Genomic DNA, 99,974 nt, shown 5'->3' with positions numbered 1-99,974 from the left:
CGTGCCGGACGTCTTAAGAACTCAACTCATCGCGCAAAGCAACAAGAGCTAGATCAAGCCAAATCCCGCAGCAGCAATTCCCAAAACTTCAACCGCTGCTCCAACGTAGACACCAGCACATACTCATTCAACGTATGCGCGCCATCCCCATCCGCTCCCAACCCATCCAGCGTCGGAATACCCATTGCCGACGTGAAATTGGCATCGCTGCCGCCACCCGTCATCGGCGCATCTTCAAGCAAGAAGCCCGCGCGATCCGCAAACCCCTGCACCAAGGCCAGCAACGCAGCCGCCGCCTCCGTCTTCACCATCGGCGGACGGTTCAGTTCCACGTCGATATCCAGTTCAACGTCCGGACCCACTGCGCACAGTTCACGCATCCGGCGCAGCACGTCTTCCGCGGCGCCCATGTCAGGCACCCGGAAATCCACCACGCAGCGGCACAGCGCCGGAACCGTGTTCGTGACCGTACCGCCCGCGATGGTCCCCACGCTCACCGTGATGCCACGGTCGTAGTCCGTCATCGCTTCCAGCGCCAGCACCTGATGCGCCATTTCGCGGATCGCGCTGCGGCCCTTCTCGTGTTGCATGCCTGCGTGGGCCGGGCGGCCCTTCACGTTCAGATTCAGCATGCCCGTCCCCTTGCGTGCCGTCACGCACTTGCCGCCGTTGGGGCGGGCCGGTTCGCACACCAGCGCGTATTTGGCATTGGCGGCGAAGCGTTCGATATGCGCGCGCGAGGCGTGGCTGCCCGTTTCTTCGTCCGGCACCACCAGGAAATCCACCGGCAGTTGCGTCGCACCCGGACGCGCCACGCCGGCCAGCGCCGTCAGCGCCAGATAGATGCCCGCCTTCATGTCATAGCTGCCCGGGCCGTAGAGACGGTCGCCGTCGATGCGCACCGGGTTTTCCAGCAGCGTGCCCACCGGATGCACCGTATCCATGTGCGCCAGGATCAGGATGCCCGGACGCGTATCGCCCGGCGCGCGGTTGGTCGCGTACAGCAGCGGGCCCGTCGTGGGCCCCAGCGACGACAGCTCCACCGTCAGGCCGGCCGCAGCCGCGTAGTCGGCGATGATGCGCGCCATCGCGGCGATGCCTTCCGGGAAGTTCGACGGCGACTCGCATTGCAGCCAGCTTTGAATGCCGGCGACGATCTGTTCAGTGCTCTGGGTGTTGGACATGGCGGTATCGGATTTCAGCAATGGATAAGGGATTCAGGCGACCTGCTGGCCGGCCAGGCGGGCGAGCTCGGCATCGTCGGGCATCTTGCCATCGAACCACAGGCTCGCGCACACGGCAGACATCGCGCGGCCGTCGTGGCCGATGCCCGGCACCACCTGCAGCTTCCAGCCAAACGGCACGCCGCGGCGCTCGGCCTCTTTGCGGCCGAATTCGAAGTAGTTTTGCGCACGGGCAAAGCGGTGCGGGCCCTGGCGCATTGCCGCGGGCTCGGACGGCAGGTTGGGATCGTTGGTCTCGATGTCCTTGTCGCCCGCCAGGATCGTCATCGGGTAGGCCAGCAGCTTCACCAGATGGTCCTCGGTCAGCCCCACGCCGTCCATGCCCTCGGGATAGGGATAGTCAAACGTCGGCAGCGTGTACCAGCCCGGATTGCCCGCCGTCACCGCCTTGAACGGCGCGTGCGGTTGGCTGCTCATCAGGCGGTGGACAAACTGGCCGCCCGCGCTGTGGCCGAACAGGTAAACGTTCTGCCCGTCGGTGATCTCGCCGGCGATCATGTCCTTGATGACGTTGCCCACCAGCGCATACGTCCAGCCATCGATGTGGCGCGGATTGCCGCCGGCCGAAAACACCCGGCCGTTGTTATAGCTTTCAACGCCCGGCCAGATCTCGTTCGAGAACGTCAGCGCCACGATCAGCAGCTTGTGCTTGTCGGCGGCTTCGACCCAGAAATCGCGGTATTCGTCGCCGTTGCGCAGCACGCCGTGCTGCACGATCACCACCGGGCGGTCCGGCGTGTAGCCGTAGGGGCGATAGGTCTGCAGCTTGAACGGACGGTCGTAGTTGCGGTCCTCGTCCACGTACAGGATCGCGTTGCGGCCCGCATGGCCCATTTCGATGGCGATGCGGTCCACGTTGGACATATCGGAAGGTTTCATCAGGCGCTCGCTTCGTTCAGGTGGCAGGCCGACCAGTGGCCCGCCGAGATTTCTTTCAGGGCCGGCGCCACTTCACGGCAGCGCGGCATCGCGTGGGGACAGCGGGGGTTGAACGTGCAGCCGGACGGCGGATTCAGCGGCGACGGAATCTCGCCCTTGATCGGCGTGAATTTGCGGCCGCGGCGCGCCACGTCCGGCACTTCGGCCATCAGCGCCTGCGTGTACGGATGATTGGCGCGGGCAAAGATTTCGGCCGACGTCGAGATCTCCACGATCTTACCCAGATACATGATCGCGACGCGGTCCGAGATGTGCTTGACCACGCCCAGGTCATGGCTGATGAACAGGTACGTGAAACCGTGCTGTTCGCGCAGGTCCATGAACAGGTTGATCACCTGCGCCTGGATCGACACGTCCAGCGCCGCCACCGGTTCATCACAGACCAGGAACTTGGGCGCCACCATCAGCGCGCGGGCGATGCCGATGCGCTGGCGTTGACCGCCCGAGATCTGGTGCGGGAAGCGGTCGCGGTATTCGGTGGCCAGACCCACTTCCGTGAGCGCCTGGTCGACGCGGGCGGGGATCTCCGCCGGGGGCGCCAGCTTGTGCACCTTCAGCGATTCGCCCAGGATCTGCCGCAGCCGCTGGCGCGGGTTCAGCGAGGCCTGCGGATCCTGGAAGATCATCTGCACGCCCAGCGTGTACGCCAGCTTGTCGGCGCCGCGCAGGCGGTTGGCGTCCAGGCCCTGGTACAGCAGCTCGCCTTCGGTCTGGCGATGCAGGCCGGCCACGACGCGTCCCAGCGTGGACTTGCCGCAACCGGACTCGCCCACAAGGCCCACGACTTCGCCGCGCTTGATGGACAGGTCCACGCCGTTCACCGCGTACACGGTGCGGCGGTCGATGGGGCGGCCGGTCAGGGAGAGAATGCGTTGGGCCAGGTCAGGCCGCTGCTCGAAGCGCTTGTGGACGTTCTTGAGCTCGATGACGGGGGTATCGGCTTGGCTCATTGCTTACTGTGCCTCGCGGGCAATCGGCACGTAACAGCGATAGCTGCGCGAACCTTCGGTGGTGACGGAGGGGGCCTGCTCGGTGCAGCGCGTGACCGCGTTGACGCAGCGCGGCCGGAACGCACAGCCCGACGGACGGCCCGCCAGGCTGGGCGCCATGCCGTTGATCTGGTGCAGGCGCGCGCCCGGCTGCGTGGCGCCGGGCATCGAGTCCAGAAGGCCCTTGGTATAGGGGTGGCGCGGCGCATCCAGCACCTGTTCGACCGGACCGCTTTCCACGATACGGCCGGCATACATCACGGCCACGCGGTCCGCCAGCTCGGCCACCACGCCCAGGTCGTGGGTAATCCAGATCAGCGCGGTGTTGTGCTCGCGGCAGATCTGCTGCATGCGGTACAGGATCTGGCCCTGGATGGTGACGTCCAGCGCGGTCGTGGGCTCGTCGCAGATGATCAGGTCGGGTTTGTTCAGCATCGCAATCGCGATTGCCACGCGCTGACGCATGCCGCCCGAGAATTCGTGCGGATAGCTCTTCAGCCGCTTTTCCGGCGACGGGATGCCGACCATGGCCAGCGCCTCGCGGCAGCGTTCCTCGGCCTGGGCGCGCGGCACGTCCTCGTGCGTCAGGATGGCTTCCATCATCTGCTCGCCGATGCGCAGCACCGGGTTCAGCGTCATCAGCGGGTCCTGGAAGATCATGGCGATGCGGTTGCCGCGCAACTGGCGCATCTGCTCTTCAGACAGCTTGCGCAGGTCCGTGCCCTTGAACTTCACTTCGCCGTCGACGACTTCGCCCGGCGGGTCGATGAGGCCCAGCAGCGAAAAGCCCGTGACCGACTTGCCCGAACCGGACTCGCCCACCAGGCCTACGATTTCGCCACGGCGCACGGTCAGGTCGACACCGTCGACCGCCAGCCACGCGCCGGCCTCGGTATGGAATGCAGTGCGCAGGCCGCGCACATCAAGAAGAATGTCGCTCATGCTCGACGAGGATCCAGGCTTTCGCGCAGGCGGTCACCCACGATGTTGATGGAGAGGATGAGAACCAGCAGCGCAATGCCCGGGAACAGGCTGATCCAGTAGTCGCCCGACAGCAGGTATTGGAAGCCGTTGGAGATCAAGAGGCCCAGCGACGGTTCGGTGATCGGCACGCCCACGCCCAGGAACGACAGCGTCGCTTCCAGCGCGATCGCGGTCGCGATCTGGATGGTGGCGAACACCATCACCGGACCCAGGCAGTTGGGCAACAGGTGAAAGAGCATGATGCGCCACGCCGGAAAGCCCAGGTTGGCCGCGGCCTCGACGTATTCCTTGCGGCGTTCCTGCAGGGCGCGGCTGCGCATGATCCGAGCGTAGTGGCCCCATTGCACCAGGACAAGCGCCAGGATCACCTTGTCGACCCCCCGGCCCAGCACCACCAGCAGCACCAGCGCCACCAGAATGGTTGGAAAGCCCAGGATGAAGTCGACGATGCGCATCAGCACGGTGTCGACCCAGCCGCCGATGTAGGCGGCCACCAGGCCGATCGCGCCGCCGATGGCGGTTGCCAGCACGACGGCGGACAGGCCCACCATCAGGCTGATGCGCAGGCCATACAGGATGGCGCTGAGCATGTCGCGGCCCTGGTCGTCGGTGCCCAGCCAGGCGATGCTGCCGTCCATCAGCGCCTGGCGCGGGGCCAGGCGCCCGTCCATGAGCGACAGGTTGGCCAGGTCGTACGGATTCTGCGGCGCGAAGAATGGCGCGAAGACCACCAGGATGATCAGGACGGCCAGCGCGATGACCGAGCCGCGCACCGTGGGGCGCGCATGCAGTTTTTTCAGAATGGCGGCGCGCCGGGGCGTCTCGGCCAGAGGCTGGACGGTGCGGGTGCGGCCGGGATTGGGAGAGTTAGCCATGGCGGTTCAATGAGCGGGGGCCACGAGCTGCACGCGCGGGTCGAGCGCGGCGTACAGGATGTCCACAACCAGGTTGATGATGACGAAGATCAGCGTGACCAGCATCACGTAGGCGACGACGACGGGGCGGTCGAGCTGGTACACGCTGTCGATCAGCAGCTTGCCCATGCCGGGCCACGCGAACACGGTCTCGGTGATGGTCGAGTAGGCGATCAGCGTGCCGAACTCCATGCCGATCACCGTGACCACCGGGATCAGGATGTTGCGCAGGATGTGGCGGCGCACGATGCGGCCGGGTTTGACGCCCTTGGCGCGCGCGAACTTCACGTAGTCCTGGCTGCGGGCTTCCACCACGCCGGAGGCCGTCAGGCGCAGCACCAGGGCGATGTTGGCCAGCGCCAGGTTGATGGCGGGCATGATCAGGTGCGACCAGCCGTCGGCGGTCAGGATGGACAGGCGCACGCCCAGCACGGTCACCGTGTCGCCGCGGCCGGTGGCCGGCAGCCAGCCCAGCCAGACGGCGAACAGCAGGATCAGCATCATGCCCTGCCAGAAGTTCGGCAGCGAAAAACCCAGCACGGACGAGGCCATGATGCCGCGGCCCACGTACTCATCGCGGTACAGGCCCGCGATCAGGCCCAGCGGAATGCCGATCACACAGGTCAGCATGATCGCGACGATCACGAGCTCGAACGTGGCCGGAATGCGCTGCACGATCAGTTCGATCGCCGGGATGCCGTGCACGAAGGACGTGCCCAGGTCGCCGTGCAGCGCGCGCCACAGGAAGCCTGTGTACTGCTGCCACACGGGCAGGTCCAGGCCCAGGCGGGCGATCATCGCCTCGCGCGCGGCCTGGCTGGCTTCGGGGCTGACCAGCAGCTCGATCGGGTCGCCCACGGCATACACCGCGAAGAAGACCACGACCGAAACGGCCAGCAGCACGAACAGACTCTGTATCAGTCTGCGTAGGATGAACAAGGCCACGAGATGATTTCCTTGGTGGGCTCAGGGGTTGGGGAAAAGCCGGGGGGGTTGGCAGGCCGTACGCTACGCAATCGGCTGCGCCAGGCGCACGACGGTGACGCCGGGCCGCAGGTTGGCGGTGGAGGGCATGATGAGCACGCAGTTGTCGTACGGGGTGGTGACGGGCTCGCCTTCCGACCAGCCGATGACGGTGCCCGCCTTGGGCAGCATCTCCAGGCCCTTCCAGGCCTCGGCGAAACGGAAGTCGGCGCTCTTGGCGGCGACAGCGTGCGTGACGCGCAGCGCGCGCTGCAGCGGCGCGCCGGGCGCGAACCAGGCGGCGGGGATGTCGCTGCGGTCCACCGTGCCGGCCTGCACCAGAAAGCGCGCCATCTGGTCGGCGGCCACGCCGCGCGCCTCGGGGGCGCCATGGAAACCGCATTCAATCAGCAGGGACCGCGTGCCGTTGTCGCCGGCTTCGCCGAAACGGCCGAAATCGCGCATGCGCACACCGGCGGCGTGGCCCGCGTCGGCAATGATTGTGGCGGGATTGCCCAATGCCAGCGCCAGATCGATGTTGCGCTGTTCCAGGCCGGTCAGCTGCAGCGGCACGTCGGAATTGCTCATCGAATGGAAGTCGAGCAGCCAGTCCGCCTGCTCCACCCACGGACGGAGCTCGGCGGCGCGGCGGCGCTCTTGGGAGATCGGCGCGGACAGCTTGTCCTCGCTCCAGACGCGGTTCATGTCTTCGTCCACGAAGCGCGCGGGGGCGTAATTGCGGGCGTCGAAGCGGTCGAACGCCGCCAGGTTACAGAACGCCAGCGTCAGCGTGCCGCGGCGCGGGCGCAGGCCGGCGGCAAGCAGGTCCTTCAGCGCCCAGGCGCCGCACAGTTCGTTGCCGTGGATCAGCGCGCTCAGCATCACCCGCTTGCCGGGCGCGCCGGAATCGAAATGCCAGACGCCGGGCGTATCGGTGTTGCCCACGCGCTCGGCCGACAGGTCCGGACAGGCCAACAGGAAAGGACGGGGGGCAGGGGCGGACGAAGACGGGGGCAAAGACGTGGGCATGGCGGTTCCGATGAAGCGAGACGATTGTAGGGGATGGGGCGGGGGACTCGGGCAAAGCGGGGCGCATTTGCGCCGCCACAAGGCAAAACGGCTGCACGAGGCAGCCGTTTCTTCTTTACTCAGCCCTGCCGGCTCACTTGGCGTCGGGCTTGACCGAGGTGGCCAGGGTGTACTGGTCGCGGCGGCCTTCGTACGAGATGCCCTTGCGGTATGCCCAGATGCTGCTTTCGAAGTGCAGCGGGATCAGCGGCACGTTGTCCAGGGCGATCTGGGTGGATTCCTGCAGCAGCTTTTCGCGCTTGGCGGGGTCGACCGTCACGATGGCCTGCTTGTAGACCTTGTCGAAGTCGGCGTTCGAGAAGCCGCCGTAGTTGCTGGTGCCCAGGCTGACGGGCGAATCCAGCGTGGCGACCCACAACTGGAACAGCGCCGAGGCTTCACCGGTTTCCGCCGGCCAGCCGCCCATCGAGAAGCTGAACTCGCGCTTGGCGCGCTTGGGGAAGTAGATGGAGGCGGTCATCGCGTCCACGTTGGTCTTGATGCCGACGCGCGACAGGTACTGGGCGACTGCCTGGGCGACCTGGCCGTCGTTGACGTAACGGTCGTTGGTGGACGACAGCGTCAGTTCAAAGCCGTTCGGGTAGCCGGCTTCGGCCAGCAGCTTCTTGGCGCCTTCCGGGTCGTACTTGATTTCCGGGGCCTTGGGCAGGGCGCCGAACATGCCGTCGGGCATGAACTGGAAGGCCGGGGTGGCCATGCCGTCCATGATGCGGGCGGTGATCGTCTTGCGGTCGATGGCCATGTTGATGGCTTTCCGGACGCGCAGGTCCTGCAGCGGGTTCTTGCCGTCGGCGCTCTTGACGAACGGGCTGGGGTTGCGGCCCACGTCCGGCTGGAAGAACACCAGTCGGGTGGACGGCGTGGCCACAAAGGCGAACTTCGGGTTGTCCTTCAGGCGCGGCAGGTCACGCGCGGCGGGGTTTTCGATCATGTCGAAGTCGCCGGAGAGCAGGCCGGTCAGGCGCGGGCCGGCGGACGGCACCGGCACGAACTTCACTTCCTTCCAGTGCGGCTTTTCGCCCCAGTAGTTCTCGTTGCGGACCAGCTCGATGCCGGTGCCCTTGACGTAGGACTTCAGCATGTAGGGGCCGGTGCCGATGGCGTCCTTGCCGTTGTTGAAATCGACGACCGTGGGCCAGGCGCCCGTCACGCCGCAACCCTTCTTGGGGTCGTACGTGAGCTTGCCGTGCTCGACGATGCCGTTCCAGATGATCGGCAGCGAGCGGGCCAGTTCGGCCGGCATCAGGGGGAAGGGTTCGCCCGTCTTGATGATGACGGTGTGCGCGTCCGGCGTCTGGACGTCGGTGATGCGCTTGGTCATGTCCATGTAGGACTGCGACACGTTGGTTTCGTTGTTCAGCGTCCGGCAGATCGTGAACAGCACGTCTTCGGACGTGAACGGCTTGCCGTTCGAGAACTTGACGTCGTCGCGCAGCTTGAATTCCCAGGTCAGGTCGTCCAGGTTCTTCCAGGAAGTCGCAAGCTGGGGAACCAGCTTCATGTCGGCGCTGCGGCCCACCAGCGAGTTGTAGACGTGCGCGGAGAACGCGTCGTTCTGCGTCATCTTGTGATAGTGGGGGTCCGCCGAGGTCGGTTCGGCCGACAGGCCGATCTTCAGCGTCTGGGCTTGGGCGGCTGCCAGGGGAATGGCGGCGGCCACAAGGGCCAGGGTGGTGCGCAACTTCATGGTGACAACTCCGGATGGGGAACGAACCGGATCGTGCAGGCGGCCACGCGCGCCAGGGGACGACTGCGTCGGCCCAGGGGGCTTGCGGGGAAATGTCGCCAGGGCACGACGGCAAGGGGCCGATTATCGGTAGGGGGTTCGCGCGCTGTCAATGCGCAGCGGCAATCGGGGCGCTAGGGAAAACGCCGAGAAGAGAAGGGAGAGAGGGCGTCGCGCGGTCCCTCTTGGGACCTCTCGCGACGCGATGGCGCCGGTGAGGGGACGGGCGCCGAAACGTTGCGGCGGGAGCCTGGGGAGGGCCAGGCGGGCGCCGCAACGGCAGCGCGCCAGGCTGAGTCGCGGGAGATTGGTCGCGATTCAGCCTGGCGCGGCTGTTATTACCACTGCGATCCGGAGAAGCGCGAGCTGGCGGCGCGAGCCTTGTTCATCGATTCGTTCACTTCGTCGATGAAGGCAAAGACGGCGGCAACAGCGGCTGCTAAGGATTGGCCAGCCTTCTTCAGGCTGGTCAGCGGGTGAGAATTCGGTTGGTTTTCGAGAGCGCCGCGGAGCAGGTCACGCTCCAGCGCGTCGGTCAGGCGGGCAGTGTTGTTCAGGGTCAGTTCGCTCATGGTTTGGCTCCAGTCCGTTTCGTCATGGGGTAAACCATTATAGGGATAACCCTAGGCCAATAGCAATCTCATTTTAGGGGAAAACCCTAGTATGTTGTAAAAATGTTTTGTCGGGCTTGGACTTAGCGCGCGTTTCGCAGGGCTCGGGCGGCGTCGGCCAGCTCGCCGGCCGTCAGGCCGATGGGGCCGACACCCTGGGCGACGAGTGCATCAGCGGCGGCGCCATGCAGCCAGACGGCGCCGAGCACGGCCTGGTCCAGGGGCAGCTTCTGGGCGATCACCGCGCCCAGCATGCCGGCCAATACGTCCCCGGTTCCGGCGGTGGCGAGGCCCGGGTTGCCAGTGGTGTTGACGTGCAGGCCGCCGTCCGGGGCGCACACCACGGTCCCGGCGCCCTTGAGCACCACCCACGCCTGAAAGCGCTGCGCCAGTTGCCGGGCGGCGGCGGGGCGGTCGCGCTGGATGGTGTCGGTGCCGACGCCCAGCAAACGGGCGGCTTCCGCCGGGTGCGGGGTCAGCACGACGGGCCCCGCGCCCCAGGTCGGCCGGATTTCGCCGCGGGCGAGCAGATTCAGGCCGTCGGCGTCCAGGACCAGCGGCGCGTGCCGCCGCAGGACGAACAGTTCGGACAGGGCGTTGGCGGCCAGCGCGCCCGTGCCGATCCCGCAGCCGGCGACCCAGGCGGTCACGCCCCAGTCTTCTTCCAGCAGCGAACGGAAGTCGCGGAGCATCAGTTCGGGTTGAAGCGGGTCGCAGGGCAGCGGCAGCGTTTCCTGCACGAAACCCACCAGCACCTTGCCGGCCCCGGTCTTCAGGGCAGCGCGGGCGGCGAGCAGGGCCGCGCCGGTCATGCCGGGACCGCCGCCCACCACGCCCACGGTGCCGAAGCTGCCTTTGTGCGAGTCGTCCGCGCGGGGCGCGAACAGGGCGGGCAGCGCGGCGCGGTCAATGGGGACGGCGGGGGTGTTCATGGGGTGAGGCTCCGGAAGGAAATCGTCTTGGCGGGTCGGCCGTATCCACTATAGTGCGCAAAAACGCGGCCGCCTTGGGGCGGGGTGCGAACAACCAAAGACCAGACCCGGAGCAGACAATGACCGACATCACGCTGGAACACTATTCGGCCTACGAATCCCTGAAGCTGCGCCGCCATCCTGGCGGCGTGCTGGAACTGATCATGGGCGCCAAGGGCGGCGTGCCGGGCAAGCTGTCCACGGCCGACGACCGGATGCACCGGGAACTGGCCGATATCTGGCGCGACATCGACACCGATCCGGACACGCGGGTCGTGGTGATCCGCGGCGAGGGCAAGGGCTTCTCGGGGGGCGGCGACCTGGATCTGGTGCAGCAGATGGCGGACGACTTCGACGTGCGCACCCGCGTCTGGCGCGAGGCGCGCGACCTGGTCTACAACATCATCAATTGCAGCAAGCCCATCGTGTCGGCCATGCACGGCGCGGCGGTGGGGGCGGGGCTGGTGGCCGGCCTCCTGGCAGACATCTCGATCGCGGCGCGCGATGCCCGCATCATCGACGGGCACACCCGGCTTGGCGTCACGGCGGGCGACCACGCCGCCATCGTCTGGCCGCTGCTGTGCGGCATGGCCAAGGCCAAGTACTACCTCATGCTGTGCGAGACGGTGTCTGGCGAGGAAGCCGAACGCATCGGCCTCGTGTCGCTCTGCGTGGACGAGGCCGAGCTGATCGGCAAGGCGTTCGAAGTGGCCAACAAGCTGGCGGCCGGGTCGCAGACGGCGATCCGCTGGACCAAATATTCGCTGAACAACTGGCTGCGCATGGCCGGACCGACCTTCGACACGTCGCTGGCGCTGGAATTCATGGGTTTTGGCGGCCCGGACGTGCGCGAGGGCATCAATTCCCTGCGTGAACGCCGGGCGCCGAACTTCCGGCCCGATTCGCCCTTCTGACGCGCTATTTCTTGAAGAACTTCGCGAACGCCGCCTGCGCCTCTTCGGTCTGCAGGCGGGCGCGGAACTGCTGGGCTTCGTAGTCCAGCGTCTCCTGGATGGCCTGGCGGTCCGCCCGCTTCATCATGGCCTTGGTCAGGCGCAGGGCGGCCGGCGGCTGGCGCGCCAGGTCGGCGGCGGTGGCCTGTGCTGCGGCGATCGCCTGCCCCTTGGGCGTGACCGACGTAGCCAGGCCGGCGTCCTCCGCCTCCTGGGCGGAAAACGCCTTGCCCTGCATCAGCCATTGCGCTGCCCGCCGTCCCACCAGGCGCGGCATCAGCAGGCTGGACGCGCCTTCCGGACACAGCCCCAGGGCGACGAACGGCATGCGCAAGGTCGCGCCTTCCCCGATGTGGACAAAATCGCAATGCTGCAGCAGCGTCACGCCGATGCCGATGGCGTAGCCCTCGACCGCGGCGATGACCGGCACGTCGGCCGTGGTCAGCGCGCGCAGGAACGTCAGCCCGGCGCTGTCGCCCGCTCCGCGTTCGGCCTGAAAGTCGCGCAGGTCGTTGCCCGCCGTGAAGTGTTCGCCCGCGCCCGTCAGGATGACGGCCGACACCGCCACGTCCGCGCTGGCCAGGGAAATCTGCTCGGTCAGCGCGGCATAGGTGGCGGTGTCGAGCGCATTGCGGCGATCCTGGCGGTCGATCGTCAGCGTGAGGACGGCGCCATCCCGCGCCACCTTCAGGCCGGCGCTCATGCGTGCGGTCCCGCGGCCAGGCGGGCCTTTGCCTCGGCGTATTCATGCCGCAGCGTGTCGACGATCTTGCGGGTGGGTTCGACGCTAGCGATGCCGCCCACGCCCTGGCCGGCGCCCCAGATGTCCTTCCAGGGCTTGACTCGGGTGGTCCCGAAATTGGACGCGCCGGTGTCCGGTGCGGGCAGGTTGGCCGGATCCAGGCCCGCGGCGGCGATGCTGGCTTTCAGATAGTTGCCCGGAATGCCGGTGAAGAAGGGCGTGTACAGGATGTCCGACGCGCTGGCCTCGACGATCGCGGACTTGTAGCCGTCGCTGGCGTTGGCTTCCTCGCTGGCGATGAAGCGCGTGCCCATGTAGGCGAAGTCCGCGCCCATGGCTTGCGCGGCCAGGATGTGCGCGCCCGAGGTGATGGCGCCCGACAGGATCAGGGGGCCCTCGTAGAAACGGCGCACCTCGGAAATCAGCGCGAAGGGGCTGAGCGTGCCGGCATGGCCGCCCGCGCCCGCGCACACCAGGATCAGGCCATCGACGCCGGCTTCCAGCGCCTTTTCGGCGTGGCGGATCGTGGTGACGTCATGGAAGACCTTGCCGCCCCAGTCGTGCACGCCCTTCACCAGGTCGCCGGGGGCGCGCAGGCTGGTGATGATGAGCGGCACCCGGTGGCTGGCGCACACGGCCAGGTCCTGCTCCAGGCGGTCGTTGGACTGGTGGATGATCTGGTTGACGGCGAACGGCGCGACGCGGGCGCCGGGATTGGCCTCGCGGTATGACGCCAGGCCGGCCTGCACTTCGTCGAGCCAGTCGGTCAGGAGCGTCTGCGGGCGCGCATTCAGCGCGGGAAATGACCCCACGATGCCGCTCGTGCACTGGGCGATGACCAGCTTGGGATTGGAGACGATGAACATCGGGGCGCTGATGACCGGCAGGGACATCTGGCCATACAAATCAGTCACGAGGGGATGGGGCATGGGGCGTCGTCTCGTCCTAGGTTTTTGGAGTATATTAATTACCTACCGACCGTCCGGTAATTAATTAATCTTTATTTAACGGCATGCGCGGAAGGGCTGTCAATTGCGGTTCGCCAGAACCCGTCGGCCCCCGCGCGGCCTCTGCCAAAGGCGTCCATGGGCATCACCCCCCAACCCGTTCAGAAACGTGCCCGCGCGGGCCGGCCGCCCACTCTGGCCGCCCCGCGCGAACGCATTCTGGAAGAAGCCGCCAAGCTGTTCGCGCGCAGCGGTTACGACGGCAGCTCGATTTCCGACCTGGCCGGCGCCATCGGTGTGTCCAAGGCGGCCATCTATCACTATTACCCCACCAAGCAGGACATCTACGACGCCATCATCCTCGAGGTGCTGGAGGGCCTGACGCACACCGTCGGCCGCGATGTGGCCGGCGCCGAGGGCGGGGCGGCCCGCCTGCGCGCCTTCATGGTGGGGCATGCCCGGTATTTCGAGCAGCACCACGCCCAGTTCGTGACGATGCTGATCGGCTATTCCGGCATGGCGCTTTCCGAGCGCGACGATGCCGCCCGCCTGCGCGACAACTACGAAAAGCAGTTGCGCGAGGTCATCGCGCAGGGCGTTGCCGACGGTGCGTTCCGTCCGCTGGATGTGGCCGCCACCGGCCGCGCCGTGCTGTCGATGCTGAACTGGATGGTGCGCTGGTACAAGCCCGGCCAGGGCGACAGCGCCGAGTCCATCGCCGACGGCTATTTCGATCTGCTGGTGGGCGGCATGCGCGCCTGAGCCCGCCGCCACACCCATTCCCCGACCTGTATCCGCTCAAAGAGACTTCCATCATGGCCCTCGACACCGAAACCCTGAACCTCCTGATCGACGCCGTCCGCCGCTTCGTCCACGAACGCCTGATTCCCGCCGAGGACGAACTGGCCGCCAGCGGCGAAGTGCCGCCGGACATCGTCAACGAAATGCGTGACCTGGGCCTGTTCGGCCTGTCCATCTCGCCGGACTTCGGCGGCTTGGGCCTGACGATGGAAGAAGAGGTCCGCGTGGTTTTTGAACTGGGCCAGACCTCGCCCGCCTTCCGCTCGCTGGCCGGCACCAATATCGGCATCGGCTCACAGGCCATCGTCCTGGCCGGCACCGACGAACAGCGCGCCAACTACCTGCCCAGGCTGGCCAGCGGCGAGCTCATCGGGTCCTTCGCGCTGACCGAGCCCGATGCCGGTTCCGACGCCATGTCGCTGCGCCTGTCCGCCGAGCGTGATGGCGACTTCTATGTGCTGAACGGCACCAAGCGCTACATCACCAACGCGCCCATCGCCGGCCTGTTCTCCGTGATGGCGCGCACCGCGCCTGAGCGCCGCGCCAATTCGATCTCGTGCTTCCTGGTCGAAGCGGGCACGCCGGGCCTCATCATCGGCAAGCCGGACAAGAAGATGGGCCAGGCCGGCGCGCTGACCAGCGACGTCGTGTTCGACAACTGCCGCGTGCCGGCCAGCGCGCTGCTGGGCGGCGAAGAAGGCAACGGCTTCCGGACCTCCATGCGCGTGCTGGACAAGGGACGCCTGCACATTTCCGCGCTGTGCGTGGGCATTGCCGACCGCCTGTTGCGCGACGCCGTGCAGTACGCCACCGAGCGCAAGCAGTTCGGCCAGCCCATCGCCGAGTTCCAGCTCATCCAGGCGATGATCGCCGACAGCCAGGCCGAACTGTATGCGGCCCGCTGCATGGTGCTGGACGCCGCCCGCATGCGCGACCGCGGCGAGAACACGACGATGCAGGCCGCCTGCTGCAAGCTCTTTTCCACGGAAATGGTGGGCCGCGTCGCCGACCGCGCGGTGCAGATCCACGGCGGCGCGGGCTACATGTCCGAGTACGCGGTGGAACGCTTCTACCGCGACGTGCGCCTGTTCCGCATCTTTGAAGGCACCTCGCAGATCCAGCAGCTGGTGATCGCGCGCGAGACCATCAAGGCGCATTCCTGATCTTTCCGTCGCCAGACGTCCGGCCAACGCGTTCCAGAGGCTAATATCCAGTCTGACGAATGTTGATCGGAAGGCGGCCCCCGCGGGCCGCCTTCTGGCATGACGGAATCCCAGTCCGCCCGGCGCTTCTCCGCGGGGCCGGAAGTTCTCATTTCCCTTCTAGCGAAAAGATTACCGATGTCGCAACGTCCCGCTCCCCTCACCGGCATACGCGTGCTGGATCTGACCCGTGTGCTGGCGGGTCCCTGGTGCACCCAGAACCTGGCCGACCTCGGCGCCGAGGTGATCAAGATCGAACGGCCCGGCTCGGGCGACGATACGCGCGCCTGGGGCCCCCCGTACCTGAAGGACGAAGCGGGCCACGACACCACCGAGGCCGCGTACTACCTGTCGGCCAACCGCAACAAGATGTCGGTGGCGCTGGACATCGCGTCACCGCGCGGCGCGGAGCTGGTGCGCGAGCTGGCGCTGCAAAGCGACATCCTGGTTGAAAACTTCAAGGTCGGCGGGCTTTCCAAGTACGGCCTGGACTACGAGAGCCTGAAGGAACTGAACCCGCGCCTGATCTATTGCTCGATCACGGGCTTCGGCCAGACCGGCCCGTACGCCAGCCGTCCCGGCTATGACTTCATGATCCAGGGCATGGGCGGCCTGATGAGCATCACGGGCGAGCGCGACGACCTGCCCGGCGGCGGTCCGCAGAAGGCCGGCGTGGCCGTGGCCGACCTGATGACGGGCATGTATTCCACCGTGGGCATCCTGGCCGCGCTGCACGAGCGCGCCCGCAGCGGCCTGGGCCAGCACATCGACATGGCCCTGCTGGACTGCCAGGTCGCCATGATGGCCAATCAGAACCTGAACTTCATGACCTCCGGCGTTGCCCCGCGCCGCGCGGGCAACGCGCACCAGAACCTGGTTCCCTACCAGGTGTTCGCGGCCAGCGATGGTCACCTCATCGTGGCCGTGGGCAACGACAGCCAGTTCCGCAACTACTGCGGCGCGATCGGCCTGCCCGAGCTGTCGGCCGACCCGCGTTTCGCCACCAACCCGCAACGCGTGAAGAACCGCGAGGAACTCGTGCCCCTCTTGGCCGAGCGCATGGCCACCGGCGAGCGCGACCACTGGCTCGCGGCGCTGGAAGGCGTGGGCGTGCCGGCCGGGCCCATCAACACGCTGGACCAGGTCTACGAAGACCCGCACGTCCTGGCCCGCAACATGAAGCGCGAGCTGCCGCATCCGGCCGCCGGCACCGTGCCCGTGGCCGCCAGCCCGCTGAAGTTTTCCGGCAGCCCGGTCGAGTACCGCCGCGCGCCGCCCATGCTGGGCGAGCACACCGAGCAGGTCCTGTCCGAGAAGCTGGGACTGTCGGCCGAAGAAATCCAGGCGCTGGCGCAGAGCCGGGCCTGATGCGCGCGCGAAGGCGGCCAGTCCGCCTGTCGCGCACGCCGCGCCGCGCCGGGCGCACGATCCATTCCAATACAGGCAGGAGAGAGTTGATGACGGAGATTCAAACCATCGGCGTCGTGGGCGCCGGGGCCATGGGGCGCGGCATCGCGCAGATCGCGGCGCAGGCCGGCCTGCGCGTGCGTCTGTACGACACCAGTTTGGAGGCCATTGCGGCCGCGCGCGAATCCTTGCGCCAGACCTGGGAGAAGCTGGCCCAGAAGGGCAAGCTGACCGCCGCCGACGCACAAGCCGCGCTCGAGCGCGTCGAATCGGCCACCGCGCTGACCGACATGTCGAACTGCCAGCTCGTGGTCGAGGCCATCGTCGAGCGGCTGGACGTCAAGCGTGATCTTTTCGCCGCGCTGGAAGGCGTGGTGTCCGACGACTGCATTCTGGCGTCCAACACCTCGTCGCTTTCCATCACCGCCATCGCGGCCGCCTGCAAGCGTCCGCAACGCGTGGTCGGCTATCACTTCTTCAATCCCGTTGCGCTGATGAAGGTGGTCGAGGTCATCGACGGCCTGCGCAGTGCGCCGGAGGTGGGCGACGCCCTGGCCGAGCTGGCCCGCCGCATGGGGCACACGCCCGTGCGCGCCAAGGACATGCCCGGTTTTATCGTCAACCACGCCGGCCGCGGCATGAACACCGAAGGCCTGCGCGTCGCGCAGGAGGCTGTGGCCACCTTCGCCCAGGTCGACGCCGTGATGCGCGAGCAGGCGGGCTTTCGCATGGGACCGTTCGAACTGCTGGACCTGACCGCGCTCGACGTCTCGCATCCGGTGATGGAATCCATCTACCGCCAGTTCTTCGACGAGCCGCGCTTTCGCCCGTCGCCGATCACGACCGTGCGTCTGGCGGGCGGGCTGATCGGCCGCAAGGCGGGGGAGGGCTTCTACGTCTACGCCGACGGCCAGAAGCAGGTGCCGGCCGAAGCGGCGGCGCCCGCGCTGCCCGAGGGCCTGAAGGTCTGGGTCAGCCCCAAGCACGGCGAAGGCTACGCCCGCGCTTCCGCGCTGGTTGAAAAGCTGGGCGGCACGCTGGTCACGGGATCGACGCCGGATGCCGATGCGCTGATTATCGTCACGCCGTTCGGTGAAGACGTGTCCACCAGCGTCTCCGCGCAAGGCCTGAACGCGGGCCGCACGGTTGGCCTGGACACGCTGTATGCGTTCGATAACGCGAAGCGCCGCACGATCATGGTCTCGCCCGCGACCGAGGACAAGTGGCGCGACGCGGCCCATGCACTGCTGGCCGCCGACGGCGTGCCCGTTACGGTGATCGAGGATTCGCCGGGCTTCATCGCGCAACGTATCGTGGCGCACATCGTGAACATCGCCTGCGATATCGCGCAGCAGAAGATCGCCACGCCCGAGGACATCGATCTGGCCGTGACGCTGGGGCTGGGTTACCCGGTAGGCCCGCTGGCTTTGGGCGACAAGCTGGGCGCCGATCGCATTCTGGAAATCCTGAAGAGCATGCAGCGTGTGACGGGCGACACCCGTTACCGTCCCAGCCTGTGGCTGCAGCGCCGCGTGCAGTTGGGCATGTCGCTGGTGAAGACGTCGGCGGCGGACTGATCGCTGGGTGGCGAGGTGTCTGACACCTTTGCCACGCGAAGCCGGGTCACCGGATAAAAAAAGCCCCTTGAAGATTCAAGGGGCTTTTTATCGCCTGCGATGCGGGCGGGTATTACTTGGCGGCGTTCACCATGAACTCCACGGCGGCGCGGATGTCGTCTTCCGAGGCGTTGGCTGCGCCGCCCTTGGGAGGCATTGCACCCTTGCCCGTCATGGCGACCTTGACCATCGCGTCCATGCCGGTCTTGATGTAGGGCTCCCAGGCGGCCTTGTCGCCGAACTTGGGCGCGTTGGCCACGCCCGTGGCGTGGCACGCGAAACAGGCCGTCTTGTAGAGCTGTTCGCCCGCCGGGTTGACGGCGGCGGCCTTTTGTTCGGGGGCGGGAGCGGCGGCAGCAGGAGCGGCGGCAGCCGGTGCGGCGGCGGCAGGAGCAGCGGCAGCAGGAGCGGCGGCAGCCGGTGCGGCGGCGGCAGGAGCAGCGGCGGCGGGCGCGGCAGCAGCGGGAGCCGCCGGCGCCGGTGCAGCGGCTTGCGCGGCCGGTGCGGCTTCGCCTTCCTTCTTGGCGCCGTCTTCAGCGGGGGCTGCCGGTTCCGGCAGCGAGGCGCCGGACTTATTGGCCATGTAGACCACGGCGCGCGCGACTTCGTAGTCGGACAGGGCCGGGTTGCCGCCCTTGGCGGGCATGCCGCCCTTGCCGTGCAGCGCGACCTTCATCATCTCGTCGTAGCCAGCCTTGATGAAAGGCGCCCACGCGGCGTTGTCGCCCAGCTTGGGTGCGCCAGCCACGCCAGCGGTGTGACAGGCCGTACAGACGGTGGCGAAGACCTGTTCGCCGGTCTTGAAGACCTTGGGCGCGTTGGCGTCAACGAGTTCGAATCCCGCAACGGGCGCGATCCGCCGTGCGACGGCCTCGCCGGACAAAGCGTCCGAGCCGGCGCCGGTCTTGGTGCCGGTGACCACCATGTTCACCAGAAGGATGATGATGGCGATGGGAACCACGAAAGCCAGGACGATCGTGACGATCAGTTGCTTCGGGGTCTTGATGGGGGAGGAGTGCTCTTCTATGTGTTCCTGCTCGTTGCTCATGACCTAATCCTGCTAACGGGTACCGGGGGCGCCTGGCGGCGGCAACAGAAAATCAGAACTGCACAAGTCGGCGGCAACTCATGCCCGCCTGCAAGCAAACGCTGGATTATATAACGGTGTCATGGACGATCGTCCAATGAGAAAGGACGGGTTTTCGATGAGTTTGCCGGAGGATTTGATCCAGTTCATGCAGAACGCGTAAAACTGGGTACAATACCGCCTCCTTGCGCTGCGCCCGTAGTTCAATGGATAGAATGAGAGTTTCCGAAGCTCTTGATACAGGTTCGATTCCTGTCGGGCGCGCCAACTGATTAAAGCAGTGCGTTGTTCCGGGCCCTTCATGGGCCCTTTTTTGTTTTCGCCGATACTGCGGGCGAAAGCCCGTGGACAAAATCGCGCGGGCACAATCGCGAGGGCAAATCGCGAGGGCAGGATCACCGACGATTCCTAATAATCCGCCGCGAAAGAGCATCCGCCAATCATCGTGCCGTCCAAAACCCGCAAAAACTCAGACGCACTCCGATCGCCCTTCCATGGGACAGCGCGACGCGGCGCAACAGTTGTCATGGGATGACCTGCGCATCATCAAGACACTGAGCGACTGCGGCAATCGGTCGATCGCTGCCGAAAAGCTCGGCATCAATGCCTCCACCGTCTCGCGCCGCGTGGCGCACGCCGAAGCCGCGTTGGGCGTCGCGTTGTTCGACCGGCGGCACGCGGGCTACAAGCTGACGCCTGAGGGCACGGAGCTGCGCGCACTGAGCGAGCGCGTCGAACTCGATGTCGTCAGCGTGGCCCGACGCATTTCCGGTGCCGCGCACGATCCGCAGGGCACGCTGCGCGTGGCCACCAGCGATTCGCTCCTGCTGTATTTCCTGACGCCCATCATTGCTGAATTCAGAGCGGCGCATCCCTCATTGACCGTCGAGGTGCTGGTTGGCAACGGCACACTGGATCTAGCGCGGGACGAATCCGACGTCGCGCTCAGGGCGACGCGGCGCCCGCCCGAGAGCTGGGTGGGACGCAGACTGGCAGGCATCGCGTGGGCGCCTTACGGGGCTGCGCAGCAATTTGGCCGCAAGACACCCGCCGCCGAACGCCTTTACGAGCTGGATTGGGTGTCGTACGCGGGCGGGCTGTCCGGGCTCAAGGCCGCGCACTACCTTGAAAGCCGTGTGGCGCCATCCCGCATTGCCTACCGGTCGGACTCGGTTGCGGCAGTAAGCGCGGGTATCTCGGCCGGCCTGGGCATGGGCTACCTGCCCTGCATGCTGGGCGACACGATGGCCGATGTGGTGCGCGTCGGTCCCGTCGTGCCCGAGCTTCAGGATGAGCTTTGGCTGCTCACCCATCCTGACATCCGCGGATCCCGGCGCGTCCAGGCTTTCATGCGCTTTTGCGCCGCGGCCGTGGCCAAGCAGAAGGCGTTGATCGAGGGCCGCTAGGCCCTTTTCCCGCCAAGCAGCAGTGCCCGGTCAGCCGGCAGCCTTGGGACGCAGGATGGCCTTGCAAGCGATCTCGATCAACTGCGCAGGCATCGCCAGACGCGACACGCCGATCAGGTTGCTGGCCACTTGCGGACGGTCGGTGCCGTACGCGGCCTTGCGCACCTTGCCCGCCGCTGCAAAGGCGGCATCCACATCCAGCACATACAACGTTTCTTCGACGACGTTATCCAGCGTGGCGCCGAATTTGCCCAGCAACACCGCCAGGTTCTCGTAGGTGGCGCGCATCTGCGCTTCCATCGTGGAGAAGTCGCGCGGCTTGCCTTGGTCGTCCAGTTCGGCCGGCGCGATCAGGTTGCCGTCCTGGTCGTGGTTGAGCTGGCCCGACACATAGATTTCGTTGCCCACCTGCACCGCCTGCGCATACCCATAGGCGTCTTCCCACGGCACGCCCCAGTAGGCGGTTTTCTTGTCGAGCGGGTTCGCTTGCGTTGTCATGGTTTTCTCCTCGGGGATATGGGAAAGAAGGTGGGTGATCAGAAGGCTCCAGCGTAACCGTGGCACGAAGTTCCGGGAGCGCATTACTGCGCTTTCAAGATGCAAATTTGCACTTTGATTGCCGCCGGCATGAATACACCCTTGCCGCCGCAAACGTTCCGGTGGGCTGGCACGTTATCGAATTCAGAGCAACCGAGACTCGTCGGATTCCCAAGCGGACGTTGATCCTGATAAGCGGGTCGCGCCATCGGAGTAAACGTACTCTGGGTGAGGCCGGGGCGCTTGAACACAATCGATCACACCGACGCGATGCGCTTTGACGATCAGCCGAGCTGAACGAACAGAAGCCGCGCGTCTATCCCACACCCAGGATGATCGATTGATGCTCGTGGATTCCCGCGCGGCGCTGCGCCGCGCAGATTCAATGCTGTTTCCCAATGCCAGAACAACCGCGATCAAGCTCTGCCTTGGTCTGTTGCTGCTGTCCGTGAACATGTCACACCAACCCGATGCCTGGGGCGCGATCGTGGGTGTTTCGGGGGCCGGCGGCCTCGGCGGCGCACCCAATGGAGGCCGCGGCGGCGACGGTGGCAACGGAGATGCCGCCCTGGACCTGACGACGTCATACACCATGGTCGGCGACGTCGAGGGCGGGGCCGGCGGCGGCGGCGGGGGAGGCGGGGGCGGCGGGCATGGTCACTCCATGGGGGGAGCGGGTGGCGACGGCGGCAACGGCGGAGTCGGCGTCGTCATCTCGGGCGACGCGGTGGTATTGCACAACGATGGCTGGTCGATCCGCGGCGGCAAGGGCGGCGGTGGCGGAGGGGGAGGCGGCTCCACCTTCCACCCCTCCGTAGAGCCGGACGGCGGTCGCGGTGGCGACGGCTCGATGGGCGTTGACGGCGCTGCCGGCGGGGGCGGCGGAGGGGGCGCACACGTGCGGGCGGCCTTCGGCGGAGACGGCGGCAACGGGGGAGAAAATGGCCTGACTGCCGGCGGGGGCCCTCCAGGCATCTCCTGGGCTGGCGGCGGGGGCGGGGGCGGAGGTGCTTCCGTCAACGGGGGGGCGCCGGGCGCAGACGTGTGGCCGATCCTGATCGAGGGAATTGGGGGGGCGGGCGGCATTGCCGGCGGGGCATCCGGCGTCAACGGAGGCGATGCCAAACCGTATGAAGGTTTCGCCGCAGGCGGTGGCGGCGGCGGCGCGCCAGGCGGCGATGGCGGTAACGGCGGACAGTACTCGCGTTTCGATACGAACGGGGGCGGCGCAGCCGGCAGCAGCAATCACGGCGTCTATGTCACGGGGGCCGGCTCAGTCATCATCAACGCGGGCTCCATTATGGCGGGGCCGGTCAACCAGGACACCGCCATCCAGTACGCGGCGACCGCCAGCAATTCGACCTTGATGCTCCGCGAAGGCAGCCTGATTCAGGGGCTCGTCGATGCCACCGAATCCAGCGGCACAAACACGCTGGTCCTGGATGGCGGCGCTGCGCAGGCGTTTGACGTGGGCAAGATCGGCCCCGGCGCGCAGGGTCAGTATCTGGGCTTCAACGCATTCGAGAAAGCGTCTCACGGCACGTGGGCGCTCACGGGTTCGCCCGCGCTGGCGCTTACGCCTTGGACGCTTTCCGGGGGATGGCTTGCGATCACGGAGGACGCGACGCTGGGAGACACGGCGGGCGGCCTCATCTTCGAGGGCGGCGGATTGCAGCTGAACGCCAGCAGCACCTCGCAGCGCGATTTTCAGCTGCGCGGTGATGGCGCGGTCCACACTGCCGACGGCACCGTGTCCGTGATGCACGGAACGATCAGCGGCGCCGGCAACCTCACCAAGACCGGGGCCGGAACATGGATCATCGAACGCAACGATATCGGATCGGGCATTACCACGCCGGCGGCGCAGCTCACGTATGCAGGCGCCACGCGAGTTGATGAGGGCATGCTGGTCATTCAAGGCACGAGCCTGGGGCGGGCCGATCATGCGGCCAGTGTTGCTGGCGCCAGCAACGCGGCCTTGTACCTTGCCAACGGTGCCGTGCTCGACGGCCAGATGGACGGACCGAATCTCGTCATCGATGCGACGAGCCGATGGAACGTCCTGTCCGATACCCCTCATGCCTCGGCGGGAAACAATCTCAGCACCGTCAATGCGCTTCAGCTTGCCGGCAGCATTGCCTTCGCACCGCCCGACGGGTCCAACAACGAGGTCGGCCGAACGCTTACCGCCAACAACCTGGTGGGCGCGGGCGGGCAAGTCCAGTTGCACGTCAGTCCGGCCGGCGCTGCGGATCATCTGACGCTGACCCAGGGCGCCACGGGGTTGACCTACCTGAAGATCATCACGCCCGGCGGCTTCGGAGATCCCATGGCCGGCGACGGGCTGTTGGTGGTCAAGGCCGGCGCCAGCACCGACCATGCGTTTCGCCAATCCCCAGGACAACCCACGCTGGCCGGCGCGTTCAACTACGGGCTGGTGCACGGCGCGCGAAACGGCGCAGCCGATCTGGCCAACAACTGGTATCTGTTCAGCGATGTCCGCCCCGAGGTGTCCATCTACTCGCAGTTGGGCAATCAGGCCTTGCGGCAGTCCGAGGTGGCGGTGGGTTCGTTCAACGAACGGATGGGTGCGACCGAAACACTGGCGCGAACGGTCTATCCGTATGTCTGGGCGCGATCGTTCGGGGTCCTCGAACGCCGGGATGGCGCACCCATGGGGATCCGGCAAGCGAACGTCGCCGTGGATTCGCGGCTGGGCGGGCTACAGGTGGGAACCGACCTGTTCGTGGCCAGCAGAGGCGCCGGCCGCCGGAGCGCGGGCGTGTTCGCTACGGCAATGGCTTCACGCAACGACGTGGCGCACTATCAGGCGTTCACGCGTTCGACTGTGGCTGCCGGCCACAGCGATCAGACCATGTACGGCGTGGGCGCCTACTACACGTTGATCGACGGCAAGGGCGGATACGCCGATTTCGTCGCGCAGGTCAGCCGCTACGGTGTGAAGGCCCATTCGCGCGGCGCGCAAGGTTTGTCTTTGCAGACGTCCGGATGGGGCGCCGCGTTGTCCGCCGAAGCCGGCAAAGCCTTCGACATCAACGAAGCCAGCGGACTGCGCATCGAGCCGCAAGCTCAGGTGATGGTCCAACACGTCAGACTGCGCGACAGCGAAGACCGCGTCGGGCCCGTTGCGCTGCCGGGAATGCGCGCGCTGCACTCGCGTGTGAGCCTGAAGGTTTCCAAAATCTGGGACGCGCAACCCGAGACGCGGCACCACGGCTGGCTGATGCTGAGCTATCGGCACACGCTTGGAAAATCCTCCAGTACTTACCCCACCGCCACGCAGGGCGACATCTCGTTCGACAACGATCTGGATGGGTCGCGCGTGGGCCTGACGGCGGGCTACGACCGGCGCGCGGGCAGGAACACTTTCGTCAACGTGCAGGTGCATGCCGAACAGGGCTTGGGCGGCGCGTCAGGGTTGCGGGCGGTGGGCGGCTCGGTTGGGGTGAAGTACCTGTTCTAGCAATCGCGTGAAACAGGGGGCCGTCGGATAACTGGCAGTGTCTCTAGATTTTCGCCATAGCGATCGTCTGATTTTGCCTGGCAACTGATTCTTATAAATGCTTCTGCGGCATCGGAGTAAACCTACTCTGGGTGAAGCCAGGGCGCATAAAGAGAATCTGAGACACCGACGACACAGGCTTGAACGCTTTACAGCGTGCATCCGTCGTTCGATGTGATTAACCGGATTATTCAAACGCGCAACCGGCCACTCCGGTGTTCCACGTTCTTACGAGACCCAAATAGCAGTTCTGCCTCCGGTGCTATTGAGTTCGTGAGGCCGCGCGTGAATCCACCACCCAGGATGAACCAACGATGCATACGGATTCTTGCTTGGCGTTGCGACATGCGGATTCGATCTCGAACCGAATCGACAAGGTGCGCGGTGTGGCGCTGAAGCTTTGTTTTGGCCTGTCTTTGATCTCTCTTGGACTCTCCCATCATCCCGCTGCGCGCGCCCTGATCGTCGGCGAAGCCGGGGCGGGCGGCACAGGCGGGGCTGCCAATGGCGGTAACGGCGGCGATGGCGGGGATGGTTATGCCGCCTTGGATATCACGACGTCTTACACGACCTATGACGATATTGAAGGGGCGCCTGGCGGAGGCGGCGGCGGTGGCGGAGGAGGCGGACAGGGCGGCTTCGTCGGCGGCGCAGGCGGCGCGGGCGGAAATGGCGGGCACGGCATCGTCATCTCGGGAGACGACGTGGTTCTGCAGAACAACGGTTACTCGATCAGCGGCGGCAAGGGCGGTGGAGGTGGAGGCGGAGGCGGGGGCGCCTTCGATAATTCGTTGACCAGTGACGGCGGTCGTGGCGGCGACGGCGCGGGGGGCACGGGGGGCGGTGGCGGCGGTGGCGGCGGGGGCGGTGCCGACATTAATCCCAACGGACCGAACGGGTCGGGATTCGGGGGGAACGGCGGCCACGGAGGCACCGAGGGTTTGCCCGGCGGCGGCGATGCGCCCGGGGCCAGCCCCTATGCAGGTGGCGGCGGTGGGGGCGGTGGCACCTACACCAACGGAGGATCGCAAGGTCAGGCTTTGTTCAAGAGTCAGTTCCCGGCCGTGGGTGGCGCGGGGGGCGATGCCGGCGGTGAGTCCGGCGTGGATGGCGCCACCGCAAACCCGGAAGTGGCGGAAGCCGTGGCATCGGGGATGGATCCGCAACAGGCGCTACAACAGTACTTAGAAGGTTACGGCGGTGGCGGCGGCGGCGGTGGGGCGGCCGGCGGATCGGGCGGCAACGGCGGTCCAGGTAGCGGATACCCCGGCGGTTTCGCGGGCGGCGCCGGCGGCAACAGCGGTCATGGCGTTCACGTCACCGGCGCCAACTCCGTGATCATCAATTCAGGAACGATTTCACAGGGGCCGGCGAACCAGAACATCGCCATCAAGTATGCGGCGACCGCCCGCGATTCCACGCTGGTTCTGCAAGCCGGCAGCGAAATCGTCGGCCTGGTCGACGCCACGGAGTCGGGTGGCAAGAATACGCTGGCTCTGGATGGCGGCGCCGCGCTGGCCTTTGACGTCAGTCAGATCGGAAGTGGCGCGCAGGCGCAATACCTGGGCTTCAATGCCTTCGAAAAAACGTCGGCCGGAACATGGACGCTGACAGGAACGCCCAGCCAGGCCCTCACACCCTGGACCCTGTCGGGCGGGTGGCTTGCGATCGCCGACGACGCCAGCCTGGGCGACGCGGCCGGCGCCGTCACGCTCAACGGCGGCGGACTGCAACTGGATGCCGACATCCTGACGCAGCGCGACATGCAGTTCGCGGGAGAGGGCGCGATCCGTGCGGCGGACGGCACGGTATCCGTGATGCAAGGCGCGATCATGGGATCGGGCACGCTGACCAAGACCGGCGCGGGCACGTGGATCATCGACCGCGACAATGCCTTTGATGGCGACACGCTGATTGACGATGGCGTGCTGCAGCTCGGCACGGGTCAGACCGCAGGATCGTTGGGGGCGGGCGCTTTCGAGAACCACGCCGTCCTGGCCATCGACCGCGCCGATGCGGTCGTCATGTCCAACGCCATATCGGGTACGGGCGAACTGCGACAGGCAGGCCCGGGCACGACCACGCTGACCGGACCGCTCACCTATACCGGTGTCACGAGGGTGGACAATGGCACGCTGGTCCTCGACGGCACGTCGTTGGGCCAGGCCGATCATGCGATCGCCCGGGTCATCGGTGCGGGCAGTGCGGGCATGGGCCTGGCCAACGGCGCCACGCTCGAAGGTTGGGTGGATGGGCCGAGTCTTTCCATCGACGCGTCCAGCCGGTGGCACATCTTGACCGATGCGTCCAACCCCGCGCAAGACAACAACCTCAGCACGGTCAACGAACTCCGGCTTGCCGGCAGCGTTGCCTTTGCGCCACCCGCCGAATGGACCACCGATGCGATCGGACGCACGTTGTCCGCCAACAACCTGGCAGGGGGCGGTGGTGAAGTGCAGCTGCACATGATTCCCACTGCCGCCGGCACCGTGGATTACCTGACCTTGAACGCCGGAGCGACGGGCTTGACCAATCTGACGCTCAACGCCGAGGGCGATTTTGGCGATCCGCTCCGAGGAAACGGCTTTCTGGTGGTCAAGGCAGGCGCCAGCACGGACAACGCGTTCAGGCTGACGCCGGGACAGGCTCCGCGGGGCGGTGCGTTTCGCTATGTATTGGCGCATGGCGCGCAGGACGGCTCGCCGGAACTCGCCAACAACTGGTACTTGATCAGCGAAGTCCGCCCCGAGGTCTCCATCTACTCGCAGTTGGGCGGGCAAGCCCTGCGGCAGTCGGAACTGGCGGTCGGCACTTTCAACGAACGTATGGGCGCCACCGAAACGCTGTCTCGGAAGGTATACCCGTTTGCCTGGGCCAGAACGCTCGGGGGCTGGGAAAACCGCGACGGCGCGTCGCGCGGCATTCTGCAATCACAGGTCGCAAGCCGCACGACGCTGGGCGGGCTGCAGGTGGGAACGGACTTGTTCGTGACCAACACGGGGATTCGCCGCAACAGCATTGGGGTGTTCGGGACTGCGATGGTCTCGCGCGCGCAGGTGGATCATTATCAGGAATCCACGCGTTCAACGATCGATGCCGGCCGCAGCGATCAGACGATGTACGGCCTGGGCGCGTACTACACGATGATGGACGGCAAGGGCGGATATGCCGACTTCGTCACGCAGATCAGCCGGTATGGCGTCCAAACGCAATCGAGCGGCGCGGCCGGCATGTCGCTACAAACATCGGGATGGGGCGTGGCGCTGTCGGCCGAAGCCGGCAAGGCGTTCGACATCGGCGACGCGTCCGAAGGGCTGCGAATTGAACCGCAAGCGCAGGTGATGGTCCAGCACATCAAGCTGCGCGACAGCGATGATGACCTTGGCCGCGTGGCGCTGCCCAAATCTCATGCGCTGCATTCGCGCGTGAGCCTGAAGCTGTCGAAAGCCTGGGGCGAGCAGGACGATGCGCAGAACCATGGGTGGCTCATGCTGAGTTACCGGCACACGCTGGGGGACTCGACCAGCTCTTACCAGACGCTGACGCAAGGCGATATCGCGTTCGACAACAAGCTGGATGGATCGCGCGTGGGCCTGTCGGCGGGCTATGACCGGCGGGCGGGCAAGAACACGTTCATCAATGTTCAGCTGAATGCCGAGCAGGGCCTGGGGGGCGAGTCGGGGTTGCTCGCCGTGGGTGGATCGGTCGGCATCAAGTATCTGTTCTAGCGAACACAGAACATCCCTCGCGTAGGCGCCCCGCCGCATAGCGGCTGCGCGGGTATTCGCTCATTTAGGATCAGTCGTATTTCGACGGCTGGAATCGATGGCTTTGGAAGTTTGCGGGCCAACGGAGTAAACGTACTCTCGGCGAATCCTGCGCGCATACACAGAATCAATTGCGCCGACGATATGGGTATCAATAATTACTTGAGACTACCCAGCCGACGTCGCGCGATGTCATTAATCGGAATTCAGCGCGCAACCGGCAAGTCCGGTGTTCCACGTTCTTAAAACCTCAAGCAGACGATTTCGCCTGGTGCAGCCCGATGCGCCGGGAGCCATTGTTTTCGTGAAGCCGCGCGTGAATCCACTACCCAGGATGAACCAGAGATGCACACGGATTCTTGCTTGGCGTTGCGACACGCACATTCGACCCCGACTCAAATCCACAAAGCGCGCGGCATCACGCTCAGGCTTTTCTTTGGCCTGTCCTTGATCTCTCTCGGCATGTCCCCACATCCCGCTGCGCGCGCGCTGATCATTGGCGAGGCAGGCGTCGGCGGCGTTGGCGGGGCTGCCAATGGCGGCAGAGGCGGGGACGGCGGGGATGGCATTACCGCCCTGGATATCACGACGTCCTATACGACCTATGACGACATTGAAGGGGCGCCCGGCGGCGGGGGCGGCGGCGGCGGGGGCGGCGGACGCGGCGGTATCGTGGGGGGCGCGGGAGGCTCGGGAGGTAACGGCGGGCACGGCATCGTGATCTCGGGCGACGGCGTGGTCTTGCATAACGACGGGTACGCGATCAGCGGCGGCAAGGGCGGCGGCGGCGGGGGCGGTGGCGGGGGCGCTTTTCATATGACCGTGTCCAGTAATGGCGGCCGCGGCGGTGACGGAGGCGGGGGCGCGGGCGGCGGTGGCGGCGGCGGGGGTGGCGGCGGCGCGGACCTCACCTTTGGCGGCGCGTTTGGGACAGGCTTTGGCGGAGATGGGGGCCACGCGGGTGGCAATGGTTCGTCGGGCGGAGGCAATATCCAGAGCCCAGGGGCCAGCAAGTTTGCAGGCGGTGGCGGCGGGGGCGGTGGCACCTACACCCACGGAGGAACGCCCGGCCAGGCTTTATTCGAGAGTCAGATTTCCGGCATGGGTGGCGGGGGCGGCATCGCCGGCGGAGAGTCGGGGGTAGACGGCGGCATCGCCAACCCTGAAGCGGCCGAAGCGCTGGAGTTGGGGTTGAGCCGGCAAGAAATCGATGCCGTCCTGGACGGCTACGGCGGTGGCGGAGGCGGCGGCGGGGCGGCTGGCGGATCGGGCGGCAACGGCGGGCCTGGCAGCTACGTCGAGGGCGGCCCCGCGGGCGGCGCCGGGGGCACGAGCGGTCACGGCGTCTACGTCACGGGCGCCAACTCCGTAATCATCAATACGGGCACGATATCGCAGGGCCCGGAGAACCAGGACACCGCCATCAAGTATGCCGCGACCGCCCGTGATTCCACGCTGGTGCTCAAGGCGCAGGGCGGCTGGGACAACCCGGACAGCCAGATCATCGGCCTGGTCGATGCCACGGAATCGGGCGGCACGAATACGCTCGTTCTTGATGGTGGCTGGGACGCCCGCCTGGACTACGACAACAACGTCTTCGATGTCAGCCTGATCGGAACCGGTGCGACCGGACCGGCCCAATATCTGGGCTTCAATGCCTTCGAGAAAACGTCGGCCGGAACCTGGAAGCTGATAGGCGGGACCGGCCAGGTCGGAACGCCGTGGACGCTGTCGGGCGGGTGGCTCGCGATTGACCACGACATCAATCTGGGTGATCGGTCAGGCACGCTTACCTTCAACGGCGGCGGGCTGCAGGTGGAGGCTGCGACGGTGATGGACCGTGACATGCATTTCGCCAGAGACGGCGTGATCCGGACAGGAAATCCAGAGCTGGCGACGCAAGGGCAGGCGGCGGACGTACACCTGTTCGGAAACATCACCGGATCGGGCGCGCTTATCAAGACCGGCGCGGGAACCTTGTCCATCGGTCGTGACAATGACGCCTTTTCCGGCGCGGTCGTCATCGAAGAAGGGGTGCTTCAGCTTGGCGCCGGCGGAACGCAATACGGTGGATCTCTGGGCGCAGGTGCGATCGAAAACAATGCCGTCCTGGCGATGTCTCAGCACCGAGGCGCGTTCTCCAATGCCATATCGGGTAGCGGCGAGCTGCATCAGTTGGAAGGCATGACGACGCTGACGGGCCCGCTCACGTACACCGGCATCACGCGGCTATTCGACGGCGCGCTTGAGATCCGGGGGACGTCGCTGGGCCAGGCCGATCATGCGGTCGCCCGGGTCGTGGGTGCGGTTGGCGCCGATCTGCGTCTGGCAGGTGGCGCCACGCTCGACGGTTGGGTGGATGGACCCAGTCTCGCCATCGACGCGACCAGCAAATGGAACGTGCTGACCGATGCTTCCAACCCCGCGCAAGCAAACAACCTCAGCACCGTCGGTGAACTTCGGCTTGAAGGCAGCGTCGCGTTTGCACCGCCCGCGGACTGGGCCCACGATGAGATCGGCCGAACGCTCACCGCCAACAATCTGGTGGGCAGTGGCGGCGAAGTGCAACTGCACTTGGGCCCCCCCGCCAACGGCGCAGCGGATTACCTCACCTTGAACGCCGGGGCCACGGGGCTGACCAACCTGACGATCAACACCGACGGCGGCTTCGGCGATGCCTTCAGCGGAAACGGCTATCTGCTGGTCAAGGCCGGCGCCAGCACGGACAACGCATTCCAGCAAACGCCTGGACAAGCTTCGCGGAGCGGCGCGTTCCACTACGTGCTGACGCATGGCGCGCTGGATGGCTCACCGGAACTTGCCAACAACTGGTATTTGATCAGCGAGACCCGCCCCGAGGTCTCGCTGTACTCGCAGCTGGGCGGCCAAGCCTTGAGGCAGTCCGAAGTGGCGGTGGGGACGTTCAATGAACGCATGGGCGCCACCGAAACGCTGGCTCGGAAGGTTTACCCTTATGCGTGGGCCAGAACGCTGGGCGGATGGGAAAACCGCGATGGCGCTTCGCGCGGCATCCTGCAGTCTCAGGTTGGAAGCCGCACGACGCTGGGCGGCCTGCAGGTGGGCACGGACCTCTTCGTGACCAGCCAGGGCATCCGCCGCAACAGTCTGGGCGTGTTCGGCACCGCGATGGTATCCCGAGCCGACGTGGATCATTTCGAGGCATCCACGCGTTCGACCATCAATGCCGGCCGCAGCGATCAGACGATGTACGGTCTGGGCGCGTACTACACGATGATGGACGGCAAGGGCGGGTATGCCGACTTCGTCACGCAGATCAGCCGCTATGGCGTGAAAACCCAATCGAACGGCGCGGATGGCATGTCGATGCAGACGTCGGGTTGGGGCGTGGCGTTGTCGGCCGAAGCCGGCAAGGCGTTCGACATTGGCGATGCGTCCAACGGACTTCGACTCGAACCTCAGGCGCAGGTGATGGTCCAGCACGTCAAGCTGCGCGACGGCGATGATGACGTTGGCCAAGTGGCGTTGCCGGCATCGCATGCGCTGCATTCGCGCGTGAGTCTGAAGCTGTCCAAAGCGTGGGGCGAGCAGGACGGCGCGCAGAACCACGGATGGCTGATGCTGAGCTACCGGCACACGCTGGGGGAATCGTCCAGTTCCTACCAGACGCTGACGCAAGGCGATATTGCCTTTGACAACAAGCTGGACGGATCGCGCGTGGGGCTATCGGCGGGCTACGACCGTCGGGCCGGCAAGAACACGTTCGTCAATGTGCAGTTGAACGCCGAGCAGGGATTGGGCGGCGCTTTGGGCTTGCGCGCGGTGGGTGGCTCGGTGGGGATCAAGTATCTGTTCTAGCGTTCGCAGATCAGGCGTCTGCGAATGACGGATCCCACGGAGGTACTGGCCGCGTGCTGGCATTGCACGCCAAGCCATTGAATCGCCCGCCCCGCGTGCATGCGGGGCGGGCGATTTCCGTTGGCTAGTCGTCCAGTGAAGGCACGGTGCCGATCTGCATCAGGATGCGCGGCGATTCCATGTCGCCGGTTTCCTTGTCGATCATCACTTCATAGGCCGCGACGCCGGCAAATTTGGAGGCCATGGAATTCGCGATGCGGATGGCTCCGAATTCGCTGCTGGCCGGGCGGATTTCCCCGGGGGCGACGCCATTGGCGGCGGCGCGGTAGGGAACGACGATGTACTGAACGAGATGAGCAGCTTCTGACACAGGAATTCTCCCCTGGACGACAGTTTTTCGGGCGAGCGCAATGTATCACGTCGCACTGTGTTTTTGTACAGTATTTTTGCCACGGTCGCCAAGATATTTTTGCGAAGCGACTCCGCCGTTCAAGGAAAACCCCTAGCGTTTCGCCATTGCCCGCCCTCCGGCCCCGCGCTTAGTATTTTCGAAAATCCTCAGCGTTTTATAAAACCAGGGGCACGGAATGGAAGGGAACCGCTACGACGCCTACCGCGAAGACACCGCGGGCCGCGCCAATGTGGCCGACTCGCCAGAGCGGGTGGCCTATTACCAGGAGCTGGCGCGGCTGGAGACCGGCGCGCTGTGGACGGTGGCGAACAAGATCGAGCCGTGGGCGCCGCGGTCGGCGTCCGTGCCCGTGGTCTGGCGCTATCAGGACCTGCGCGGTCACGTGCTGCGATCCGCCGAACTGGTGTCCCCCGAAGAGGCGGGACGTCGCGTCATCTACCTGAACAATCCTGGCCGGCGCGACGTGGCGGCCGCGGTGGGCTGGCTGTATTCCGGGCTGCAGGTGATGCGGCCGGGCGAGCTGGCGTCCGCGCATGCGCACACGCATTCGGCGCTGCGCTTCATCATGGAAGGACAGGGCGCGTTCACGGTGGTGGACGGCCACAAGATGACGCTGGGGGCGAATGATTTCGTGCTGACGCCGAACGGCACCTGGCACGAGCACGGCGTGGCCGAGGACGGCACCACCTGCATCTGGCAGGACGGCTTGGACATCCCCCTGGTCAACGCACTGGAAGCGGGCTTTTATGCCGTGCATCCAGACCTGAACCAGACCGTCACGCACCCGGTGGACGACACCAGCGGCGCGTGGGGCGGCGTGGCGCTGCGGCCGCAAGTGTCGGGATGGACGAAGCCGTATTCCCCGCTCTTCAAGTACGAATGGGAGCCCACGTACGAGGCGTTGCGCCGCTACGCGCGCACCACCGCGGGCAGTCCCTACGACGGCATCCTGCTGGAATACGTCAATCCGGCGACGGGCGGCCCCGTCATGCCGACGATTGGCGCCAGCATGCAGCTGCTGCGTCCCGGCGAGCACACAAAGGCGCACCGGCATACCGGCAGCTTCATTTACCAGGTGGCCAAGGGCAGCGGCTTTTCCGTCATCGACGGCAAGCGCTATGACTGGACCGAACGCGACATCTTCTGCGTGCCGTCCTGGGCCATCCACGAACACGCCAACCTGTCGTTCAACGACGACGCATGCCTCTTCTGTTTCAACGATCTGCCCGTCATGCGCTCGCTGGCCCTGTATCGCGAGGAAGCGGTGCAGGACAACGGCGGCCATCAGCAGCTGATCTAGTTTCTGAACGCAAACCGCCGCGCCGTGGCGGCCGGTTCCATCAACCTTTGACCTTCTGGAGTTCCCGATGCGCCTGGTGACCTTTCGCGCTCATCCCACCGCCGCCGCCCGCCTGGGCGCGCTTGTCGACGGCTACGTGATTGACCTGTTCCTGCTGGGTCAGGAAGGCGGGGTCGACTTGCCCGACGACATGTTGGAATTCATCGATCTGGGGCCGGTGGCAGTCGCGCAGGCGACGCGTCTCTTGGACACGTTCCGTGGCAACTGGCCGGTGGGCAGCGCGGTGCCGCAGGAGAACGTGAAGCTGCTGGCGCCCATCCCGCGTCCGCGCAAGAACATCTTCGGCATCGGCTTGAACTACGTGGAGCACGTGGCCGAATCCAGCCGCACGCTGGACACGTCGGCCGATCTGCCCAAGCAGCCCGTCATCTTCTCCAAGCCGCCCACGACGGTGATCGGACCGGGCGACGCCATCGAGCACAACGCGAAGATCACGCAGCAACTGGACTGGGAAGTCGAGCTGGCGGTGATCATCGGACGCCGCGCGTCGCGCGTGGCCGAGGCCGATGCGCTGTCGTACGTGTTCGGCTACAGCGTGATGCTGGACATGAGCGCGCGCGATTGCCGCCGCGCGGGGCAGTGGATCTATTCCAAGGGGCAGGACACGTATGCGCCGTTCGGACCGTGCATCGTGACCGCCGACGAGATTCCCGATCCGCAGGTGCTGGACCTGTGGCTGACGGTCAACGGCGAAAAGAAGCAGGGCTCGAACACGCGGCACATGTTGTTCAAGGTGCCGTTCCTGATCTCCGACATCAGCGCGGGCATCACGCTGGAGCCGGGCGACATCATTGCCACCGGCACGCCGGAGGGCGTGGGCGCCGGCCGCAAACCGCAGGAGTTCCTGTGGCCGGGCGACGTGGTCGTGGCCTGCGTCGAAGGCATCGGCACGCTGCGCCACCCGGTGGTGGCCGTCTAGGAGCGCCGCGCTTGAAACCCAGAATCAAGGCCCCGCGTGAGGATGCGGCGGCAAACGGCGGCGCCGAGATCGAAGACATCACGCTGTCCGAACAGATCTACCGGCAACTGCGCCGCGACATCATGCGCGGCGCGTTTGCGCCGGGCCAGTCGCTGCGGCTGGAATTGCTGCGCCAGCGCTATGGCGGCAGCTTTTCGCCGATCCGCGAGGCGCTGAACCGGTTGCGCAGCGAACGCATGGTGCTCACCACGACGTCGCGCGGGTTTCGCATCGCGCCGCTGTCCGTGGACGAAATGCGCGATGCCTGCGAGACCCGCATCCTGATCGATTGCGACGCGTTGCGCCGGTCGCTGGCCAATGCCGACGACGCCTGGGAGGCTCGGCTGGTCGGCGCGTTTCACGCATTGGCGCTGGCCGCGCGGCGCGCGGACGCCGCGCCGGGGCTGGACCCGGACCGCGAGGACGCATTGGAAGCCCGTCACCAGGATTTTCATCAGGCGCTGATCGGCGCCTGCCGCTCACCCTGGCTGCTGGACCTGTCCGCGCAGTTGTACGCGCAGACCGAGCGCTACCGCCGGCCGGCGCGCGCGCAAGCCATCGCGTACGGCCCTGAACGCGATGTTGACGACGAGCACCGCGCGCTGCTGGATGCGGCGGTGTCGCGCGATGCCGATCGCGCGGTCGCGCTGCTGGCGGCGCACTACCGCGAGACGGCGCAGGTCATCGCGCGCATCCTGTCCCTGCCCGAGGGACAAGCGGCGGCCTAGCACGCGCGATGCCGTAAGCTTGTCGTCCATGGCAGACCTGAAACTCCTCGAAGACCTGATTGCGCTGGCGCAGACCGGCAGCTTCGTGCGTGCGGCCGAGCTGCGGCACGTCACGCATCCCGCTTTCGGGCGGCGCATCCGTGCGCTGGAGACGTGGGCCGGCACACCGCTGGTGGAACGCCAGCGCCTGCCGGTGACGCTGACGCCCGAAGGCGAGACGCTGCTCAAGACGGCGACGCAGGTCGTCGAGCAGATGGGGCTGGTGCGCCATCGCATCCGCAGTTCGGGCGCGGGCGGCGAGGCCGTGCTGCGCATCGCCACGGGCCGCAGCCTGGCGCGCACGCTGGTGGCGGACTGGATTGCGCGGCTGCGCCACCGCACGCCGCGCGTGCTGACGGACGGCACGCAGGTGGAGCTGTCCACCGGCAAGGCGCAGGACCTGGTGGTGCGACTGGAACAGGGCAAGGTCGACCTGTTGTGCTGCTACGAGCATCCGGCGCTGTCCGTGCCGCTCAGCCCTTCGCGCTACCGGTATATGACGCTGGCGACGGACAAGCTGGTGCCGGTCAGCCAGATGGATACCCGGGGCCGGCCGCGTTTTCTGCTGCAGGAGGGCGGGGCGCCCGTGCCGCTCATCACGTACACCGGCGGGCTGGCGATGGAGCGCATCGTGGGGGATCGGCTTGAGGCCACGCCATATGCGCTGACGCCGTTTGTGCGCAGCGATTCCCTGGACGCGGCGCACGGCGCGGTCGCCAAGGGTGTGGGGGTGGCTTGGCTGCCGTGGTCCATGGTGGCGGCCGACTGCCGGCGCGGCGCGCTGGCTGAGCTGGGCGGGCGCAGCGACGAGATCGCATTCGAAGTCCGCCTGTACCGTCCGCGCGCGCGACTGACCGACCTGGCCGAAGCCGCCTGGGAAGCGACGGCGAATCGCAAGGCGTGAATTCAGGTCTGGCCTCGGGTCCGGATTCCTGCGCCTGAAGTTCAACGTCTTTTGTTCAGTAGCTGGAGTTCAGCGTCCATATCGAGGCGCCAGAATCCCGATCAGCACAACGATGTGCCGCTTTGGCACGGACTGCCCCTGGGCCGCGCTCGAAAATAGCTCCCGAAATCAAATGAGACGGCTCCGCCGTCCACCCACAGCACCCCAGGGAGAAAGTCATGAAGTCCATCTTGAAGCCGCTGCGTGCGGCGCTAGTCTCGTTGTGTGCCGCCTCGGCGCTTGCCGCGGCCCCTGCCGCGAGCGCGGCCGATTATCCGTCCCGCAGCATTTCGCTGATCGTCGGTTACCCCGCAGGCGGCAGCCTGGATCTGACCGCGCGCCTCTTGGGCGAAGAACTGGGCAAGCGCCTGGGCCAGACCGTTGTGGTCGAGAACGTGGGTGGCGCCGGCGGCACGATCGGCGCGCAACGCGTGGCGCGCGCCGCGCCGGACGGCTACACCATCTTTTTGGGCTCCACCAACGAAATGGTGATCGCCCGCATGATCAACACCGCCGTCAAATACGACAGCGCCAAGGACTTCACGGCGCTGGGCATCGTGGCCTCGCAGCCGATGCTGCTGGCCGCCAGCAAGAACTCGGGCGTGAAGACCGCCGCCGACTATCTGGAAAAGCTGAAGGGCGCCGCGCCCGGCACGTTCAACTACGGCTCGTCGGGCGTGGGCACGACGCTGCACCTGGCCGGCGAAATGATCAACCAGGCCACCGGCACCCGCGCCGAGCACGTCCCTTACCGCGGCGTGTCGCCGCTGGTGACCGACCTGATGAGCGGTCAGCTGGACTACGGCATGCTGGTGCTGTCCTCCGGGCTGCCGCAGGTGCGTAGCGGCAACATCGTCGCGCTGGGCCTGACCGAGAACAAGCGTTCGCCCGCCGCGCCCGAGATCGCGCCGCTGGCCGCCACCAAGGGCTTTGAGTCCGTGGACATCAACCTGTGGTTCGCGTTGTACGGCCCGGCCGGCCTGCCCGAGCCGGTGGTGATCAAGCTGCGCACCGTGCTGGATGAAACGCTGAAGTCGGACCAGTTCCGCGCCAAGATGCAGGACGCCGGCGGCGAAGTGGCCAAGCCGGGCGTGGACCCGGTGGCGTTCCAGGCCGAAGAAACCAAAAAGTACGGCGCGCTGGTCAAGGCCGCCAAGATCGAAGCGCAATAAGGCTGCGCGCGACGCATCACACCATCGAAAGACCAGGCATCAAGCGGATATCACCATGGAATTCAAGCTCCCCGTTCCCGACATCGCCGCCGAGCGCGCGGGCAATACCGACACGCCGGGCGTGTGGCACTTTGATTCGGGCGTGCCGGGACGGGCGCTCATGGTGAGCGCGCTCGTGCATGGCAACGAGTTGTGCGGCGCCTGGGCGCTGAAGGACCTGCTGGCCTCGGGTCTGCGCCCGCGCCGCGGCAGCCTGACGCTGGCCTTTTGCAACCTGGACGCGTTCGACCGCTTCGATCACGCAAACCACGATGCGTCGCGTTTCGTGCAGGAAGACATGAACCGCGTCTGGAGCGCCGAGCGTCTGGACAACCCCACGTCGCCGGACCGCCAGCGCGGCGCGGCGCTGCGCCCGTGGGTGCGGCGCGCCGACTGGCTGCTGGACCTGCATTCGATGCACGAGCCGGGGGCGCCGCTGCTGTTGACGGGCGTGCTGCCGCGAAATATCGCGCTGGCGCGCCGCCTGAAGGCGCCGCAGCACGTCATCGTGGACGCCGGCCACAAGGACGGCGTGCGCATGCGCGACTTCGAGCACTTTGGCGACCCGGCTCGCGACGACGCCTGCGCCCTGCTGATCGAATGCGGCTTCCATGGCGACCTGTCGTCGCGCGATGTGGCGCGCGACATGGTGGCGCGGATGCTGGTGGAATCGGGCGTGATTGACGCGCCGGACCTGCCCGAAGGCTGGCTGCTGCCGGATCCGGCGGCGCAACGCGTGCTGGAAGTGACGGACGCCGTGGTGGCGCCTTCGATGAATGTGCGGTTTGCCGGCCCCTGGTCGGGGCTGGAAACGTTTGAAAAGGCCGGATCGCTCATCGGCTGGGCCGACGAGCAGCCAGTGGTGACGCCCTACGACAACTGCACGCTGATCATGCCGTCGCTGCGGCAGTTGAAGCCCGGCGTGACGGTGGTCAGGCTGGCCCGCGACTACGCCGCGGGCTGAGGGGGGCGCTTACTTCTGCGGCGTGTAGCGCAGCTCGTCGAGCTGATAGCCCTGCGCCGTGGCGGCGGCCAGCGCCTTGTCCAGTTCTTCCTTGGGCAGCTTGGGTGAGCGCGACAGGATCCACAGGTACTTGCGGTCGGGCGTGCCGACGACGGACCAGCGGTATTCGGGATCCAGGCCGATCACCCAGTAATCGCCCTTGAATGGCTTGAAGAACGTGACTTCGAGCTTGGCGTTGTTGCTGCCTTCGACCACCGTGGCGGTACCCGACGCCGAATCGATATCCCCGTCCTTGGTGCGGCAGCGGTTGTTCACGCCGATGGTGCCGTCCGGATGCGCGGTGTATTCGGCCGTGGTGTCTCCCACGCAATTGCGCTGGAAGAACATGGGGAAGTTGGCGATTTCGTACCACATCCCCACGTAGCGTTTCAGGTCGACGGATTCCACGGTCTGCATGGGCGGCGGCGCGGCGTGGGCAATGCCCGCCACGCTGACCGCCAGGGCCAGCAGAAATTTTGCGGTGCGGCGCATGGATAAAACCTCCTGATGTGACTGATAAGGCCCGCGCGCGCACCCCGCAGGGGCGCGGCGCGGACCAATCCCTAACGATACGCCTTATTTGCGCGGCGCCTTGAGCGCGGCGTGATAGCGGCTCACGTAGGTATCGAAGTCTTCAGTGTCCGACTGTTCCAGGCGGAGCTGTTCGGCGGCGGACGCTTCGGCGGCTTGCTGATAGGCCGTGGCCACGTCGGCCGGCAGCGGCTGCGCGCGCAGCGCATCCGCATGCTTGCGGCTCAGCGCCAGCGAGTAATCGTGGAACGACAGGCCGCTGTCCTTCAGTTCGGTCAAGAGGCGCGCCGAGGGCGTGGTGTCGGGCTGGTCAAGCTTGGCGCGTTGCACCGCCAGCGCATCCGCGTAGGCGGTGCCGCCCATGGCGCTGTCGTACAGCGCCGCGTACGGCGCGATCTGGTCCAGCAGTTCGTGGCCCCACTGCGCCAGGCCGATGGTCTGGCCGTCGCGGTCCAGCGCGAGGCCCGGTTTGCGGCCTTCCTTGACGACGACCGAGAAGTTGTCGGCACTGCGCTGACAGTAACCGTTGGCGGGGAAGAACGGGCTGTCCGAGGCCGTGCAGAACAGCAGGAAGGCGTCGACGAAACGGGCGGTGGTGGCGTCGATGCCGACCGGCGAATACGGATCGATGTCCAGGCAGCGCACTTCAACGTATTGCACGCCGCGTTCGGCCAGCGCCGTGATGGGGCGTTCGCAGCGGCCCGTGGCGCGCTTGGGGCGGATGCTGGAGTAGTACTCGTTTTCGATCTGCAGCACGTTGGTGTTGAGCTGGATCCATTCGCCGTCGCGGTGGGTGCCGATCTTTTGATAGTCGGGCCAGGGCTGCGTCACGGCGCCGTACAGGCGGCCGAGGAAGGTGTCCAGGTCGTTGTAGCAGAGCTTGAGCTGCGACTGCGCCTTGTTCTGGTAGCCCAGGTCGCTCATGCGCAGGCTGGTGGCGTAGGGCAGGTAAAGGGTGTGGTCGCCCAGCTTGTCCAGCGCATGGTCCTGACCTTGCAGGAAGCCGCTGGCCAGCGCGGGCGCCGAGCCGAACAGGTACATCAGCAGCCACGAATACCGCGTGAAGTTGCGGATCAGGCCGATGTACCCGCGCGAGCGGCGGTCCTGGCCGGAGCCGGGCTGCGTGTCGAGCACGGACCACAGGGCTTCGGGCAGCGAAAAGTTGTAGTGCACGCCGGCGATGCATTGCATCGTCTTGCCGTAGCGTTCGGCCAGACCGCGGCGGTAGACGTGCTTGAGCATGCCCGTGTTGGACGTGCCGTACCAGGCGATGGGGATTTCAGGTTCGGGCGGCAGCGTGGCCGGCATGGACTGATTCCAGATCAGTTCATGGTCCAGCACGGTGTAGACGTGGCGGTGCGTGTCGGCAAGCTCGGCCAACAGCGCGTCCACGTTGTCGTGCGTGCCCGTGATGAGCTCGAGCAGCGACTCGGAATAATCGGTGGTGACGTGTTCGTTGGTCAGCGCCGAGCCCAGCCCGGCGGGGTGCGGCGTGCGGGCCAGGATGCCCTGTTCGTCCACGCGCAGGCCTTCTTTCTCGATGCCCCGCAGGGTCTGGGTCAGCATCGAGCGGTTGGCCTCTAGGCGGGCGAGGCGGTTGGCGGCAGTATCGGTCACGGATTGTTCTCGTTGGGGGCTGTCGCCGGATTTTACGGGGTGCTGGCCTCCTGTGCTGAGGGAACCAGTACTGGGGACAGGGACAATGTCTGGGCGGTGCGCGCCAGCCATTCGTCCAGGTCAGCATAGACGGGATCGGCAATGGGGGCGGTTTCGTTGAAGATCTCGTGCCACGCGGTGTCGTACCAGCGCAGCGTGAGCAATTCAGCAGGCGCCCGCTGGGCGAACTGGCGGCTGCCTTCGGCCGCCACGATGGAGTCGTCGCCGGCCACCATCAGCAGGGTGCGGCAGGGCAGCAGGCTGGCTTCGCGCAGCGCCTGCTGGCCGGCTTCGTCCACAAAGCGCGCCAGCCGCCCGGTCATGCGGCGCCGCACCAGGGGATCGGCGCGGTAGGCCTTCACAACCGCCCGGTCGTGGGAAATGCGGGCGGGCGCCAGGCCGTGCGGGACGCGCAGGTCGGGGGCATGCAGAGACATCCATGTCAGGGTGCGGCGCACCCATTGCGGAACATTGACGGCAAAGGGCGGGGAGCTGAGCACCAGCCCGTCCAGGTCGGCCAGCCGGCGCTGGGCGATGCGCACGGCGACCAGGGCGCCCAGGCTGTGGCCCAGCAGAATGGGCGGACGGCCGCAGGCCTGTGTCCAGTCCTGCAGCCGGTCCACGGCATCGGTGACCAGGTCTTCCTGGTCACGCAGGGTGGCGGGGTGTCCGCCGGAGCGGCCGTGACCGCGGTGATCGTGCGCGCCCACCGTCCAGCCCCGGGCGGTCAGCCAGCGCGCCAGCCGGTCATAGCGTCCGGCGTGCTCGCTCAGGCCGTGCAGCAGATAGATGCTGGGCCGGGCTGCCGGCTGCCCGTCTGCGGCCTGCGCGTCACGGGAGTGCCCGTCATCGGATAGCCCGTCATCGGAGTGCCGGCCACCGGATAGCCGGCCTCCGTCGCCCGCTATCGGAGGCGGGACATTTGGCGCGGCGGGCCAGCAATAATTGGCGAGCAACGTGCCATCGGGCGCGGGTGCCATGGAAATCGGCGACAATTTCTGGATTCCTCGAAATGACGGGACCCTGGAGTCCTCGGGTAATGACGATTTCATCGCTGTTTCGTTTCATGTTCAAGAAAGCGGGCGTTTTTTTGACGCTGACGTTGGCGTTGGCGGCTTGCTCGCCCAGTTACAACTGGCGCGAGATGGATGTGGCGGACGGCCACGTCCGCGCCGCGTTCCCCGCCCGGGTGTCGACGGAAACCCGCGAGTTGAAGCTGGACACGCACGCGTTGAAGTTCACGATGGCCAGCGCGACCGTCGGCGAAGCGGTGTTTGCCGTGGGATCGGCGCCCCTGCCACCGGAGATCGCGGCCAGCCCCGCGGCCCGGCAGGCGCTGGGCGTGGCCCTGATGCGGTCGCTCTACACCAACATGCAGGCGCCGCCGCCCAACGAATGGCCGCCTTATGGCCAGGAAATCGAGGTGCGCGGCAAGGCGGTGGGCAAGCCCGGATGGCTGCAGGCCAAGGTGTGGGTGACGGACACGATGCTGATCGAGGCCGTGGCCGCCGGCACCGAGGAAAGCCTGCCCGCCGAGCGCGCGCGCGAATTCCTGCGGTCCGTCGTCATCAAGCCTTGAACTCGAGCAGGCCCAGCCGCAGCGCCGCCACCACGGCCGCGCGCCGGCCCCGCACGCCGAGGCGGCTGCAGGCGTTGCGCAGGTGGAAATTCACGGTGCTTTCGCTGACGCCCAATATGCGGGCGGTTTCCCAGCTGGTTTTGCCCGCGGCCGACCACCGCAGGCACGCGGCCTGTCTGTCCGATAACGGCAGGCAAGCTGCCTGCCGGTCTGCCAGATGCAGGCCGGCGGGTGGAATGGCGCTGCGGACGGCGCAACGCGATGAGTGGGCAGGAATGCGCATCGGTGTGGCGGACATGGCGGCGAGGACGGGGTGGTCCTGTTGTGAACAATGCGTCCATGCTGCGGCGACCGCCCCGGCCGGGGCAAGCAATGATGCCGTGACGCATCAATTTTTTTATCTCTGACGGAATAGTCCATGTTGGCCATCGCGCAGTTCTACCTGTCAGCCATTGTGCTGATGCTGCCCCTGCTTTCCTGCGTGGGAATCGGGCTTTACTGGGGCAAGCGCGATCTTCCTTTCGGCGGCAACTTCATCACCACGCTGGTCACCTCCGTCACCACGCCCGCGCTGGTGTTCCACACCTTCGTCACCACCCACCTGGACAACCGCGCGCTGGCCGACGTGGCTGCAGCAACCCTTATCGCCCTGCTGCTGTGCGCGCTGATTTGCGCGGCCTTGCTCAAGGCCTGGAAGCTGCCGGTGCTGAGCCTTCTACCCACGGCGTTCCAGCCCAATGCCGGCAATCTGGGCCTGCCGATTTCGCAACTGGCGTTCGGCGACGCGGGCCTGTCGGTGGCGGTGGCTTTTTTTGCGGTGAGTTCCTTCGTCATGCACACCATCGCGGTGCGCATGCTGCCGGGCGTCAACACCAAGGGAAGCTGGAAGAGCCCGATCCTGCTGGCGTCCGTGGTGGCGGTGGCGCTGCGTCTGCTGGACGTGCCGGTGCCCGCGTGGATCATCGAGACGGCGCGCATGCTGGGCGCGGTGACGGTGCCGCTGATGCTGCTGAGCCTGGGCCATGCGCTGGCGCTGATTCCGTCGAACGGCATGCGCGACGGCGCCAAGGTCGGTGCGATCCGCCTGGTGGCGGGTCTGTTGACCGGGCTGGCCGTGGCGTGGGCGATGGACCTGGAGCCGGTGCTGGCCGGCGCGCTGACGCTGCAGATGGCCATGCCGTGCGCGGTGGTCAGCTACATGTACGCGCGGCGCTATACGCCGCTGGGGGACACCGCGGCGGGCGCCGTGCTGGTGTCCACCGTCGTGTTTCTGCTGCTGGCGCCGCTGATGCTGTGGTTCTCCCACGGGCAGTAGGGGCGCCGGGCGGCGGGGTCAAGTCCCGCAGTCAAACCCGGCAGCCAAGCCCGGCAGTCAAATCGCGCAGTCAGGCCGCGTGGTTCAGCCTGCACCCGCCAGCGTGCGCAACTGCGTCATCAACGCATCGGACAGGTCCAGGCCGTGCTTGACCGCCTCGTCGCGCAGCTTGCGGCGGCGGTCGCCCGGCAGGCGCACGCCTTCGTCTTCGAGCATGGCGTCGACCAGCGTTTCCACGCGTTCCAGGTAGACATCGTTACCCGCCAGCGCGTTGGGATCGATCGCCATGAATGCCTGCCCCAGCCGCGCCGGTCCGCCTTCATCCACAAAGAACGACTCGTTCTCGTAGCCGAAGCGCGCGCCGGTCAGCGCGCAGGCCATGAGTTCGACAATGAGCGCCAGCATGGCGCCCTTGACGCCGCCCGCGGGCAGCATGCTGCCGGCCAGTCCCGCCTTCGGATCGGTGGTGGGCTGGCCCTCGGCGTCCAGCGCCCAGCCCAGCGGAATCGGCTGGTTGTCGCGTGCGGCGATCATGAGCTTGCCGCGCGCCACCTGCGATAGCGACAGGTCGATGACCAGGCGAGCGCCGCCGCGTCGGGGGAAGATCGCCGCGATGGGGTTGGTGCCGAACAGGGGGCGCTTGCCGCCCCAGGTGGGCATGGCGGCAGGCGAGTTGCTCAGCGCCAGCCCCACCATGCCGGCGTCCGCCAGGGCTTCCAGGTGGTAGGCCGCTTCGCCAAAGTGATGGCTGTTGGCCACGCCCACGAACGCAACGCCATGCTCGCGGGCGCGGGCCGTGGCCTGTTCGACCGCCATCGCGCAGGCGGGAAACGCCAGGCCCGAACCGGCATCGATCAGCGCCGCGCCGCCACGTTCGTTCACAAGGCGCGGCACGGCCGAGCCGATGGCGCGACCGGTGCGCAGATGGCCGGCGTAGAACGGCACGCGCGACAGGCCGTGGGAGCTGAGCCCCTGGCTTTCCGCGAAGACCAGTGCGCGGGCGGTGCTGTCGGCCATGACCGGGTTGGCGCCGGCGGCGGCAAGACCGGCCGCGGCCAGGTGTTGAAGTTCGTCCAGATAGATGTGAGCCATATCCTTCCTGTCGTGTGAGGCGCGCCGCGCCTCGTCAGCGTGCGCGGGCGTCAAGCGCCATTGTCACACCGGCGGCCACCATGTCGGAAACGCGCGTGTTGGCCTCCTGCGTGAGTCCCGCGATGTGCGGTGTCAGGATCAGGTTCGGTGCGTCGGCCAGCGCACTGCCGGCGGGCAGCGGTTCCTGCTCGAAGACATCCAGCGCCGCGCCGCGCAACCGCCCGGCCCGCAACGCCGCCGCCAGCGCGGCTTCGTCCACGATGCCGCCACGCGAGGTGTTGATGAGGATGGCGCCGGCGCGCATGCGTCCGATGCGCGCGGCGTCCAGCAGATGCCGGGTCTGGGGCGTGAGCGGCAGGTGCAGCGTCACGACGTCCGCCTGGGCAAGCAGATCGTCCAGTGACAGCGATTCTGCACCTGCTTCCTGCCACGCGGGATGGTCGGGCGGCAGGGCGGCATCGCTGCCCACGATGCGCATGCCCAGCCCGCGCGCAAGCTGCGCGGCCAGGCGGCCGATGCCGCCGAATCCCACCACGCCCAGCGTGCGGCCGTGCGCTTCCAGCCCTTGCGACAGCGCATTGCGGGGCCACGCTCCGGCCGCCACGTCCGTGGTGGACCCATAGGCGCCGCGCAATAGCGACAGCATTGTGCCGACGACGTATTCGGCCACGGCGCGGGCGTTGGCGCCCGTGGCGGGAATGACCTTGATGCCGCGCGTCTCGCATCCCGCCAGATCGATGTTGTCGAGCCCGACGCCCAGCCGGCCCACCGCAACCAGGCGCGGCGCGGCGGCCAGCACCTCCGCGTTCACCTGAGTGCGGTTGCGCACGATGAGGGCGTCGGCATCCGCGACGGCGGCGAGCAGCGCGCCGCGCTGCTCGACCAGTTCGGGCGCGTACTGCACGTCGAACCGCTGCTGCAGGGCCTGGACGGCAGGCGCGTCCATGAACTCCGATATCAAAACTCGCATCTGCCGGGCTCCTTTTCGTGGTGGCAGGTTGGCCGCGTCAGGCGACCTGGATGTTGGCGTCGCGGATGATCTTGGCCCAGCGGTCGACCTCGGACTTCAGGTACGCGCCGAACTCTTTCGGGCCGCGCGGCTGCGGCACGAAGCCCAGTTGCCGCAACGACTGCTGCATGGCGGGCTGCGAGACCTGCTTGACGATGGCGTCGCCGATGCGCTGGACGAGCTGCGGCGGGGTCCCGGCCGGCGCGAGCACGCCGGTGAAGTTCTCGACGATCAGGTCTGGCAGGCCGGCTTCGGCCGTGGTGGGCAGGTCGGGCAGGTCCTTGCTGCGCTCGCGCGTGGTGATGGCCAGCGCGCGAAGCGAGCCGTTCTTCACGTGCGCCAGCGATTCGGGGTAGTTGGAGAACACCACGTCCAGATGCCCGCCGATCAGGTCCGTGAGCGACGGCGCGCCGCCCTTGTACGGCACGTGCATCAGCGGCACACCCGTCAGCTTCTGATACAGCGCCAGCGTCAGGTGCGGCGGCGTGCCGTTGCCGCTGGAACCGGCCGACAGCGGCTTGGCCTTGGCCGCGCGCGCCAGGTCGTCCATGGTCTTGATGTTGCTCTTGGCGTTGACGACCACCATGATCGGCGACGACGCCAGCCCGGCGAGCGGGGTCAGGTCGCGCGTCAGGTCATACCCGGCCTTGCCCGCGAACAGCGTGGCGTTGGCCGCGTGCGACAGCGTGATGGCCAGCCAGGTGTAGCCGTCGGGCGCCGCGTTCGACACATGCGCCGCGCCGATGTTGGCGCTGCCCCCGGGTTTGTTTTCAACCACCACGTTCCAGCGTTCGGCGTCGGCCAACGCCTTGCCCACCTGGCGAGCGGCCACGTCGGTCAGGCCGCCCGGCGGAAATGGCACCACGTAGTTGATGGGACGCTCGGGCCACGCGGCTTTCTGCGCCAGCGCGCGTTCCCACGGGGCCAGCGCACAGAGGCCGGCGGCGCCCAGGGCGCCCAGCAGGCGACGGCGCTGCGCATCGTGCAGGGGGTAATGCGGTTCGCTACTCATCTGTCTTCCTCCTTGGGGATAACGCCCGGGTAGGAATGCGTACGCCTTTGCTGCCGCGGACTGCGCCCGGGTCTGCAGGTTCTTGTCGTTGATGTTGCGAGGATGCCGCTAAGGCGGCCGGCGCGTTCTCCTGGTCGCGCCGGCGCCGGAAAGGCGCTATCAGGCGCTTTCGAAGATCCGCGTGAGCACGAACTCGCGGTGGCCCAGGGCCTCGGCCGCGGTCCACCGGCCGTTGGCGGTGGCCAGCATGCATTCCAGCAGCTTGTCGCCGGCCTGGTTCAGGTCGATCTCGCGCTGCAAGAGGGCGCTGGTGTCCACGTCGATGTGCTCGGACATCGTGCGCACCGTGCGCGGATTGGCGCAGATCTTGATAACCGGCAGGATCGGGTTGCCGATGACGTTGCCCTGGCCGGTGGGGAAGAAGTGCACGGCGTAGCCCGAGGCGGCGCACAGCGTGACCATTTCCGCCGCGGCCGAGGACGAGTCCATGAACCACAGCCCGGGGCCGTCGGGGATCTCGGCCTTGTCGATGACGCCATCCACCCGGCATTGCTTGCCGATCTTCTGGATGTTGCCCATCGCCTTTTCCTCGATGGTGGTCAGGCCGCCGGCGATGTTGCCCTTGGTGGGCTGGGATTCGGACAGGTCGCTGGTCTTCCAGCGGTCGATCATGGCCTGGTAGCGGTCGAACATGAACATGAAGCGCTCGCGCACGGCGTCGTTGGCGCAGCGTTCGGCGACGATGTGTTCGCCGCCGGTCAACTCCGACGTCTCGCCGAACACCAGGGTGGAGCCCAGCGCATACAGCTTGTCGAACGCGTTGCCCACCGTGGGATTGGCGCCGCAGCCGGACGTGGTGTCGGATTCGCCGCACTTCGTGGAGACCCACAGGTCGGCGATGGGGCATTCGCTGCGCGTGAGTGCGGTGGCGTAATGCACGTATTCCTTGGCGCAGCGCGACGCGCGCATGATCGTGTCGTGGTCGCCGTGCAGTTCGATGGAAAAGCCCATGACGGGCTTGCCGGTGGCGGCGATGCCGTCGACGACGCGCTTGGTCCAGCCTTCCTCGATGCCGATCACGATCACGGCGGCGACGTTGGGGTTACAGCCGGTGCCGATCAGCGTGCGAAAGTGCAGTTCAAGATCCTCGCCGAACTGCAGGCGGCCATAAGGATGAGGCAGGGCCAGGGTGCCCTTGATATTGTTGGCGACGGCTTCGGCCGCGGCGTTGGAGATGTCGTCCACGGGCAGGACGATGACGTGGTTGCGCACGCCGACGCGGCCATTGTCGCGGCGATAGCCTTGGAAGGTGGTCTGGGCAGTGATGATGGACATGGTGGGTTCCTGTGCGATGGACGGGCGCTTACCAGCGCTTGGTCTTGATGTTGTGCACGTGGGCGTGCTGGCCGGCCTTGATGGGCTCCACCACGCGGCCGATGTCGACGCCGTACTTGAAGACGGTGTCGCCCACGGCCATGTCCTTCATCGCCACCTTGTGTCCGATGGGAATGTCCTGCGACGCGCGCACATGGATGATCTTGTCCTCATCCATGATCCAGGCGTTCAGCTCCGTTCCGGCGGTCAGGCCTTCCACCACGGCGACCGCCACCGTGTCCTTCGCATCGTGCAATACGGCGTGAATCATTGTCTTCCTCTCTGAGTCAGGGGCGCCGCCCGGGTGCTGCACGCGGCGCGGATCACAACGGCCAGGAAATCTTAGGCCCGGCTTTTTTCAAAGTCAACTAAATCATATAGATGACTTACATGACTTGAGCGAATGGCGGACGCGCCGCTACACTGGAGGTCCTTGATTTTTGCGATGCACCCATGAACACCAGCCTGTCACCGACTGTGCCCCTGGGCAGTCCCTTGTACGAACAGGTCAAGCAGGCCGTGCTTGCCGCGCTGGCGCAAGGCGAGTGGAAGCAGGGCGACGCGATTCCTCCGGAAAAGCATCTGGCTGAACGGTTCGGCGTATCGATCGGCACCTTGCGCAAGGCCATCGACGAACTGGCCGCCGAGAACATCCTGGTGCGCCATCAGGGGCGCGGCACCTACGTCGCGGTGCACACGCGCAACCATCACTTCTTCAAGTTTTTCCGCATCGTCGGGCAGGACGGCAGCAAGTCCTATCCGACCACCGAGCTGTTGCGCTTCCGGCGCGTGAAGGCCTCGGCGGTCGCGCGCGAAAAGCTGGAACTGCCCGCGGGTGCCTATGTTTTCGAGTTCCTGAATGTGCTGTCGCTCAACGGCGACGTGGTCATGGCCGACGAGGTGTGCCTGCCCGAATCCCGCTTCCCGGGGCTGACTGAAGCGCATCTGCGCGAGCGCACCAGCACGCTGTACGCGCTGTACCAGGACCTGTTCGGCGTCAACGTCATCGCCACCGACGAGCGGCTGCGGACCTGCCTGGCCGAACGCACGCAGGCGCGCTGCCTGGGCGTGGCCGAGGGCAGTGCGCTGCTGGAGATCCGCCGCATCGCGTTCTCCTACAACCGCCAGCCGGTGGAATGGCGCGTGTCCCGCGTGAACACCGAACGCTACGAGTATCTGGGACAGGAGCCCTGGGAAGCCGGCACGTAGCAGTGCTAGAATTCCTGCCGCACTACCCAATTTTCGGCGCCGATTTGCCTGATCCGCTTGCGGGCGCCTTCCAATAAATCCAGCTAAAGAGGTCCGTATGACCACTCCTGCCCAACATTTGGCCGGTGATTCGGCCAGCGGGTTCGTCCCCGCAACCGTCACGACTTCCGATACCGTTGATCCCGGTTCGGTCGGCCTTGTCTCCCCCACGTTCATTCGTTTCGACGAACCGCTGCCCCTGCTGAGCGGCCAATCGCTCGCGTCCTACGAACTGGCTGTCGAAACCTACGGCACGCTCAATGCGCAGCGCACGAATGCCGTACTGATCTGCCACGCGCTCAATGCCTCGCACCACGTGGCTGGGCAAGCCGCGGACAACCCCACCGACCTGGGCTGGTGGGACAACATGGTGGGCCCCGGCAAGCCGGTGGACACCAATCTCTTCTTCGTGATCGGCGTGAACAACCTGGGCTCGTGCTTCGGCTCGACCGGGCCGGCCAGCATCAACCCCGAGACCGGCAAGCCCTGGGGCGCCGCGTTCCCGGTACTGACGGTGGAAGACTGGGTGCGGGCGCAGGCGCGGGTGGCGGACCACTTCGGCATCGAGCGCTTTGCGGCGGTGATGGGCGGATCGCTGGGCGGCATGCAAGCGCTCAGCTGGTCGATCACCTTGCCCGAACGCGTGGCCAACTGCATCGTCATCGCCAGCACGCCGCGCCTGTCCGCGCAGAACATCGGCTTTAACGAAGTGGCCCGCCGCGCCATCATCACCGACCCGGATTTCCACGGCGGCGACTACTACGCGCAGGACACCGTGCCGCGCCGCGGCCTGTCGGTCGCGCGCATGATCGGCCACATCACGTACCTGTCCGACGACGACATGGCCGAAAAATTCGGCCGCGCCCAGCGCGCACCCGCCGAGAACGGTGCGTACCGCTACGGCTACGACGTCGAGTTCGAGGTCGAGTCGTACCTGCGTTACCAGGGCGAGAAGTTCACGCGCTATTTCGACGCCAACACCTACCTGCTGATCACGCGCGCGCTGGACTACTTTGATCCGGCCCGCACCACGGGCGGCGATCTGGCGCGCGCCCTGGCGCCTGCCAAGTCGAACTTCCTGCTGGTGTCGTTTTCGACCGACTGGCGATTCCCGCCGGAGCGATCGCGCGAGATCGTGCGGGCGCTGCTGAAAAACGCCAGCCCCGTCACGTACGCCGAGATCGACGCGCCGCACGGCCACGACGCCTTCCTGCTGGAAGACGCGCGCTATCACGCGGTGGTGCGCGGCTACTACGAACGCATCGCGCGCGAGCTGGGCCTGCAAGCCGCCGCCCCGATTGAAGGATGCTCCGAATGACTTCCGTGACTCCCCGCTATGCCCACAGCGCGCTGCGGCCCGACCTGGCGCGCATTGCCGGCTGGATCGAGCCGGGCAGCCGCGTCCTGGACCTGGGTTGCGGCGACGGCGCGCTGCTGGCGCACCTGCGCGACCATCGCCAGGTCAAGGGAGCCGGCGTCGAACTCGACGACACCTGCGTGATCGCCTGCGTGCGCCGCGGCGTCGAGGTCATCCAGCAGAACCTGGAAGACGGCCTGGCGCTCTTTGACGACAAGCAGTTCGACACCGTCGTGCTGTCGCAGACGCTGCAGTCCATGCACCGCACGGAGCACATCCTGCGCGAAATGGCCCGCGTGGCGCGCTACGGCGTGGTGTCGTTTCCCAACTTCGGCTACTGGCCGCACGGCTGGGCCATCCTGCGCGGCCGCATGCCCGTGACCGGACAGATGCCATACCAGTGGTACAACACGCCGAACATCCACCTGTGCACGTTGCGCGACTTCGAACAGCTTGCGGGGGAAGTGGGCCTGCGCATCCTGGAACGCGCCACGTTCAACGAAGGCAAGGAAGTGAAGGCGTTCCCCAGCTGGCGCAGCACGCTGGCCGTGTACCGCTTTGCTTCGCCCTGACGATAATCCCCTGACATTCCGACACGCATCCTCCTGACGGCGCGGGGCAACAGGCCCTAAAATGCCGCAAGCCCGCGGCCGGCGCCCGGGACGCCGCTGGCCAAGTTTCAGGAGACCGTCATCACCGCTGTATCCAACGTCTACACCAGCCCGCGCGTTGCCCCCTTGCTGGTGCTGGGCTTTGCCAGCGGGCTGCCGCTGGCCCTGACCAGCGGCACCTTGCAGGCCTGGGCCACCGTCGAAGGCGTGCCGCTGCAGGAAATCGGTTTCCTCACCCTGGTAGGCACGGCCTACACCATCAAATTCCTCTGGGCGCCGTTCGTCGACCGGTTTGCGCCGCCCGTGCTGGGCCGGCGCCGTGGCTGGATGCTCGTGACGCAGCTGCTGCTGGCGGTGGCCATCATGGCGATGGGCACGCTTTCGCCGTCGTCCACGCTGATGGCGCTGGCCGTGCTGGCCGTGCTGGTTGCCTTTCTGTCCGCCACGCAGGACATCGCCTTCGACGCCTATTGCACGGACGTGCTGCGCAAGGACGAGCGCGGCGCGGGCGCGGCCATCCGGGTCATGGGATACCGGCTTGCCATGATCGCGTCCGGCGGTCTGGCGCTGATCATGGCGGATCAGTGGATAGGGTGGGGCAACACCTATATGGTGATGGGCGGGCTGATGCTGCTTTGCGCGCTGGCCACGCTGTGGGCGCCCGAGCCCGAGCACATCGCGCGTCCGCCGCGCACCCTGCGCGAGGCGGTGAATGAGCCGCTCCGCGAATTCTTCATGCGCCGTGGCGCGATGGAAGTGCTGCTGCTGATCGTGCTGTACAAACTGGGCGACGCGTTCGCCGGGGCCCTGTCCACCACGTTTCTGATCCGCGGCGCGGGGTTCACGCCGACAGAGGTCGGCACCGTGAACAAGGTGCTGGGGCTGGCGGCCACCATCATTGGCGCGCTGGCGGGCGGGTCGCTGATGGCGCGCTGGGGGCTGTACCGGTCGCTGATGGCGTTCGGCCTCTTGCAGGCAGTGTCGAACCTGGCGTACTGGCTGATCGCGGTCAGCCCGAAAAACCTGTGGCTGATGGCAACCGGCGTGGGCATCGAGAACCTGTGCGGCGGCCTGGGCACGGCGTCCTTCGTGGGTCTGCTGATGGCGCTGTGCCACCAGCGGTTCTCCGCCACGCAATTTGCGCTGCTGTCGGCGCTGTCGGCCGTGGGCCGCACCTATCTGGCCGGCCCGTTGACGCCGCCGCTGGTCGAATACCTGGGATGGCCCGGGTTCTTCCTGCTGACGGTGGCCATTGCCCTGCCGGGACTCGTGCTGCTGCGCAAGCTGCGCGGCACGATCGAGACCATGGAAAAGCAGGGCGAGTCGTAGCCGACCGATCGCAAAAAAAAGGCGGCGCACAAGCGCCGCCTTTTTGCTGGCCGAAAACCTATTCTTCGCCGCTCAGCCGGACGATCAGCACGTCGCTGGGCAGGGATTCCAGCAGCCGCTCGGCCACGCTGCCGATGGCGGTGCGCAGGATGCCGGTGCGGCCGTGGGTGCCGGTGACGACCAGATCGGATCGGTGGTTGAACGAGTAATCGGACAGCACGGTTTCGGGCTGGCCGGCTTCGAGCACCACCTTGGTCGGGCGGCCCTTGGGCAGTTCGGGCGTTTCGGCGATGAAACGCTCGGCGCACTGTTCGGCGGTTCGATACAGGTTGTCGACGACGCCGTCGTCCGGCTTGCTCACGCTCTGGAACGGCACTTCATACGCGTTGAACAAGGTGATGTCCGCATTGGGCACCAGTTGCAGCGCGGCGCGCAGCGCCTGGCGCGAACCGTCCGAGAAGTCGGTGGCGACCAGTACGTCGCGGTAGGGCCGGCGGGGGCGGTTCTTGACTACCAGCACGGGCTGACGCGCCTGGCGGGCCAGCTTTTCGACCGTGGTGCCGAGCAGCAGGCGGCCCAGTGTTTCCTGGCGGGCGATGCCGGCCACGATCAGCGAGCAGCCATACGCGTCGGCGGTTTCCATGATGCTGGCGACGGGGTCGCCCTTGGTGACCACGACTTCCGCCGGCACGTTGGCGGCGGCGACGTCTTCGGCGAGTTCGCGTTCGACGAGGGCCTTGTGGTCCGGCGACAGGCGGCGCCAGACGGGGGTGGTGAGCGGCGTGGCATGGGATTCCATGACATGCAGCATGATCAGCTTGGTGTTCAGTTCCTTGGTCAACTGCAGGGCGCGGTCAAGGGCTCTGTCGCCGCGCGCACTCAGGTCGGTGGCCAGAAGGATGGGGCCAATTTGCTGGGTCATACCTAATCTCCCGGTTACGGCCAGAGGGGCGGCTCCCGCGTCCGCGCTGCCTGGCCCAGTAGCGCCCAGTCGGGCACGTCTCCATTGTCTCGCCGCGAAACGAGACCGGCGTTGATCGTTGTCAACGCAGGTTTGAGGGTACGGGATGATGCGCGCGCAGGCAATGGCGCGCCCGCCGGCAAGGCTCAATACAATGGGGCCTGCCCAAGCTACCCCCCCACCTATGTTTACCGATCTGTCGCCCGCCCTGCTGCACACGCTGTACCTGGTCGCCATCGTTGCCGAAGCCATGACGGCCGCACTGTCGGCGGGGCGGCGCGACATGGACTGGATGGGCGTCTGCATCATCGCGTGCGTGACGGCGCTGGGCGGCGGATCGCTGCGCGACGTGCTGCTGGGGCACTATCCGCTGACCTGGGTCGTGCATCCCGAGTACCTGTGGATGACGGGCGGGGCAGCGATCCTGACCGCGCTGATCGCGCCGGTCATGCGCCGCTTGCGCAGCGTGTTCCTGCTGGCTGACGCGCTGGGTCTGGTGGCGTTCACGGTCATCGGCTGCCAGGTGGCGCAGATGATGCAGTTGCCGATCACCGTCGTGCTGATCAGCGGCATGATCACCGGGTGCGCCGGCGGGGTGCTGCGCGACGTGCTGTGCAACGAGGTGCCGCTGCTGTTCCGCAAGGAACTCTACGCCAGCGTGTCGCTGGTGACCGGCGCACTGTATCTGGGCTCGATGTCGCTCGGCCTGTCGGCCAACGCGTCGGTGCCCATCGCGCTGGCCGCGGGGCTGACCATGCGCCTCATGGCCCTGCGCTTCAACTGGCAGATGCCCAAATTCGTCTACCGCGACGACTGGGACTGACCGCGCCGAGCGGTCAAATTTGTCCTTCCCGCCTTGCCCGCAGACGGCCATGCGATGCCGTGTCTATTGTGTGAAACATTATTTCTATTTCTGTTTCAATAGATTTCTAGTATCTTGTCTGGGTCTCATAGCTTGCATACGCAGTAGAAGGGGAGCCGATTGGACGTCAAAGCGCCCGCCACGATTCCGTATTTCCTACAGGAACAGATTCGTGAGTTGATAGTGAACGGCACTATCCGGCCCGGGCAGCCGTTACGGGAACAGGAACTGGAACAGCGCTTCGGCACCAGCCGCAGCCCCATCCGGGAAGCGCTGCGTCTGTTGGAACTGAGCGGGCTGGTGACGCACATCCAGCGCAAGGGGTTCCGGGTCACCCTCTATACCGAAACCCAGATCCGCCATCTGTACATGCTGCGCGCGGAGCTGGAAGCCTATTGCATCCGGCAGGTCGCCGAGATGCCCGATCTGAGCGCGCTGGTGGCCGAACTGACCACACAGCATGAGGCGATCGTCGCCGCGATGGGCCGCCTCGATGGGCGCGGCTTTATCGCCGCCTCGCGCGATTTTTACCTGGCCGCCGCGCGCTTTACCGGCAATGCGCCGCTGACCAGCATGCTCGGCAAGGTGTACGAACAGATCGAGCCGTTGCGCCACATGCTGGCCAGCCGGTCACTGGAGGCCAACAAGATTCCGATCTATACGGAAGGCGTCATCCAGGCCCTGCGCGTCCGGGATTTCGACCACGCCGCGGCGTTGACGCGCAAGTACGTGGTGCAGGTGCTGCCCGACATCGTGCGGGCGTACCGCGAGGCATCGCTCGACGACGCCTAGCTATTGCGCCTGCCTTAGCCGCGGGGCGGCGTGCGCACCTCGATGCCCGCCTGCTCCAGCGCGCTGCGGATGCCATTGGCAAAGACCAGCGCGTTGGGCTGGTCGCCATGGATGCAAAGCGTGTCGGCCTGCACCGGCACATCCTTGCCGTCCACCGACCGCACCAACCCTTCCCGCACCATCCGCACGACCTGCGCGACGGCCACATCCACGTCTTCGATCATGGCGCCTGCGCGCGTGCGCGGGGTAAGGGAACCGTCGTCCTGGTAGGAGCGGTCCGCGAAGACTTCATTGGCGGCCGACAGCCCAACGGCGCGCGCCGCATCGATCAGTTTGCTGCCCGCCAGCCCGTACAGGATCAGCGAGGCGTCCACGTCCTTGACCGCCTGGCAGATGGCTTTTGCCAGCGGCGCGTCCTTGGCTGCCATGTTGTAGAGGGCGCCGTGCGCCTTCACGTGATGCAGCCGCGCGCCTTGCGAGGCCGCCACGCCGGCCAGTGCGCCGATCTGGTACACGACGATGTCATAGGCCTCGTCCGGACTGATCTGGATGACGCGGCGGCCAAATCCCGCCAGGTCCTGCAGGCTGGGGTGGGCGCCCAGCGCCACCCCTCGCGCCAATGCCGCGGCCACGGTCTTGCGCATGGTGGCCGGGTCGCCGCCGTGAAAGCCACAGGCGATGTTGGCGGAGCTGACGAACTGCAGCACTGCCGCGTCGTTGCCCATGGTCCAGGCGCCATAGCTTTCGCCCATGTCGCAATTGAGGTCGATGCGGGTGGTCATAACGGGTTCCTTTCTAGGCCAGCAGCGCGCGCAGCGGTTCAAGCGCGGCGTGCAGTTGGGCAAACGCGCGCTCGCGCTCGCCGTCCAGGCGCTGCGCTTCTTCCAGCTCGATCCGCTGGAAACGCAGCGTCTGGCCGGGCGCGGACTGCGCCAGGGCGGGCAGATCCACGGTGGCGATCTGCGCAATCTTCGGATAGCCGCCGGTGGTCTGCCGGTCGGCCATGAGGATGATGGCCTCGCCGCCCGAAGGCACCTGCACGGTGCCGAAACAGGCCGCTTCGGACAGCATCTGCCGCGGCTGGTTCATGGCGAGCGGGCGGCCGAGCAGTCGGTAACCCATGCGGTCCGACTGCGGACTGATGCGAAAATCCGACTCCGCAAACGCGCGGCGGCTGCTTTGCGAGAATTCCGGCCAGTGCACGCCGGGCAGAAAGCGGATGAAGTCGCGCTGCTTGTTGCCCAGCGTCGCGGGCAGATAGACGCGCACGTCCCACAGCGCCTTCTGCAAGGCGGCGGCATCGCCGTCCGGCGGCAGCGGCCGGCGCAGGGGGACGACGTCGCCTTTGGCGAGCGCGCGTCCTTCAAAGCCACCGAATCCGCTGCGCAGGTACGTGGTTTCGCTGCCCATGACGGGCGTCAGCGCGAACCCGCCGTGCACGGCCAGATAGGCGCGCACGCCGGCGGCGGGCCTCGCGCCGAAGGCCAGCACGTCGCCCGCGCGCGCGATCAGCGGACGCAGCAGGGGAATGTCCTGGCCATTCAGCGTGGCGCCCAAGTCGGCGCCCGCCAGTGCGAAACAGGCCGGCACGTCGAAACGCAGCGTGGGGCCGGTCAGCGTGATTTCCAGCGTGGCCGGGTCGTCTTCGTTGCCCGCCAGGGCATTGGCAAGCCGGTGGGCGCGCTCGTCCATGGCGCCCGCTGCCGGAATGCCCTGATGCTGATAGCCGTCGCGCCCGCGGTCCTGGAAACTGGACAGCATGCCCGGCTTGATCACCGTCACGCTCATGGGCGGTTCCCCCGGATGCGGTCGAATTCGTCGGGCGCGATCGGCACGAAGCGCACGGTGTCGCCGGGCTGCAGCAGGGCGGCGGGTTCGCGGGCCGGGTCGAACATGACGAGCGGCGTGGCGCCGATGATGTTCCAGCCGCCCGGCAACCGGTTTGGGTAGATCACGGTCTGGCGGTTGGCGATGGCCACTGCGCCCGGCGGTACGGCCGTACGCGGCGAGGGGCGGCGGGGAATGTTCAGTTTTTCGTCGTGCACGCCCAGATAGGCATGTCCGGGGGCAAATCCCAGCATGAACACCATGCTGCGCGGTTCGCTGTGCAACTGGATGACGGCGTCGGGCGAAATGCGCGCCGCGCGGGCGACCTCGGCCAGGTCGGGACCGTGTTCACCGCCATAGCAGACGGGGATGTCGACCTCGCGTCCGCCCGCATCGCCGGTCGGAATGCCGCCGGCCAGCAAAGCCTGGATGTGTTCGGAGAGTGAGGCGTAGGTGGGGCCTTCGCCCTGTCCGCCGGGCCGGTAATGCACGGCCACGGCGACGAAGGAGGGCACCACATCGGTAACGCCCGGCAGCCGTGCGTCGCGCAGCATGCGGGCCGCCGCCAGGCACGTGCGGCCGATGGCGGCGTCGATGTGTTCGCCGAAGGAAATGATCAGGCAGCGGTCACCCTGGGGCAGGATGCGCCAGCGGGTTTCGGCCGGAGAAAGCGGGTCTGAATTTACGTTCAACGGCACGAAACCTGTAGTGACGGGTTACTTGGCGAACAACGAATCCATGTTCTTGAACGCCTTGAATTCCAGCGCGTTGCCCGACGGATCCAGGAAGAACATGGTGGCCTGTTCGCCGACCTCGCCCTTGAAGCGGATGTAGGGTTCGATCACGAACTCGGTCTTGGCGTCGGTCAGGCGCTTGGCCATGGCTTCCCATTGTTCCATGGAAAGCACAGCGCCGAAATGGCGCACGGGCACATTGTGCGAATCGACCGCGCTGGTGGCTTTGTGGCCACACTCGCTGGGCGCCAGGTGAGCCACGATCTGGTGGCCGTAGAAATTGAAGTCGATCCATTCGGAGGAGCTGCGCCCCTCCGGACAGCCCAGCTTTTCGCCGTAGAAGGCGCGGGCTTCGGCCAGATCCCTCACGGGGAAGGCCAGGTGGAACGGCGGCAGGTTGGTTTGAGCGGACATGCAAGGCTCCGGGTCAGGCAAAGGAAAGATGAGCGTTCGGGGTGGGCGGCCGCCGCAGTCGCGTCGGCTTTAGCACCAGGACGTAGTTTAAGTATTGTTTTTTTTATAGCAAAACGATATTTTTCGAGTCTTAGCATCGAAAAAATTGATTGTGCTCAAAGAATTTAAGACCTTCATCGCCGTGGCGCGGGACGGCACCTTCACCGGGGCGGGGGCGCAACTTGGACTCACGCAGTCCGCAGTCAGCGCCCAGATCCGGCGCCTGGAAGAGTATCTGGGCGTCGCACTCTTTGACCGCAGTCCGCGCGCGGCCCTGCTGAACGCGCAGGGCCGCGAGATGCTGCCCCAGGCCGAAGAGCTGGTCGCCATGGCCGAACGCATGGCGGCGTCTGCCGGCGGCGCCCATGTCAGCGGGCTGCTGCGCATCGGCGCGATTGCGTCCGTGCAGCAGGATCTGCTGGTCCACGCGGTGGGCGAGTTCCGCGCGGTCTATCCCGACGTGCGCGTGCGCATCGTGCCCGGTGTGTCGCTGTCGCTGCTGGGTCAGGTGGACGCGGGCGAAGTGGATCTGGCCGTGCTGATCCGCCCGCCGTTCGCCTTGCCGCCCGAACTGGGATGGCAGCCGTTGATGAGCGAGCCGGTGATGCTGGCCATACCGGAATCGATGCCGGTGGCGCCTTGGCGGGAACTGCTGGCGACCCAGCCCTTCATCCGCTACGACCGCGCTTCGTTCGGCGGGCGGGTGGTGGATGTATTCCTGAAGAAGCACCGGATCACCGTGCATGAGGCCGTGGAGCTAGACGAGATCGAGGCCATCGCGGGGATGGTCCGGCACGGGCTGGGCGTGGCGCTGCTGCCCCGGCTGCGGCGTCTGGACATGACGGGGCTGCGGCTGCTGCCCCTGGACGAACACGCGTTTCACCGCGAAATAGGCATCATCGGCCGCCTGCCGTTCGACCCGGGCAGCGTCCGCGAAAAGATCGCGCAATGCCTGCATCGGGCGGCGGGTGATCCGGCAGGGGTTTGACGCCATTACACGCCAGCCGGTCGCTCAACAAAAAAGCCCCCGAAGGGGCTTTCGCTTTTACAGCCGGTCGCAGCGGACCGTGATCGGGTGATCGCGCAAGGCGGTCATGACGATGTCGTCGACCTGACCCTCCACGTCGGTGATCACGTAGCCGATCTGGCCGCGCGTCTGCAGGGTCTGGCTGACGATGTTCAGGCCGTGTTGCGCCATCAGGTTGTCCAGCGCGCCCAGCGCCCCGGGCGCGTTGCGGTGCACGTGCAGGATGCGCGTGCCGCCGGCCTGTTCCAGGAACGGCAGCTCGGGGAAGTTGACCGCGCCCTTGGTGGTGCCGGCCTGCAGGAAGCGCACGAGCTTTTCGGCGACTTCGCGGCCGATGTTCTCTTGGGATTCCTGCGTGCTGCCGCCGATGTGCGGGGTGAGGATGACGTTGGGCATGCCGATCAGCGGGCTGGCCAGCGGTTCGTCGGCGCTCTTGGGCTCGGTGGGGAACACGTCCAGCGCGGCGCCGGCCAGGTGGCCGGATTTCAGCGCCGCGTGCAGTGCGTCGATGTCGACGACCGCGCCGCGCGAGGCGTTGATCAGGATGGCGCCGCGGCGCATGCGGCCGATGGTCTCGGCGTTCATGATGTTTTCGGTGGACTTGCCGCCAGGGACGTGCAGCGTCACGACATCGGCCTGTTCCAGCAGATCGTTCAGCGTGCCGGCGGGGCGGGCGTTGCCCAGCGGCAGCTTGGCCTCGACGTCGTGATAGATGACGCGCATGCCCAGGCTTTCGGCCAGGGTGCTGATCTGCGAGCCGATGTTGCCGTAGCCGACGATGCCCAGCGTCTTGCCGCGCGTCTCAAACGCGCCCGCGGCGCTCTTGTCCCAATGGCCCTGATGGACCCGGGCGTTCTTTTCGGGAATCCGGCGCAGCAGCAGGATGGCCTCGCCCAGCACCAGCTCGGCGACCGAGCGCGTGTTGGAGAACGGCGCATTGAAGACCGGGATGCCGCGCTGCATGGCGGTGTCCAGATCGACCTGGTTCGTGCCGATGCAGAAGCACCCGACGACGCGCAGATCGGGGTTGCCGGACAGCAGGGCGGCGTCCAGGTGCGTGCGAGAACGGATCCCCGCCACTTGCACGCCGCGCAGGGCGTCGTGCAATTGCGCCGGCGGCAGGGCCGCGGCATGCGTGACGATATCGGTGTAACCGGCGGCCTCGAAGACGGCGCGGGCGCTCGGGTGGATGTTCTCGAACAGGACGATTTGTGCCATGACTGCCAAGGGTTGGTGAGAAACGCAATTATTTATTGTGGACCATTTTTGCTGCAGTGCAAGGAGTAGCCATTGAGACGGTGTGGGTGAATTGTTTCAGGCGCGGCTCAGCGGTAAGCCTGGAAAACCTTGGCGCCGCCGCGCCTGTCGACCAGCACCACGTCGTGCGGCGTCTTGCGCCCGCCATATTCCGGACCGTCCATGCCCGGGGACCCCAGCGGCATGCCGGGGGCCGAAATACCCGCCGCGTCCGGCTTTTCGAGCAGCAGCCGGCGCACGTCGCTGGCCGGCACGTGGCCTTCCACCGCGTAGCCATCCACCATCGCGGTGTGGCAGGAACCGTAGTTGGCCATGCCCGCGTTGGGGCGGATGGGGCCGGTGTCGTCGACGTCGTGCGTGACGACCTCAAAGCCGTTGTCGCGCATGTGTTTGACCCAGTCTTCACAGCAGCCGCAGGTGGGCGTCTTCCACACTTCGACTTTGACGGGCGCCTGCGCGGCGGCAATCGCGGGGATGCTGAGGGCCGCGGCAAGGACGAGGCGGCGCGTAAGACGGGAAACGTTCATGATGCTCCGGGGGATAAAGGGGATGTTCTGGCGCGGGCCGGTCAGAACCAGAACCGCACGCCCGCGATGACGGCTGCCTGCGACCGGCTCTCGCCGGCGTCCGAGGCATAGCTTGCCGTCTGGCCGAACTTCCGTTCAAAGGATACGCCAACGTAGGGAGCGAATTCGCGCGTCACCTCGTAACGCAGGCGCAGGGACAGGGATCCCTGCGACAGACCGGAACCGATGCCGCGTTGCGGGTCGTTCTTGCCGTAGACGCTGGCTTGCAGTTCGGGCGTGAATATCAGGCGCTGGGTCAGCAGCAGATCGTACTCAGCCTTCAGCGCCAGGGCGCTGCGGCCTGACGGGCCTGCATAGGCAGTGGCCGTCAGTTCGATGTTGTAGGGCAGCAAGCCTTCGACGCCGACCGCGGCCCAGTTGCGCTTGGGGCCTGCGCCGATGTCCCGGCGCGCACCCAGTTGCAGATCCCAGAATGGCGAGATGGCGTGGCTCCAGAAGGCCTCGACCTTGCCGTCCGACCCGCCGCCGCTTTCGCGCTCGCCCTCGCTCTTGACGAGCAGGCGGTCCGTGGCGGTGCCGAACCAGAAGCGGCCATCCCATTCGAGCGCGTTCTGCCCATCGCGATTGCGCGATCCGCCGAATTTGTCGAACAGCACCTGCCACGTGGGCGCGTTGTCCATCATGTGCGGATGGATGCCGTAGCTGTCGTAGCCGCGCGGGCCTTCGCCATCACTTGCGGGCAGGCTGCCGACGGGCGGGGCGTCTGCGGCGGGCGCGTCATGGTTCGCCTCTGCATGGTCCATACCCTGGTGGCTTTCCGGGCTGTCCGGTGACGGCGCCTGGCCATGGTCCATCGAGCCGTGGTCCATCCCGGTCATGCCGGCATGATCCATTTGCGCCGCTTGAGCCGCGGCCAGTGGGGGCGCCAGCGCAAGGGCGATTGCGCAAAGGGCCGGCGCGTGTTTCTGGAAACTGTTCGGCTTCATCGTTTACTCCACCACGACCGCCCTGAACATGCCGGCCTCCATGTGATACAGCAGATGGCAGTGGTAGGCCCAGTTTCCACGCGTGTCGGCGCTGACGCGATAGCTGATGCGCTGCGCCGGGTTCAGCGAGATCGTGTGCTTGCGGACCTGGAACGCGCCATCCGGGGACTCCAGGTCGCTCCACAGGCCGTGCAGGTGGATGGGATGCGTCATCATCGTGTCGTTGACCAGCACGAAGCGCACGCGCTCGCCGTGGCGCAGCACGATGGGCCGCGCGTCCGAGAACTTCACGCCGTTGAACGACCACATGTAGCGCTCCATGTTGCCCGTCAGGTGCAGCTCGATCTCGCGCGAGGGCGCGCGGTCGTCGTCGGGCTCCCGCACCGACCGCAAGTCCGCATAGGTCAGCACGCGGCGGCCGTTGTCGCGCAGTCCGGGGCCGGGATCGTCCAGGCGGGTCGACACCACGTCAGGCAGCATGGAATTGCCCACGCCGCGCTCGGCGGGGTAGGGGTGCCTGACCTCGACCATGCCGCCCTGGTCCGCGCCGGCGCCATGATCGCCGTGCCCGGCCTGCATGGCCTGCGATCCGCCCATGTCATGCGCCATGCCCATGTCATGCGCCATGCCCATGTCCATCATGCCCAGCACCTGCACGCGATCCATCTCGGGCACGTCGCCCTCTATGCCCGGACGTGGCGCAAGCGTGGCCCGCGCGTAGCCGGAGCGGTCCATCGCCTGCGAAAAGATCGTGTAGGCGCGGTCTTCCAGAGGTTCGACGATGACGTCATAGGTTTCCGCGACGCCGATGCGGAATTCCTCGACGTCCACGGGCCGCACGTCCAGTCCGTCGGCGGCCACGACGGTCATCTTCAGGCCCGGGATTCGAACGTCAAAGTACGTCATCGCCGAGCCGTTGATGAATCGCAGCCGCACTCGCTCGCCTGGCGTGAAAAGCCCGGTCCAATTGGCGGCCGGCGTGGCGCCATTGGTGAGGTAGGTGTAGGTCGCGCCCGACACGTCCGCCAGGTCCGTCGGGTTCATGCGCATGCGTTCCCACATCAGGCGCTCGCCCAGCGCCGCATGCCAGCCGCGGTCGCGGGCATCTTGCGACAAGCCCTGCACGCTGGGCTGGATGCGGTTGTAGTAGTCGGGCATCACCTTCAGCTTGTTGAACACGTGCATCGGGTCTTCGTCTGTCCAGTCCGACAACAGCACCGTGTAGTCGCGATCGGATGCGATGGGATCGCGGCGCCGCGGCTCGATGACGATGGCGCCGTACAGGCCCGTCTGCTCCTGGAAACCCGAGTGGCTGTGATACCAGTAGGTCCCGCTCTGGCGAACATCGAACCGGTACGTGAAGGTCTGGCCGGGATCGATGCCGGCAAAGCTCAGGCCCGGCACGCCGTCCATGTTGCTGGGCAACAGGATGCCGTGCCAGTGGATCGACGTCTGCTCGCGCAGGCGGTTGGTGACATGCAGCGTGACCGTATCGCCCTCGCGCCAGCGCAGCAGAGGCGCGGGGAGGCTGCCGTTGATCGTGGTGGCCACGCGCGCGGCCCCCGTGAAGTTCACCGGCGTCTCGCCGATCTCCAGATGGAATTCAGTGCCGCGCAATTCGGCCGTTGGCACGGTGGCGGGCCGGGCCAGCGCATGGCGCCAGCCGCCCAGCGCGGCCAGTGCGCCGCCCGTGGCCAGGCCCTGCACGAAGCGGCGGCGGGTCGTGAATGAGGGCGCCGTCATGTCACAGCACCGAGACGGAACCCTTCATTCCCGCCGCATAGTGGCCGGGCTCCAGGCAACCAAACGACACCGTGCCCGCCTTGTCGAAGCGCCACACGATCTGGCCGCTTTTGCCGGCTTCCAGCGACACGGCATTGGGTTCCTCGTGCCGCATGCCGGGATCTTTCATCATCATGGCGTAGTGCGCCTGCAGGTCGGCATCGGTGCCCAGTACGAGCTCATGCCGGATCTTGCCGGAGTTGTGCACGTTCAGGCGGACGGTTTCGCCGGCCTTCACGTCGATGGTGGCGGGCGAAAAGCGCATGGCGTCGTTCATGTCGATCTCGACCGTGCGCGTGACGCGGGCCGGATCGCCCGGCGTGCCGATGGGCGCTGCGGCGGCGGGCTGCGCGTGGCTGCCATGCGCGTGGTCGCCTGCGGCCAACGCCGCGGCGGATAGCATGAGCGCCAGGGCGGCGAACGAAGTGCGTAGCAGAGTGCCTTTCACGAGAATCCTTGCAGAGGGAATGAGCGTGATGGCACTTTAAGAAACCGGGGGTGACCCGATCCTGTCGCGCAGATTACGTTTTTGTAATGTTCGGCCCTGCCGCCGGATCCATCAGCGTGATGCCGACGACAGTGCCGGTGGTGTCTGACACTGCATCGGCCTCGCCGCCGTGCATGAGCGCAATGGCGCGCACGATGGCAAGACCCAGGCCGTGGCCTTCGCTGCGCGGGGCGCGCGTCGGGCCGGCGCGGAAAAAGCGGTCGAAGATGCGGGGCAGGTCGGCGGGCGGGATGGGCGGCCCGGGGTTGCGGACCGTGACGCGCGCGCCGCCGGGGATGCGGGAGCAGGCCACCACGATCCCGCCGCCGGGTGGCGTGGCCTTGATGGCATTGGAAATCAGGTTGGCCAGCGCGCGTCGCGCGAGGCCCCGGTTGGCGGCCACGGTGGCGTCGCCCTCGCAGCGCAGCTGCACGCCGTGTTCTTCCAGCGTGGCTTCGTAGTATTCGGCAACGCGCCGCGCTTCCGCGGCCAGTGACACCGGAGCCAGATCGGCCGCACGTTCGCCACGGTCGGCCCGGGCAAGGAACAGCATGTCGTTGACCAGCGTCTTCAGATCTTCCAGCTCTTCCAGATTGGATTCCAGCGCGTCGCGCAGCTCGGCGGCGTCGCGCGGCGCGGACAGCATGACCTGCGTGCCATTGATGAGCGTCGCCAGCGGCGTGCGCAGTTCGTGCGCCACGTCGGCATTGAATCCCTCCATCTGCTGGTAGGCCGCCTGCAGCCGGTCCAGCGTGCGGTTGAAGGAGCGCACCAGGTCATGCAATTCGCGGTCGGTGTCTTCCAGCGGGAGGCGGCGCGCCAGGTTATCGGGCTGGATGCCCGCGGCCTGTTCGGACAGCCGGCGCGCCGGCGCCATGCTGCGCCGCACGGCCCATGCCGCCAGCACGACGGTGGCGCCCACCCACAGCGCGCAGATCAGCGCGAGGGCCGTGCCGTAGGCGTAAAGAAATTGCGAACTGGTCCGGGTGCTGACCGCCACGGTCAACTGCGCGCCAGGCAGAATGCGATCGTTCATGGCGACGCGCAGGCCGCGCATGCGGCCGCCATCGGGCGTTTCCAGCAGGACCTGGCGACCGTCCGGCGACGCCAGCGTCTCGGGCGGCGTGCCGCCATAGACGGCCTTGCCGTGCGCGTCGACGATCCAGATACCGAGCTGGCCCTGCCCCGCGCGCATCTGGTCGAAGGTGGCCGCCAGATCGTGCAGGCCGCTGGCGCTGTTCTGCATGTCGATCAGGTGGTCGATGAGTTCGAGCTTGCCGCTGACTTCGGTGATCTCCTGACGTTCGACCTCGCGCTTGAGCGCCCAGAAGAGGGTCGCCCCGGCAAGGCTTGAGACCAGCAGCGCGATGGCGCCCAACAGCAGCGTCAGCCTCGCCTGCATGGACCGCACGCGCGGGCGGATCATCGGGGGCTGCCACCCGGGGCGACGCGCGATTCCAGCACATACCCCATGCCACGCACGGTGTGCAGCAGTTTCGAGTCGAAGGGATCGTCCAGCTTGCCGCGCAGGCGCCGCACGGCGACGTCGATCACGTTGGTGTCGCTGTCGAAGTTCATGTCCCAGACCTGTTCGGCCAGGGTCGTGCGCGACAGCACCTGTCCCTGGCGGCGCAGCAGCAGGGCCAGCAGGCTGAATTCCTTGGCGGTCAGGTCCAGGCGGTGGCCGCCGCGCTGGGCACGCCGGCTGGCAAGATCCAGCTCCAGGTCTGCCAGGCGCAGCAGCGTGGGCTCCTGCGAGCGGCCGCGGCGCAGCAACGCCTGCACCCGGGCCAGCAGTTCGGAAAATGCAAAGGGTTTGACGAGGTAGTCGTCGGCGCCGCCCTCCAGGCCGCGGACCCGGTCTTCTACCGCATCGCGGGCGGTCAGCATCAGGATCGGGGTGTCCTTGTGCGCGCGCACCGAGGCCAGGACCTCGAAACCATCCACGCCGGGCAGCATGACGTCGAGCACGATGAGGTCGTACGCGCCTTCCAGCGCCAGATGGCGGCCATCGACGCCGTCGCGCGCCACGTCCACGACGTGGCTTTGTTCCGACAGTCCCTTCTTCAGGTAGTCGGCCAGTTTGGGTTCGTCTTCAATGACCAGGATGCGCATGGCCAAAAATTTACCACCGGCGGGGCGCACTCAGGCGCCCGCGCGAGCGGAATTCAAGCCGTCTCGGCGATGGCGATGCGGTCGGCGGGAAAGCGCAGCGAGAAGACGCTGCCTTTGCCGGGTTCGCTGGTAATCAGCAGTTCGGCGTCGTGCCGCATGGCGATATGCTTGGTGATCGCCAGGCCCAGCCCCGTGCCGCCAACGGCGCGCGACCGGCCCCGGTCCACGCGGTAGAAGCGTTCGGTCAGGCGCGGCAGATGGCGCGCCGGGATGCCGATGCCCGTGTCCTGCACGCTGTAGCACGCGCCGCCTTCGGGTTCGCGCTCCCAACGCACGGTGATGGTGCCGCCGTCCGGGGTGTAGCGCACGGCGTTGGTCAGCAGGTTGGACAGGGCCGAGGTCAGCTCGTTTTCGGCGCCCAGCACGTCCAGGGTTTCGTCGATGTGCCAGACCAACTGGTGCCGGCCGCCCGACAGCGCTTCGATCTGCTGGCGCGCCTTTTGCAGCAGCGCGCCCATGTTGACCGCGCGCGGATCGCTGCCCGGCGACGATTCCAGCGTGGACAGCGTCAGCAGGTCTTCCACGATGGCCTGCATGCGGTGCGCCTGCTCATGCATCATGTCGATGTACTGCTCGCGCTGCTCCTGCGGCAGCGCGTCGTCGGGCATGTCGCGCAGCGTTTCCAGAAAACCCGCCAGCACCGTCAGCGGGGTGCGCAGTTCGTGCGAGACGTTGGCCACGAAATCGCGGCGCGTGGTTTCCAGGCGCTCGATCTGCGTGACGTCGCGGGTGATGAGCAGACGCTGGTTGCTGGCGTACGCCGTCAACTGCATCATCATCAGCCGTTCCTGGCCTTGCTGGCCCAGCCGCACCAGGATGGGTTCGGGCCAGGACGGGCGATGCGCGTATTCCACGAATTCCGGCGCGCGCAGCAGGTTCAGAAGGTTGTGTCCGCGATCGGCCGGCAAGCGCAGACCCAGATGCTGGCGCGCCATGCGGTTGCACCAGTCGATCTGAAAGTCTTCGTTCAGCGTGACGGCGCCGTCGGGCAGGGCCTGGGCAGCCGCCAGCATTCCTTGCATGGTGTCGCGGGTTTCAGTCAGTTCACGTGCGCGGGCGCGGGTGTACCGATAGAGCGGAGCAAGAATGTCGTCCCAGGGGCCGACAGAGGCGGGCGGGGCGGAGTCGGGTTGATTGGCCCAGCGAGAGACCAGCGTCAGCCGCCAGCTGCGCCATAGCAGCATGGCGGTCAGCGAAGCGGAAAACACGACCCAGCCCGCGGGGTCTCCAATAAGCCATTGCGCCAGTAAGGCAACCACCGCCCACAGGGCGACAAATATAAGCGTGCGCAGCCAGATCATCGTGCGCCAGTTTTACCGCGTCGGGAGCTGTGCCGTAAACCGATAGCCGCTGCCGCGGACCGTTTCCACATGCGCGTCATGGCCGCTGGGTTCCAGGGCCTTGCGCAGGCGGCGGATGTGCACGTCGACCGTGCGTTCTTCCACGAAGACGTGGTCGCCCCACACCTGATCCAGCAGCTGCGAGCGCGAGAACACGCGCTCCGGGTGCGTCATGAAGAAGTGGAGCAGACGGAATTCGGTGGGGCCGATCTGCAGGGACTGGCTGTTGCCCGACAGGCGATGCGTCACCGGATCGAGCTTCAGGCCGCCGACGTCGATGACGTCGTCGGTCAGCTGCGGCGCGCGGCGGCGCAGCACGGCCTTGATGCGGGCCATCAGCTCCTTGGGCGAGAAGGGCTTGGTGATGTAGTCGTCGGCGCCGGCCTCCAGGCCGTCCACCTTGTCCTGCTCGGAGCCCTTGGCGGTCAGCATGATGACCGGGACGGCGCGGGTGCGTTCGTCGTTGCGCAGCTTGCGCGCCATGGCCAGGCCGGAGGTTCCCGGGAGCATCCAATCCAGCAGGATCAGATCGGGAAGCTCGGCGCGGATCAGCGTCTGGGCCTGGTCGGCGTCGAAGGCGCGCAGCACCTTGTGGCCAGCGAAGGACAGGTTGACGGCGATCAGTTCCTGGATGGCGGGTTCGTCTTCGACGACGAGGATGGTGCTGGACATATCGAATTGGGCACACTTCTGAGCGCCGGCGCGGCGCGAACATTGCGATAGTATGGCCGCAATATTTCAGGTATGTGACCGCAGCGCGTCATTCGGCGGGTCCGGGCACGCCGCAGGCGCGCGCCCGATAGGCTACCATTGACCGATATATCGGGAATTCACCATGCAAAACCCCTCCGAATCGCAACAATCCGCCGGTTCCGGCTCGACCTCCACGCACTTCGGCTTCCAGTCGGTCCCCGAAGGCGAAAAGGCCCGCAAGGTCGCCGAAGTCTTCCATTCAGTCGCCCAGCGCTACGACGTCATGAACGATTTCATGTCGGCGGGCCTGCATCGCGTCTGGAAGGCCTTCACCATCGGCCGCGCCGCCATCCGCCCCGGCATGAAGGTGCTGGACATCGCCGGCGGCACGGGCGATCTGGCGCGCGCCTTCGCCAAGCGTGCCGGCCCCACGGGCGAGGTCTGGCTGACCGACATCAACGATTCCATGCTGCGCGTGGGCCGCGATCGTCTCACTGACGCCGGCCTGCTGGTGCCCACCGCGGTCTGCGACGCCGAGCGCCTGCCGTTCCCCACCGGTTACTTCGACCGCGTCAGCGTGGCCTTCGGTCTGCGCAACATGACCCACAAGGACCGCGCCCTGGCCGAAATGACCCGCGTGCTCAAGCCGGGCGGCAAGCTGCTCGTCCTGGAGTTCTCGCGCATCGCCAAGCCGCTGTCGCCCGCGTACGACTGGTATTCGTTCAACGTCCTGCCGTGGCTGGGCAAGAAGATCGCCAAGGACGAGGCCAGCTACCGTTACCTGGCCGAATCCATCCGCATGCACCCCGACCAGGAGACGCTGGCCGACATGCTGCGCACCGCCGGCCTGGAGCGGGTGCAATATTTCAACCTGACAGCGGGCATCGCCGCGCTGCACGAAGGCGTCCGTCTGGGCTGACGCCCGGCGACCACGGCGGATTTCGCCGTCCCGCGGGGAACTTGTGGGGCGGCGGCTTGTCCGTTATTCTTACGCCATTCAGATTACTGTAAGAAAAGTCGCGCAGATGGTCTCGCGTATTGCGAGGCCCTCCCGTTGCTCGGGGCAGCGGGGGCGCGAGTACGAGGGAGCAAATCTATGTCCAAATTCTGTCTTTCGCGCTTTGTCGCGGCAGCGCTCATCGCCGTTTCGGGCGCTGCGCTGGTGACGGCGTCGTTTGACGCCGAAGCCCGTCGCGCCGGCGGCGGCGCCAGCGTGGGCCGTCAATCCTCCAATGTCACGACGCAGCGTCAGGCCACCACGCCGCCGGCTGCCAACAGCAACACCGCAGGCGCCACCGCCGCGCCGGCAGCCGCCGGTGCCGCAACGGCCGGCGCAGCGGGCGCCGCCGCCAAGAGCGGCGCTTCTCGTTGGTTGGGCCCCATCGCCGGCATCGCCGCCGGTCTGGGTATCGCCGCGCTGCTCTCCAGCATGGGCCTGTCGGGCGCATTCCTGGAATTCCTGTCGTCCGCGCTGCTGATCGCCGCTGTCGTCTTTGCCGTCATGTTCATCATCCGCCGCCTGCGCGGCGCCGGTCCGCGCACTGCCACCCAGGGCGCATTTGGCGGCAACAACAACGCCTCGGGCCAGCAGCAACAGCAGCCGATGTGGCGTGAAGCGCTGAAGCCCGGCGCCGCCGCGCCTGCAGCCGCCGCACCGGTGGCCGCCGCTCCCATCGAGCCGCCGGCCGTCCTGCCCAAGGCGGGCGATGACAACAACTGGTTCGTGCCGGGCGATTTCGACACGCCGGCCTTCCTGAAGCAAGCCAAGGAACAGTTCGTCCGCATCCAGGCCGTCTGGGACAGCGGCAGCACCGACGGTCTGCGTGAATTCCTGACCGACGACCTGATCACCGAACTCAAGCCGCAACTGGCCGAGCGCGGCGCGGCGCCCAACAAGACCGAAGTGGTCCTGCTGAACGCCGAGATGCTGGGCATCGAAACCGTCTCCGACGGTCACCTGGCCAGCGTGCGCTTCTCCGGCATGCTGCGCGAGGCCCCGGGCGCCGAAGCTTTCCGCTTCGAAGAAGTCTGGAACCTGTTCAAGCCGGCCAATGGCGGCTGGTTGCTGGCCGGCATCCAGCAGATCCCGGTGGAACACGCCAGCTAAACCCTGGCGGTCCGGCTCGACCGGCCCTCTGCCGCGGACGCCGTCACGGCGTCCGCATGAACCGGCCCCCAAAGGGCCGGTTTTTCCATGTGCCTTCCGCAAAACAGGCTCCCATCTAACCCGTTACACTCCCGATTTACCCATCAACTTCGGCAAGCCCTCCCGGGTCCTTGCAACCGCTCATGCTGCCTTTTTCGTTCCTGCCCACCCCCAAGCGCCTGGCCGTCAGCGCCCTCAACGCCCTGTTGCGGCGTGAGGACTGGGCGCGCGAACGCCTGGCGCGGCATGCCGGCAAGACGGTGCGTTTCGTCATGGGCGGCTTCACGCTGGGTCTGTCGATTGACAGCGACGGACTGGCGGACCAGGCCGATCCGGCCGTGGTGCCCGATGTCACGCTGACCGTGTCGCCAGACAAGCTGCCGTTGCCGCGTCTGGGCGCGGGGCACGACAAGCCCGATTTCGCCGAGGCTACGCATATATCTGGCGACGCGGCGCTGGCGCAGGTGGTCGCAGATCTGTCCAAGCAATTGCGGTTCGACCCCGAAGACGCGCTTGCCCGTGTGGTGGGCGACATCGCCGCGCTGCGCATCGTGGGCGGCGCGCGCGCGGTGGCCGGCGGGGCTCGCAATGCGGGTCAGCGGCTGGCCGAGAATGTCTCTGAATACCTGTCCGAAGAAAGCGGTGTGCTGGCGGGCCGCCCGGCCCTGGAGCAATGGCGCCTGGACCTGGCCGAACTTAACGCGCGCGCGGATGCGCTGGCGCGATCGGCGGCCGCGCTGCAAACCCGCCTGGCCTCGGCCGGCGCAAAGCGGGGCGCCTGATCCATGTTCCCCTTGCTGCGCCTCTTTCGCATCATCGTCGTCTCGCTGCGCTACGGCCTGGACGAGCTTGTCCTGTCCAGCCTGAATCACCCGCTGGCCACGTGCCTGCTGCGCGTCATGCGCCTGGGCACGCGTCCGCGCTCGCCGCGCGGGCAGCGCCTGCGTCTGGCTTTGGAATCGCTGGGTCCCATCTTTGTGAAGTTCGGGCAGGTGCTGTCCACCCGCCGGGACCTGATCCCCGCCGACATCGCCAACGAACTGGCGTTGCTGCAGGATCGCGTGCCGCCGTTCCCGTCCGCCCAGGCGGCTGCCTGCATCGAGGCGGCGCTGGGTGCACCGCCCGAAAAGCTGTTCGCGCAGTTCGACGTGGACCCGGTGGCGTCGGCGTCCATCGCGCAGGTTCACTTCGCGGTGCTGCACGATGGCCGCGAGGTCGCCGTGAAGGTGCTGCGTCCGGGCATGCTCAGCATCATCGAAAAGGACATGTCGCTCTTGAAGGTCGTGGCGCGCATCATCGAGCGCCTGGGCGCCGATGGCCGCCGCCTGAAGCCGCGCGAGGTTGTCGCGGAGTTCGACAAGTACCTGCACGACGAGCTGGACCTGGTGCGCGAGGCCTCCAATTGCAGCCAGCTGCGACGCAATTTCGGCCCGGAATCCGGCCGCGGCGACATGCTGATCGTGCCCGAGGTGATCTGGGAATACACGGCTTCCACCGTGTTCACGATGCAGCGCATGTACGGCATGCCCGTGGGCCAGGTCGAGCGCATGCGCGAAGCCGGCATCGACATTCCTACGTTGGCGCGCACGGGCGTGGAGATCTTCTTTACGCAGGTGTTCACCGACGGCTTCTTCCATGCGGACATGCACCCGGGCAACATTTACGTGTCGGACCGCCCCGGCACGCTGGGCAGCTATATCGCGCTGGACTTCGGCATCGTGGGCTCGTTGTCCGAGTTCGACAAGAATTACCTGGCGCAGAATTTCCTGGCCTTTTTCCATCGTGACTATCGCCGCGTGGCGCAACTGCATATCGAATCGGGCTGGGTGCCGCCGGATACGCGCGAGGAAGAGCTGGAAGGCGCGGTGCGCGCCGTCTGCGAACCGTATTTTGACCGGCCGCTGTCGGAGATCTCGCTGGGGCAGGTGCTGCTGCGGCTCTTCCAGACCTCGCGCCGTTTCAACGTTGAAATCCAGCCGCAGCTGGTCCTGTTGCAGAAGACCCTGCTGAACGTCGAGGGACTGGGCCGTCAGCTCGATCCCAACCTCGACCTCTGGAAGACCGCAAAACCCTATCTGGAACGCTGGATGCGTCAGCGTGTCGGATTCCAGGGCTTGCGGAAAAGCCTGGAAAAAGAGGCCGTGCAGTGGTCGCAAATGCTGCCCGCCCTGCCCAGGCTGGTCCATGACCATCTGAGCCGACCCAATGTCTCGCCCGCGATGCTGGCCGAGATGATGCAGTTACGCCGCGCACAAGAGCAGAACAACCGGCTGGTTGCAGCGCTGGTTGGCGTGCTGGCGCTGGCAGTCGGGGTCGCGATATGGGCGTTGACCCGATAGGCGGCGCGATGATCTAGACCTTACTGTCATGTTTCATTCATGAAACGGTCATCATAGCTTCGCGGGAGACGGCGAAAAATAGCGCTGCGCAAAGTGGCATGCAGCGCCCGAGCCTATAAGAACGCGCGCGCCATTCATCAATTTTCATAGCCCCACTAGCGGGACGAATACAAGGGCAGAATATGCTTTATCCAGAACTCTTCAAGACCATGGAAGCCGTGCGATGGAACATGGCGCACGATATTCCGTGGGGCGATTTCGACCGCAGCAAGCTCTCGGACGAACAAGCCCACACGATCAAGATGAACGCCATCACGGAGTGGGCGGCGCTGCCGGCCACCGAGATGTTCCTGCGCGACAACCGCGGCGACAGTGATTTCTGCGCGTTCATGTCGGTCTGGTTCTTTGAAGAGCAAAAGCATTCGCTGGTGCTGATCGAGTATCTGCGCCGCTTCTGCCCGGACCTGGTGCCGACCGAGGAAGAGCTGCACAACGTGCGCTTTGAATTCGACAAGGCCCCTGAACTTGAAACGCTGATGCTGCACTTCTGCGGCGAGGTCCGCCTGAACCACTGGTACCGCCGCGCGGCCGAATGGCACACGGAGCCGGTGATCAAGGCGATCTACAAGACGGTGGCGCAGGACGAGGCGCGCCACGCGGGCGCCTATCTGCAATACATGCGCCGCGCGCTGCATGACCGCGGACAGGACACGAGCGCAGAGGCGCGTCTGGCGTTCTCGAAGATCGGGGTGCTGATGGCGTCGGCGGGCCGCACGCAGCAGGCGCTGCATCCGACCAATCTGCACGTGAACAAGGATCTGTTCCCGAACGACACGGTGCAGTCGCGCCTGCCGGAGCCGGGCTGGCTGGAGCATTGGCTGGATACGCAGATCCGCTTTGACGGCGTGTGGGAGCAAAAGGTGGCGACGCGGATTCTGCACATCCTGTCGAAGCTGTTGGACCGCAGCTTCGAGACGGTGAAGGATCTGAACCGCTACCGGAAGGAAGTGTCGGCGCTGATCGTGCCGAAGGACAAAGAGATCATCCTGGGCGGCGCCTGATCCCTCCTATAATCGCCGCATGCCTGCCGCCCGCTTCGAATCCAAGGTCCTGTCCCGCGACGAACTCGTCGCTGCCGTTGCCGCTGGCCGCTATCCGCAGCCGCTGGTGTTTACGAACGGGGTGTTCGACATCCTGCATCGCGGACATGCGACGTATCTGGATCAGGCGGCGCAGTTGGGGGCGACGTTGATTGTCGCCGTGAATACGGATGAGTCGGTGCGGCGGCTGGGTAAGGGTTCGGAGCGTCCGCTAAATCGCATGGAAGATCGGGCGGCGTTGCTGGCGGCGTTGGGTTTCGTGACCGTAGTCACGTCCTTCCATGAAGACACGCCTGAGGCGCTGATCGGAGAGATCAAGCCCGATCTGATCGTCAAGGGTGGCGATTATGATATGGAGACGTTGCCGGAGACTGCGCTGGTGAAGACCTGGGGCGGACGTGCCGTTGCGATTCCTTTTGAGTTTGAGCGGTCTACGACGGCGTTGGTGAAGAAGATTCAGGGCGGGTGAATTTGCTTTGGATTGTGTAGCGGATGAATGGAAGGCGGCCCCTTGATGGCCGTCTTTTCTTTTGGCCGCTAACGGATCGTATGTCGCGCCGGGGATCTTCGTAGGTCGCCCGGCGCCGCGGTCACCGTGCTGCCAGGGTCTTTAGTTTGCGCGCTGCAAGACCTGTGGACGGGGCAGGGGATCTGCGGGGCCGCCGAATTGCTGCCGCCCGGGCGGCGGCAATCGGCATCTGAGTTGTGGGGCGTCGTGGGGGTGTGCGCTCGCGCGCTGGTGGGGGGCGGGGCGATCAGGTGTTGACACCCGCCGAGATCAAAAGTAGGTGTCTGACACCCGTAGAGAGGATCTTCCGTTCCAGACAGTGCACCAAGGGTGTCAGACACTGGTCGCAGCAGCGGAAACGCCCTCAGCGCGCCGGACGCAGCAGCCGGTTGATCGCTTCCAGGTCCGATTCCGCCAGGATGCCGCTGGTGGCCTTCAGGCGCAGGCTGGAAAGTACTGTGCTGTAGCGGGCCAGGGCCAGGTCGCGTTGGGTGGCGTAGAGCTGTTGCTGGGCGTTCAGGACGTCCAGGTTGATGCGCACGCCGACTTCGTAGCCGGTGCGGTTGGCTTCTACCGCGGCGCGGCTGGATTTTTCGCCGGCTTCCAGGGCCTGGATGCGGGCCAGGCCACTGGTGACGCCGGTGTAGTACTGGCGGGTGGCCTGGACGGCCTGGCGGCGGGCGGTTTCGTAGTCGTAGCGCGCCTTCTGTTCCAGTTCGACCTTTTCCGTGACCTGCGAGGACACGCCGCCGCCGGAGTACAGGGGGATGGAGAGGACCACGCCGATGGTGTTGTCGATGGGCTTGCCGGGGGCGGCGTTGCGCATGACGGCGTCGCTGGCGCTGCCGCTGGTGGCGCGCAGGTTCAGGGTGGGGTAGTGGCCGCTCTTGGCGATCTGGATTTCGCGGCCGGCGATGCGGGTCAGCAATTGCGCGCGCAGGACTTCGAGGCTGGAGGTTTCGGCCTGGTTGCTCCAGTCGGCGATGCGGGCGGGCTGGGGGGCGGGCAGTTGCACGCCGTAGGGCAGTTCGGCCAGGGCGCCGGGCTGCGTGCCGATGATCTTGGCGAGTTCGTCGCGGCGCACTTCCAGGTCGTTCTGCAGGCGCAGTTCCTGGGCGACGACGAGGTCGTAGCGCGACTGGGCCTCGTAGGTGTCGGTGATGGTGGCGTTGCCGAGTTCGAAGTTGCGCTTGGCGGATTCAAGCTGGCCGGCGACGGCGGTTTTTTCGGCTTCGGTGGCGGTCAGGGTGTCCTGGGCGTACAGGACGTTGAAGTAGGCGTCGGCGACGCGCAGCAAGAGGTCTTGGTAGGCCTGCTGGAGTTGCACTTCGACGTCGGCGACGATGAGCTTGGATTGCTCGAAGTTCTGCCAGCGGCCCCAGTCGAAGAGCGGCTGGGTGAGCGCCAGGTCCCACACGCCGCGGCCGCCGCTGTAGGCGTAGGACAGGCCGCGGGTGCTGCGGGTTTCCTGGTAGGCGCCGCCGGCTTCGGCGGTGATCAGGGGCAGCAGCAGGGCGCGGGCCTGGGGTTCTTTTTCGAGGCCGGCGCGGTAGTTGGCGCGCGCGGCGGCGTAGGTGGGGTCATTGCCCAGCGCGGCCTGCCAGACCTGGACCAGGTTCTGGGCGGACGCGGTCAGCGGGCCGGCACTTGCGGCGCAGGTGAAAACCAGTAAAGCCGTAAGTGAGCGGACGCGCATGATCTTTCAACGATACGCCGGGCCGCCGGACGTGACGCCGGCCCCATGGGGGCCGGGCAAAAGGCGGCGAGGTCGCGGAGTTAGAACTTGAACTGCGACACCGTGACGCCGCGCAACGGCTTGATGACCGTTTCGAAGAGCTTGACGGTTTCGAAGCTGGCGGCGGTGGTGCGGGTGATGCGACAGGCGGTCATGATGGGGGCTTGGCCAACCACCACGACAAGGCGGCCGCCCACGCGCAGCTGGTACTTCAGCGCGTCCGGCACGACCGGCACGGAACCGGTGACCAGGATGGCGTCGTATTCGGTGGAGCCCCAGCCATTGCGGGCGTCGCCGGTTTCGACCTTGACGTTGGTGACGTTGTTCATCTGCAGGTTCTGCTGCGCGAAGGTCACCAGGCGGCTGTCGATCTCGACGGAGGTGACTTGTTGCGCCAGGTAGCCCAGGAGCGCGGCCTGATAGCCGGAACCCGTGCCGATTTCCAGCACGCAGTCGGACTTGGTCAGCAGCAGTTCTTGCGCGAGGCGTGCTTCGACCTTGGGGGCGAGCATGTTCTCGCGGGTGTTGACCGCGTTGATCTCGAGCGGCAGCTCCAGGTCGGAAAACGCCAGGCCACGCAGGGCCGGCGGAACGAATTGTTCGCGGCGCACATCGAACAGCGCTTGCAGCACGTTGGCGTCCAGGACGTCCCACGGGCGGATCTGCTGTTCCACCATATTGAAGCGGGCTTGTTCTACGTCGGGCAGGGTCGAAGCGTTCATGACGGTCAGAAAAAACAGAGGAATCAACGGGCCATTGTACCGATTCGTAGCGTCCTGTGACGGCGCGCCCGTGCGGCAGATGTTTCAGGCGCGGCGCGGAGCCCGGAAAAGCAGACGGCGCCCCGTGGGGCGCCGTTGAGCTCAGCCGGAAAGGGGCGTTACCACCAGCCGTGGAAATGGTGGACCGGGCCGTGGCCCGAGCCGACCGACAGGCGCTCGGCGTGGCGGATGGCTTCAGTCAGGTAGGCCTTGGCGCGTTTGGCGGATTCCGGTACGTCCCCGATTTGTGGCAGCAGCGCCGCCAGCGCGGCCGACAGCGTGCAGCCGGTGCCGTGCGTGTTGGCGGTGTCGATACGGTGGCCGGGCAGTTCGATCATGCGGTCGCCGTCATGCAGCAGGTCGATGGTTTCGCTGCCGGGCAGGTGGCCGCCCTTGACGAGCACCCAGCGTTCGCCGGAATGCGCCAGCTTGTTGCGCAGGCGCTCGGCGACGCGCCGCATTTCCTTGACGGTCTCGACGGGGCGCTCTTCGAGCAGCACGCCGGCTTCGGGAAGATTGGGCGTGAGCAGGGTGGTCAGGGGCAGCATGGCTTCGCGCATGGCGCCGACGGCATCGTTCTCGAGCAGCAGGTCGCCGCTCTTGGCGACCATGACCGGGTCCAGCACGATGTGCGCGGGCGTCCATTTGGCGAGCTTTTCGGCCACGACCTCGATGACGGGGCGCTGGCCCAGCATGCCGATCTTGACCGCGTCGATGCGCACGTCGGTGAACAGGGTGTCGATCTGCAGGCCGACGAAGGCGGGCGGCACCGGCGAGATGCCGGTCACGCCCTGCGTGTTCTGCGCGGTGAGCGCGGCGATGATGGCGCAGCCGTAGGCGCCCAGCGCGCTCATGGCCTTGACGTCGGCCAGGATGCCGGCGCCGCCGGACGGGTCGACGCCGGCGATGGTCAGCGCGTTGGGGATCGGACGGCCGCTGGCGGCCGGCTGGCGGGAATTCATTTCGCGGGACCGCCGGTGATCAGGCCTTCGGTGGGCGAGCTGGGCGCGCCGCTGTACAGCTTCTTGGGCATGCGGCCGGCCAGGAAGGCCTCGCGGCCGCTTTCCACGCCCTTCTTCATGGCGCTGGCCATCAGGATGGGGTCGCGCGCGCCGGCGATGGCGGTGTTCATCAGCACGGCGTCGCAGCCCAGTTCCATGGCGATGGCGGCGTCGGACGCGGTGCCCACGCCGGCATCGACCACGACCGGCACGCGGGCCTGGTCGATGATGAGGCGCAGGTTCCAGGGATTCAGGATGCCCATGCCGGAGCCGATCAGCGAGGCCAGCGGCATGACGGCCACGGCGCCCATGTCTTCCAGCATGCGGCACTGGATGGGATCGTCGGTGCAATAGACCATGACCTTGAAGCCTTCATCGACCAGCGTCTTGGTGGCCTTGAGGGTTTCGGGCATGTTGGGGAACAGCGTGTGCGGGTCGCCCAGCACTTCGAGCTTCACGAGGTCGTGGCCGTCCAGCAGTTCGCGGGCCAGGCGCAGCGTGCGCACGGCGTCGTCGGCGGTGTAGCAGCCGGCCGTGTTGGGCAGCAGCGTGAATTTCGAGGTGGGAACGTAGTCCAGCAGGTTCGGCTCGCCGGCGTTCTGGCCGATGTTGGTGCGGCGGATGGCGACGGTGACGATTTCCGTGCCGCTGGCGTCCAGGGCCGCGCGGGTCTGTTCGAAGTCCTTGTACTTGCCGGTTCCGACGAGCAGGCGCGACGAGTAGGCGCGGCCGGCGATGGTGAGAGTGTCTTGTGTGGTCATGGCGGTGCTTCAAAGGGCGGGCGCGCACGATGCGAGGCCCGCGGGGGACTGGCTGACTGATGCCGAATGATAAAGCAGTCCGCCGGACGGCAGGGCCGGGCACTGGCCCGCGCGTTCCACTATTTGCGGATCGCGCGCGTCAGCGCACCCGGTCCAGGTCGGCGCAGAGGGTCTCGGCCGCGTCGATCAGGCGGGGGCCTGGCCGGTAGAGCGCGTCGGCGTCGACGCCGTAGACATGGCCCTGGCGCGCCGCCGGCAGGCCCATTTCCTGCCACGCGGCCAGGTTCCTGGCCGTGTCCTCCGGGCGCGAGACGCCGGCCAGCACGGCCTCGGGCCGGGCCGCCAGCACGCCTTCCAGCGTGACTTGCGGGGCCACGATGGGCGCCTGGCCGAAGACGTTGACGCCGCCGCACAGCCGCAGCGCGTCGCTGACGATGCTGGTGTCGTTCAGGGTGTAGATGGGGTCCAGGCCGGCCTGGACGAAGACGCGCACCGGGCGGCGGCCGGCATAGCGCGCCTTCAGGGCATCCAGCCGGGCGCGCATGTCCTGCGCGGCGGCCTGCGCCACGGGCTCGGTGCCGAACAGCTGGCCCATGCGCTCGACGGCGCCGGGGATGGCGGCGAGCGTCAGCGGATCGCTGTAGAAGACGGGCACGCCCAGCTTGTCCATCACGCGCGTCAGCGGTTCGGCGGCGGACGGTTGCCAGGCGATAAGAAGATCGGGCCGGGCGGCGGCAACGCGCTCGGCGTCCGGCTGCGTGCCGTCGCCGATGACGGGCAGCGCGCGCGCCGCGGCCGGATAGTCGCTGCCGAGGACGGTGCCGACGATGTATCCGCCCGCGCCGGCGGCGTAGATGAGTTCGGTGGCATGGGGCGCCAGCGTGACGGCGCGCCGGGCGGGGGCATCCAGCGTGACGGTGCGGCCGCGGTCGTCCTGGACCTGGATGGCGGGGGCGCCGTGGGACAGCCGCGGAGACAGCGCCAGGGTCAATGCCACCATCGGCACCAATGTCAGCACAAATGTCGGCATCAACCCTGCCGCCGACGTCAGGGTCAGCTTCAGCGCAACGCCGGCAGTCGTCAGGACGCGTCGAAAGGTCATGCAGCGGCTCCGTCGGGTGGGCACAAACGTAGAAAAGGGCCTGCGCAGACCCTGAGCCTCAACAAAGGCTCAGACCGGCAGGCCCAGTCCGCAAGGCGGCAATCAGTAGCGTAGCGTGAGCGACGCGTAGAAGTTGCGGCCGGGGGCGGGGTACAGGCTGTAGTTGGCGACGGGACCCAACATTTCGAACGAGGCGTTGCCGCCGCGGATGCCGTACGTGGCGTACTGGCGGTCGAAGATGTTGTTCACGCCCACCGCGCCTTCGATGTTGCGGGTGAACTTGTACGCGACCTTGGTGTTGAACAGCACGTAGGCGTCCAGTTCCTTGTCGAACTGGTTGGCCTGGTCGTTGTCCATGCGCGACTTGCCCACGTATTGCGCCGACACGTTCCACAGGAACGCATCGGTGGGGCGCCACGTCACGCCGGCGTTGGCCAGCCACTTGGGCGCCAGCGGCACGGTCTTGCCGGCCAGGTCGACGCCGGCGTAGGTGCCGGAGCGGAACTGCGCTTCCATCCAGGTCAGGTTGGCGTCCACGGTGACGCTGCTGGACAGCGCGGTGTGGCCTTCAAGCTCGATGCCCTGGCGGCGGGTCGGATCCAGGTTGGTGTTGGCGCCCGTGCCCGGGCCCCACAGGCCGTCGGCCAGCGGGTTGTACTGGATCTCGTTGGTCAGGTCGTAGTGGAAGTACGACAGGCGCGCGCTGCTGCTGGCCGACTGCCAGGTGACGCCGATTTCCTTGTCGGTGGACGTCTGCGGGGCCAGCGGCGACTGGACCGACAGCAGTTCGTCGGCGTTGGGCAGGCGGAAGCTGCGGCCGACCTTGCCGTACAGGCCGAAGCCGCCGGACAGGTCCTGGCGCACGCCCAACTGCCACGCGGTCAGGTGGTGGCTGCGGTCGGACGGCGTGCCCGAGCCCGAAATCACTTCCAGGTCGTCGGACGCGTACTGGCGGCGCACGCCCGCCGTGATGTAGGTGCTGTCGGTGGCGCGGATCTGGCCTTCGGCAAACAGGCCGTACTGATGCTGGCGCGACTGCCACTTCGACGGTTCGAAGTCGTAGTAGGCGTTCTGGTCGGCGGTGGTCTTGGCTTCCTGCGCATCGGCGCCGAAGACGACGCTGTGGCCGCCGTTGATCGGCAGGCGGTAGCGCACGCTGGCGATGTTCTCTTCCAGCTTCTGGTCGCGCAGCGTGTCGCCGAAGCCGTCATAGGTCAGGCCGCTGAGCTTCTTCTCGCGGGTCGACAGGTCCGAATACAGCACGCCGGCGCCGATGGCCTGCTCAAGTTGCAGACCAAACGTGGTGGTCGTGGTCTTGACGTAATCGACGTCGTTCTTCGAGCCGCGCGGATCGTCCTGGAATTCGTTCACGCCCGTGAACGGGTTGATCGTGCGCGGGCCGGGCAGTTCCAGCTTCTGCGTGGTGGTGCGGCCGTACAGGCGGATCGAGCCGTCGTTGTGGCGGAAGGTGATGCCGCCGCCGCCGCCTTCGCGGCGCTCGCCGCTGTTGTCGCGGTAGCCGTCGCTGTGCAGCGACTGCATGTAGGCGTCAACGCCCACCTTCTCGTTGTTCATCGCGACCGCGGCGTCGTACTGGCGCAGGCCGTAGCTGCCGAACGTGGCGGTGGCGCGGGCGGTGACCGGTTCCTTGGCAAAGTCGGAGCGGGTGATGATGTTGATCACGCCGCCGGTGGTGCCGCCGCCGTACTGCACGGAGCCGCTGCCACGCACGATTTCGATGCGTTCGACCTGATCCAGCGGCACCACGCCCAGGCTGGGCGCCGACAGGTCGTTGGTGTTCTGCTTGACGCCGTCGATCAGGATCAGCGTGTTGCTGGCGCCGGTGATGCCGAAGCCGCGCAGGTCGACGATGGCGTTGTCGCTGGAGCTGGTGGTGTTGATCAGGTTGATGCCGGCCTGCGTGGACAGTAGGTCCTGCATGGTGCGCGCGCTGCTGGCCGCGATGTCCTCGGCGGTGATCACCGAGATCGACACCGGCAGCGTGCGGCCGTCGGTGGGCACGCGCTGGGCGGTGACGGTGATGCTGTCGAGTTCGGACGGGGCGGGAGCGGTTTGCTGGGCGGCGGCGATGGCCGGAGCGGAACAGAGCAGGGCGCCGGCATAGCGCCGGATGGAGCGGGCTTTCATCTACAAGACCTCGGTGCAGCCCGCGACCCCGCAGGCCATTCACGATGGGAAGGATGCCGGCGCGCCGGGCGAGCCGAAAGGCCGCGTGGCGGGAAACAGGCATCCTGACGAGCGAACAGGCCGGTATCGGGCTGCCATGGGCGCCAGGCGCGCATGGGGACCGTTGCGGGGGCAGCACAGGCTGGACGGGCGGCGCTGCGGCGGCCTTGCGGGCGGCGCGGCACTGCGGGGGCGTCTTCCTGTTTCCCGTTTATCTTTCGCTCGCGGCGGGCAAGTGTTGCGTGCTTGCCCAACCTGATGCGCCGAAAGCACCGGTTCGGGGCCGAAACTGTATCACCGTGAGGCGCGGGAAGGCCCATTTTGTTACGATCAGGGCTTGTTTTTTCGGCGTTTTTCGCGTTTTAGCCACATCCGCGCTGCCGTGGCCAACCTAATCCGGACCTGATCGTGTCGTATCCCCGCCTGCCGTACCCTCCCGAAGCCTATACCCGCGGCGGCGACTTTGCCCGCCTGCTGGGCAAGCGCATCCTGATCCTGGACGGCGCCATGGGCACCATGATCCAGCGCTACAAGCTGGGCGAAGCGGACTTCCGCGGCGAGCGCTTTGCCGATCACGGCAAGGACGTGAAAGGCAACAACGAACTGCTGTCGCTGGTGCGGCCAGACGTCATCTCCGAGATCCACCGCCAGTATCTGGACGCGGGCGCCGACGTCATCGAGACCAACACCTTCGGCGCCACCACGATCGCGCAGGGTGATTACGACCTGCCCGAACTGGCCTACGAGCTGAACCTGGTGTCGGCCCAACTGGCTCGCGAAGCCTGTGACGCCTACAGCACGCCCGACAAGCCGCGCTTCGTGGCGGGCGCGCTGGGCCCGCAGCCCAAGACGGCTTCCATTTCGCCGGACGTGAACGACCCGGGCGCGCGTAACGTCACGTTCGACGAACTGCGTGTCGCCTATATCGAGCAACTGAACGGCCTGCTCGACGGCGGCATCGACATCGTCCTGATCGAAACCATTTTCGACACGCTGAACGCCAAGGCCGCCATCTTCGCGACCGAGGAAGTGTTCGAGGAACGCGGCATCCGCCTGCCGGTGATGATCTCCGGCACGGTGACCGACGCGTCCGGCCGTATCCTGTCCGGTCAGACGGTCGAGGCCTTCTGGAACTCGGTGCGCCACGCGCGTCCCGTCACCATCGGCCTGAATTGCGCGCTGGGCGCGGCGCTGATGCGCCCCTACGTGGCCGAGCTGTCCAAGATCTGCGACACCTACGTCTGCGTGTATCCCAACGCCGGCCTGCCCAACCCCATGGCCGAGACCGGCTTTGACGAGACCCCGGCCGACACCTCGGCGCTGCTCGAAGAATTTGCGCGCGCGGGCCTGGTGAACATGTCGGGCGGCTGCTGCGGCACCACGCCGGACCACATCCGCGCGATTGCCGAGAAGGTCACGGCGCTGACGCCGCGCGTCGTGCCCGAGATCGCCGTCAAGACCCGCCTGTCGGGCCTGGAGCCGCTGAACATCGACGAAGACACGCTGTTCGTCAACGTGGGCGAACGCACCAACGTGACGGGCAGCAAGATGTTCGCGCGCCTGATCCGCGAAGAGAAATACGACGAGGCGCTGGCCGTGGCCCGCCAGCAGGTCGAGAACGGCGCGCAGATCATCGACATCAACATGGACGAGGCCATGCTGGATTCGGTGGCCTGCATGCACCGCTTCCTGAACCTGATCGCGTCCGAGCCCGACATCGCGCGCGTGCCGGTCATGATCGACAGCTCGAAGTGGGAAGTCATCGAGACCGGCCTGAAGTGCGTGCAGGGCAAGGCGGTGGTGAACTCGATCTCCATGAAGGAAGGGCTGGAGCCCTTCCGCCATCACGCCCGCCTCTGCCGCCGCTATGGCGCAGCGGTGGTGGTGATGGCGTTCGATGAACTCGGCCAGGCCGACACACTGGAGCGCCGCAAGGAAATCTGCGGCCGCGCCTACAAGATCCTGGTCGAGGAAGAAGGCTTCCCGCCGGAAGACATCATCTTCGACCCGAACGTCTTCGCGGTCGCCACCGGCATCGACGAGCACAACCACTACGCCGTGGACTTCATCGAAGGCACGCGCTGGATCCGCGAGAACCTGCCGCACGCGCGCATCTCGGGCGGCGTGTCCAACGTTAGCTTCTCGTTCCGCGGCAACGAGCCGATGCGCGAGGCCATCCACACCGTGTTCCTGTATTACGCGGTCAAGGAAGGCATGACGATGGGCATCGTCAACGCCGGCCAGCTGGGCGTGTACGCAGACCTGGACGCCAAGCTGCGCGATCTGGTGGAAGACGTGGTGCTGGACCGGCCGGAACCCGTCGGCAAGACCGAAGCCGACGACGAGCGCACGCCCACCGAACGCCTGGTGCAGTTTGCCGACAGCGTGAAGGGCAGCGGCGCCAAGAAGGAAGAAGACCTGGCCTGGCGCAATGCCGAGGTTGAGCAGCGCCTGTCGCACGCGCTGGTCCACGGCATCACGGCCTTCATCGTGGAAGACACCGAAGAGGTGCGCCAGAAGATCGCAGCGCGCGGCGGCCGTCCCATCGAAGTGATCGAAGGCCCGCTGATGGACGGCATGAACGTCGTCGGCGACCTGTTCGGCGAAGGCAAGATGTTCCTGCCGCAGGTGGTGAAATCCGCCCGCGTCATGAAGCAGGCCGTGGCGCACCTGATTCCGTTCATCGAGGAAGAAAAGCGCCAGATCGCGGCCGCGGGCGGCGACGTGCGCGCCAAGGGCAAGATCGTCATCGCCACCGTGAAGGGCGACGTGCACGACATCGGCAAGAACATCGTGTCGGTGGTCCTGCAGTGCAACAACTTCGAAGTCGTGAACATGGGCGTGATGGTGCCCTGCGCGCAGATCCTTGAGAAAGCCAAGGAAGAGAACGCCGATATCGTCGGCCTGTCCGGCCTGATCACGCCCAGCCTGGAAGAGATGGCGTACGTGGCGTCGGAAATGCAGCGCGACGAGTACTTCCGCAGCCGCAAGGTGCCGCTCATGATCGGCGGCGCCACCACCAGCCGCGTGCACACCGCCGTCAAGATCGCGCCCAATTACGAAGGCCCGGTGATCTACGTGCCCGACGCCAGCCGGTCGGTGGGCGTGGCCACCAACCTGATGTCCGACCAGTCGGAAGCCTACCTGACGGAACTGGCCGAAGAGTACGAAGACGTGCGCCGCCGCCATGCCAACCGCAAGGCGACGCCGATCCTGCCGCTGGCCGAGGCGCGCGCCTCGCGTCCGGCGATCGACTGGGACAACTACACGCCGCCACGCCCCAAGTTCATCGGCCGCCGCACGTTCAAGAGCTACGATCTGGCCGAAATCGCGAAGTATGTGGACTGGGGCCCGTTCTTCCAGACCTGGAGCCTCTTCGGCCCGTACCCCGCCATCCTGCAAGACAAGGTGGTGGGCGAGCAGGCGCGCAAGGTCTTTGCGGACGGCCAGGCCATGATGAAGCGCATCGTTGAAGGCCGCTGGCTCACCGCCAATGGCGTCGTGGGCTTCTATCCCGCCAACACCGTCAACGACGAGGACATCGAGGTCTATAAGGACGAGACGCGCAGCGAAGTGCTGTTCACGTACCGCAACCTGCGCCAGCAGGGCGCCAAGCGCGAGGGCGTCAGCAACAAGTCGCTGTCCGACTTCATCGCGCCCAAGTCCAGCGGCAAGGTCGATTACATCGGCATGTTCGCCGTCACAGCCGGTTTGGGCATCGAAAAGAAGGAAGCGGAATTCGAGAAGGCGCTGGACGACTATTCCAGCATCATGCTCAAGTCGCTGGCGGACCGCCTGGCCGAAGCCTTCGCCGAATGCCTGCATGCGCGCGTGCGCCAGGACCTGTGGGGCTACGCGCCCGACGAGGCCCTGTCCAACGAAGACATGATTGCCGAGAAGTACGTGGGCATCCGCCCGGCGCCGGGCTACCCGGCCTGCCCGGAACACGTCGTGAAGACCGACATGTTCCGCGTGCTGGACGGTGAGGACATCGGCATGATGCTGACGGACAGCTACGCGATGTACCCGGCGTCCAGCGTGTCGGGCTTTTACTTCAGCCACCCGCAGTCGCAGTACTTCAATGTGGGCGTCATCGGCGAAGACCAGCTCGAGGACTACGCCCGCCGCAGCGGCCGCAGCATCGAAGACCTGAAGCGCACGCTGGCGCCCAACCTTGGCTGACGCGGCTGACTGCCGCGAAAGCCCAGGCTGAGGCTAAGGCTGGACCCGGGGCGCAGCGATGCGCCCCAATATCTTTTCGATGGCCACGCCGATCGCGAGCACCTTGCGGTCCTCGCCCGGCAGGCCGTCGATCTCCAATCCCACCGGCAGGCCTTGATTCGACAGCCCGGCCGGCACGCTCAGTCCAGGCAGGCCGGCGTTGCTGCCGGGATCCACGTTGCGCGCCAGGCGGGCAAAGGTTTCGAAACTGCTGGCTTCGGGCGTGGACGCGGGCGGCGGCACCGGCACGGTCGGAAACAGCAGGCCGTCCAACGCGTGTTCCTTGAAGGCGCGGCGATAGACGTCGATGAGCTCACGCCGGCCGCCTGCGATGGCCTGTTCATACAGCGGTTGCAACGGCAGGAGCTGGCCGTCCGGCGTGGGCAGCACGCCCGGCACGATCAGGTTGTCGAAGATGCCCTTCACGTCTGGGCTGGAAATCTGCGCGACTACCTCATCAAAGCTCACCCCCACGTGATAACGCGCCAGATAGGCCGTCAGGTCGGGCTTTTGCTCGAACAGGCATAGCGGCATGCCGACCGCCGCGTTGGCGGCGGGCAGGTCGGGCATGTCCATGTCCACCAGCGTCACCCCGGCCGTACGCAGCGTGTTCAAGGCGGCTTCTGAAACCGCCTGCACGTCGGGATCGAGGTCGGCCCAGAAGTACGCGGCCAGGCCCAGGCGGATGCCTTCGGGCAGCAGGGGCGCCAGCGGCTCGGTCTGGCCCGTGAGGATCGCATCCAGCAGCACGATATCGGCCATGTCGTTGGCGATGGGTCCGGGTGTGTCGCGCGTGTGGGAAATGGGGGTGATGCCCGCGCCGTCGTAGCGGCCCACGGTGGCGCGGAATCCGGCGGCGCCGTTCACCGAAGCGGGCAGGCGCACCGAGGCGCCAGTGTCGGTGCCCAGCGCGGCGGGCGCCAGCCGCGCGCCCACCGCCGCGCCGCTGCCGGACGACGAGCCGCCAGCGATCAGGCGCGCGTCGTAGGCGTTGCGCGTGCCATCGCCATCCGGGCCGGGGAAGGCGGTGTTGAAGCCGGACACGCCGAACGCCAGTTCATGCATGTTGGTCTTGCCCAGGAGGACGGCGCCGGCCTCCCGCAGCCGCTGCACGACGGGCGCGTCCTCGGCGGGGCGGAAGTCTTTCAGCGCTGGTGTGCCAGCGGTGTTCGGCAGCCCCGCGACGTGGATGTTGTCCTTGATGGCGACGGGCACGCCGCCCAGCGGGCCGTGGCCGGGCGCCGCATCGTAGGCGCGCGCCTGCGCCAGCGCGCCGTCGCGGTCGACCGTGATGAACGCGTTCAGGTCCTGGCGGGCGTCGATGCGGTCTAGGCAGGCTTGCGTCAGCGCAACGCTGGTGAGGCGGCCCTCGCGGATGTGTGCTGCCGCCTCGGTGACGGTCAGGTCCGCCAGATTGGCGGGCAAGGGCTGGTCGGTCGTGCTGGGCATGTCGCTTTCCTTGGCTGTCGTTCGATCCGTATCTATACAGGGGCCGCGCGGGGGCTGTCGAGGGGCGATCCGGCGGTTGTCTGGGCGTTGTCCGAGCGTTGCCGGTCGGTGCGTAGTGGAAAACCACGATGGCGGAAATTGGTGGACCAAATACGATTTGGTCAGACCAATTTGAGGCGCCATGACGTTGCATTCGCTCTCCAAGCCCGAAGTCCCCGCCGGCCGTGTCGCACCAGACCGCGGTTACTTGCGGTTGGCCGCGCAGATCCATGCGCTGGTGGCGCAGGGCGAATTCGCAGCAGGCCAGCGCCTGCCGGCCGAGCGGGCGCTGGCCGAGCGCTTCGACGTCAGCCGCACGTCCGTGCGCGAGGCCATCATTGCGCTGGAGCTGCAGGGCGTGGTGGAAGTGCGCGGCGGCTCGGGCATCTATGTCTGCGAACCTGACGCGAACCGTCCGTCCGCGATGCCGGAGGCGGGCGCCGGCCCCTTCGAGCTCCTTCGCGCCCGCTGCCTGATTGAATCCGAGATCGCCGCGCTGGCGGCCACCACCCGCACTGACGCGGACCTGGACCGCATCTTCGAGGCGCTGACGGCCATGCGCGACCGGATGACGGACAAGGACGCCAATGCCGAGGCCGACCGCCGCTTTCACCTGTGCATTGCCCAGTCCACCGGCAACAGCGTGCTGCTGGCCACGGTGACGTCGATGTGGGATCAGGCCCGGGGGCCGGTCTGGGAAAAGATGGAACAGCATTTCCATACGCAGGCCTTGCGCCAGGCGTCGCAGGCCGATCACCAGCGCATCTTCGGCGCGCTGGTGGCCCGCGACGCGCAGGAGGCGCGGCAGGCGATGCGCGATCACCTGGAACGGGTGATCGGCGAATTTGCACAGGGGTGGCGCTGATGCTGAACTGCATGATCCACGGGGCGCAGGACCTGCGCCTGGACACCTCGGACGCGCAGCCTTTGGGGCCGTCGCAGGTGCGCGTCGGCGTCAAGGCCGTGGGCATCTGCGGATCCGACCTGCATTACTACCGGCACGGCCGGGTGGGCGATTTTGTCATCCGTGAACCGCTGACGCCGGGCCACGAGGCGTCCGGGCAGGTGCTGGAGGTGGGCGCGGACGTGACGGCGGTCAGGCCCGGCGACCGCGTGGCGCTGGATCCGGCGCGCGCCTGCGGCGTGTGCCGCTATTGCCGGCAGGGCGATTCGAATCATTGCGAGTCGGTGCATTTCTTCGGCAGCGCCAGCCGCTTTCCGCACATGCAGGGCGCGATGCGCGAAGAGGTGGTGGTCGACGCGCGGCAGTGTGTGCCCGTGCCGGATTCGCTGTCGTATGAACTGGCTGCGTTTGGCGAGCCGCTGGCCGTCGCCCTGCATGCGGTGCGCAGCGCGGGATCGTTGCTGGGCAAGACGGCCATGGTGGTCGGCGCGGGTCCGATCGGCGCGTTGATCCTGATGGCCGCGCGCCTGGCGGGCGCCAGCCGGGTCATCGTGGTGGATATCGTGGACCAGACACTGGCGGCGTGCGCCCGGGTGGGCGCCACGCAAACCATCAACGCGGCCACGGATCCGGCCGCCCTGGACGCGCTGGCCGCGAACAAGGGCACGGTGGACGTGTGTTTCGAGGCGTCGGGCAGCTATGCCGGCCTGGCAAGCTGCCTGCGCGCGGCGCGTCCGCGTGGCGTTGTCGTGACGGTGGGAACGCTGTCCGGCAGCAGCGCGGATTGCCCATTCAACCAGATCATGGTCAAGAGCCTGTCGTGCATCGGCAGCTTCCGTTTTGTGGACGAATACGCGATGGCCGTGGATTGCCTGGCCCGCGGCCTGGTGGATGTGTCGCCGCTGCTGACGGCGGCGGTGCCCGTTGCGCGCGTGCATGACGCCTTTGCGCTGGCGGGCGATCGCAACCAGGCGATGAAGGTGATGGTGACGTTCTGATCCCGCGGCCGCGTTGAGCGGCCGTCCCTTTCCTGTAGCCGGAAGTCCAAGATGAAGATTACGAATGCACGCGTGATTGTCTGTTCTCCGGGCCGCAACTTCGTGACCCTGAAGATCGAAACCGACCAGGGCCTGACCGGCATTGGCGATGCGACGCTGAACGGGCGCGAACTGGCGGTGGCCGCCTACCTGACCGAGCACGTCATCCCCTGCCTGATCGGGCGCGACGCGCACCAGATCGAGGACATCTGGCAGTACCTGTACAAGGGCGCGTACTGGCGGCGCGGGCCGGTCACGATGACCGCGATCGCCGGCGTGGACACCGCGCTGTGGGACCTGAAGGCCAAGGCCGCCGGCCTGCCGCTGTATCAGCTCCTGGGCGGCAAGAGCCGCAGCGGCGTGATGGTCTACGGCCATGCCAACGGCTCGGACATCGAGCACACGGTCGACGAGGTGCTGCGCTACGCCGACATGGGCTATCGCGCCATCCGCGCGCAAAGCGGCGTGCCGGGTTTGGAAAAGGTCTATGGCGTGGGCCGCGGCACGCTGTTCTACGAGCCCGCCGATGCCGACCTGCCCAGCGAGCACGACTGGTCCACCGAAAAATACCTGCGCCACGCGCCGCAATTGTTCGAGCGCATCCGCGAGAAGCTGGGCTTCGAACACCATTTGCTGCACGACGTGCACCACCGCCTGACGCCCATCGAGGCCGCGCGGCTGGGCAAGTCGCTGGAGCCGTACAGCCTGTTCTGGATGGAAGACGCCACGCCCGCCGAGAACCAGGAGGCCTTCCGGCTGATCCGCCAGCACACCACCACGCCGCTGGCGGTGGGCGAAGTCTTCAACACGATCTGGGACTGCAAGGACCTGGTGCAGAACCAGCTCATCGACTACATCCGCACCACGGTCGTTCACGCCGGCGGCATCACGCATCTGCGGCGCATTGCCGACATGGCGTCGCTCTATCAGGTGCGCACCGGCTGCCATGGCGCCACCGATCTGTCGCCGGTCTGCATGGGGGCGGCGCTTCACTTCGACCTGTGGGTGCCCAATTTCGGCATTCAGGAATACATGCGGCATACCGACGAGACCGATGCCGTGTTTCCCCATTCCTATACGTTCGAACAGGGCATGCTGTATCCGGGCGAGGCTCCGGGCCACGGCGTAGATATCGACGAGAAGCTGGCGGCGCGATATCCGTATCAGCGCGCGTATCTGCCCGTGAACCGGCTGCAGCACGACGGCACGCTATGGAACTGGTAGGCGAAGGCGGCCGGCTGAACGCGGGTGCGCTGGACGGCCTGCCCGCGCAGGTGGCGCGGCCGGGATATGACCGGGACGCGCTCGCTATCGGCATCGTGCATCTGGGCCTGGGCGCATTCGCGCGTGCGCATCTGGCAGCGGTCAACGATGCGGCGCTGCGCGCCGGAGCCGGGCTGGACTGGGGCATTTGCGGCGTCTCGCTGCGCCACGCCGACACGCGCGATGCGCTGGCGCCGCAGGACGGCCTGTATGCGCTGGCGTTGCGCGATGCCGACGGCAGCGGCGCGTCGCGGCAGCGTGTGGGTGTCATCGGCTGCCTGCTTGAAACGCTGGTGGCGCCCGAGGACCCGCAGCTCGTGCTGGCGCGCATCGCGGCCGCCGGCACGCGCATCGTCAGCATCACGGTCACCGAGAAGGGTTATTGCCATGATCCCGCCAGCGGCAGGCTGAATCTGGATCATCCCGACGTCGTGCATGACCTCGCAAATCCCGAGTCGCCGTGTGGCGTCATCGGTTTTGTCGTGCACGGCCTGCAACGCCGCCGCGCGATGGGCCTGCCGCCGATCACGGTCATGTCGCTCGACAACCTGCCCGCCAACGGCCACTTGCTGCGGGCGCTGGTGCTGACGTTCGCGGCGCGCGTCGATCCGGCGTTGGCGGACTGGATTGCATCGGCGTGCGCGTTTCCCTGCTCGATGGTCGACCGCATCGTGCCGCGCACGACGGACGTGGATCGGCACGAGATCGCGGCGGCATTGGGCGTGCGCGATGCGTGGCCGGTGGTGGCCGAGCCCTATCTGGAATGGGTTGTCGAAGACCGCTTCGCGGCGGGCCGGCCGGACTGGACCGCGGGCGGTGCGCGTTTCGTGATGGACGCCGCGCCGTTCGAGACGCTGAAACTGCGCATGGTCAACGGCGCGCATTCGGCGCTGGCGTATCTGTCGGTGATGGCGGGGTGGGCCACCGTGGACGAGGCGATGGCCCGGCCCGGCATGCGGCGGTTCCTGGGCGCGCTGATGGGCCAGGAGATCGAACCGACGCTGCCGCCGTTGCCGGGGCTGGATATCGAGAAGTACCGGCAAGGCCTGTTGCAGCGATTCGCCAATCCGGCGCTCAGGCACCAGACGCGGCAGATTGCGATGGACGGCTCACAGAAATTGCCGCAGCGGCTGCTGGGGACGGTGCGCGACCGGCTGGCGGCGGATGCGCCGATGCCGGGTCTGGCGTTGGCGGTGGCCGGGTGGCTGCTTTTCCTGCGCGGACAGGATGAGGCCGGGCGTGTCTATGAGGTCCAGGACCCGTTGGCCGAAGCGCTGGCGCATCGGTATGAGCAGGCCGAACGGGCGGCGGAGCAGGCGGGCGAGGGGCCCGCGGCGATGCTGGCGTGGGCGGGCGTCATGACGGGGTTTGAGCCGGTGTTCGGTGACCTCGGCCAGGAGCCGCGGTTTGTGCGGGCGGTGGGCGCGGCTGCGCAGTTGCTGCGCAGCCTGGGCGTGGTGGGGGCGCTGGCCGCGATGGAGCCGTCGAGAGTGGACTGATTCAGCCCGGCTTTCTCACCACGATCGTCGCGGTGTCGCTGGTAAAAGACCCGTCCTCGCGCACGTCGAAATGCGCGCGCACGACGTCCGGTGCGATGCCGAACATGTGGCGCAGCGCCGCCACCAGCGTGTCGGGCGTGCGCATGCGCGTGACCCACGACTGGAACTCCAGCGGCAGGCGGCGCGGCGCCAGTTCCTGCAGCGTGAAGCCCGCTTCGGTCAGCATGCGGGTCCATTCGGCCACCGAGTAATCGCGCACGTGCGAGGTGTCGCGCAGCACTTCGATGGTCTGCAGCCAGGTGTCCAGCAGCGGTTCGCCCGGCGACACCACGTCGGCAAAGACGGCAATGCCGCCCGGCTTGAGCACGCGGAAAGCCTCGCGCAGGCCGCGGCCGGCGTCCTGCCAATGGTGCGTGGAATAGCGCGACATCACCAGGTCGAACTCGGCGTCGCCGAACGGCAGGTACTCGGCCTTGCCCTGACAGGTCACCAGTTTGGCGAGCCCGCGCTTGGCGGCTTCGGCGGCGACGACGTCCAGCATCTGCTGCGACAGGTCGTAGGCGGTCACATGCGCCACTTTCGGCGCCACGTGAAAACTCACGTGCCCGCCGCCACAGCCCAGGTCCAGCACGCGCGCGTCCGGGTGCTGGCCGGCGACCGCGGCCATTTGCAGCAGGTCTTCGCCCTGGGCGTGGACGGAGCTGGTCAGGTAGGCGGCGGCGCGGGGGCTGAATTGGCGGTCCACGGCGGCGTCGTGCGAGCTGGCGGTCATGAGGGGTCCTCGTGTCGGAAAGGCTGTTGGGGGCGGAATCCTGGCCGGAATGTTGCCGGGAATGCTGTCGAGATCGTTGTCGGAATTCCTTTCGGGATTGCGAAAGGATGCAGGCGCTAAGATAGGCGGGCCCGTATACACGTACAAGCCCATTACTCATCCTGGTATGAACACTTCCCCCCAGCCCGTCACCACAGGCCACGAAGGCTCGCATCTGCGCCGTCACGCGCTGGGCGAATTTGTGCGCAGCGCGCGGTCGCGCATCACGCCGCAGATGGCCGGCCTGCCCGAGGGATCGCGCCGCCGCACCCCCGGCCTGCGGCGTGAGGAAGTGGCGCAGCTGTGTGGCATCAGCGTCACCTGGTACACGTGGATCGAGCAGGGGCGCGAGGTGTCGGTGTCGCCCTCGGTGTGGTCGCGCATCGCGGGCGTGCTGCAGTTGGCGCGGGCCGAGCGTGCGTACCTCTTCGACCTTGCCGATTGCGCCGACCCGCAGCACGCCCGCGACGACGCCGGCGGCGCCCCGGGCCCGCTGCAGGAATGCGTGAACGCGATCAACGCGCCGGCCTATGTGCTGGACCGCGCCTGGAACGTGCTGGCCTGCAACGCGCCGCTGGTCGACCTGTTCGACCACTGGCCCGAGCGCGACCCCGAGCCCAACCTGTTGCGCTACATCTTCCTGGATCCCGCCGCGCGCGAACTGGTGGTCGACTGGGACCAACGCGCCCGCCGCGTGGTGGCTGAATTTCGCGCCGACGCGGGCGCGCATCTGGACGAACCCGCGGTGCTGGCGCTGCTGGACAGCCTGAGCCGGCAAAGCGTGGTCTTCTCGCATTGGTGGACGCGGCACGCCGTGGTGGAACGCGAAGGCGGCCTGCGCGAATTCCAGCATCCGCAGCGCGGCAAGCTGGCGTACCAGCAGATCACGTTCCGGCTGGCGACGCATCCGGATTTGAAGCTGGTGATGCTGCTGAGCGGGGCGGGTGTCTGAAACCTCAATGAGGCGGCGTCGTAGTTTGACCGGTGTCTGACACCGCTCAAGCTCACACCGGTTAACCCGCCGAATCGCTACGCCGAGTTTTCCTCGCCGAACAGGCTGTCCTGCATCCCGGCATCAACCAGCCCCTGCAGCAGCTTCTTGACCGGCGCCGGCAGCGCCATCGTTCCCAGCTTGTCTGCAGGTACCCAGCGTTCCGGCAACGCCGGCTCGCGCAGGGCAACCGCGCGCACCGGCACAAGCCATGGCCGGATGTGCAGGCGGTAATGCGTGAACGTGTGGGCGAAGGCAGCCAGCTCGAAGCGCTGCTCCGGCTCCAGCCCCAGCGCGCGCGAGGCGCTGTCGGGATCGCCCGCCGCATCAAACTCCGGCAGGCTCCACAGCCCGCCCCAGATGCCGGGTTCGGGACGCTGTTGCAGCAGGAACGCGCCCTGGTGCCGTAGCACCAACATACAGGTCTCGCGTTCCGGAATGGCCTTGCGCACCTTGGGCGTGGGCAGTTCCGCCTGACGTCCCTCGCGGCGGGCAACGCAGGTGTCCGCCACCGGACATCTGTCGCAGGCGGGTTTGCCGCGCGTGCAGAGCGTGGCGCCCAGATCCATCAGCCCCTGCGTGTAGGCCGCCATGTCCAGCCCGGGCGCCGCGTCCACCTGCGCATGCGCCAGCGCCCAGAGACGCTGCTCGACTTCGCGCTTGGCCGGGTCGCCCGCGATGCCGAAGTGGCGAGTGAATACGCGCTTGACGTTGCCGTCCAGAATCGGCGAGCGCTCGCCGTTCGAAAACGCCGCAATGGCCGCGGCTGTGGACCGGCCGATGCCCGGCAGCGTAGCGATGGCCTCGGCGGTGGGCGGAAAGCGGCCGCCCCAGTCGCGCACGATTTCCTGCGCGCAGCGATGCAGGTTGCGGGCGCGGGCGTAGTAGCCCAGGCCGGCCCAATACGGCATCACGTCTTCCTGCGAGGCGGCGGCCAGCGCCGCGACGTCCGGAAAGCGTTGCAGAAAGCGCTCGTAATAGGGAATGACGGTGGCCACCTGCGTCTGCTGCAGCATGATTTCGGAAAGCCAGATCCGGTAGGGATCCCGGGTGTTCTGCCAGGGGAGATCGTGGCGGCCATGCTGGCGCTGCCAGGCGACGATGCGAGGGGCGAAGTCCATGCCGGCAATTATCGCATCGCCCTATTGCCCGCCAGAGGGCTAAGGGTTACAACCGAAAGGACTAACGCCAGCCGGCCCCGTTTTTTCGGAGCGGCGGGTGCGGCAAGCGCGATTCCGCCCGCAGAGGCGCGAACGCATCAGGACTTCACTTTCACGGCCCTTGTTGGCCCGCGTGCGTTCTGGCAAGAGGCGCGCGACGCTGGTGGGGGCATCCGATGTTGGAGTAGACATGAATGCCCCCCTTACGCCCGCCGTCCGCGCGGCGCTTGAATCCGTCCAGCTCGACGACAAATACACCCTGCAATCCGGCCGCGCGTGGATGAGCGGCATCCATGCGCTGGTGCGGCTGCCCATGATGCAGCGCGTGCGCGATGCGCAGGCAGGGCTGAACACGGCGGGCTTCGTATCGGGCTATCGGGGTTCACCGCTGGGCGGCGTCGACCAGAACATGTGGAAGGCCGCCGCCCATCTGAAGGCGCACCACGTCGAGTTCCAACCCGGCATCAACGAAGACCTGGCGGCCACGGCGGTGTGGGGCACGCAGCAGGTGAACCTGTTTCCCGGCGCAAAGTACGACGGCGTATTCGGCATGTGGTACGGCAAGGGTCCCGGCGTGGACCGCTGCGGCGACGTCTTCAAGCATGCGAATGCAGCCGGCACCGCGCGCCACGGCGGCGTGCTGGTGGTGGCAGGCGACGACCACCCCGCCAAGTCCTCGACGCTGCCGCACCAGAGCGATCACATCCTGAAGGCCTGCATGATTCCGGTGCTGTTCCCGTCCAGCGTGCAGGAAGTGCTGGATTACGGCCTGCACGGCTGGGCGATGAGCCGCTACGCGGGCGTGTGGGTGGGCATGAAGTGCATCACCGACATCGTGGAGGTGTCGGCATCGGTCGACGTGGACCCTGACCGCGTGCGCATCGTGCTGCCCGAGGACTTCCAGCTGCCGCCGGACGGCCTGAACATCCGGCTGCCCGACACGCCCTTGCAGCAGGAAGCGCGGCTGCTGGACTACAAGCTGTACGCCGCGCTGGCCTATGCGCGCGCCAACGGGCTGAACCGCGAACTCTGGGACGTGCCACAGCGCGATGCGCGCTTCGGCATCATGACGTCCGGCAAGGCCTACCTGGACACGCGCCAGGCGCTCTCGGACCTGGGCCTGTCCGAAGACGTGTGCCGGCGCATCGGCCTGCGTCTTTTCAAGGTGGGCATGGTGTGGCCGCTGGAGTCCGCCGGCACGCAGCGGTTCGCGGAAGGACTGGACGAGATCCTGGTCGTGGAGGAAAAGCGCCAGGTGCTGGAATATCAGCTGAAAGAGGAGCTGTTCAGCTGGATCGGCAGCGGCAAGAAGATTCCGCGCGTGGTAGGCAAGTTCGACGACAAGGATGGCGGCGAGTGGTCCGTGCCGCAGGGCAACTGGCTGCTGCCGGCGCATTACGAGTTCTCGCCCGCGATGGTCGCCAAGGCGATCGCGGCGCGCCTGTTGCGGTTCGCGTTGCCGGACGATGTGCGCGCGGGCATCGAGGCTCGCGTGGAGTTCATCCGTGCCCGCGAAGCGGCGCTGGCGCGACCGCGCGTGGTTGAAGAGCGCAAGCCCTGGTTCTGTTCAGGCTGTCCGCACAATACGTCGACACGCCTGCCGGAAGGTTCGCGCGGCATGGCGGGCATCGGCTGCCACTACATGGTGCGATGGATGGACCGCAGCACCGACGTCTTCACGCAGATGGGCGGCGAGGGCGTGCCGTGGCTGGGGCAGGCGCCGTTCACCGAGGAAAAGCACGTGTTCGCGAACCTGGGCGACGGCACCTACTTTCATTCGGGGCTGCTGGCGATTCGGGCAGCGGTGGCGGCCAAGGCGCCGATCACGTACAAGATCCTCTTCAACGACGCGGTGGCGATGACGGGCGGGCAGCCGGTGGACGGTCCCATCAGCGTGCCGATGATCACGCGCCAGGTGGCGGCCGAGGGGATCGAGAAGATCGTGGTGGTGACGGACGATCCCGGCAAGTATGTGGACGTGACCGACCTGGCGCGGGACGTGCCCGTGCGCCATCGCGACGAGCTGGACGCGGTGATGCGCGAGCTGCGCGAGCATCCCGGCGTGTCGGTGCTGATCTACGACCAGACCTGCGCAACCGAAAAGCGCCGCCGCCGCAAACGCAACGCCTATCCGGACCCGGCGCGCCGCGTGGTCATCAATGAACGGGTGTGCGAGGGCTGCGGGGATTGCTCGTCGAAGTCGAACTGTCTGTCGGTGGAGCCGCTGGAGACCGAGTTCGGGCGCAAGCGCAAGATCAACCAGTCGAGCTGCAATAAGGACTTCTCCTGTCTGAAGGGCTTTTGCCCGAGCCTGGTGACGGTAGAGGGCGGCAAACTGAAGAAGCCGCCCGCGTTGGCGCAATCGGGCGGCGCGCCGGACGAGGATGTGCCGGCGCCTCGTTTGCGCAGTTTGGACGTGCCTTATGGGGTCTTCATCGCGGGGGTGGGCGGCACGGGCGTGGTGACGATCGGGCAGCTGCTGGGCATGGCGGCGCACCTGGAGGGCAAGGGCTGTTCGGTGCTGGACATGGCGGGACTGGCGCAGAAGGGCGGCGCGGTGTTTTCGCACGTGGTGTTGGCGGGCTCGCCGGACCATCTGCTGAACACGCGGGTGGCGATGGGCGAGGCGGATCTGCTGCTGGCAGGCGACTTGGTGGTGGCAACGAGCGCGGAGGCGATGGCGCGCGTGAGTCCGGGACGCACGCATGTGCTGCTGAACAGCGATACGGCGCCGACGGCGGCATTCGTGTCGAATCCGGGCTGGACATTGCCGGGGGCGAATCTGACGGCAGATCTGCAGAGCGCCTGCGGCAAGGAGAATCTTGACGCGGTGGATGCCGCAGCCATGGCGGTGGTGCTGCTTGGCGATGCGATCTATTCGAATCCGCTGATGATGGGCTACGCATTCCAGAAGGGCTGGATTCCGCTGTCGCGCGAGGCGCTGCTGCGCGCGATCGAGCTGAACGGCCAACAGGTGCCGAACAATCTCGCAGCCTTTGCGTGGGGACGGCGCGCGGCGCATGAACCTGCGGCGGTGGCGCGGTTGATGGCCAATGGGGGTGTGCCGGCCGCGCAGCCGGAAGACATCATCGAAATCACGCGGCCGCGGGTGGCGAGTCCGGTGGTGGATCTAAGGAAGCCGGCCAGTGAGTTGGCGCAGATGGTGGCGGTGCGCAAGGCGTTCCTGACGCAGTATCAGGACGCGGACTATGCCAAGCAGTACACGGATCTGGTGGACAAGGTGGTGCATGCGGAGCGGGAGGCGACGGGCACGAACCGGCTGGCGGTGGCGGTGGCGCGGTATTACTTCAAGCTGATGGCGTACAAGGACGAATACGAGGTGGCTCGGTTGTATTCGGATGGGGAGTTCTTGAAGCGGGTGGGCGAGCAGTTCGAGGGGGATTGGAAACTGCGCTTTCATCTGGCGCCGCCTTTGTTTGCACGGCGGGACAAGGATGGGCATGTGGTGAAGCGGTCTTATGGGCCGGGGATGTTGAAGGTGTTTCGGGTGCTGGCAAGGATGCGGGTTTTGCGGGGGTCTCGGTTTGATCCGTTCGGGTATACGAAGGAGCGGCGGGCTGAGCGGGAATTGATCAAGGAGTATCGGGAGACTGTGACGGCGATTCTGGGGAAGTTGAATCGCGGGAATCTGGATAAGGCGGTGGCGTTGGCGAGCGTGCCGGAGGAGATCCGCGGGTACGGGCACGTGAAGGAGGCGTCGATAGTGCGGGCCGAGGCGATGCGGGAGGAGTTGTTGAAGGGGTTTACTGCGAGGGTGGTGGCGATTGGGGTTCGGGCTGCTTGATGATGCTTTATTGGTGTTGCCGGGCAGTGAGTGCTTGGGACGCCTCTCGGTGCCGTGTTATTGCCGGGGGTGGAGTTCTTGAGACGCCCGGCGCGTCGTGGGCCTGGGGTGGGCGGGGCTACGATTGCGGTCCGGAGCCTTCGCTCCGGACTTCGCGTTCGTCATCTTCGTCCGCCTTCGGCTCCCTTCAGATTCCCTCGTGCTGATCGACGCGCCCCGCACCCCGCGCC

General features: G+C 66.8%; 85 protein-coding genes, 1 tRNA gene and 1 riboswitch. Of the genes, 38 read left to right on the top strand and 48 right to left on the bottom strand.

Features of this window, described 5'->3' with window-relative positions; all coding sequences use genetic code 11:
• Positions 1 to 53: 53 nt before the first annotated feature.
• The 10 genes from B2W22_RS16205 to B2W22_RS16160 all read right to left on the bottom strand — a co-directional run bounded on the left by B2W22_RS16205 (position 54) and on the right by B2W22_RS16160 (position 10,391).
• Complete coding sequence (locus B2W22_RS16205) at positions 54 to 1,184, bottom strand: M20 family metallopeptidase (protein WP_175186070.1); 1,131 nt, start codon at positions 1,182 to 1,184, stop codon at positions 54 to 56.
• Between the two features lie 33 nt (positions 1,185 to 1,217).
• A complete protein-coding gene (locus B2W22_RS16200; protein ID WP_175186069.1) occupies positions 1,218 to 2,123 on the bottom strand; it encodes an alpha/beta hydrolase in 906 nt (301 codons plus the stop codon).
• Positions 2,123 to 3,133 (bottom strand): ABC transporter ATP-binding protein, encoded by a 1,011-nt coding sequence (locus B2W22_RS16195; RefSeq protein ID WP_175186068.1) that lies wholly within the window; start codon positions 3,131 to 3,133, stop codon positions 2,123 to 2,125. The genes B2W22_RS16200 and B2W22_RS16195 overlap by 1 nt, the downstream gene beginning before the upstream one ends.
• Positions 3,134 to 3,136: 3 nt before the next feature.
• Positions 3,137 to 4,114 (bottom strand): ABC transporter ATP-binding protein, encoded by a 978-nt coding sequence (locus B2W22_RS16190; protein WP_175125110.1) that lies wholly within the window; start codon positions 4,112 to 4,114, stop codon positions 3,137 to 3,139.
• Positions 4,111 to 5,031, bottom strand: coding sequence for an ABC transporter permease (locus B2W22_RS16185; protein WP_105237134.1), 921 nt, complete (start codon positions 5,029 to 5,031; stop codon positions 4,111 to 4,113). Before B2W22_RS16185 ends, B2W22_RS16190 begins: the two co-directional genes overlap by 4 nt.
• Before the next feature lie 6 nt (positions 5,032 to 5,037).
• Positions 5,038 to 6,015 (bottom strand): ABC transporter permease, encoded by a 978-nt coding sequence (locus B2W22_RS16180; RefSeq protein WP_175139461.1) that lies wholly within the window; start codon positions 6,013 to 6,015, stop codon positions 5,038 to 5,040.
• 63 nt (positions 6,016 to 6,078) lie between these two features.
• The gene (locus B2W22_RS16175; RefSeq protein ID WP_175125112.1) at positions 6,079 to 7,062 is read right to left on the bottom strand and encodes a succinylglutamate desuccinylase/aspartoacylase domain-containing protein; all 984 of its coding nucleotides are present in this window, start codon (positions 7,060 to 7,062) and stop codon (positions 6,079 to 6,081) included.
• Between the two features lie 133 nt (positions 7,063 to 7,195).
• Positions 7,196 to 8,809 (bottom strand): ABC transporter substrate-binding protein, encoded by a 1,614-nt coding sequence (locus tag B2W22_RS16170; protein WP_175125113.1) that lies wholly within the window; start codon positions 8,807 to 8,809, stop codon positions 7,196 to 7,198.
• A gap of 377 nt (positions 8,810 to 9,186) precedes the next feature.
• The gene (locus B2W22_RS16165; protein ID WP_286938751.1) at positions 9,187 to 9,420 is read right to left on the bottom strand and encodes a hypothetical protein; all 234 of its coding nucleotides are present in this window, start codon (positions 9,418 to 9,420) and stop codon (positions 9,187 to 9,189) included.
• A 122-nt stretch (positions 9,421 to 9,542) separates the two neighbouring features.
• Complete coding sequence (locus tag B2W22_RS16160; RefSeq protein ID WP_175125115.1) at positions 9,543 to 10,391, bottom strand: NAD(P)H-hydrate dehydratase; 849 nt, start codon at positions 10,389 to 10,391, stop codon at positions 9,543 to 9,545.
• 119 nt (positions 10,392 to 10,510) lie between these two features.
• Between B2W22_RS16160 and B2W22_RS16155 the strand changes: the two genes are divergently transcribed.
• Positions 10,511 to 11,344 carry an enoyl-CoA hydratase/isomerase family protein gene (locus tag B2W22_RS16155; protein WP_175125116.1) on the top strand — a complete coding sequence of 278 codons (834 nt, stop codon included), beginning with the start codon at positions 10,511 to 10,513 and terminating at the stop codon, positions 11,342 to 11,344.
• Between the two features lie 4 nt (positions 11,345 to 11,348).
• Here B2W22_RS16155 and B2W22_RS16150 read toward each other — a convergent pair whose 3' ends face one another.
• On the bottom strand, positions 11,349 to 12,086 hold the full coding sequence (locus tag B2W22_RS16150; protein ID WP_286938749.1) for an enoyl-CoA hydratase-related protein: 738 nt from the start codon (positions 12,084 to 12,086) through the stop codon (positions 11,349 to 11,351).
• Positions 12,083 to 13,054 (bottom strand): NAD(P)H-dependent flavin oxidoreductase, encoded by a 972-nt coding sequence (locus tag B2W22_RS16145; RefSeq protein ID WP_286938747.1) that lies wholly within the window; start codon positions 13,052 to 13,054, stop codon positions 12,083 to 12,085. The genes B2W22_RS16150 and B2W22_RS16145 overlap by 4 nt, the downstream gene beginning before the upstream one ends.
• A 156-nt stretch (positions 13,055 to 13,210) precedes the next feature.
• On the opposite strand from B2W22_RS16145, the gene B2W22_RS16140 reads away from it, so the two are divergent.
• The 4 genes from B2W22_RS16140 to B2W22_RS16125 all read left to right on the top strand — a co-directional run bounded on the left by B2W22_RS16140 (position 13,211) and on the right by B2W22_RS16125 (position 18,059).
• Entirely contained in the window at positions 13,211 to 13,834 is a 624-nt protein-coding gene (locus tag B2W22_RS16140) for a TetR/AcrR family transcriptional regulator (protein WP_056564843.1), read from the top strand.
• Positions 13,835 to 13,887: 53 nt separating this feature from the next.
• Positions 13,888 to 15,036, top strand: a complete 1,149-nt coding sequence (locus tag B2W22_RS16135) for an acyl-CoA dehydrogenase family protein (RefSeq protein ID WP_286938744.1) — start codon at positions 13,888 to 13,890, stop codon at positions 15,034 to 15,036.
• 177 nt (positions 15,037 to 15,213) lie between these two features.
• On the top strand, positions 15,214 to 16,443 hold the full coding sequence (locus B2W22_RS16130) for a CaiB/BaiF CoA transferase family protein (protein WP_105237142.1): 1,230 nt from the start codon (positions 15,214 to 15,216) through the stop codon (positions 16,441 to 16,443).
• An 89-nt stretch (positions 16,444 to 16,532) separates the two neighbouring features.
• The gene (locus B2W22_RS16125) at positions 16,533 to 18,059 is read left to right on the top strand and encodes a 3-hydroxyacyl-CoA dehydrogenase (RefSeq protein WP_175125121.1); all 1,527 of its coding nucleotides are present in this window, start codon (positions 16,533 to 16,535) and stop codon (positions 18,057 to 18,059) included.
• A 112-nt stretch (positions 18,060 to 18,171) separates the two neighbouring features.
• Here the strand turns inward: B2W22_RS16125 and B2W22_RS16120 are convergent, their stop codons facing one another.
• Positions 18,172 to 19,146 (bottom strand): c-type cytochrome, encoded by a 975-nt coding sequence (locus tag B2W22_RS16120; RefSeq protein WP_286938743.1) that lies wholly within the window; start codon positions 19,144 to 19,146, stop codon positions 18,172 to 18,174.
• A 231-nt stretch (positions 19,147 to 19,377) separates the two neighbouring features.
• On the opposite strand from B2W22_RS16120, the gene B2W22_RS16115 reads away from it, so the two are divergent.
• Together B2W22_RS16115 and B2W22_RS16110 are read left to right on the top strand one after the other, a co-directional pair.
• A tRNA-Arg gene (locus B2W22_RS16115) sits at positions 19,378 to 19,452 on the top strand.
• Between the two features lie 227 nt (positions 19,453 to 19,679).
• Positions 19,680 to 20,591, top strand: coding sequence for a LysR family transcriptional regulator (locus B2W22_RS16110; RefSeq protein ID WP_286938741.1), 912 nt, complete (start codon positions 19,680 to 19,682; stop codon positions 20,589 to 20,591).
• 30 nt (positions 20,592 to 20,621) lie between these two features.
• Here B2W22_RS16110 and B2W22_RS16105 read toward each other — a convergent pair whose 3' ends face one another.
• Positions 20,622 to 21,089, bottom strand: a complete 468-nt coding sequence (locus tag B2W22_RS16105; protein ID WP_175139451.1) for a Rid family hydrolase — start codon at positions 21,087 to 21,089, stop codon at positions 20,622 to 20,624.
• A gap of 382 nt (positions 21,090 to 21,471) precedes the next feature.
• On the opposite strand from B2W22_RS16105, the gene B2W22_RS16100 reads away from it, so the two are divergent.
• Positions 21,472 to 24,612, top strand: coding sequence for an autotransporter outer membrane beta-barrel domain-containing protein (locus tag B2W22_RS16100; RefSeq protein ID WP_286938759.1), 3,141 nt, complete (start codon positions 21,472 to 21,474; stop codon positions 24,610 to 24,612).
• 230 nt (positions 24,613 to 24,842) lie between these two features.
• Here B2W22_RS16100 and B2W22_RS16095 read toward each other — a convergent pair whose 3' ends face one another.
• The gene (locus tag B2W22_RS16095; protein WP_286938739.1) at positions 24,843 to 25,331 is read right to left on the bottom strand and encodes a hypothetical protein; all 489 of its coding nucleotides are present in this window, start codon (positions 25,329 to 25,331) and stop codon (positions 24,843 to 24,845) included.
• 360 nt (positions 25,332 to 25,691) lie between these two features.
• Here B2W22_RS16095 and B2W22_RS16090 point away from each other — a divergent pair, with 360 nt between their 5' ends.
• Both B2W22_RS16090 and B2W22_RS16085 read left to right on the top strand, forming a co-directional pair.
• Entirely contained in the window at positions 25,692 to 28,379 is a 2,688-nt protein-coding gene (locus B2W22_RS16090; protein ID WP_286938737.1) for an autotransporter outer membrane beta-barrel domain-containing protein, read from the top strand.
• A 501-nt stretch (positions 28,380 to 28,880) separates the two neighbouring features.
• The gene (locus tag B2W22_RS16085) at positions 28,881 to 32,255 is read left to right on the top strand and encodes an autotransporter outer membrane beta-barrel domain-containing protein (protein WP_286938735.1); all 3,375 of its coding nucleotides are present in this window, start codon (positions 28,881 to 28,883) and stop codon (positions 32,253 to 32,255) included.
• A gap of 124 nt (positions 32,256 to 32,379) precedes the next feature.
• On the opposite strand, the gene B2W22_RS16080 is transcribed toward B2W22_RS16085, so the two are convergent.
• Positions 32,380 to 32,625, bottom strand: coding sequence for a hypothetical protein (locus B2W22_RS16080; RefSeq protein WP_056327580.1), 246 nt, complete (start codon positions 32,623 to 32,625; stop codon positions 32,380 to 32,382).
• Between the two features lie 217 nt (positions 32,626 to 32,842).
• Between B2W22_RS16080 and B2W22_RS16075 the strand changes: the two genes are divergently transcribed.
• The 6 genes from B2W22_RS16075 (at position 32,843) to B2W22_RS16050 (ending at position 38,870) form a co-directional block, all read left to right on the top strand.
• Positions 32,843 to 33,967 (top strand): cupin domain-containing protein, encoded by a 1,125-nt coding sequence (locus tag B2W22_RS16075; protein ID WP_175125129.1) that lies wholly within the window; start codon positions 32,843 to 32,845, stop codon positions 33,965 to 33,967.
• 67 nt (positions 33,968 to 34,034) lie between these two features.
• Complete coding sequence (locus tag B2W22_RS16070) at positions 34,035 to 34,946, top strand: fumarylacetoacetate hydrolase family protein (protein ID WP_175125130.1); 912 nt, start codon at positions 34,035 to 34,037, stop codon at positions 34,944 to 34,946.
• Positions 34,947 to 34,957: 11 nt separating this feature from the next.
• The gene (locus tag B2W22_RS16065; RefSeq protein ID WP_286938733.1) at positions 34,958 to 35,713 is read left to right on the top strand and encodes a GntR family transcriptional regulator; all 756 of its coding nucleotides are present in this window, start codon (positions 34,958 to 34,960) and stop codon (positions 35,711 to 35,713) included.
• 28 nt (positions 35,714 to 35,741) lie between these two features.
• Positions 35,742 to 36,656, top strand: coding sequence for a LysR family transcriptional regulator (locus B2W22_RS16060; RefSeq protein ID WP_175125132.1), 915 nt, complete (start codon positions 35,742 to 35,744; stop codon positions 36,654 to 36,656).
• A 218-nt stretch (positions 36,657 to 36,874) separates the two neighbouring features.
• On the top strand, positions 36,875 to 37,867 hold the full coding sequence (locus B2W22_RS16055) for a Bug family tripartite tricarboxylate transporter substrate binding protein (protein WP_286938730.1): 993 nt from the start codon (positions 36,875 to 36,877) through the stop codon (positions 37,865 to 37,867).
• A gap of 55 nt (positions 37,868 to 37,922) precedes the next feature.
• A complete protein-coding gene (locus B2W22_RS16050) occupies positions 37,923 to 38,870 on the top strand; it encodes a succinylglutamate desuccinylase/aspartoacylase domain-containing protein (protein ID WP_175139443.1) in 948 nt (315 codons plus the stop codon).
• Positions 38,871 to 38,879: 9 nt separating this feature from the next.
• On the opposite strand, the gene B2W22_RS16045 is transcribed toward B2W22_RS16050, so the two are convergent.
• The 3 genes from B2W22_RS16045 to B2W22_RS16035 form a co-directional block, all read right to left on the bottom strand.
• Positions 38,880 to 39,401, bottom strand: coding sequence for a lipocalin family protein (locus B2W22_RS16045; protein ID WP_175125135.1), 522 nt, complete (start codon positions 39,399 to 39,401; stop codon positions 38,880 to 38,882).
• Positions 39,402 to 39,485: 84 nt separating this feature from the next.
• Complete coding sequence (gshA, locus tag B2W22_RS16040) at positions 39,486 to 41,057, bottom strand: glutamate--cysteine ligase (protein WP_175125136.1); 1,572 nt, start codon at positions 41,055 to 41,057, stop codon at positions 39,486 to 39,488.
• Between the two features lie 32 nt (positions 41,058 to 41,089).
• Positions 41,090 to 42,076, bottom strand: coding sequence for an alpha/beta hydrolase (locus B2W22_RS16035; protein WP_286938727.1), 987 nt, complete (start codon positions 42,074 to 42,076; stop codon positions 41,090 to 41,092).
• Between the two features lie 59 nt (positions 42,077 to 42,135).
• On the opposite strand from B2W22_RS16035, the gene B2W22_RS16030 reads away from it, so the two are divergent.
• Positions 42,136 to 42,675: a hypothetical protein gene (locus tag B2W22_RS16030; protein ID WP_175125138.1), complete on the top strand. Its 540-nt coding sequence runs from the start codon at positions 42,136 to 42,138 to the stop codon at positions 42,673 to 42,675.
• On the opposite strand, the gene B2W22_RS16025 is transcribed toward B2W22_RS16030, so the two are convergent.
• Positions 42,665 to 42,958, bottom strand: coding sequence for a helix-turn-helix domain-containing protein (locus B2W22_RS16025; RefSeq protein WP_254594340.1), 294 nt, complete (start codon positions 42,956 to 42,958; stop codon positions 42,665 to 42,667). The two genes, B2W22_RS16030 and B2W22_RS16025, sit on opposite strands and share 11 nt — an antisense overlap.
• A gap of 135 nt (positions 42,959 to 43,093) precedes the next feature.
• Here B2W22_RS16025 and B2W22_RS16020 point away from each other — a divergent pair, with 135 nt between their 5' ends.
• Positions 43,094 to 43,990 carry an AEC family transporter gene (locus B2W22_RS16020; RefSeq protein ID WP_239216412.1) on the top strand — a complete coding sequence of 299 codons (897 nt, stop codon included), beginning with the start codon at positions 43,094 to 43,096 and terminating at the stop codon, positions 43,988 to 43,990.
• An 84-nt stretch (positions 43,991 to 44,074) separates the two neighbouring features.
• Here the strand turns inward: B2W22_RS16020 and B2W22_RS16015 are convergent, their stop codons facing one another.
• The 5 genes from B2W22_RS16015 to B2W22_RS15995 all read right to left on the bottom strand — a co-directional run bounded on the left by B2W22_RS16015 (position 44,075) and on the right by B2W22_RS15995 (position 48,748).
• Positions 44,075 to 45,082: an Ldh family oxidoreductase gene (locus tag B2W22_RS16015; protein WP_286938725.1), complete on the bottom strand. Its 1,008-nt coding sequence runs from the start codon at positions 45,080 to 45,082 to the stop codon at positions 44,075 to 44,077.
• 34 nt (positions 45,083 to 45,116) lie between these two features.
• Positions 45,117 to 46,052 (bottom strand): NAD(P)-dependent oxidoreductase, encoded by a 936-nt coding sequence (locus B2W22_RS16010; RefSeq protein WP_286938722.1) that lies wholly within the window; start codon positions 46,050 to 46,052, stop codon positions 45,117 to 45,119.
• A gap of 37 nt (positions 46,053 to 46,089) precedes the next feature.
• Positions 46,090 to 47,103 carry a Bug family tripartite tricarboxylate transporter substrate binding protein gene (locus B2W22_RS16005; protein WP_286938720.1) on the bottom strand — a complete coding sequence of 338 codons (1,014 nt, stop codon included), beginning with the start codon at positions 47,101 to 47,103 and terminating at the stop codon, positions 46,090 to 46,092.
• Between the two features lie 159 nt (positions 47,104 to 47,262).
• Positions 47,263 to 48,438: a UxaA family hydrolase gene (locus tag B2W22_RS16000; RefSeq protein WP_286938718.1), complete on the bottom strand. Its 1,176-nt coding sequence runs from the start codon at positions 48,436 to 48,438 to the stop codon at positions 47,263 to 47,265.
• Positions 48,439 to 48,466: 28 nt separating this feature from the next.
• Positions 48,467 to 48,748, bottom strand: a complete 282-nt coding sequence (locus B2W22_RS15995) for a UxaA family hydrolase (protein WP_286938716.1) — start codon at positions 48,746 to 48,748, stop codon at positions 48,467 to 48,469.
• A gap of 182 nt (positions 48,749 to 48,930) precedes the next feature.
• Here B2W22_RS15995 and B2W22_RS15990 point away from each other — a divergent pair, with 182 nt between their 5' ends.
• From B2W22_RS15990 to B2W22_RS15975, 4 genes are all read left to right on the top strand, one after another.
• Positions 48,931 to 49,686, top strand: a complete 756-nt coding sequence (locus B2W22_RS15990) for a GntR family transcriptional regulator (protein WP_286938715.1) — start codon at positions 48,931 to 48,933, stop codon at positions 49,684 to 49,686.
• Between the two features lie 26 nt (positions 49,687 to 49,712).
• Positions 49,713 to 49,794, top strand: a riboswitch (SAM riboswitch).
• Entirely contained in the window at positions 49,784 to 51,043 is a 1,260-nt protein-coding gene (gene metX, locus B2W22_RS15985) for a homoserine O-succinyltransferase MetX (RefSeq protein ID WP_191579244.1), read from the top strand. It overlaps the preceding riboswitch by 11 nt.
• Positions 51,040 to 51,654: a methionine biosynthesis protein MetW gene (gene metW, locus B2W22_RS15980; RefSeq protein ID WP_175125146.1), complete on the top strand. Its 615-nt coding sequence runs from the start codon at positions 51,040 to 51,042 to the stop codon at positions 51,652 to 51,654. Before metX ends, metW begins: the two co-directional genes overlap by 4 nt.
• 96 nt (positions 51,655 to 51,750) lie before the next feature.
• On the top strand, positions 51,751 to 53,022 hold the full coding sequence (locus B2W22_RS15975) for a muropeptide transporter (protein ID WP_279975613.1): 1,272 nt from the start codon (positions 51,751 to 51,753) through the stop codon (positions 53,020 to 53,022).
• A 58-nt stretch (positions 53,023 to 53,080) separates the two neighbouring features.
• On the opposite strand, the gene B2W22_RS15970 is transcribed toward B2W22_RS15975, so the two are convergent.
• Positions 53,081 to 53,944, bottom strand: a complete 864-nt coding sequence (locus B2W22_RS15970; protein WP_105237166.1) for a universal stress protein — start codon at positions 53,942 to 53,944, stop codon at positions 53,081 to 53,083.
• Positions 53,945 to 54,167: 223 nt separating this feature from the next.
• Between B2W22_RS15970 and B2W22_RS15965 the strand changes: the two genes are divergently transcribed.
• Together B2W22_RS15965 and B2W22_RS15960 are read left to right on the top strand one after the other, a co-directional pair.
• The gene (locus B2W22_RS15965) at positions 54,168 to 54,806 is read left to right on the top strand and encodes a trimeric intracellular cation channel family protein (protein WP_056564767.1); all 639 of its coding nucleotides are present in this window, start codon (positions 54,168 to 54,170) and stop codon (positions 54,804 to 54,806) included.
• Between the two features lie 159 nt (positions 54,807 to 54,965).
• The gene (locus B2W22_RS15960) at positions 54,966 to 55,637 is read left to right on the top strand and encodes a GntR family transcriptional regulator (protein WP_175125148.1); all 672 of its coding nucleotides are present in this window, start codon (positions 54,966 to 54,968) and stop codon (positions 55,635 to 55,637) included.
• A gap of 14 nt (positions 55,638 to 55,651) precedes the next feature.
• On the opposite strand, the gene B2W22_RS15955 is transcribed toward B2W22_RS15960, so the two are convergent.
• The 4 genes from B2W22_RS15955 to B2W22_RS15940 are packed head-to-tail and all read right to left on the bottom strand — an operon-like array spanning position 55,652 to position 58,612.
• Entirely contained in the window at positions 55,652 to 56,419 is a 768-nt protein-coding gene (locus B2W22_RS15955) for a LamB/YcsF family protein (protein WP_286938712.1), read from the bottom strand.
• A 13-nt stretch (positions 56,420 to 56,432) separates the two neighbouring features.
• On the bottom strand, positions 56,433 to 57,425 hold the full coding sequence (locus tag B2W22_RS15950; RefSeq protein WP_286938710.1) for a biotin-dependent carboxyltransferase family protein: 993 nt from the start codon (positions 57,423 to 57,425) through the stop codon (positions 56,433 to 56,435).
• A complete protein-coding gene (gene pxpB, locus B2W22_RS15945) occupies positions 57,422 to 58,156 on the bottom strand; it encodes a 5-oxoprolinase subunit PxpB (RefSeq protein ID WP_414631968.1) in 735 nt (244 codons plus the stop codon). Before pxpB ends, B2W22_RS15950 begins: the two co-directional genes overlap by 4 nt.
• 24 nt (positions 58,157 to 58,180) lie before the next feature.
• Positions 58,181 to 58,612, bottom strand: coding sequence for a VOC family protein (locus tag B2W22_RS15940; RefSeq protein WP_105237171.1), 432 nt, complete (start codon positions 58,610 to 58,612; stop codon positions 58,181 to 58,183).
• 151 nt (positions 58,613 to 58,763) lie between these two features.
• On the opposite strand from B2W22_RS15940, the gene B2W22_RS15935 reads away from it, so the two are divergent.
• Positions 58,764 to 59,639, top strand: a complete 876-nt coding sequence (locus B2W22_RS15935) for a LysR family transcriptional regulator (RefSeq protein WP_286938707.1) — start codon at positions 58,764 to 58,766, stop codon at positions 59,637 to 59,639.
• A gap of 57 nt (positions 59,640 to 59,696) precedes the next feature.
• Here B2W22_RS15935 and serA read toward each other — a convergent pair whose 3' ends face one another.
• The 9 genes from serA to phoB form a co-directional block, all read right to left on the bottom strand.
• Positions 59,697 to 60,896 carry a phosphoglycerate dehydrogenase gene (gene serA, locus B2W22_RS15930; RefSeq protein ID WP_175125153.1) on the bottom strand — a complete coding sequence of 400 codons (1,200 nt, stop codon included), beginning with the start codon at positions 60,894 to 60,896 and terminating at the stop codon, positions 59,697 to 59,699.
• A gap of 107 nt (positions 60,897 to 61,003) precedes the next feature.
• Positions 61,004 to 61,462 (bottom strand): DUF411 domain-containing protein, encoded by a 459-nt coding sequence (locus B2W22_RS15925; protein ID WP_286938705.1) that lies wholly within the window; start codon positions 61,460 to 61,462, stop codon positions 61,004 to 61,006.
• 41 nt (positions 61,463 to 61,503) lie between these two features.
• Positions 61,504 to 62,448: a copper resistance protein B gene (locus B2W22_RS15920; RefSeq protein WP_286938704.1), complete on the bottom strand. Its 945-nt coding sequence runs from the start codon at positions 62,446 to 62,448 to the stop codon at positions 61,504 to 61,506.
• Positions 62,449 to 62,451: 3 nt separating this feature from the next.
• On the bottom strand, positions 62,452 to 64,191 hold the full coding sequence (locus B2W22_RS15915) for a copper resistance system multicopper oxidase (RefSeq protein ID WP_286938702.1): 1,740 nt from the start codon (positions 64,189 to 64,191) through the stop codon (positions 62,452 to 62,454).
• Between the two features lies 1 nt (position 64,192).
• Positions 64,193 to 64,678 carry a cupredoxin domain-containing protein gene (locus B2W22_RS15910; RefSeq protein WP_286938700.1) on the bottom strand — a complete coding sequence of 162 codons (486 nt, stop codon included), beginning with the start codon at positions 64,676 to 64,678 and terminating at the stop codon, positions 64,193 to 64,195.
• Between the two features lie 73 nt (positions 64,679 to 64,751).
• Positions 64,752 to 66,140, bottom strand: coding sequence for a heavy metal sensor histidine kinase (locus B2W22_RS15905; protein ID WP_414631970.1), 1,389 nt, complete (start codon positions 66,138 to 66,140; stop codon positions 64,752 to 64,754).
• Positions 66,140 to 66,832, bottom strand: a complete 693-nt coding sequence (locus B2W22_RS15900; protein WP_175139427.1) for a heavy metal response regulator transcription factor — start codon at positions 66,830 to 66,832, stop codon at positions 66,140 to 66,142. The genes B2W22_RS15905 and B2W22_RS15900 overlap by 1 nt, the downstream gene beginning before the upstream one ends.
• A 53-nt stretch (positions 66,833 to 66,885) precedes the next feature.
• Positions 66,886 to 68,193: a phosphate regulon sensor histidine kinase PhoR gene (gene phoR / locus B2W22_RS15895; protein WP_175139426.1), complete on the bottom strand. Its 1,308-nt coding sequence runs from the start codon at positions 68,191 to 68,193 to the stop codon at positions 66,886 to 66,888.
• A gap of 12 nt (positions 68,194 to 68,205) precedes the next feature.
• Positions 68,206 to 68,904, bottom strand: a complete 699-nt coding sequence (gene phoB, locus B2W22_RS15890; protein WP_006227196.1) for a phosphate regulon transcriptional regulator PhoB — start codon at positions 68,902 to 68,904, stop codon at positions 68,206 to 68,208.
• 163 nt (positions 68,905 to 69,067) lie between these two features.
• Here phoB and ubiE point away from each other — a divergent pair, with 163 nt between their 5' ends.
• From ubiE to rfaE2, 6 genes are all read left to right on the top strand, one after another.
• On the top strand, positions 69,068 to 69,844 hold the full coding sequence (ubiE, locus tag B2W22_RS15885) for a bifunctional demethylmenaquinone methyltransferase/2-methoxy-6-polyprenyl-1,4-benzoquinol methylase UbiE (protein ID WP_056564732.1): 777 nt from the start codon (positions 69,068 to 69,070) through the stop codon (positions 69,842 to 69,844).
• A 177-nt stretch (positions 69,845 to 70,021) separates the two neighbouring features.
• The gene (locus B2W22_RS15880; RefSeq protein WP_175125160.1) at positions 70,022 to 71,032 is read left to right on the top strand and encodes a Tim44 domain-containing protein; all 1,011 of its coding nucleotides are present in this window, start codon (positions 70,022 to 70,024) and stop codon (positions 71,030 to 71,032) included.
• A gap of 182 nt (positions 71,033 to 71,214) precedes the next feature.
• The gene (locus tag B2W22_RS15875) at positions 71,215 to 71,853 is read left to right on the top strand and encodes a ubiquinone biosynthesis accessory factor UbiJ (RefSeq protein ID WP_175125161.1); all 639 of its coding nucleotides are present in this window, start codon (positions 71,215 to 71,217) and stop codon (positions 71,851 to 71,853) included.
• Positions 71,854 to 71,856: 3 nt separating this feature from the next.
• Positions 71,857 to 73,410, top strand: coding sequence for a ubiquinone biosynthesis regulatory protein kinase UbiB (gene ubiB, locus B2W22_RS15870; RefSeq protein ID WP_175125162.1), 1,554 nt, complete (start codon positions 71,857 to 71,859; stop codon positions 73,408 to 73,410).
• 182 nt (positions 73,411 to 73,592) lie between these two features.
• Complete coding sequence (locus B2W22_RS15865) at positions 73,593 to 74,471, top strand: ferritin-like domain-containing protein (RefSeq protein ID WP_175186041.1); 879 nt, start codon at positions 73,593 to 73,595, stop codon at positions 74,469 to 74,471.
• 19 nt (positions 74,472 to 74,490) lie between these two features.
• A complete protein-coding gene (rfaE2, locus tag B2W22_RS15860; RefSeq protein WP_286938696.1) occupies positions 74,491 to 74,979 on the top strand; it encodes a D-glycero-beta-D-manno-heptose 1-phosphate adenylyltransferase in 489 nt (162 codons plus the stop codon).
• A gap of 403 nt (positions 74,980 to 75,382) precedes the next feature.
• Here rfaE2 and B2W22_RS15855 read toward each other — a convergent pair whose 3' ends face one another.
• The 6 genes from B2W22_RS15855 to B2W22_RS15830 form a co-directional block, all read right to left on the bottom strand.
• On the bottom strand, positions 75,383 to 76,714 hold the full coding sequence (locus tag B2W22_RS15855; RefSeq protein ID WP_175125165.1) for a TolC family outer membrane protein: 1,332 nt from the start codon (positions 76,712 to 76,714) through the stop codon (positions 75,383 to 75,385).
• An 80-nt stretch (positions 76,715 to 76,794) separates the two neighbouring features.
• Positions 76,795 to 77,475 carry a protein-L-isoaspartate O-methyltransferase family protein gene (locus B2W22_RS15850; protein WP_056327622.1) on the bottom strand — a complete coding sequence of 227 codons (681 nt, stop codon included), beginning with the start codon at positions 77,473 to 77,475 and terminating at the stop codon, positions 76,795 to 76,797.
• A gap of 158 nt (positions 77,476 to 77,633) precedes the next feature.
• Positions 77,634 to 78,476: a bifunctional hydroxymethylpyrimidine kinase/phosphomethylpyrimidine kinase gene (thiD, locus tag B2W22_RS15845; RefSeq protein ID WP_175125166.1), complete on the bottom strand. Its 843-nt coding sequence runs from the start codon at positions 78,474 to 78,476 to the stop codon at positions 77,634 to 77,636.
• Positions 78,473 to 79,276, bottom strand: coding sequence for a thiazole synthase (locus tag B2W22_RS15840; RefSeq protein WP_175125167.1), 804 nt, complete (start codon positions 79,274 to 79,276; stop codon positions 78,473 to 78,475). Before B2W22_RS15840 ends, thiD begins: the two co-directional genes overlap by 4 nt.
• A gap of 139 nt (positions 79,277 to 79,415) precedes the next feature.
• Complete coding sequence (locus B2W22_RS15835) at positions 79,416 to 80,276, bottom strand: cobalamin-binding protein (RefSeq protein ID WP_286938755.1); 861 nt, start codon at positions 80,274 to 80,276, stop codon at positions 79,416 to 79,418.
• A 204-nt stretch (positions 80,277 to 80,480) separates the two neighbouring features.
• Positions 80,481 to 82,526, bottom strand: coding sequence for a TonB-dependent receptor (locus B2W22_RS15830; RefSeq protein ID WP_279976097.1), 2,046 nt, complete (start codon positions 82,524 to 82,526; stop codon positions 80,481 to 80,483).
• A gap of 447 nt (positions 82,527 to 82,973) precedes the next feature.
• Here B2W22_RS15830 and metH point away from each other — a divergent pair, with 447 nt between their 5' ends.
• On the top strand, positions 82,974 to 86,747 hold the full coding sequence (gene metH, locus B2W22_RS15825) for a methionine synthase (RefSeq protein WP_175139044.1): 3,774 nt from the start codon (positions 82,974 to 82,976) through the stop codon (positions 86,745 to 86,747).
• Positions 86,748 to 86,780: 33 nt separating this feature from the next.
• On the opposite strand, the gene iaaH is transcribed toward metH, so the two are convergent.
• Positions 86,781 to 88,235 carry an indoleacetamide hydrolase gene (iaaH, locus tag B2W22_RS15820; RefSeq protein ID WP_286938693.1) on the bottom strand — a complete coding sequence of 485 codons (1,455 nt, stop codon included), beginning with the start codon at positions 88,233 to 88,235 and terminating at the stop codon, positions 86,781 to 86,783.
• A gap of 181 nt (positions 88,236 to 88,416) precedes the next feature.
• On the opposite strand from iaaH, the gene B2W22_RS15815 reads away from it, so the two are divergent.
• From B2W22_RS15815 to B2W22_RS15800, 4 genes are read left to right on the top strand one after another with little or no spacing between them, the layout of a single operon-like run.
• Positions 88,417 to 89,139, top strand: a complete 723-nt coding sequence (locus tag B2W22_RS15815) for a FadR/GntR family transcriptional regulator (protein WP_175125171.1) — start codon at positions 88,417 to 88,419, stop codon at positions 89,137 to 89,139.
• Positions 89,139 to 90,176, top strand: a complete 1,038-nt coding sequence (locus B2W22_RS15810; RefSeq protein ID WP_286938691.1) for an L-idonate 5-dehydrogenase — start codon at positions 89,139 to 89,141, stop codon at positions 90,174 to 90,176. Before B2W22_RS15815 ends, B2W22_RS15810 begins: the two co-directional genes overlap by 1 nt.
• Before the next feature lie 51 nt (positions 90,177 to 90,227).
• Positions 90,228 to 91,439, top strand: coding sequence for a D-mannonate dehydratase ManD (manD, locus tag B2W22_RS15805; RefSeq protein WP_286938690.1), 1,212 nt, complete (start codon positions 90,228 to 90,230; stop codon positions 91,437 to 91,439).
• Complete coding sequence (locus B2W22_RS15800) at positions 91,427 to 92,977, top strand: mannitol dehydrogenase family protein (protein WP_286938688.1); 1,551 nt, start codon at positions 91,427 to 91,429, stop codon at positions 92,975 to 92,977. The genes manD and B2W22_RS15800 overlap by 13 nt, the downstream gene beginning before the upstream one ends.
• A gap of 1 nt (position 92,978) precedes the next feature.
• Here the strand turns inward: B2W22_RS15800 and B2W22_RS15795 are convergent, their stop codons facing one another.
• Positions 92,979 to 93,749, bottom strand: coding sequence for a class I SAM-dependent methyltransferase (locus B2W22_RS15795; RefSeq protein WP_286938687.1), 771 nt, complete (start codon positions 93,747 to 93,749; stop codon positions 92,979 to 92,981).
• A 166-nt stretch (positions 93,750 to 93,915) separates the two neighbouring features.
• Between B2W22_RS15795 and B2W22_RS15790 the strand changes: the two genes are divergently transcribed.
• On the top strand, positions 93,916 to 94,740 hold the full coding sequence (locus tag B2W22_RS15790) for a helix-turn-helix transcriptional regulator (RefSeq protein ID WP_175125176.1): 825 nt from the start codon (positions 93,916 to 93,918) through the stop codon (positions 94,738 to 94,740).
• 77 nt (positions 94,741 to 94,817) lie between these two features.
• Here the strand turns inward: B2W22_RS15790 and mutY are convergent, their stop codons facing one another.
• A complete protein-coding gene (gene mutY / locus B2W22_RS15785; protein ID WP_286938684.1) occupies positions 94,818 to 95,900 on the bottom strand; it encodes an A/G-specific adenine glycosylase in 1,083 nt (360 codons plus the stop codon).
• 229 nt (positions 95,901 to 96,129) lie between these two features.
• Here mutY and B2W22_RS15780 point away from each other — a divergent pair, with 229 nt between their 5' ends.
• Positions 96,130 to 99,744, top strand: coding sequence for an indolepyruvate ferredoxin oxidoreductase family protein (locus B2W22_RS15780; RefSeq protein ID WP_286938682.1), 3,615 nt, complete (start codon positions 96,130 to 96,132; stop codon positions 99,742 to 99,744).
• Positions 99,745 to 99,974 lie beyond the last annotated feature (230 nt).

Source organism: Achromobacter sp. UBA4530 (assembly GCF_002388205.1).
In the GTDB taxonomy this organism is placed as follows: Bacteria; Pseudomonadota; Gammaproteobacteria; order Burkholderiales; family Burkholderiaceae_B; genus Achromobacter; species Achromobacter animicus.
Note: the sequence above shows the minus strand (reverse complement) of the source record. Positions and strands in the feature narration are given on the sequence as shown.

Excerpts from the sequence above, each read along its gene's own strand:
- B2W22_RS16205 (WP_175186070.1), bottom strand. The coding sequence starts at position 1,184 with ATGTCCAACACCCAGAGCACTGAACAGATCGTCGCCGGCATTCAAAGC.
- B2W22_RS16200 (WP_175186069.1), bottom strand. The coding sequence starts at position 2,123 with ATGAAACCTTCCGATATGTCCAACGTGGACCGCATCGCCATCGAAATG.
- B2W22_RS16195 (WP_175186068.1), bottom strand. The coding sequence starts at position 3,133 with ATGAGCCAAGCCGATACCCCCGTCATCGAGCTCAAGAACGTCCACAAG.
- B2W22_RS16190 (WP_175125110.1), bottom strand. The coding sequence starts at position 4,114 with ATGAGCGACATTCTTCTTGATGTGCGCGGCCTGCGCACTGCATTCCAT.
- B2W22_RS16185 (WP_105237134.1), bottom strand. The coding sequence starts at position 5,031 with ATGGCTAACTCTCCCAATCCCGGCCGCACCCGCACCGTCCAGCCTCTG.
- B2W22_RS16175 (WP_175125112.1), bottom strand. The coding sequence starts at position 7,062 with ATGCCCACGTCTTTGCCCCCGTCTTCGTCCGCCCCTGCCCCCCGTCCT.
- B2W22_RS16170 (WP_175125113.1), bottom strand. The coding sequence starts at position 8,809 with ATGAAGTTGCGCACCACCCTGGCCCTTGTGGCCGCCGCCATTCCCCTG.
- B2W22_RS16165 (WP_286938751.1), bottom strand. The coding sequence starts at position 9,420 with ATGAGCGAACTGACCCTGAACAACACTGCCCGCCTGACCGACGCGCTG.
- B2W22_RS16160 (WP_175125115.1), bottom strand. The coding sequence starts at position 10,391 with ATGAACACCCCCGCCGTCCCCATTGACCGCGCCGCGCTGCCCGCCCTG.
- B2W22_RS16155 (WP_175125116.1), top strand. The coding sequence starts at position 10,511 with ATGACCGACATCACGCTGGAACACTATTCGGCCTACGAATCCCTGAAG.
- B2W22_RS16150 (WP_286938749.1), bottom strand. The coding sequence starts at position 12,086 with ATGAGCGCCGGCCTGAAGGTGGCGCGGGATGGCGCCGTCCTCACGCTG.
- B2W22_RS16145 (WP_286938747.1), bottom strand. The coding sequence starts at position 13,054 with ATGCCCCATCCCCTCGTGACTGATTTGTATGGCCAGATGTCCCTGCCG.
- B2W22_RS16140 (WP_056564843.1), top strand. The coding sequence starts at position 13,211 with ATGGGCATCACCCCCCAACCCGTTCAGAAACGTGCCCGCGCGGGCCGG.
- B2W22_RS16135 (WP_286938744.1), top strand. The coding sequence starts at position 13,888 with ATGGCCCTCGACACCGAAACCCTGAACCTCCTGATCGACGCCGTCCGC.
- B2W22_RS16130 (WP_105237142.1), top strand. The coding sequence starts at position 15,214 with ATGTCGCAACGTCCCGCTCCCCTCACCGGCATACGCGTGCTGGATCTG.
- B2W22_RS16125 (WP_175125121.1), top strand. The coding sequence starts at position 16,533 with ATGACGGAGATTCAAACCATCGGCGTCGTGGGCGCCGGGGCCATGGGG.
- B2W22_RS16120 (WP_286938743.1), bottom strand. The coding sequence starts at position 19,146 with ATGAGCAACGAGCAGGAACACATAGAAGAGCACTCCTCCCCCATCAAG.
- B2W22_RS16110 (WP_286938741.1), top strand. The coding sequence starts at position 19,680 with ATGGGACAGCGCGACGCGGCGCAACAGTTGTCATGGGATGACCTGCGC.
- B2W22_RS16105 (WP_175139451.1), bottom strand. The coding sequence starts at position 21,089 with ATGACAACGCAAGCGAACCCGCTCGACAAGAAAACCGCCTACTGGGGC.
- B2W22_RS16100 (WP_286938759.1), top strand. The coding sequence starts at position 21,472 with ATGCTCGTGGATTCCCGCGCGGCGCTGCGCCGCGCAGATTCAATGCTG.
- B2W22_RS16085 (WP_286938735.1), top strand. The coding sequence starts at position 28,881 with ATGTCCCCACATCCCGCTGCGCGCGCGCTGATCATTGGCGAGGCAGGC.
- B2W22_RS16075 (WP_175125129.1), top strand. The coding sequence starts at position 32,843 with ATGGAAGGGAACCGCTACGACGCCTACCGCGAAGACACCGCGGGCCGC.
- B2W22_RS16070 (WP_175125130.1), top strand. The coding sequence starts at position 34,035 with ATGCGCCTGGTGACCTTTCGCGCTCATCCCACCGCCGCCGCCCGCCTG.
- B2W22_RS16060 (WP_175125132.1), top strand. The coding sequence starts at position 35,742 with ATGGCAGACCTGAAACTCCTCGAAGACCTGATTGCGCTGGCGCAGACC.
- B2W22_RS16055 (WP_286938730.1), top strand. The coding sequence starts at position 36,875 with ATGAAGTCCATCTTGAAGCCGCTGCGTGCGGCGCTAGTCTCGTTGTGT.
- B2W22_RS16050 (WP_175139443.1), top strand. The coding sequence starts at position 37,923 with ATGGAATTCAAGCTCCCCGTTCCCGACATCGCCGCCGAGCGCGCGGGC.
- B2W22_RS16045 (WP_175125135.1), bottom strand. The coding sequence starts at position 39,401 with ATGCGCCGCACCGCAAAATTTCTGCTGGCCCTGGCGGTCAGCGTGGCG.
- B2W22_RS16035 (WP_286938727.1), bottom strand. The coding sequence starts at position 42,076 with ATGGCACCCGCGCCCGATGGCACGTTGCTCGCCAATTATTGCTGGCCC.
- B2W22_RS16030 (WP_175125138.1), top strand. The coding sequence starts at position 42,136 with ATGACGATTTCATCGCTGTTTCGTTTCATGTTCAAGAAAGCGGGCGTT.
- B2W22_RS16025 (WP_254594340.1), bottom strand. The coding sequence starts at position 42,958 with ATGCGCATTCCTGCCCACTCATCGCGTTGCGCCGTCCGCAGCGCCATT.
- B2W22_RS16020 (WP_239216412.1), top strand. The coding sequence starts at position 43,094 with ATGTTGGCCATCGCGCAGTTCTACCTGTCAGCCATTGTGCTGATGCTG.
- B2W22_RS16015 (WP_286938725.1), bottom strand. The coding sequence starts at position 45,082 with ATGGCTCACATCTATCTGGACGAACTTCAACACCTGGCCGCGGCCGGT.
- B2W22_RS16010 (WP_286938722.1), bottom strand. The coding sequence starts at position 46,052 with ATGCGAGTTTTGATATCGGAGTTCATGGACGCGCCTGCCGTCCAGGCC.
- B2W22_RS16005 (WP_286938720.1), bottom strand. The coding sequence starts at position 47,103 with ATGAGTAGCGAACCGCATTACCCCCTGCACGATGCGCAGCGCCGTCGC.
- B2W22_RS16000 (WP_286938718.1), bottom strand. The coding sequence starts at position 48,438 with ATGTCCATCATCACTGCCCAGACCACCTTCCAAGGCTATCGCCGCGAC.
- B2W22_RS15995 (WP_286938716.1), bottom strand. The coding sequence starts at position 48,748 with ATGATTCACGCCGTATTGCACGATGCGAAGGACACGGTGGCGGTCGCC.
- B2W22_RS15990 (WP_286938715.1), top strand. The coding sequence starts at position 48,931 with ATGAACACCAGCCTGTCACCGACTGTGCCCCTGGGCAGTCCCTTGTAC.
- metX (WP_191579244.1), top strand. The coding sequence starts at position 49,784 with ATGACCACTCCTGCCCAACATTTGGCCGGTGATTCGGCCAGCGGGTTC.
- metW (WP_175125146.1), top strand. The coding sequence starts at position 51,040 with ATGACTTCCGTGACTCCCCGCTATGCCCACAGCGCGCTGCGGCCCGAC.
- B2W22_RS15970 (WP_105237166.1), bottom strand. The coding sequence starts at position 53,944 with ATGACCCAGCAAATTGGCCCCATCCTTCTGGCCACCGACCTGAGTGCG.
- B2W22_RS15965 (WP_056564767.1), top strand. The coding sequence starts at position 54,168 with ATGTTTACCGATCTGTCGCCCGCCCTGCTGCACACGCTGTACCTGGTC.
- B2W22_RS15955 (WP_286938712.1), bottom strand. The coding sequence starts at position 56,419 with ATGACCACCCGCATCGACCTCAATTGCGACATGGGCGAAAGCTATGGC.
- B2W22_RS15950 (WP_286938710.1), bottom strand. The coding sequence starts at position 57,425 with ATGAGCGTGACGGTGATCAAGCCGGGCATGCTGTCCAGTTTCCAGGAC.
- B2W22_RS15940 (WP_105237171.1), bottom strand. The coding sequence starts at position 58,612 with ATGTCCGCTCAAACCAACCTGCCGCCGTTCCACCTGGCCTTCCCCGTG.
- serA (WP_175125153.1), bottom strand. The coding sequence starts at position 60,896 with ATGGCACAAATCGTCCTGTTCGAGAACATCCACCCGAGCGCCCGCGCC.
- B2W22_RS15925 (WP_286938705.1), bottom strand. The coding sequence starts at position 61,462 with ATGAACGTTTCCCGTCTTACGCGCCGCCTCGTCCTTGCCGCGGCCCTC.
- B2W22_RS15920 (WP_286938704.1), bottom strand. The coding sequence starts at position 62,448 with ATGAAGCCGAACAGTTTCCAGAAACACGCGCCGGCCCTTTGCGCAATC.
- B2W22_RS15915 (WP_286938702.1), bottom strand. The coding sequence starts at position 64,191 with ATGACGGCGCCCTCATTCACGACCCGCCGCCGCTTCGTGCAGGGCCTG.
- B2W22_RS15900 (WP_175139427.1), bottom strand. The coding sequence starts at position 66,832 with ATGCGCATCCTGGTCATTGAAGACGAACCCAAACTGGCCGACTACCTG.
- phoR (WP_175139426.1), bottom strand. The coding sequence starts at position 68,193 with ATGATCTGGCTGCGCACGCTTATATTTGTCGCCCTGTGGGCGGTGGTT.
- phoB (WP_006227196.1), bottom strand. The coding sequence starts at position 68,904 with ATGTCCAGCACCATCCTCGTCGTCGAAGACGAACCCGCCATCCAGGAA.
- ubiE (WP_056564732.1), top strand. The coding sequence starts at position 69,068 with ATGCAAAACCCCTCCGAATCGCAACAATCCGCCGGTTCCGGCTCGACC.
- B2W22_RS15880 (WP_175125160.1), top strand. The coding sequence starts at position 70,022 with ATGTCCAAATTCTGTCTTTCGCGCTTTGTCGCGGCAGCGCTCATCGCC.
- B2W22_RS15875 (WP_175125161.1), top strand. The coding sequence starts at position 71,215 with ATGCTGCCTTTTTCGTTCCTGCCCACCCCCAAGCGCCTGGCCGTCAGC.
- ubiB (WP_175125162.1), top strand. The coding sequence starts at position 71,857 with ATGTTCCCCTTGCTGCGCCTCTTTCGCATCATCGTCGTCTCGCTGCGC.
- B2W22_RS15865 (WP_175186041.1), top strand. The coding sequence starts at position 73,593 with ATGCTTTATCCAGAACTCTTCAAGACCATGGAAGCCGTGCGATGGAAC.
- rfaE2 (WP_286938696.1), top strand. The coding sequence starts at position 74,491 with ATGCCTGCCGCCCGCTTCGAATCCAAGGTCCTGTCCCGCGACGAACTC.
- B2W22_RS15855 (WP_175125165.1), bottom strand. The coding sequence starts at position 76,714 with ATGCGCGTCCGCTCACTTACGGCTTTACTGGTTTTCACCTGCGCCGCA.
- B2W22_RS15850 (WP_056327622.1), bottom strand. The coding sequence starts at position 77,475 with ATGAACGCTTCGACCCTGCCCGACGTAGAACAAGCCCGCTTCAATATG.
- thiD (WP_175125166.1), bottom strand. The coding sequence starts at position 78,476 with ATGAATTCCCGCCAGCCGGCCGCCAGCGGCCGTCCGATCCCCAACGCG.
- B2W22_RS15840 (WP_175125167.1), bottom strand. The coding sequence starts at position 79,276 with ATGACCACACAAGACACTCTCACCATCGCCGGCCGCGCCTACTCGTCG.
- B2W22_RS15835 (WP_286938755.1), bottom strand. The coding sequence starts at position 80,276 with ATGGTGGCATTGACCCTGGCGCTGTCTCCGCGGCTGTCCCACGGCGCC.
- B2W22_RS15830 (WP_279976097.1), bottom strand. The coding sequence starts at position 82,526 with ATGAAAGCCCGCTCCATCCGGCGCTATGCCGGCGCCCTGCTCTGTTCC.
- iaaH (WP_286938693.1), bottom strand. The coding sequence starts at position 88,235 with ATGCCCAGCACGACCGACCAGCCCTTGCCCGCCAATCTGGCGGACCTG.
- B2W22_RS15815 (WP_175125171.1), top strand. The coding sequence starts at position 88,417 with ATGACGTTGCATTCGCTCTCCAAGCCCGAAGTCCCCGCCGGCCGTGTC.
- B2W22_RS15810 (WP_286938691.1), top strand. The coding sequence starts at position 89,139 with ATGCTGAACTGCATGATCCACGGGGCGCAGGACCTGCGCCTGGACACC.
- manD (WP_286938690.1), top strand. The coding sequence starts at position 90,228 with ATGAAGATTACGAATGCACGCGTGATTGTCTGTTCTCCGGGCCGCAAC.
- B2W22_RS15800 (WP_286938688.1), top strand. The coding sequence starts at position 91,427 with ATGGAACTGGTAGGCGAAGGCGGCCGGCTGAACGCGGGTGCGCTGGAC.
- B2W22_RS15795 (WP_286938687.1), bottom strand. The coding sequence starts at position 93,749 with ATGACCGCCAGCTCGCACGACGCCGCCGTGGACCGCCAATTCAGCCCC.
- B2W22_RS15790 (WP_175125176.1), top strand. The coding sequence starts at position 93,916 with ATGAACACTTCCCCCCAGCCCGTCACCACAGGCCACGAAGGCTCGCAT.
- mutY (WP_286938684.1), bottom strand. The coding sequence starts at position 95,900 with ATGGACTTCGCCCCTCGCATCGTCGCCTGGCAGCGCCAGCATGGCCGC.
- B2W22_RS15780 (WP_286938682.1), top strand. The coding sequence starts at position 96,130 with ATGAATGCCCCCCTTACGCCCGCCGTCCGCGCGGCGCTTGAATCCGTC.